Raw genomic sequence first — 115343 nt, forward strand, 5'->3', positions numbered from 1 at the left:
ATCATGGCCCAGAAGAACCCAAACGGGGCCCGTAACTCCGACCATAAATGCCGGTAGCCGGGTGGGAAAATCCACAGGATTGCACCGCTGGCAATGAGGGCCGGAATGTAGAGCGTGGATTGGTAAACCAGGCCGTAGAAAACCCAACCATACAGGCCAAAAATGGGGCGAAAGAGCAGGCCAATATTGGGCACGAGAATGGCGGCCAACAGCCACCAGAGCATCATGTAGTGGCGGGTGCTGCGGAGCCGACGGGCGGAGTAGTCATGAATGTGAGCTGAAGGTTGGGTGCTCATGGTGACAGGATAAGCACCCACAGACATTTATGTGAAAAAAGTTATGAATTGGTTATAGTTCAGGGGTAGCGGTGGGAGTTTTGCGATAGACTTTTTCCCCATGACTGAACGTACCCTTATTTTGATTAAACCCGACGGTGTGAAAAACGGCCACGTGGGTGACATCATTGCCCGCATTGAGCGTAAAGGCCTGAAATTTGTGGCCATGGACCTGCGGGTGGCCGACCGGGCCACCGCGGAAAAACACTATGCGGAACACGTGGATAAGCCATTTTTCGGCGAGCTCGTCGACTTCATCACATCCGCCCCGCTCGTTGCTGGCGTAATTGAGGGGCCGCGTGCCATTGATGCGTGGCGGCAGCTCGCCGGCGGCACCGACCCCGTGGGCAAGGCCACCCCCGGCACTATCCGTGGCGACTTCGCCCTCAACGTTGCCGAAAACGTGGTGCACGGTTCCGACTCGCCGGAATCCGCCGCCCGCGAAATCGCCATCTGGTTCCCTAACCTATAACCCCACCACAAACCCCGGTCCCGGCCCAGTGATGGTCGGGACTTTCTCGTGACAAATCGCATAGTGACCGGGGTGGGCACACCATAACCTGGACACTATGCGGGATTTCAATAAAACCACCATGGCGTTTACCGTGGTGTGGGTGATGTGGGGCATCATTAGCGTGAGCTACACCGGCTCCACTCGGGGTGTTTTTCTCCCCAGCCTCATGGCGTGGCTGGCGTTCTGCGGCACCCACTGGGTGGTTTTCCTCCTGGTGAAAAACCTCACCACCTGGGTTGTGGCCCTCGTCATTGCCATTCAGCTCATTTTCGCCATCATTTTGTGGTTGCTCATGCCCGGTCCGGTGCTCCTGTTTATCACCCCTTACCTCATCAACATGGTGGTTTTCACCCTGCCCGGGCTCAAAGCCGACCTGATAAGCGGCATTATTCTGCTGCTCATTGCCAGCGGCATCAGCTTCATCGGCGACAAACCGCCCATACGCATCATCAGCGTGCTTGTGGTGCTCACCGGCTATATTCTGGTCAGTCGGGTCACGGTGGAGCTCAACGAAGCAAATGGCAAAGCCCTCAGCAAGGCCCACCAGGAAGCCGACCGGGAACGCATCGCCCGCGACATTCACGACCTGCTAGGCCAATCTCTGACTGTGGTGGCGCTCAAAGCCCAAATCATCGAACGGCTTTCCGCCGACCCGCATAATAAACAACAGGCCGCGGAAATCACCGCCATATCTCGGCAGGCCATTGGGGAACTCCGCTACACGGTTGCGCAACTGCGCTGCCACACCATGGATGAGGAACTCGAAGCCGCCACCCAAGCTCTCGAAGCTGCCGGCATGAAGGTCACGGTGCATCGCAATGGGGAAATGCGGCACCGGGAATTCAGTTGGGTGCTCCGCAAGGCAGTCACCAATATCATTAGATATTCCCAGGCCACGGAGTGCACCATCACCATGAGTAATGGCGGGCTACAGATTAGCGATAACGGAATAGAGGGAGAAACCGCGCACCATGATGCGGAATTCGCCGAAGTTGCCCAGCGCATTACTCAAGCCGGGGGCAGTTTTCGCCTCGAACATATGAACGGAACAACGATTACCGCCGAATTACGCTAATGCCACAAGGAATACTCTATGCAGCGTCACTCCACCGCACTCATGTTCACCGTGGTTTGGCTTTTTTGGTGTGCAATAACACTCATCAACCTGCCTAACCATCAGGAAAGAATGATGCCCAGCCTCTTCGTGTGGGCGCTCATTTGCATAGTGCACTGCGTCTTCCACCAGTCGTTTTCCTACCTCGACACCACACCGGTTATCCCACCCCGCTACCTGCTTATTCTCCTCACCATCCAGGTGGGGTTCGGCATTGCTCTTTGGGCGCTCATTCACGACTATGCCATTCGCGCTCTCGTCCCCTATCTCGCCCACCTTTTGGTGTTCTGTGTCGCCCGATTATGGGTTTCCCTGGTGAGCGGCAGCGCCATTATCGGTGCCGGCATTATGCTCTCTTTGCTTATCGACGAAGCAACCCACAAGGCCACCATCATGGACCTGGTCGATTGCTTCCTCTTTATCCTGGCATCACGGCTCCTCCTAGAATTCGACAACCGGCGTCGACAAGCGAAAGAGCTTCGCCAACGCAAACACGACCGCGACCGCATTGCCCATGACGTCCACGAACTCCTCGGCGAATCACTCTCCACCATTATCAGAACCGCCCGCAGCATAGAAGCAACCACCACCGATGACAGTCTCAAGCAACAAACCACCGAGATCATGGGCATCTCCCAGCAAGCCATGCAAGAACTCCACTACACCGTTGCCCAACTTCGATCCCGCACCGTCGAAGAAGAAATCGAAGCCGCCACCCAAGCCCTCGAAGCCGCCGGCATCACCGCCGTCATCCACCGCGATGGTACGCTCACCCACCAAGAATTCAGCTGGGTGCTCCGCGAAATTGTCACCAATGTCATCCGCCATTCCCATGCCACCAGATGCGTCATCAATATCGGCAATAACCACCTTATTGTGCATGACAATGGCGTAGGCATCGGCACGCACAAACGCGGCAACGGCATCACCGGGGTCACCGAACGAGTCACCCAAGCCGGCGGAACCATCAACTTCAACCACGCCAACGGCACCAAAGTAACAGCAGTCCTACCCGCAACAACACACATAAGATAATTATTATGAGCATCCGAGTTTTAATCGCCGATGACCAAGACCTCGTACGAGGCGCCCTGAAAGTACTCCTCAACCTCGAACCCGACATCAAAGTCGTCGCCGAACTCGGCAGCGGTGTGGGAGTGGCCGACGCTGTGAAAAAATACCGCGTTGACGTCGCTCTTCTCGATATCGAAATGCCCGATGTTAGCGGAATTGAAGCCGCTAAGACCTTGAAGGGTACCGATTGTGCCGTCATTATCGTCACCACCTTCGACCGCCCCGGATACTTCCAACGCGCAGTCGACGCAGGTGTCAGCGGCTACGTTGTCAAAGACACCCCGCCCGATGAGCTTGCCGCCGCCGTCCGCCGCGTACATCACGGACTTCGCGTCTTCGATAACCACCTGGTCGAGGCCGCCCGCCGCGCTGGCAATAACCCCCTCACGCCCCGCGAAATTGAAATCTGTAACGCGGCCAAAGACCACGCCAGCGTCGCCCAAATTGCCAACCGGATCTTCCTCAGCGAGGGTACCGTCCGGAACCACCTCTCGAACGTCATGGCAAAAACCGGGGCCCGTAACTATCACGAAGCCATTCACGCCGCTATCACAAAAGGCTGGTTATAGCACAAACCAGTCACAGGGCGGCTGGCGCTAAGTGATAAAGCAATAGAATTATGGAACAATAGGAACTTGTGTGCATGTTACTCCCTACCCCAATGGGAGCGCCGAACCTATAAGCCACACGATCAAGAAAACTAAATAACATACGTACGATTTACAGATGAAATCTATCACCAATCCGTGTGGCAGCACCTAGCAGTTTTTGCGGCATCTTTGCGCCCGGACGCCTGATAGAAGAATCCTCGCCAGGAGGAGAAATGGCTATAACAACTACATTCGATCGCAGTCAACTAGGCGACAAAATTCGAGTCTACCGACTCGCCCCCGCAGTGGGATTCAGCTCCAAAGAATTCGTCTCCATACTTGCCAGCATCGGCCTGAAAAAAGCGGCACAATCCAACCTCACCCGGGACGAAGCACTCGCAGTGCTGGACTACCTCGACAAACACGACATCACCCCCACCCCCCAGCCCGTGAAAGTGCCCGGCCGGAAACCCGGACGGCCCAAAAAAACCACCCAAACACCGGCGAAAGCTACAGCGAAACCAGCGGCGAAAAAACCAGGCCGGAAACCAGCTGCCGCTACCGCTACCAAGCCCGCGGCCCACACCGAGGAATTCACCGAAGAAGACAAACTCCGCTACCGGGTGGAAAAAAACGTGGAAAACGAGCTCAACCAGCTCAAAGAAAAAGCCCAACGCGACATTAACCACCGCATCGAACAAGGCATCCTCACCGAAGAAACCCCCACGGCAAAACCCGTCGCCGAGAAGGCCACCCCGGCGGCCGAACCGGAAACCGTGGAAGAACCCGGATACACTACCCCACTCTTCGTCGCCCCCTCATTCACCGCACCCACGATACCGACGGCCCCAACCCCGACCGACCACACCGACCCATTCGAATACGACGAAGACGATGATGACCGGCCAAAACGACGCCGCGGCAAACGCGGCACCGGCCGGGGCCGCAGCAACAAAACCGACGACCTGCTCTCTGATATCATCGACGACGAAGACATCACCGACGATGACGAAGATGACGACGATTTCATCTCCGAACCTCTCGCGCTCAAAGGCTCCACCAGGCTAGAAGCCCAACGCCGACGCCGCATGGAAATGCGGGAAGAATCCCGCAAAAAACGGCACATCGTCTCCGAAGCCGAATTCTTGGCACGCCGGGAATCCGTCAACCGCACCATGGTGGTGCGGGAACGCCAACGCCACGACCACCCGGGTATCGTCACCCAAGTGGGCGTCCTGGAAGACGACATGCTGGTGGAACACTTCGTCACCTCAGACACCCAATCATCCCTCGCCGGAAACATTTATTTGGGTCGCGTACAAAACGTCCTGCCAGCAATGGAAGCCGCCTTCATCGACATCGGCAAAGGCCGCAACGGGGTGCTCTATGCAGGGGAAGTCGACTGGCGGGCAGCCAACCTGGGGGGCCGGCACCGGAAAATCGAACAAGCCCTCAAATCCGGCGACCAAGTATTAGTGCAGGTCGCCAAGGACCCCATCGGGCAGAAAGGTCCACGGCTCACCACCCAAATTTCTCTTGCCGGCCGCTACCTGGTGTACGTGCCGGGCGGAAAATCCGCCGGAATCTCCCGCAAACTACCAGCCCCGGAACGCAAACGGCTCAAGGCCATCCTCAAAAACGTGGTGCCTGCTGACGGCAGCGTCATCATTCGCACCGCGGCCGAAGGCGTCCCAGAAGACGCCATCGCGGCCGACGTGAACCGGTTGCACTCCCTGTGGGAACAGATCCAGGAACGCACCCTCAAAGAAAAGGAATCCAAAGGCACCAAACCAGTCACCATGTATGAAGAACCAAACATGCTGGTGAAAGTGGTGCGGGACCTCTTCAACGAAGACTTCACCTCCCTGGTAGTCGACGGCAACCGCGCCTGGAACACCGTGCACGCCTACATCCAATCAGTGGCCCCCGACCTCCTCGACCGGCTAGAAAAATTCGACCGGGAAGCCCACGACGGCCAAGACGCATTCGAAGCGCTGCGGGTAGACGAACAATTAAAGAAAGCCCTCAGCCGAAAAGTATGGCTCCCCTCCGGCGGCACCCTCGTCATCGACCGCACCGAGGCCATGACGGTAATCGACGTGAACACCGGGAAATTCACCGGCTCGGGCGGCAACCTGGAAGAAACCGTCACTAAAAACAACCTGGAGGCCGCGGAAGAAATCGTGCGCCAAATGCGGCTCCGCGACCTGGGCGGCATGATCGTCGTGGACTTCATCGACATGGTGCTGCCGGAAAACCAAGACCTGGTGCTTCGCCGACTCACGGAAGCCCTGGGTCGGGACCGCACCCGCCACCAAATTTCCGAAGTCACCTCCCTGGGCCTGGTGCAAATCACCCGCAAACGCCTGGGCACCGGCCTGTTGGAAACCTTCGCCACCGAATGCGAGGAATGCTCCGGCCGGGGCGTGCTCATCCACGACGATCCGGTGGAACACCATACTATCTCCGACCGGCCGGAACGGCGCGGCAAACACGGGGTGCCACACCAAGACCCCACCCGCCATCCGGCGGTGCTCGCCATGGAACACCAGGACGAATCGGACGAACCGGAGCCTACGGACGACTTCGCCGAGGAACCACTATTCCGGCCATCTGAAACCTCCATCGAAGGGCTGGCCGCTGCGGTGGTCGCCCCATCGGCGGAAGACTACCTGCCCGCTACCTATGAGGAAGCCGTGTCCGCCTATGAGGCATCACCGCGGCGAAACCGGAAGGTGCGGGGCAATTCGCTCTCCGATGTGCCACCGCAAAAATCCGATTTTGAACCGCCAACCCCGGAACCAGAGCCCGAACCGGAACCCGAGTCGGGGTCGCGGCGGCGCCGGCGGGCGGTGCATAAAAAAGTCACGGAATCCGAGGCAGCACCTGCGGTTGACGTCGATAAGCTGGAGGAAACCACGCATCGAACCCGGAAACGGCGCCGGGTGGTACGGAAGACCGGGAGCACTGCAACGCGGCGGGGCGCAACCACGCAATCGCGGCGGAGTGCGGCAAGTGGAAAGACGAGTACCGATTCGGCTACCAATCTTCGTGGGCGGGGTCGGCGGCGGGCGGTACGGCGTTCGCTGAAGTAGCCGCAGTTTGTCTTTTTGCCGGGTTACAGGTAGTCTTTGACAGTCGCTGTTTTAAGCTCTGTACGTAGTTTAAGACGGAAAGTAAATGATAGTTGCATCGAGGGCCCGCCGATTCCAGGGCGCTCGATCCTGAGATAGATAAGGGGTAGCCCTCGTATGTACGCGATCGTCAAGACCGGCGGCAGGCAGTACAAGGTTGCCGAAGGTGACATCGTCAAGGTCGAGAAGATCGAGGGTGAGCTAGGTTCGTCCGTGGCTCTCACCCCGGTTCTGCTCGTTGATGGCGCAACTGTTACTACCAAGGCCGATGAGCTTGCCAAGGTGAAGGTTTCCGCTGAGATCATTGACTCAGTCAAGGGCCCGAAGATCAAGATCCTAAAGTATAAGAACAAGACGGGTTATAAGAAGCGCCAGGGGCACCGCCAGCCGCTGACCGTGCTGAAGATCACCGGTATCAAGTAACCTCAACACCCTATAAGGAGGGAATCCACATGGCACACAAGAAAGGTGCATCCAGCTCTAGCAACGGCCGCGATTCTAACGCCAAGCGCCTTGGGGTGAAGCGGTACGGTGGCCAGCAGGTCAAGGCCGGCGAAATCCTGGTCCGGCAGCGCGGCACCAAGTTCCACCCTGGTGAGAACGTTGGTCGCGGTGGCGACGACACCCTGTTCGCGCTCAAGGCAGGGGCCGTGAAGTTCGCCATGCGGCGGAATCGTCGTACCGTGAACATTGTTCCGGCGGCGGAGCCCGTCACCGCTTAACAGGCTATATTCAGCTTTTTATCAGGCCGACCCCCAGATTTCACATCCAAATTGGGGGTCGGCCTTTTGCATTCTGGTAAAAATGGCTAAGGTTTAGCCTTAAAAGCTTTTCGACGATACTAAGAGGAGAAAAAACCCGTGTCCAGAAAAATCGCAACTGCCCTGTGTGCTGCTGTCGCCGTTGTAGCCCCAGTCGTGGCGACCCCTATGATTACACCAGCAGTGGCTGCGGAGTCGAAAAACTCCTCCAACCCAGTCAATGAGTTGAAGAATAGTGCCGACACCAATGTTGGCAAGCTGAAAAACAGCGCTGATTCTAATAAGGGTTCCGCTAAGGATGGCTCCTCCGGCAGTCTCGACAGCCTTACCGATGGTTCGGATAAGGGCATGAGCTCCAAGGGCGAAAACAAGGCCAGTGGGCTGGTTAATGATCTATCCTCCGACCTGGGCCGCCCCGGCATGAAGATTCGGGCCGTAGCCGTCACCATTGCCGTGGTTTTGGGAATGCTCACCTTTATGGGCATGTTCACCAGCCAAATCCTGGGTGCTTTGGGAATTAAATTCTAACAACGAATACCGGCGTCAATGGCCGGTTTTATTTCAGGGCCTGATTCCAATGGAAAATATTGGGGTCGGGCCCTAGATCGGTTGTTGCTATTGAAGCTTATTCGGCCGCGAAGAAATAGGGTTTGACTTCCCATATGTGGCTGCTTTTTGGGAAATGTGATTCAGATCCATGACAGACTGTTGTCTTATACCAGGAAATCTTCTTGTCCTTGGGAAAGTATTTCCTGTACTTCAATGTCAGTGGTGTTTCCCCACCAGCAAATTGTACTGGGAGTGTTCTCATACACGTAGAATCCCATGCGTTCCTTGGGCCACCAGACGTTATCGATTTCTACGATAGGTGTGGAACCAATCTTTGCTAGTTCTTGGGCGAAAGATTCTGCGGACATGTTGGTGAGGTCAATGCCTTCGAATGTGTCGCCATGAAAGAGTGAGGCAACTTCAACGCATTCTACTTCTCCAGTGATTTCATTTTGATCCACCCCGATAAGGTAATTATTTCCGTCTAGGACCAGGTAGCCTCGGATGGATCCAAAACCAATGGTTGTGACATTCTCTAATGATTCCTGGAACTTGTGGAATGGATCATTGATGGAATATTGGGGGATTCCGGTCTTTTTAAAATCCATTAGTTTATTCTATTCCTTGGAAGATGTTCCACATTATTTCATTATTCGTCTCGATATACCTGTACACCATTTCTGGGAGATCATCGTAATCTAAAGAAATCCTAAAACTCTTACTACCCAACATAAACGGCTGCTCACCCCCAGGCTTTGCCGGTAAGCATTGGGATCGACGAATCATTGCGTCCATCACGTTGGTGGGAAAATCCGGGTCATTCGTCACCACGATTGATTCTCCTACCCACATGAGGCCTCTCATGGTTCGGTATAGGGCATTCGGGTATTGGGCGGTTTTATCAAACATGAACACCCCAGTATCTCCGTATCGACCAACTCGCATGAACATTTCTTGTTTCTCGGTGGGAAAATACCCACACCATTTAGGGATAAGGTCTGGTGCTTCCCGAAGCCTTGTACCCCCTACGAACGGGTATTGGATGACACATAGATACATGTTCAAGTCTGGATCAGCAAGCATGTGATCTGCGAGCTTGGACCAGCGCTGGTAAAACACATCAACGGGCTCTTCGACCCCGTCGTCGGAAAACAACATCAGTCCATCCTTATCGGTCGGCGAATTACCATCTACCTTCGAGGTTAGTAGAGCTCGTCGCGTGAGTCGTTGACGCATAGGAATTCCATCCAATAGCTTGCTTTGCCAACCGGTTGATCGTAAATCTCTACCCTATAAGTTAATAACGCGCCGGCGTTGATGAGTTCGTCAGTGATGTTAAACGTCTTGGGTTTCTCTTCTTCGGTTCCAATGAACGTTGCTGGAGAATAGTCATAGGTGAGAAGAGGTTTCGCTTTGTCTGGGAATGTTGGGTCATCGCTCACCATTACCCTGCTTCCCAGAGCGGTATTGAGGGAGTGAAAGAATGCGCCTGCGGGATCGCTTTTAGGATCAGAGCAGTCAAATTCCACCAACCCGATAATGGGCTTTCGAAATAGAAACCCGAGTGGTGTGTCTGTAAAATCTTTATGCCAGAGCAGTGCGCCACCGTATTGGTGTGTCATGTCGGAAAATTTTTGGAGCGTCTCGAACTTGAAGAAAATATAGAAATGCAGGCTGGCATCTTGCGCTACCTGATGGCGCAGGGCTGTGAGCATGTGTTTTTCGTCGGGCTTTTTTCGCCAGAATTTGTATGTGGAATACATTGAGCAAGACTTTCTTGTAAAGATTTCTTTGGCCACGGGGTACGTGACTTTTGTGACCCCTTCCTATGCTTCGTCGAAGTTTTGGGGCCAGAGTACTTGATCCGGGGTGGGAACTACCGTGATATATCCGACTTCGAGCAGGGGGAATTCGTATGGTAGAGGGTCGATGAGGTCGGGTTCTAATACGAGTCCGGGATATTGCGGGGAGACGAAGCATTCGCCCAGTTCGTTGTAGTAGAACCCCAACCCTAGGTTTTCGACCTGGGGCGTGGGCATCCCAATGCGGATGATGTTTTGGAATGCGCCCTGATAGCCGGGGAGGGCGGCTATCCTGTCGATACGGCAGGAGGGCATGTGCACCCGAAACTCGATGAAGTAGTCTACCAACTCGTACACAATGCTGTTGCGGCCATCCAGCCAATAGTGCAGGTTTCCTGATGTTTCTTGGTAGTGGGTGATATCGTCCCAGTAGTGGGCGAGGGGACTACCCAGCGTGATGCCGCCCAGGGATTCGCCGGGGATGATGTCGGTGTCTGTGTGGAAAGGCATGGGCAACCACCATGAGGTTGGGTACATGAGGTATGTGCGCATGCTAGCACACGGGGGAGTGGTAGCGGGGGAGCGTCGTAAAGCAAAAACCCAAGGAAAAACACTTCGACGGGGGTAGCTAAGAAAGTAATAATTTTTCCAAAAGAGTACCGTTTAGGCCGGTTGCGGGGGTGATATTTATGTGCCATGGGGGGAGCGTGCCTACGTAACTTAAATCTAGATAACACAACCATAAAATTCCTCTATGTTTAGAGTGAACCATTATCTATTTGTAAGGAGGGACGCTATGTCGCGCCTGAAAAGATTGACGGCGATTATCATGGCGCCGGTGCTGGGATGCACAGTCCTGGCCGCCCCAGGTGTTGCCGCGGCGGCGGAAGAAACCACGGATTTGAAGATGAACTGTTTTATCAAGCAGGGGCCGGCGAAATCCTACAGTAACGACGTCAACGGCGCGTACTCACAAGCGTGGGTATGGCAATTGGCGGAATATGACTTTTCTATGTCGCTCACCGCCGACGCGCCAGCAACCGCTGTGGTGGGGCAACCGGTGACGTATTCGATCAAATCCAGCCAGGTCAAACTCAGCAACCCCATAAAGTGGCGGTCGTGGTGGTCGATGAGGTCGCTATCATTCCAGGATCTGTCCCAGGGTCGGCTCCTCATCAACGCCCCGGAAGGTGCAACAAACGTGAGTGTCACCGGGGATAATGCGAAGCTGAACGGGAATGTGGTGCGGGTTGGCGGTGACACCGACACCGACCACATATCCGCGGGCTCCGACGCCCCTAACCAGATTGGCCAGCTGCAATCCGGTGGCTTGGCGGGCTGGGCCGGGTCTAAAAACTACACCATGGACTTCTCGGGCTTCGACCTCACCTTCACCCCCACCCAGGCCGGTGACCTGCAACCAATCCTGCCCCGCACCACCCTGCCCAGTGATGGGAAGAGCGGTGTTGCCGCATCCCAGGCCATGTTTACCGCCTTTGCCCACATGAAATACAACAACAAGGAAGAAGGCAATTACCTGTTCCGCTGCACCCCACGCGAACCGGTACAGCTGCCCAAGGTGCATGTCGTCCAGGTAGGCAGCGTCACCTTGGGGGCCCAGCCGAGCACGGTTGTGGCGGGGGAGAAAGTCACCTACACCGCCACGGCCCATGACACGGACGGCAACCCGGTTGCCGGGGCAAACGCCACCATCACCATCGGCGGGAAAGCCTTCAACGGTGTCACTAATGATCAAGGCGTATTTACCCAAGAATTCACCACGGAGCAGCCGGGACAGTTGGCTGCCACCGCAGCCGTGAGCGATGTGACCTCTGCTCCGGTGACGGTGACCGTGCAAAAACCGGCGCCGGTGGCGAAGAACATCAAACTGAACGTGCCGGAAACCGCCAAGGTGGGCGACGACGTGACCGTCACCGCCCAGGTGCTTGATGACGAAAATCAGCCGTTCGACCAGGATGCCGTGGATTTGACCCTGGGGGACGCAGCACCGGTCGCCATGACAAAGACCCAGACCGGCACGTTTGAGCACACGTTCAAGCCGGAGACCGTGGGGAATCTGGCGGTGAAGGCCACGGCCGGCACGCTCACCGCATCGGGCATGATCGCGGTGTCGCCGAAGGATTCCGAAGTCGTAAACGAGCTGCGGGTCCTTCCCGAAACTCAGACTGTGACGGTGGGGGAGCAGGCCACGGTGACCGCCAAGGTGATTGCCAAAGACAACTCCGAAATGACCGGCCAGCCGGTGACATTCACAGTGGGCGACAAGTCCGTGCCGGCGGTGGAAAAACCAGCAGGTTCGTACACCTTTACGATGACCCCTGAAGCGGCTGGACAGACGGAAGTTGTCGCAAAGCTGGGTGATAAGCAGGCGTCGGCCACGATCATTGCCGAGGCTGCGGAAACTGTCGATCGGGTGACGCTTGCTATCGAAAACACGAACGATTCCAGCATCATTACGGTCAATGTGATCGGCACAAAGGGCCACAAGCTGGCGGATACCGATGTGGTAGTGCATGTGGGCGACCAGCAGATTTCGGGGAAGACCGACGAGCACGGCCGGTTCCAGCACACCATCCAGCGGCCCAAGCAGGAAGTCAAGGTGAAAGCGGTCGCCGGCGGTAAAGAATCGGTCGAACGTACGATCGTTCCGGTCGGCAGCTCCACGAGCGAAGAGCCAGGTACTTCCGAAGACCCCGAGACCACGACGCCCACGACGAAGCCGTCCGAACCGTCCGAGTCGCAGGGCAGTTCGCAAAGCAGCGACCCCGACGATTCCACGAACGGCAGTGGTCCCGGCAGCGAACGTACCTGGAAGATCATTGCCGCGGTTTTGGGCGCAACGTTCATCGGTGGCCTCATCTACGCCATTGCCCGCTACCTGCGACTAACGCCGTAGCTTGCTTGTCGACGACCATTTTACGGAGGGAACATGTCTCGAAAACGGACTTTCATGGCGGCCATACTAGCCCCCATCCTGGGAGCCGCATTATGCGTTACTCCCACCGCTTACGCCAAAGAATCACACATGGAGGCTCAGTTCAAGTGTGACATTACGACAAAAGGCCTAAGTGGTTTCATGGCTCAGCAGGCCGATGGGCCGCAAAGTAACGACAAATTCAAGTTTAATTTCACGGTTGATGCCCCGGAGCAGGTCACTGTTGGGGAGGAATTCGACTACACCATCAAGGGTGGATTTGTGGGGTTGCCCAAAAGCTTTCCCGTTGCTGGCGTTGCCACGGTGAACATTAAGACTGTGGAGCAAGCCCGACTGTTTGTGGATTTGCCCGACAATATTGAGGTGACGAACATTGCCGCCGCGGGTGGGCAGCGGGGCATTAAGGTGGAGAAGCTGACGGGGAAGAATCGGCTGCGGGTGGGCGGAAACGTCGACTCCGACCGCATGAATTCCCGTGACTCTAACACCATTAAACTGGCCACGGGCGACAAGGGCATGGTGGGGGTGGAAAAGAATGGAAAAGTGGGCTTTGACCTGCCTACCATCACCGTGACCGCTCGCGCCACCAAGGCCGGTGTGATCCAGCCGGCCTTCCCCAAAGTCAGTAGCCCGGATACGCACCACTATCCCGCGGATCAGTCGCTATTGTCGCTGGTGGCGCAGGCCAAGGCGAACGCCGGATGGCTCGGGAGCTATGATGTCACCGCCCTCACCCGGTGCACTGTTGATAAGAGTAATGGGTTCCCCAAGGTGCGGGCCGTTGAGGTGCCGAAACCCCAGCCCGCCCTGGTGACGATCACCAGTACGCCGGAAGTCGGCCAGGTGGGGCAGGCATCAACGTTCACCTTCGCGGTGGAGGGAACCGACGGGAAGCCCTTGGCGAACACCCAGGTGAAGACCACGATTGGTGACGAAACCGAAACCCTGACGACCGACGCCAATGGTGTGGCCACCCGCAGTTTCACCCCGACCGCCCCTGGTGCGGTGCAGGTGACCGCTGTGGCCGGCGACCAGGACGAGGTGCTCACCTACCAGGTGAATCCGAAGCCGGAGCCCACCACAACCGAGCCCACAACGTCGGAATCAGAACCCACGACAGAACCAACGACGGAGCCAACCACCGAGCCGACCACGACCACGACCGAACCCACCACAGCCGAGCCCACAACGTCGGAATCAGAACCGACGACAGAACCGACGACCATGACGAAGTCAACCGAGCCGACAGAATCGACGGAGACCACCACCGAAACCACCGAACCGAGCACTCCCCAGGAGCCCGGCGATCCACAGCAGCCTTCCTACAAGGGGAAATCCTTGTGGCAAATCCTATCGGGGATTTTCGCTGTGGGCATTGTCGGTATTCTCGCCTGGCTTGGGCTAGCCAATCTTGGCATCGTTCCGGCACACCAGTAAGCCACAGGTAAAACTGTAAAAAGACCACCATATCTGGTGGTCTTTTTCTGTCGCCACAGCGTCTAAGTGGTCACCGTCGCAGAAAACCAGGCCTTGGTATCATTGATACTTAATAAGTATCAACTATAAGACGGTTTTATTATGTATTTCAGCTATGGGTTTGAGCGGAGACGCGAAGCGGAAGGCCAAACACTCAACCGGTTAGCGTCGTGGGTGGCACGGCACGATGATGCGACGCTCTCCCTGATTTTTACGTTTGGCGATCGCACGGAATTCGAAAGAATCGCACAAACGTATGGTGGGCAGGTGGCGTGGGTTCAAGACATTACATGGCGTTCCCCATGGACCACATCGTGGGATAAATATGTGGGATTCATCACGTTTAATTGCCTAAATCCTGCCACGGATCCGGCGGGCGCATTCTTCTCCTCCGAGGCTGCGCTGCAAGGGTTGGCGGTTATCGCTCACGGGTCGGGGCGTGCCGAAGAAATCCGGCCCATCATCGTGGCCGAGTACACTAAGTCTGCCAAGGGGGATGACCCGCGGGATTTCGTCGAAAAGCTTATGGATGCTGGGACGTTGCTGGTGTATGCCTTGGACTTGCCTGATACGGAAGCGATCCTTGACGAGGTGGTTTACGTCAATGATGCGGCCCAATCTGACCACACGGACCTTATTCAATCCCTGGGGGAGAGCAGTTGGACCTCGACAACCGGTTATGAGCGTCACATCAGCAGCCGTGATGTCGTGTTTTCGCCCGAAGAGAAGTTCGAAGAACCCGTCGAGGTGTTTTATCGCCGCTGGTCACTGTTGGCGGAGCATGTGCGTGCCAGCCCGAGCCTGAACATGTATTTGGGTGTTATCAACCATCCGCCTGCGGCGACTACGATGTTGCGGGAAACCCCGGGCCTTACCCTCAGATGGTGCAGGCAGTTTCCCGCCGAGGAGCAGGAGACGTCCATGCCGGGTACCGCCGGAGTGTTTTTGTTCGACAAGACCGCTTGCTATCCGAATGTGTTACACCAGGCAATGGCCGGCGTGACGACCCAGGAAGGGGAGGTCATCGTGGCGACCAGCGACTCGGACTTCTCCACCAAGGTCATGGATGAAATGATCGGCATGCTGCGGAACCCAATGGAAATGGATGTGCTGCGTCGGCTCACAAGTCGGAGTAAGAGCTTTATTTTCCAGTTTGCGCCCGGCGACTCCCCGGAAATGGTGCATGGGTCCGTTTCGACAAATAACGAGGCAATGCGGAAGATCTTCCACGGCCTGGACTAGGACGCCGCAGCTTATCGACGCCTAAGGCGGGTCGTTGGGGCGTCGAAAAGCAAAAAACATTGCATTCCAATCCACGTCGGTTAGGCTATATCTTAAGAGGCCGACCATCGGTCGAATATCTTGAGGAGGCGCAAACCGCTATGACACCCACAAACCCCAACCGACGCGCGGAAATCATCGACGCCGCGGAACGCCGCTTTGCCAGCCAGGGCTACCTGCAAACATCGGTGTCGGAAATCATTGGCGACGCCGGTATCGCCAAGGGCACCTTTTACCACTATTTCCAGTCTAAAGAATCGGTCATGTACGCGGTCATCGACAAGAACATCACGCTGCTGAAAGATCAGGTGGAAAGCTACATGGCCGAATCCACCCAGCCGCCGCTAGCCCAGTTCACCATGATTCTCGGCGGCGGCTTTGCCCCACGGCGACCCGAAACCGCCGCAATCAGCACCGAACTAGAGCAAGACGGCAACGAGCTCATGCACATGCGAGCCATCGACGCCACCATCAACGCCCTCATCCCGCCGCTCGCCGACCTGCTGGGGCGGGCCACCGCCAACGGCGATATCGACTGCCCCAACCCGAACATTGCCGCCGCCGCCATCCTTGTGCTGAGTGCGCAACTGCTTGACCGCGATCTTTTAGGCTGGGTAAAAACCCGCGACATTGCCACCATCCGCAATTTTGGTAGCGTTGCCGAACGGGTCATTGGCGCCCCCACCGGGACCTTCGCCCCCATCGTGGACAGTTTCATAGCAAGTATGCCGTGACCGCCACCATCATCCAAGAATTCCGCCGCACCCCGGCGGCCACCGGCCCTCATGCTCATCACGGTGGCACTCGCAACCGCGCTCACCACCATCGGTGCCGCAGCCTGCTTCCAAGTCATGCAATCCAGCGGCACACTCTTCACCCAGGCCGTCACCCCACAACTCTTACAAATGCACGAAGGCCTCATTGACCGCAATCAAATATAGGCCTTTGCGGCCTAGTACCCAGAGATCACCGCCTTCGAAACCAAAGAAATCATCGGCATAGATGGTGCACAATTAGAACTGATGCCTGGCTGTATCGAAGGCGGCAGCTCTATCGAATACCTGGTCACCAGCGGTACCGTTACCATCGCTGGCCAGGATTTGGTCTAGCTGAGCGTGAAATAATTGGAGGAATTCCGATTGAACCACATTGGTTTCATCTTCTAACAGCCGCAATTACTCGACGGCGTGACGCTTCGGGAGAACGCGCTCCTGCCCGCCTAGTGGCATTCGAAACCGCACCAGCAGGCGGCGGCCGTTGACGCCGATCGGTGGTTTCGCGGATGAGCCCACCGGGGCCTTAGACTCCGAGAACGCGGCGGTGGCGGCCCTAGCGCAGCGGATTATTACTGTGACGGATGGTGTGGTGCCGGTAGCGTAGGGCGTCGAAAAGCTAGAAAGCTAAGAGGTTTGATAGGATCGACACATCTTAGACCACAGTATTTTCGAGGAAGGCTTCCATGGCGCGTTTTGTTGACCAAGTAACCCTGCATCTTACTGCGGGGGATGGCGGCAATGGATGTGCCTCCATTCACCGGGAGAAATTCAAGCCGCTGGGCGGGCCAGACGGGGGCAATGGCGGGCACGGTGGGGACATTATTTTAGAGGTGTCGGCGCAGGTGCATACCCTGCTTGACCTGCATTATCGGCCGCACCTGAAGGCGGAACGCGGGTCGAACGGGGCCGGCGATCATCGCAATGGGGCGCGGGGTGCGGATCTGGTGCTGCCGGTGCCGGTGGGAACCGTGGTGCTCAGCGAATCGGGGGAGCAGCTGGCCGATCTCACCGCCGTGGGTATGCGGTTCATCGCGGCGCGCGGCGGCTTCGGTGGCCTGGGCAATGCGGCGTTGGCGTCCAGCGTGCGCAAGGCGCCTGGGTTTGCGCTTCGGGGTGAGCCGGGGGAGCAGCACGACGTGGTGCTGGAGTTGAAATCCGTGGCGGATGTGGGCCTGGTCGGTTTCCCATCTGCCGGGAAGTCGTCGCTCATTTCGGTGTTGTCGGCGGCGAAACCAAAGATCGGTGACTACCCGTTTACCACGTTGCAGCCGAACCTGGGCGTCGTCGATGTGGGGCATGAAACATTCACCATTGCGGACGTGCCGGGGCTGATTCCTGGTGCTAGCGAGGGCAAGGGCTTGGGCCTAGATTTTTTGCGGCATATCGAACGTACGGCCGTATTGGTGCATGTGGTAGATACCGCCAGTATTGAGCCGGGCCGGGATCCGATTTCGGATATTGAGGCCCTGGAGGCGGAATTGGCTGCGTATGAATCCATACTGGTGGGCGATGCTGGCTTGGGGGATCTGCGGGATCGGCCCCGGATCATTGTGCTCAATAAGGCGGACATTCCCGATGCGGCGGAACTGGCGGAATTCGTCAAGGAAGACCTCGAACAAAAGTTTGGTTGGCCGGTGTTTATTGTGTCGGCGGTGGCGCGGAAGGGGCTGGAGCCGCTGAAGTATAAGCTGCTGGAAATCGTGCAGGAGGCGCGGAAGAAACGCCCGAAGGAGAAAGCCGTGACCCGAATGGTGGTGCGGCCCAAAGCAGTTGATGCGGCGCGCGGCAAGAATGGCAAGCACCGTGATTTCACGATCGAGCCGGACCCGGAGAACACGGGTGGGTTTATCGTGCACGGGGAAAAGCCGGCGCGGTGGATCATGCAGACCGACTTCGAGAATGATGAGGCGGTGGGCTATCTTGCGGACCGGCTGAACCGGTTGGGCGTGGAGGACGCACTCTTGAAGGCCGGCGCGGAGGCGGGGTGCCCCGTCACCATTGGGGGCATCACGTTTGAGTGGGAGCCAATGACGTCCGCTGGTACCGCGCCAGTTCTCACCGGTCGGGGAACAGACATTCGATTGTCGCACACGAAGCGGGCGTCGGCCGCGGAGCGGAAGCGGGCATCGCAGGCGCGGCGTGGGCTTATCGACGAGCTGGATTTCGGCGATGGCCAAGAGGCCGATCGGAAACGCTGGGAAGGCTAATCGGGGCGGAAAACCATGGATGTGCGTGCCAACATTGCCGCAGCGAAGCGGATCATTGTGAAGATCGGATCGTCCTCGCTCACGAATTCCGACCATCGGGTGGATGTGAGCAAGGTGGATCGGTTGGTGGATGCCATCGCCGCCCGGTGTGCCCGTGGCAGCGATGTGATCGTGGTGTCGTCGGGGGCGTTGGCGGCGGGGATGGGCCCGATGGGACTGCATTCGAGGCCCACGGATTTGGCCACCAAGCAGGCGGTTTCGGCGGTGGGGCAGCAGCATCTCATGCAAACATGGGCCACCAGTTTCCGCCGCTATGGCAAGCATGTGGGGCAGGTGTTGCTCACGGCGTCGGATGCGGGGGTGCGGCACCGGGCGCGGAATGCGCAGCGCACAATTGATCGGTTGCTGTACCTGGGTGTGGTTCCCATCGTGAACGAGAACGACACGGTGGCGCACACGGAAATGCGGTTTGGCGATAACGATAGGCTGGCGGCGCTGGTGGCGCATTTGAGCTGCGTGGATGCGCTGGTGTTGTTGAGCGACGTAGATGGGCTTTATGACCGCAATCCCAGCGACCCGGCGGCGCGGTTCGTCCCGGAGGTGCGGGACGGTAATGACTTGAAGTCCGTGGTTGCGGGTGACGGCGGCGAGGTGGGCACCGGTGGTATGGCGTCGAAAGTGACCGCGGCCCGCATTGCCTCCCGGGGCGGGGTGCCAGTGCTACTAACCAGCGCGGATAATATTGCCGCGGCGCTTGACGACGCGCAGGTGGGAACGGTGTTTCATCCGAAGGAAAATCGGTTATCTGCCTGGAAGTTTTGGGCGCTCTATGCCGCGGATACGGGTGGTACGCTGCGGATTGATGCCGGTGCGGTGGCGGCGGTGACGACCGGCGGCTCGTCGTTATTGCCGGTGGGCATCATGGAGGTGTATGGGGATTTTCATGCGGGGGAGATTGTGGAAATCATTGGCCCCGAGGGAGCGATCATTGGGCGGGGTGAGGTTGCCTACGATTCGTCAGTATTGACGGAAATCATTGGGAAACGAACTGATGTTCTACCCTCAGATATGCAGCGGCCGGTGGTACATGCAGATTATCTTTCCCAGTACGCTTCCCGGGCATAGCGCAAAAAGATCCCCAAGACCTAGCCATTTTCCTGCCTCACCGATAAGGTGAGCATATGGACACGCCACAAAAACCAACACATGACACGACCCGGGAATCCGAACGCTCCGAGGTATTAGCCAAGGCTGAGGCGGCGAAACGCGCAGCGCCCATCGTCGCAAAGCTGAAAAGCGGGGAGAAAAACGCGGTCCTGCTTGCCGCCGCCGACGCGCTGGAAACCCGCGCGGATGATATTCTTGCCGCCAACCAGGACGACATTAATGCAGGTAAAGCGGTGGGAATGTCGGAATCACTCATTGATAGGCTGCGGCTAGACAAGGAACGGATTCGCGGTATCGCCGACGGGCTTCGGCAGGTAGCCGCCCTCACGGATCCGGTAGGGCAGGTGCTGCGCGGGTCGGTGATGCCCAATGGGATTCAGATGCGGCAAGTGCGGGTGCCGCTGGGGGTCATGGGCATGGTGTACGAGGCGCGGCCGAACGTCACCGTTGACGCCTTTGGGCTGGCGCTGAAATCCGGCAATGTGGCGCTGCTGCGCGGCTCAAAATCCGCCAACCACACCAACATGCAACTCGTGGCAATCCTGCAAACCGTCGCCGAACAACACGGTCTACCAGCGGAAACGGTGCAATTATTGCCCTGCGCCACGCACGAGAGCGTCCAAGACCTCATCACCGCTCGGGGGCTTGTCGACGTGGTAATCCCCCGGGGCGGCGCCGGCCTCATCAACGCGGTCGTCATGGGGGCAACCGTGCCCACAATCGAAACCGGAACCGGCAACTGCCACGTCTATATCGACCGCGACGCCGACCTAGGTCAGGCCATCACCATACTGCTCAACAGCAAAACCCGCCGCTGTAGCGTCTGCAACGCCGCCGAAACCGTCCTCATCGACACCCACCTCAGCGACGAGAACAAACTTTCGATTATTACCGCGTTGCAGGACGCCGGCGTCACCGTTCACGGCGACCCCGAAGAACTCGCAGCCTTCGGCGCCACCGCCATCGTGCCCGCCACCAACACCGACTGGACCGACGAATACCTCAGCATGGACATCGCCGCCCGCACTGTCGACGGCATCGACGGGGCCCTCGACCACATCCGCCGCTACTCCAGCGGCCACACCGAAGCAATCTGCACCACCAACATCACCACCGCACAACGATTCGCCGACGAAGTAGACTCCGCCGCCGTCATGATTAACGCCAGCACCGCCTTCACCGACGGTGAACAATACGGCATGGGCGCCGAAATCGGCATCTCCACCCAAAAACTCCACGCCCGCGGACCCATGGCCCTCCCCGAACTCACCAGCACCAAATGGATCCTCCACGGCACCGGACAAACCCGACCATAACCACACCAACAAGGCAGCATTATCAGCATGGCTCACACCCCGACGGCTTCCCCACCACTCCGCATCGGCATCATGGGCGGCACCTTCGACCCCATCCACCACGGGCACCTCGTCGCCGCCTCCGAAGTCGCCAACCTCTTCCACCTCGACGAAGTCATCTTCGTCCCCACCGGCCAACCCTGGCAAAAAAGCGAACGAGAAGTATCCGCCGCCGAAGACCGATACCTCATGACCGTCATCGCCACCGCCAGCAACCCCAGATTCAGCGTTAGCCGCGTCGACATCGACCGACCCGGCCCCACCTACACCATCGACACCCTCTCCGACCTGCACAATATCTTCCCCACCGCGGAACTCTTCTTCATCACCGGCGCCGACGCCCTCGAAAAAATCCTCACCTGGCGAGAATGGGAAAAAGCATTCGACTACGCCACCTTCGTCGGCGTCACCCGCCCCGGCTACCTCCTCCGCGACACCAACCTGCCCGAAAAATACCAAGACCGAGTAGAACTAGTACAAATCCCGGCAATGGCCATATCCTCCACCGACTGCCGACGCCGCGCCCACGCCGGAAAACCCGTCTGGTACCTTGTCCCAGACGGCGTCGTCCAATACATCAGCAAACGAGGCCTATACCAGTAACAACCCCAACCACAACCAACAAAAACCCAGGCGGGTTTCCAAAAGTTTCCTAATTCATGAAAAACTATATAGGGTAGATATTTTTACCAGACGAAAAGATGTAGGGATTTGAGTGACTACAAGCGAAGATACTAAAGAACTAGCAATCGTCGCGGCCCGAGCCGCACACGAAAAACTCGCCACCGATATCGCACTCATCGACGTATCCAGCGTCATGGACATCTGCGAAATATTCGTCGTGGCCTCCGCTGACAACGAACGGCAAGTTCGCGCCATCGTCGACGAAGTCGAAGACGAACTCGCCAAACTCGGCCACGAACCCAAACGACGCGAAGGCAACCGCGAAAACCGGTGGGTCCTGCTAGACTACGGCATGCTCGTCATCCACGTGCAACGCGGCACCGAACGGGAATACTACCGACTCGACCAGCTCTACCGGGACTGCCCACTCATCGACGTGCCCGGCCTAGAAACCATGGTGCGGCCCGACGACTGGTCCAGTGAAGTAGACGTACGCACGGTAGAATCCCTGGACGACATCCCCCTGGCAGATCCCGAGCCCGAAGAGGAGCTATAACCCCATCATGACCCGCCGCCTCATCATGCTGCGCCACGGCCAAACCGACTACAACGCCACCCGCCGGATGCAAGGCCACCTCAACACCAAGCTCAGCCCGGTCGGATTCGAACAAGCAGCAGCGGCGGCAGACTTCCTCACCAACAAAAACATCATCAAAATCGTTTCCTCCGACCTCGATCGAGCATTTGACACCGCCACCGTGATCGGCCAACGCCTCAACCTGCCCGTAGAAAAAGACGAACGACTCCGGGAAACACATTTAGGCCTGTGGCAGTCCCGCTCCCACGACGAAGTCGACCAACTCTACCCCGGCATGCGGGCACTATGGCGGCACGATGCGACATGGGCACCCCCCGGTGGCGAATCCAGAGTCGAAGTGGCGCGCCGGGCCCGGCCGGTGGTGACAGAGCTCATGCAGTCGCTGGCGGATTGGGACTCCGCAACGGTGCTGCTTGTCGCTCACGGCGGGATAATTAGCGCCTTGACCTCGAATTTATTGGAGCTTCAGGTGCGGCAGTACCCGCTGTTTTCCGGGTTGGGGAACGCATGCGGGTCGCAGCTTACCGCCCGTCCGCGCTGGTCGGCCGCCGAGGATCGGGAGCAGTTGACGCCGCCAGAGTTCAGCCCCGCCACCGTGGCCGACGCCCAATGGTATTTGGATGGGTGGAACATTGGGGTATCGGCATAGCCTGCGGGTTTCGGCGTATCACGCTTTTCGACGCACCAAGGTGGACGAACCTGGTAAACAGGGATAGTAGATCTGTTAAGTAGGTGAGTGATTTTATGCCAGTTCGAGTGGTGACTGATACCTCAGCGGGGCTGCCGGAACATGTGGCCCGGGATTTGGGGATTACGGTGTTAGACCTGCATATGGTGGGGGATGAGGATGATAAATCCACCTCCGGCCTGTCTTCTTTGGAACTGGCGGCGGCCTATGCCCGCCAATTAGAGCGTGGTGGCGACGCTGGGGTGGTGGCGTTGCATCTTTCCAAAGACCTATCTGCCACCTGGTCGGCCGCCGTGGCTGCCTCGGCGGTTTTCGACGGCTCTGTGGCGGTGATCGACACCAAAAGCGTGGGAATGAACGTGGGGGCGGCGGCCATGGCTGCGGCCCGCATTGCGATGGATGGGGCATCGCTTGCCGAGTGCGCGGAATTGGCGGAGGACACGCTTTCCCGGTCGGAGACCTGGCTCTATTTGCACCGGATTGATGAGATTCGCAAGTCCGGGAGGATTTCGGCGGCGACCGCCATGGTGTCGGTGGCGTTGGCGACGAAACCGATCATGCAGATTCATAACGGCCGAATTGAATTAGCAATCAAAACCCGCACCCAGGCGAAAGCGTTTTCGAAACTCACCGAGTTGATTACGGCGCGTGCGGGGGGACTGCCCGCATTCGTGGCGATCCAACACTGTGAGGCCAAGGAGGCGGCCCGGGCGCTGGAGGATCAGCTGAAAGCCAGCCTGCCGGTGGACTCATCCATCATGATGATGCCCATGGAGTCGGTGCTGGCGGTGCACTGTGGTCCGGGGGCGTTGGGCGTGTCCGTGGTGTTCTCCCAGGCGGAGTCCGAGGTGAACGCCGCGCTGGCGGATGATGCCGAGGATGCGGCACCCGACCCTGGCCCGGAGGGCGAAATCGCCGATGATTCGGCGGCGATGGCGCTTCCCGCCCCATCGCAGGTTCCCACGAATGAGGTAGCCCAAAAGTAGGCGGTTGGGGTGCTAGTTCCCTACTGTGACGGGAGGGAAAAGTTATCCACAGGTTAATGAATACGGGTTTTTCATTAACCTCCGGGTTATCCACAACACAACATTACCCCTGGTGGCGGCGCTGATCTGCGCCATAGTGTGGAGCTTATGAACGCCACCACCGTCAAAGCCCGCCTCCACGACCTCACCCACCCCACCGGTGTCGAAGACACCCTGAGCGTCGATTTTCCCAACAATCGACCCTTCCGGTTGGCCATCACCCCACCCGCCGCAATCGGGGTGGCAATACTCTGCGCCCTGGTGGGGGTAGGGTTTATCGCGTGGCATTTTTGCGCACCACCCGCCAACCCCGCGGCTGGTGCGCGGCTTTCTTCACCGCATACGACCGTGCCCCTGGTCCCAGCGTCGGCGGCCGCCACCACCGCGAGTGCCCCCATGTCCGTGATCGTCGCGGTCGTCGGCGAGGTCGACCGGCCCGGCCTGCACACTTTCGCCCCCACCGCCCGGGTCGCCGACGCTCTGGCCGCGGCCCAACCCAAACCTCAGGCCCAAACCCTGGGCCTGAACCTTGCCCAAAAGCTTGCCGACGGCCAACAGATTGTCGTCCCTAACATCGACGCCGGGCCGGTTCCACCCCCACCATCAGGCATTTCCGGCGGGGTGCCGTCGCAAGGCGGCACCCAGGTCACCGGCAAAATATCGCTTAATACCGCCACCGTCCAGGAGCTCACCACATTGACCGGGGTGGGGGAGAAGACCGCCCAAGCCATTATCGCCTACCGTGACGCCCACGGCGGGTTCACCAGCATTGATGAGCTGCAACAAGTCAAGGGGATTGGGCCGGCAAAATTCGCCACCATCAGCCCCGAAGTCACCCTGTGACCATGGCCGAGCTTCGCCTCATTCCGCCTGCGGCACTCCTCTGGGTGGTCACCCTCATCATCATTGGCACCCGCACCCCCTGGTGGGCGTTAGCACTGGTGTTCGTCGTGGGGGTGGGCGTGGCGTTTTGGGATGTGGGCCTCGCCCTCACTACTACCGTCGTCGGGGTTCTCGGGGTTTTGATCACCAGCATCCGGGCCATGATTGTCGACACCACCACCATCCACCCTGTGGTCACCGCCACGGCCGCGTCCTACGCCCACCGCACAAACACCGGGTGGATCCAGCAGTTTCGCATCGACGACTACCCCGTCACCCTGCCGGTCATCACCCACCAGCGCCCCGACATTCCCATCGGCACACTCACCGAACTTCACGGCAACCCCATCGCCACCACCAATTTTGGTCTCGGGAACACCCTGTTTCTTGCCACCACCGCCCACCCCATCGGTCGCCCCGACCTCCTCCACCAATGGGGAACATGGGTTCGAGAAACCTTTGCCCACGCCGTGGCCGCCCACACCAGTGGCGACGCCGCCGCCCTCATCCCCGCAATGGTGCTCGGCGACACCACCGGCCAAACCCCCGAATTCACGCAGCGGTTCGTCGCTACCGGGCTCACCCACCTCAGCGCGGTCTCCGGGTCCAACGTGGCATTGGTCACCACCGCGGCCGTGCTCCTCGTCGCCCACCGCAGCCCCCGCACTCGTGCCGCGGTCGCCGCGCTCGCCCTGCTCGGCTACGTCGTCATCGTCGGGCCCGACGCCTCGGTGCTCCGGGCGGCAGCCACCGGCATCGTTGGGCTCATCATCATGCTCAGCGCCACCACCAAGGCGCCCAGCCACACCCTCGCCCTCGTGGTCATCGGTCTCATCCTCTACGACTCCAGCCTGGCCGTCCACTACGGCTTCGCCCTTTCCGTCGCCGCGACCGGCGGCATCATCGCGGCGGTCCCGTCCCTCCATACCCTGATCGGTCGCACCAATCTTCCCGACATTATCGTGCGCGCCCTGGCCGTGGCGCTCGCCGCCCACCTGGTCACCATGCCCATCGTGGCGCTCATGAGCAACCGCGTTTCGGTCATCGCCGTTGCCGCCAACCTGCTTGCCGCACCCGCCGTGGCCCCCATCACCATACTGGGGCTCGTCGCAGCCATCCTCAGCCTGCTCCCCGGCGGGTTGGAAACCATTCCCCTTGCCATCATCGGACCGCTCGCTCACTGGATCGGTCTCGTCGCCACCGGCGGCGCCGCGCTCCCCGGGGCCACCATCGCCCTCCCCGCTGCCTTGGCCCCGGCCTGGGCGGCGCTGGCCGCCGCCTGGACCATATGGCTCATCTATCGACAACACTTTCGAATACTCGTGGGTGTGGTGCTTATTCTGCTGTTCGCCCCAGGCATCCCCATGCTCACCGGGGCCCGCCGCATTGACCCCCATACCCTCATCACCTACACCGTCCCCACCAAGGACCACCTCATCACCCTCGATAAAACCGGCGGCATCCCGCCCGATGCCCAGCTCATCATGATCGAGCGGCCGCCACCTTCGGGGCGTCGACAAGCTCACCGGTCCAGGCCCACCGTGACCCGCACTGGCGTGCCCGTTGTGGTTATGGGCGTTGACGTGGATCTTTACGAGGACGGCACCCAGCACGCCGCGGACGGCAGCTTCTGACCGTATAAAGTAAAACCATGCCCACCCCCATCACACCCAGCCCGCAGGTGCACCTCATTGTCGGTGCCGAAGAGTTCCTGGCCGAACGCGCCCGCCTCGACATTGTGGCCCAGCTCAAACAGCAATCCTCGGAGGGGGAGAACCTCATGGTCACCACCTTGCGGGCTGGGGATGTGACCGAGTCGGAGCTCATCGAGCTGTGCAGCCCCTCGCTTTTCGGGGAGGACCGCATCGTGGTGCTCACCAAGCTGGAGGATGCGGGGAAGGAACCCGCCGATCTTATCCTCAAGTTTGCGGTGAATCCCGCCCCCGGCGTTGCCATCATTCTCATGCATAATGGCGGCGGCCGCACCAAGGCGTTGGTGCCCAAGCTCAAGAAGATTGCCACCGTTCACCAGGCTGAGAAGCTCAAGCCCCAGGAGCGGATGGGGTGGGTGACCAACGAGTTTCGGCGCCATAATGTGCGGCCCACCCCCGACGTGGTTCAGGCGGTGCTCGCCGGTGTGGGCTCGGATTTGCGGGAACTCGCCAGTGCCGTCAGCCAGCTTGTTGCCGACACCGGTGGGGTGGTGACAGCTCAGGCCGTCCACGATTATTATGCGGGCGTTGCCGAGGTTTCCGGTTTTGATATTGCCGATTACGCGTGCAGCGGTCAGGAGCAGCGCGCCCTGGTCAGCATGCGTCGGGCATTGCAATTAGGGCTGGAACCTGCGGCGTTGGCGGCAGCGCTGGCCATGAAGGTGTCCGGTATCGCCCGGCTATATAGCCTGCGCGGCAGGGTGGACAGGTCGCTTGCCGGCAGCCTGGGCATGCACCCGTTTGTGTTAGAGAAAACCGCCCAGATTGCCCGTCGCTGGTCCGGCGATGCGGTCAGCGATGCCGTCATTATTGTCGCCGACCTGGATGCCACAGTGAAGGGCCAAGGAGGCGACCCCCATTTCGCCCTGGAAAACGCCGTGCGGCGCATATCCCAGCTTGCCAGGTAGCGTCCGCCATAATAGAAAGCATGACCGAAAAATCTATTAGCGCTGAAGAACTGGAACAAAGATACGCCGACGCTACCGTCAGCAATGCCCTCACCGATGAGGGCGCCCAGGAATTGCCGCCCGAACTGCAGGATTTTGTCGACAAACTGTTCGAACTCGCCCGCACCGGCACGGTTCCGCCCGGTGAGCCTTCCGCCGCCGATCAGCTTGCCGGCTATGTGACCGCCGGCCTCAGCCCGAACCTCACCAATCATGAAGGCAATACGCTGCTCATGCTTGCCGCCTACAACGGTCACGCCGATATCGTGACGGCGCTTGCCCAGCACGGTGCCGATGTTGACCGGCTTAACGACCGGGGCCAGTCGCCGCTCGCCGGTGCGATTTTCAAGCAAGAAACCGCCGTGATCGAGGCGTTGTTGGCGGCTGGGGCCGACCCGCTGGCCGGGCATCCGACCGCCATTGACTGCGCCACCATGTTCGGCCAAACCGAGCTTGCAGATAGGTTAAACCTGATGCTTAACTAATGACTTATGCCATTAGCGCAACTTGGAACCCTAGTATTACTGAATGTGGCGGGTATGGCCACTCCCGGCCCTGACCTGTTGCTTCTTACCCGTATGGCCACGAGATCCCGGAGGCACGCTTTGGCTAGCGTATCCGGGATTAGCACCGGGTTGGTGTTGTGGGTTTCGCTCACTGTGTTTGGGGCGGCCGCGTTGTTGATAACCTACCCCGTGTTGGAAAGCGTGATCAAACTTGTGGGCGGGGTGTGGTTGGTGTGGATGGGGCGGGGCATGATTCTTGCCGCCCGCGCCCAGTTTCGGGATCGCATGAATGTTGATATTGATGTGAATACGATCTTTGGCACGCCGTGGAAGAGCTACCAGCAGGGGCTTTTCACGAATCTTTCCAACCCTAAAGTGGTGTTGTATTTCGCGGCGATCATTGCCCCGCTCATGCCGGCGCATCCCACCATGGGGGATGCGGTGCTGATTGTGCTGTCCATTGTGGCCAGCACGTTTCTTGGCTTTTCGACGCTCGCGTTTCTCCTTTCTACCAAGGCCATGCGGAAAAGATTTGTCTCGGCGGGCCCATACATCGACATGGGTTCTGGGATATTTTTCGTCATCGCCGGTGCATCACTTGCTATTAATGGAATTGCTACCTTGTTAATGGGCAAATAAAACCTGGTTGCCAGGGGCCTGCCAGGTGCCGTTTTTATCGTTGCCGGTATGTTTACTCCCAATGATGACATCATGGAATCGCGGCGGACCATTTCGCGCCGCCGTGCGCTAGGGGTTGGCGGCACCGTTGGTCTTGCCGGCCTCATCGCCGCCTGCGCTCCCGGAACGAAAACCACCAACACCGCAGCCAGCACCAGCACCAATGCTTTTGCCACCTCGACGACGTCGGTGGCCGCCGCTGCCGCCAACGAACAGAAGCTGCGGGAATTGCTCAATGCGGCCCCCGGCTGCGTGACGACGCCCGAGGAAACCCAGGGTCCCTACTATTTTGATGTGGATTCCATCCGCAGCAATATCACCGAGGACCGCCCTGGTCTGCCACTGGAGCTTATGATTCGGGTGCAGAACGTGGAGGGCTGCGTGGTGGGATCGAGCGATAATCCAGTGGCCAATGCCGCGGTGGAAATCTGGCATTGCGATGCCGGTGGCGTGTACTCCGGTTTCGAAGTGTCCTCCCAGGCGGCCAATAATGGCGGCGCCGGTGGTGCTGGTGGTGGGGGTGCGGCGCCATCGGGCAACCCGCCGGCCGGCGATCCGCCTCAGGGCAATCCGCCATCCGGCACCCTGCCCCAAGGTGGTGGCGAGGGCGGCCCCGGCGGCGGGCCGCAGGGTGACGGCGACCAGTCCACTAGTGGTTCTGTGTCCGACGGCAGCTATGCCGCGGGCGATAAGGAGGCCACGACCTCGGACGATGGCACCTATTTGCGGGGTGCCCAAATGACTGACTCCGAGGGGATTGTGCGGTTTACCTCCATTTACCCCGGCTGGTATGTGTCTCGAACCGTGCACATACACGTCAAGGTGCATATTGACCGCAAGACGGTGCTCACCACCCAACTGTTCTTCGATGACACCTTGAGCGACACCATCAACGCGGATGTGAGCCCCTATAACGAGCACAAAAACCGCGACACCTATAACGACACCGACAAGATTTTCACCAAGGAAGGACTGGTGAAGGCCGAATACGACGGCACAAAAGTGCTGGCCGCAATCAACATTGGCATAGCGGCATAGTCCCTGTTACCCGCTGGGGTGCTAAAGTCGTCGCAAAGCACCCAGAGAACAAAGAACTCGCCCGCAGCGCATTCGTGCCGGGCGAGTTCTTGCTATGTCAAGTCTTGTTGCGTTTTAGGACATTTTATTGAAGGCGTTTGCCATCTTGGACTTCTTGTTGGCGCCATTATTGCGGTGGAACACGCCCTTGGTGACAGCCTTGTCCATGGCGCGGGAGGCAACACGCAGCTGAGCCTCGGCGGCAGCCTTATCGCCGCTGGCCACGGCCTCACGGAACTTACGGATCTCGGTGCGCACAGCGGAGCGGATGGCTTGGTTACGCTGACGGCGCTTTTCGTTGGTGAGCACCCGCTTCTTCTGGGACTTAATATTTGCCATAATAATCTACCTCTTGGGTCTTGATGGAAGACCACCCGGGCATACAATACCTCAACCCCAAGGTCCTGGTTGATTCTGCCTAGGTGTGTGTTGCATTGGGCAACGAGGAACTAGCCTAGCAGGACTCCCCAGCTAATTCCAACCATATTCGTTGCGCAGCCGGCTGGCGATCCGATTGAATCGACCCAGGGGAATAACGGCCCCCTGGCGGCGAATGGCGGTTTCTGCCACCTTGATGACCTTATCGAGCCGCAGCCAGGAGCGGCGGCCTTGCTCGTCCCAGGGGCCCGACCCGATGTCTAACCATTTTTCGTCGTCGGCATGTTCCGGGTTGGGCGAGGTGATGAGCCCTAGTACGTGGTCGCCGGTGCGGCCGATGACCACCAGGGCACGCTCCGTAAACTTCGGGGTGGTGTCATCGGTGGTGGTTGTTGTCTCGTCATTGGGGTCCGCATCGTGGTTGGGCACCCAGAACCATACAACCTCACCAGGGTCAACTTGGCCGTCCATATTGGGGGCGTAGAAGATATTGCGGGGAAAGGAATCGCTGGTACATACGGTAAAATCGCAGGTAAAAGGCCTATCTGCTTTGGTTGGTTCGATGCCTTGCAAACCTAACCTGGAGTACAGCATGTCGAGACCTTCGTCGAGTGCACCCGTATGATCGCGGCGGAATGCCTCCAACACTTTGTCCAACCAGCGTTTGGGCTTTTTCTGGTCAGTGGGCTTCGGCTGATGAAGAATATGCCGGTGCCCACTTTCTTGACGCCGTAGCTTCATGGTCAACACTCTAGTCACCTCCCACTGTAGTTATTAGGATTCGCGCCTTAATGCGTGGTTTGTTATTAGATTTACACTTTAATTATACATCGGTCCATAGGGGTTTATCCAAAGGGGGCTGCAATTTTGCTTTCAATATTTAGGGGAGTCTCAGCGTTCGTTAAAGGTGGTTGTGGTGGTATGGAGCAGTGGAAATGGCATGGTTGTCACCCGTGAAACATTGGGCCACACCCACTTTAATAAGTGATATGATTAACATTCATGGGGTGGGATTTATAATTTTTATGATTGCTACCACATTGGTGAACCCGCAGGAGCGAATCACGGTGTGGTACGACGCGAAAAGGCGTTCTGGAAACCGTCTACTCATGCGGTAATGTGAGGGGGATTTTAAGGAGAAAGAGGGATTATGGCCAAAAATTTCGCAGAAACAACGTTTACCGACCTGGAACATATCCGAAATTTCTGTATCATTGCCCACATTGACCACGGGAAATCCACCTTAGCGGACCGTATTTTGCAATATTCCAATGTGGTGGATGCGCGGGATATGCGTGACCAATACCTCGATAATATGGATATCGAGCGGGAGCGGGGCATTACCATTAAGGCCCAAAACGTGCGGCTGCCTTGGGTGCCCCGTACCGGCCCATATAAGGGGCAAGAGATTGTCATGCAGATGATCGACACCCCCGGCCACGTGGATTTCACCTACGAGGTTTCCCGCGCACTCGAAGCCTGCGAGGGAGCAATTTTGCTTGTCGACGCCGCCCAGGGCATTGAGGCACAAACCCTGGCTAACCTCTATCTAGCCATGGAAAACGACCTCGAAATCATTCCCGTCCTCAATAAGATCGACCTACCTGCCGCTGACCCTGAAAAATACTCCCTCGAAATCGCCCATATTATTGGTTGCGAACCCGAGGATGTGCTGCGGGTTTCCGGAAAAACCGGCGAGGGTGTCGAGGCGCTATTAGATAAGGTAGTCGAGCTCGTGCCCCCGCCCACCACCGATTATCCCATGGATGCGCCCGCCCGCGCCATGATCTTCGACTCGGTCTACGACACCTATCGGGGCGTGGTTACCTATATCCGCATGATTGACGGCAAACTTATCCCGCGCCAAAAAATCAAGATGATGTCCACTGGTGCCGTTCACGAGTTGCTAGAGATCGGCATTGTGTCACCCACCCCCAAGAAGTGCGAAGGGCTGGGGCCCGGCGAGGTGGGATACCTCATCACCGGCGTGAAAGACGTGCGGCAATCCAAGGTGGGTGACACCGTGACCTGGGCCAGCAAGGGTGCGACCGAGCCGCTTCAGGGTTACGAGGACCCCAAGCCCATGGTGTACTCCGGGCTGTTTCCCATCTCCCAGGCCGACTTTCCGGACCTGCGGGATGCCCTAGAGAAGCTACAACTCAACGACGCCTCCCTCACCTACGAGCCGGAAACATCGGTGGCATTGGGCTTCGGGTTCCGCTGCGGTTTCTTGGGGCTGCTCCACATGGAAATCACCCGCGACCGACTCGAACGAGAGTTCGGTTTGGACCTGATTTCGACCGCGCCGTCGGTGTCCTACCGGGTGGTTGCCGAGGACGGTTCCCACACGCACGTCCATAACCCCTCCGATTGGCCGGGCGGCAAGCTTCGGGAGGTATGGGAGCCCATCGTCAAGACCACGATCATTGTGCCAAGCGAGTTCGTGGGCAGCACTATGGAGCTGTGCCAGTCGAAACGCGGCCAGATGGGGGGCATGGACTATCTTTCCGAGGATCGGGTCGAACTGCGCTACACCATGCCGCTGGGCGAAATCATTTTCGATTTCTTTGATGCGCTCAAGTCCCGCACCAAGGGGTATGCGTCCCTCAACTATGAGGAGGCGGGGGAACAGGAGTCGAACCTGGTCAAGGTGGATATCCTGCTCAATGGCGACCCGGTGGATGCGTTTTCGGCGATTGTGCACCGGGATTCGGCCCAATGGTATGGCAATAAGATGACCAAGAAACTCAAGGAGTTGATCCCACGTCAACAGTTTGAGGTGCCGATCCAAGCCGCCATTGGCTCGAAGATTATCGCCCGGGAGAATATTCGGGCGGTGCGTAAAGACGTGCTGGCAAAGTGCTATGGCGGCGATATTTCCCGAAAGCGGAAGCTTTTGGAAAAGCAGAAGGAAGGCAAGAAGCGCATGAAATCGCTGGGGTCGGTGTCGGTGCCCCAAGAAGCCTTCGTGGCGGCACTATCGACTGACGACAATAACAAGAAATAGGCGCCACCACCCCAAAATTTCCACCCCCTCTGTTACCCCCGCTATTTCTCAGTATGGGGTTAGCAGGGGGATTTTTAAGGGGTAAGGTCGATGGAGTCTAGATGAGATTTACATCGGTTTAATGTCAAATAATCTTGGTAAAAAATTGGGATATTTTCAGCTTTTTGGGGAAACTTTGCCAGATTTATTCGGGATTGGTAGGAGGGGATTGGGGTCTACCTATGGCGACAATTCGAAACCTAAACCCCCTATTCCGGGGGTGATATAAGTGATGGTAGGGTCGCAAACCGCTCATGCGAAGCGTCGAAAGCGGGTGCGAATAATAGTGTCTAACGCCCCGCCTTGGGCGTCGGCAAGCTTATATTTCATCCAGCCAGTCGGTGAGGGCTTTCGCTAATGCCTGCGCCTGGTGGATGGCCATGCCTAGCTGCGTATCGCGGGCAAATAACCCCAGCACCAAGTGGCCGACCGGCGGATGCTCAATCCTGGCCATGCCTAGGAATTCGGAGTTTGGTAATTCAACGGCGACGACGGTTTCTTGCAGGTCACTTTTAAGCGGGTCAATCACCTGGGCCTGAGCCAGGGACACGCTCAACATGGAGGCGTTTAATGCTGCCATGCGGGATGCATCATCGGGTGAGTTAAAACCGATTGAGGCGACGTGGATGCCGTCCCCGGTGCCCAAAATGATTGAGTGTATTCCCTGGTACTGGTTGCGCAAATGCGACAGCAGCGGCAGAGCTGCTGCCGCAATGTCGTTTGCGCCAAAGTCACGCCCACGCACCCGACGGTGTCGAGCAATGAATTCGTCTGTCATGAGTTACTCCTGATAGCGAGTTCCACCACCCGGGCCACATCTTCACGAATTCTGGGATCCGCTACGACAACTGGAGTGGGCGGCATGATCGGGATGGGCGGCATTCCCGGGGGCACCACAAGGGGTGCGGCACCGGCAATAGCACCATCGCCTAGATCAACTTTAGTCAATTGCTCAGTCAGTAACGTCTTCGTCATGGAGGTGATAGTGGCTTCGTCGATTTCAACGAAGTTCAGGGCGATACATAGCCGCCCCTTTTTCAGGGGGGTTTTCACCTCTGGAATCCACTGTTCCAACTGTTCTTCAATCAGGGTGGGGTCACCATACAACCACAGCACTACACCCGCCTCCGGGTTATTCAGTGCCGCCCGGGTGGATTCGAATCGGTCCTGGCCAGCCGTGCCAAACAGGCCGATTTCGGTGCCGTCATCGCGTTTCCAAATGCCGTAGTCGATACCCACGGTTGTGGTGGTCTTCCACCTAGGGATGAATTCGTCGTTTTCCGACCCCTTGACTTCCGTCATAATGGGAAGCACTGTGGACAAAGTTTCGACACAGGTGGTTTTCCCCACCCCGACGGGGCCTACGAAAACCACACCTTTAGTGGTAGGAGAGCCGATGATTGCATCCTGGGGTACGGAATGATAGGGGTCCAGGTCAAGAACGTCGAGTTCTTCGATCTTGCCATGACGCCGTTTGCGGAAGGAGTTCGATTGCATTGTCTTAATAATTCCCTAATCCGAATTTGATTTGACCCAATATCTTAAGTATTGATTAAGTAGCCTAGGTTGTCTAATCTGAAATCTAATCGGGTTCACCCGATTGGCGCGAGCTGGTTTTCCCACTATAGAAAATATAGCGAACGTTGAAACAGGTCCGAATCGAAAAGGAATTGGCGAATATGTCCCAACAAGATCATCTTAATAATTTTTTGAATAGCCTCGCAGAGGATATTTCTGGCTTCATCGGTGCTTCGGTCGTAGACCTGGGTACGGGCATGTCCCTGGCCTCAGTTGCCCGGGTGGCAAACTTTGACCTTGATGTCGCTGCCGCCTATAACTGCGAAATGGTGAAAGCAAAGCGGAAGACCATTCAGGCTCTGGGTATTGACTCTCACTTGCAGGATATGCTGCTTACCTTGTCCGACCAGCTTCACCTGGTGCGGGTGCTCAATAACGACCTGTTCGTGTACGTCGCTGTCCAGTCCTCACAGTCCAACCTGGCTCTGCTGCGGACCGCGGTGAACGCCAACATTGAGAAGTATAATCTGGTCTGAAATGGTCGCCCGGAATTAGCGGACCCCACGTCAGAGCCAGAATCTTCCACGGACGAATCCGTCACCGAATCTGCCCAATCCTTCGCCAGCCCGACGGCAACTGCTGCCGAGGCTGAGGCCAAGGTTGAGGCCGCGACTGCAACGACTCCTGTAGCTCCCGCTGCGGAGACCGATGTGGCCGATACGGCTGATGCTTCTGCGAATCCGGACACTTCAACAGCGACACCAGCCATGGCAGCTGAAACCGTCACAGCGGTTCCAACTACCCCAACGACTGAACCTGTAGCAGTTGATGCGCCGGAGCAGGCCCCAGCGCAGGTTGATAAGGAACCGGCAGATACACCAACAATGGTTATGCCAGCAGTGGTGCAACCAACACCACCGCAATCATCATTAGAGTCAGAGAACCAGAAACCGGAATCAGGCACTCAGGTGCCGGAACCGGAACCAAAAACATCGGGCGCTGATGATGACCCAAAACTCAAACCCGAACCCGAACCAACAGTCGAGGCCGAAACCAAGACCGAAGTCGAAAAAAGCGGCAACGACGAAACCAACGACGAGCCCGAAAAAGCGGCTCACGGCGGCGGTAGCGGCACGGCAACGGGGTCGGGTAATGAGTTACCGGCTGAGCCACACCAGGAAGCTACTCGGCCCGCAGAGGCGGAGCTAGCGGACCAGGATCGGTCGAAGTTGGCGTTTCTGGAATCGGAATACCTCATGATGGAAATACCACCTTTGGACCTGGATTCAACCACCGGAATAGACTTCTTGGCTGACAACGATGATTACTCGGACCCGGTCTTTGCCGCAGTAAAGAAAGACCTGGAACGAAAAGAACGAGAACAAGCAGCTGCCGCGGCCGCCGCCGCAGCCATGGCAGCCGCCTCGGATCCATCATCGTCAGGGGATAATGCCGCCGACAATGTGAATAATCCTGCGCCGGTCGATACCAATTCCAAGCCGCAGCAACAACCAGCGGCAGCGAAGAAAGTACCACTACCGGATTATCCCACCGTCGAAATGCATTTCCCTGCTGATCCCGGGAGTAACCAGTTAGACGAAACCGCGAAGATGCAGTTCGTGATGCCACCCTATGATCCGGCACCCCGAAACCCATCACCGCGGAATCTGCCAAACCGGCAGCAACCGCCACAAGCACCCCCGCAAGCCAATAACCAGTCGGATGCCAGGTCTAACGGGCACCGAGGTTTGTGGAAGCGCTTATTCAGGCGACATTGAAGAACAACGACAACCGGTAGCCTAGTCGCCAGAGCGGCTGCTACCGGTACGTCAACCCGATGCCTCCATTGGGCTCGGGCCCACTCGCGCAGGTACGTGCCTCTGCCACAGAAGAGCGATGCGTGCCTGTGTTTCTAGTTTCTATTGAGTTTTGGCTGTGACCCGGTAGCTGGTGGGTTTTCGCCGTAATATTTCTGGGCCAGCTTAGTCGCATTATGAGAATTGCCCAAATATAGGGGCGATGGCTGATTGGCGTGACCTTGGGTTTTCCTGAATTTTATGGCAAATAGTCCTCATGGTCTAGGCTTATATAAGGTTACAGCGAATACGAGCGAAATGCCGGGGTTCTTTTATAAGGGGCTCATGAATCTTTGCAGCATATCTGCCGCGGTTCGGTGGATGTTGTTGGTGGCATTTTTCTTCTAGTTTCATCTGGTTAACCCCGATAAATTCACTATAATGGGGGTAAAATGAAATAATGGTATTTGTTCATTGTTACGCATTTTAGATTAAAAATGGGTAGCATATTTATATAACTGTAATAGTGGTGTTTAGGCGGAAATTTAGATTTCCCTCGTTCATCTCTCATTTCTTTGTAAGGAGTTTCTTGTCATGAGCCGAAGGCTTGTCACAGCTTTGGGTACGTCGATCGTCCTTGCAGTGCCTATCATTGCTGCCGCCCCCGTGGCCGGTGCCAATGAGGAACCGTATTTCACGGTCGCAATTAGTGAGGGAAAATGCCTGCTCAGCCTCAATCAGGCCAACCCTCAGGCGAAGCAGAATCAACAATTTCTCGCCTCGCCCACCAAAAACCGCATCCAATACTTCAATTCGAGGATTCCCGGTCTGGAAGCGCTGGTAAATGAGCTTGCCGACGCCCATACGTCGGAAAAAACCGCTCTGGCGGGGGGCGACAATGTGGGCATGACCAAGTCCGGTGATGCCCTCACCGCCACCAAGTCCAAGATCACCGAGCTGGTCACTAGAAGCGGCATGAACGAGAAAGACGCCGAAGAGATCGTCAAACTCGCCAATGACTACCGCAAAGAAGGCGGTCCCACCCAGGTCAGCTATGAGGTGGAGCAAAAGAAAATCGCCGCGGCCCTTACCGCCGCCACCACCGCCCTCTCAACCGAAAACCAGTTTGCTAATAACAATAAATCCCTGCCGGATAATTCCCCCAAGTTCAACCAAATCAATGCCGAATGGGATGCAGCCTTCCGTAATGCGGTTGAGGGGCAACACAGTGGGCGGCTCACTGCCATTAAGGCCTGCCAGGAAAACCGGACCGTTACCGCTGGCGGTACCGGTGGCACTGGTGCGACCAGCGCACCCGCCACGACCAGTGGGGCAGCAAAAACCAGCGAAGCGCTACAGCAGCCGAGCAGCCCACTGTATAAGCTGCTCCATACCCTCTCGTCCGTGTCTGGGGTGGCTGGGACGATTATCACCGTGTTCCAGAACCTTCTGAAAACCGGTGCTATCAAATTCTAGCCGGCCGGCCACCCCGGCCAGGTGGTAGGGACTACCTGCCGCTACCGCTGATGTGCCGCCACGCGATGGGCAGCTGCTCAGCATAATACGGCCAGTTATGGGTGCCGCCATGCAGATAGGTCACCTGCTGGTGGGTCATGCCCTGCGCCCGCATTGCATCATCCAGGTCGTGGGTGCATTGATTTACCAGTTTCTCTAAAATTACCGACCCGGTGAGCGTGATCGGCCCACCATCTTTGGCAACAATGTCCTTATCCCGCTGCGTCACCTCGCCATCCGCGGCAAACAGGTACACCGGCATGCCGCGCAACCCGGACGGGTTGGCGGTCACATCATTCCGGCGCCGCTCCGCCGACACCCCCGGCCCCCACTGGTTATCGGGGTTACCGCCGGTCGCCGTGTTAATCAGGTTCAAAAACCCGCGGCCATCGGTGCTCGTGGGGGAGTAGCATCCCGAAAACCCAAACGTGCCCCGGTACAGGTCCGGGTGCAGATTCGCTAACCGCACCGCCGCACTGCCGCCCATGGACACGCCACCAATATATCGGGTGCCGTTAAACTTTAAACCCGCCTCTTTCTCCAGTACGGTGGGTAGCTCGCTGGTGAAAAACGTTTCCCACTGCATCCGACCCAAAATTGGGTCGTCGGACTGCCAGTTAGTGTAATTCGACCCGGTCGCCTCTGTCGGCATGACCACCGTGACCTGCTCGCCGCTGAGCTGCTGCACATTGCCTTCCCGCAGCCACCCGGACTCCTTCGGCGCGGTCACCCCATCCAACAGATACAGCATTGGGGCTGGCTTACCCTGGTCCTTCGCGTGCTGCACCTGCACCTGCACCACCCGCCGCATCGCCGGCGACTCTACGAACAACCGTTCGATACCGGGGTGTTGGGCGTCGGCTTCCCGCTTCGCCAACCGAGGCGCCGCATAGTCCCGCAGCGAGGCGGGCGGGTACGGGTTCGGCCGGAAATAGATGGGCGGCGTCGGCACATACCCAGGCGTTGACCCCAAGAGTCTTTCCAGCTCCGGGGCTAGCCTGGGATCCTTCGACATCCGTTCAACCGCGCTCGACGACCCCAGATCCCCCACATCCGTAGCCTCCGCCGGCATCACCCCCAGGTTCAGGCCGGCGCTCACACCCGCCACGACTATCCCCCCAAGGATTCGCATCGCTTTTCGACGCATCAACCTCACCGCTTTCCTATCGGATAAATCATGAAATGATTATAGTCCGACTGTTAGGCGTCGAAAAGCTTATTGGCTCATATGCCGCCATGCGATCGGCAACTGCTCCGCAAAATACGACCAAAAATGGATACCACCCTGCTGATACGTGATCTTCTGGTGGGTCATGCCCCGCGCCCGCATCGCATCATCCAACTCGTGCGCGCACTCATTCGACATCTTCTCCAACACCACCGAACTCGGGATCGCCGCATTCCCCACCGGACCGTACTTTGCAGTAATACTCCGATCCCGGGGCGTAATCACCCCATCCGCCGTAAACACATACACCCGCATATTCTTGAGCCCCTCCGGGTGCGCCGTCACATCATTCCGCAGCCGCTCCGCCGATGTTCCCGCTCCCCACTGATTATGCGGATTCCCGGCTCCCGCGGCCACTATCATATTTAAAAATTCCCGCCCCATATTGCTCGTTGTGGAATAGCACCCTGAAAGCCCAAACGTGCCCCGGTACCGATCTGGGTACAGGCTCGCCAACCGCACCGCGGCCCCCGCACCCATCGACGCCCCACCAAGATACCGGGCGCCATTAAACTTTAAATCCGCCTCCTTCTCTAGCACGGTGGGCAGTTCGCGCGTCAAAAACGTTTCCCACTGCATCCGCCCCAACATCGGATCATCCGCTTGCCAGTTCGCATAATTCGACGACCGGGCTTCCGTCGGCATCACCACCGTCACCTGCGCATCCTGGTGCAATTGCTGCACCTTTCCCTCCGTCAACCAGCTTGATGTGTCATTCGAAGCCGCCCCATCCAACAAATACAACATTGGTGCCGGCTTACTCCGGTCCTTCGCATACTGCACCTGCACCTGCACCACCCGCCGCATCGCCGGCGACTCTACGAACAACCGTTCGACATTAGGTTCGTAGCCATCGGGCTCCCGCTTCGCCAACCGGGGCGCTGCATAGTCCTGTAGTGAAGCAGCGGGATACGGATTCGGCCGTAAATACACCGGTGGCACCTGCACATACCCCGGCTGCCCCCGATGCGCCGCCTCATACGCATCCTGCAACGCCCGCGCCAACTGCGGATTCCGGGACGCCTCAACCAACGGATCCTGCGCCGGCGACAGCGATGACGGTGTCGGCTGCGCTCCCGCAACCATCGGCCTGAACACTCCAAAACCCGTGGTCAACACAGTTACTGTGGCCACAATGGTCAGCACGATCGCCTGTGTCTTACTACCCATAAACTGGTGAACTTTTTTATACGCCATAGCGGCCCTATCAACTTTCTACAATGAAACAGCGGTGACGAGAATCTGATCTATCCGATCTATCGACCACCAACCAACCCACCATTACATTGCACGCTAAGCTTAACCCCATGAGTATCGTCAAAATCAACGCCATCACCGCCGGACCCGGGCAAGAAGCAGAGTTAGAACGCCGATTCGAAGCCCGCAAACACGCGATCGACGGCCACCCCGGATTTGAGGGATTCACCCTCCTGCGCCCCACCAAGGGCGAAACCCGCTATTTCGTGTTCACCCAATGGGCCGACGAAGAATCCTACCAAGCCTGGCGTGCCGCCGACACCGGGCACAGCGGGGACCCTGCCGAACGCAAAAAAGTAGCCCCGCACGCAGACCTCATGGAATTCGACGTAGTGTTCGAAGTGAAGGGGGAATAACCCATGGAAGCCGCCGAAGTAGCATCATGGATGTTTGCCGCCGAGGTGCCCATTCCCGCTGACGTGAACAACATACTCATCCCCGGGGAGCAAGCCGTCGCCGCCTACAAAACCTTCCGCGATAGCGCTATTTTCACCACCCACCGCCTCATCGTCCGCGACTCCCAAGGCATCCGGGGTAAAAAGGTGGAGGCCTATTCCCTCCCATACTCCGCAATTAACATGTGGTCCAGCGAAAACGCCGGCACCCTCGACTTCACTGCCGAAATTGCCCTATGGACCCGTGCCGGATACATCAAGATCAAGCTGGGAAGAGGCGTGGATGTTCGCCGCCTTGATCAGCTCATCGCCCACGTTGTCCTCAATAAATAGCGGTCCGGGGTGGGGTAGCGGCCGCTGCTGGAGGCAGACCTGTCGGGCTTGGCGTGGCGGCCAGTCAAAGCCGGTTGGCCGGTTAGCCGGTTGCCGCAGCTGCGGTTGCCGCAATCGCATCCGCCAGGGGAGTGGGGACAAAACCGAATGCCTGTTCTAGTTCGGTGGCGTCGATAACATAGGGTTGGGTGTATTGGTAGAGCACGGATTTGATTTCCCGCATCATGGGGTTGGTGAGCCCCGCGAGTGTGAGCCCCATTCCCGAAATCTGTTTCACCTTCCCCTTGGGGTTGAGCTGATAAGCAAAGTCGGTGAGGCTGACATTCCCGGATACCGGCCCCACCCAATACCTATCGCTCAACTGGGGGTTGGTGGCCAAAATGGCCAGGCATTCGCCAATGTCGGGAAGATACGACCAGGCGTGGGGGACGGTGGGATCGCCAACCACCTTGGCCACCCCGCCGGCAAGAATGGGATCGATGAATTCGTCGCCGACAATGCTGCCAATGCCCGCGCCCGGGCCAAAATAATCACTGGCCCGCAGCTCGGTGACATAGAGATCATCAGCCTGCTTGAGCATGCGCCATAATTGGGCGCGGGTGGCGCCCTTGGGCTCGGTGGGTGATTCCAGGGACGCACCGGTAAACGGCCTAGTCTGTCGCCCAAACGGGTAGAGATTTCCCATGAGCACAATGCGAGAGCCGGTAGCGCGGGCGGCGGCAATCACCGATTCGATAATGGGCGGCCATTCCTCGGGCCACTCCGGGTAGGGCGGATTGACGCACACAATAATGGATTCGCAGTTCGTCGCGGCGGTGGCGAGGGCCGCGGCATCCGTGGCATCCAACCGCAGCGACAGGCACTGGGGAACGGGGGTACGCGACCGGGTTCCGACCTTCACCTGCTGATTTCGGCGAATGAGACTGTGGGCAGCAGCCCGGCCGGTGGGGCCGGCGCCCAGGATAAGGTGGGTGGACATGACGAACTCCAAAAACGAATGGTGCGCGCCGCGTCGCGCGTCGAAAGGCTCAAGGCTGACGCCCAAAAGCTAATAAAGTATCATAACAACAGTCGAACGTTAGCTCGATTAATCGAGATATCAGTACACCCGTCCTTATCTAGCTCACCTGACTTTTATATACCGCATCCCATCCAGCTTTAAGCTGGTCACCATAATATTCCCACGCATGAACCCCACCATACTGGTAGTGGACAACCTGGTGGGTCATGCCCGCGTTAATCATGGCACGTTCCAAATCACGTGTGGAGGTGTACGAGGCATATTCCAAAATGGTGGCACCGGGTAAATCGAGGCGGGTGCGGCCGGTGTGCAGCTCAATATCGTATTTGGTGATATGGGCGTCGGCGGCAAACAGGTAGACCGGAATATTCCGCAACCCTTCCGGGTGATCAGCCACGTCGTTGCGCGCCCAGGTGGGGGTCGGTCCGGTGCCCCACGCATTGTCGGGATCGCTGCCAACGCACCGTAAAATGGCCAGGGTCATGCCGCGGCCCATGGCAGATGTGGTGGAGTAACAGCCGGAGAGCCCAATGGCACCGTGATAAAACTCGGGGTGTTTCGCCGCCAGCCGGATTGCCCCGCTAGCCCCCATGGAGAGTCCCCCGATGATGCGGCGCCCATTAAATTTCAGGCCGGTGGTGGGGTCTTCCATGATGTTGGGAAGTTCTTGGGTGAGAAACGTGTCCCATTGGTGGCGGCCTACCTCGGGGTCGTCGGCCACCCAGTTTTCATAGAGTGAGCCCGATGCCTCGGTGGGCATGACCACTATGACCTGTTCGTTGTTTAAGGCTTTCTCTAATTGGCCTTCCCGCAGCCACCCAGAGCGGCGGGGCGCGGTAACCCCGTCAAGGAGGTAGAGCATGGGGGCGGGCTCCTCTGGTTTCGGGGGGAGCATGACTTGCACTTCAACGATGCGGCGCATGCATGGGGATTCGATAAACCAGCGTTCCACCCGGGGCGCCTCATCGAATACCCGTTTGGCTAATCTAGGAACGTCATAGTCCTGATTACTGGTGGCCGGGTGTGCGGTTTCATCAATATAGATGGGGGGAATTCGCCGCCATACGGCTGGGGATTTCTGCACCATTTTCACCCCAAAGGAGATGAGCTTTCGTGCTGTTTTAGTGTTCAGCACTGCGGCAACGAGGGTGCAATATCGCCGGGTGGCCATTCCCGGTGTGGGTGGGCTGACCGGGGTGTCCACAGTGGAGGTAGCAGTAGAGCGCATAGAAGTTGTATCAGTCATCGACTGTAAAGTTTAAGAGATTCATGAAAGGAAAACACTTTATAGGGGTATGGGGCAGAAAACTGGGAGTATTGCTGCGCGTCAATGTGCTCAACAGACCAATTTCGCCTAAAATCTAATGGCGGATTGCGGTCCCGGCGGTGTTACGGCATCGCCGGGTTTCTTTCTGTCTTGTCAGGTAGTGATTGCTTGTCGACGCCCCCACGTGTCGCAGCTGGTTATCGGCCGAAAAGAGCCGCTACTGTGAGCATCAATGGTAATGCTAAGAACGTTGACAGCAGCACCGTGTCCCGGGTGACCACCATGCCCCGTTGGTAGGTGGCCGCATAGTTATACACGTTTTGGGCGGTGGGGAGCGACGACAAAATCACCACCGCATAAAGCTCGTCCCCACGCAACCCACACACAAACCCCAACCCGACCGCGATCATGGGCATGCCCACCACCTTAAGCGCCGTGGCAGTGATTGCTGCCGGCCGCTGGGTGGGATCCCCCAACGGTCGGGCGTTCGTTAACGATGCCCCGAAACTCATGAGGATCATGGGAATGCTGGCCCCGCCCAGGATGCGGACCGGCTCCACAATGCCCTTCGGGATGGTGATCCCGGTGACGCCTATGATGAGCCCCAAAAACGCGGCAACCACAATGGGACTGAACAGGCTCGACGCGATTGCCCCGCCCACCTTTCGGGCCCGGGACCCAGTGGTGTTATTGTCGCTAATGAGTGCCAATACGAGGGGGGTGAAGATCGTCATTTGCACCACCAGCAGCGGGGCCACATAGCCGGCGTTCCCCAACACATACATGCCCACCGGCAGCCCAATGTTATTCGAATTGACATAGGCCGTGGCGGCGGCACCCATCACCGTGCTGGCCCGATCCGTGGGAAAAAACCTATGGGACACCGCCACAAAGATCCCGCTCGTGACCAGGGCAGTCAGGGCCTCCACCAGAATAACCGGGCTGAAGAGCGCGTCCCGGCTGGATTGCGACACCACCATGAAAATCAGCGCCGGCGTGGCCGCGTAAAACGCCACCCGGTTGAGCACTAAACGCTGGTCATCAGAGGTAATCACCCGGAATCTCGCCAGGAGATAGCCAATGAAGATCACCATCAGAATAATTGCGAATCCCTCTAACACGCCTAACATGAGGTCCTCCTTACCGTGGGCTTATTACACTGGAATTCTATGAGCATGACCGATCGCGCCCAAGGCGTGCTATATGGCCAAGTCATTGGTGACAGTCTTGGTTCCCTGGTGGAATTCGCCTCGCCCGACACCATTGCCGCCGACTATCCCGGCGGGGTGCGGGAGCTTGCCGACGGCGGGCCGTTTCGACTCAGCGCCGGCCAGCCCACGGACGATTCCGAAATGGCCCTCGCCCTGGCCCGCACCCTCGTGACCCATGGCTTCGACATTGATGCCATCGCCGCAGCCTATCGACGGTGGGCCGAAAGCCACCCCTTCGACATCGGAAACACCTGCGCCGACGCGCTGCTGCGCGGGGTGATGAACCCGCAGTCGCAGGCCAATGGTGCGCTCATGCGAATCAGTCCGGTGGGGGTGTTCTGCGCCTACGACCCCGACGCCGCCCGGGACTATGCCCGGCAAGACGCCCGGCTCACCCACATCAATGAGACCTGCCAGGACCTGAACGCGGCCTACGCCTACGCCATCGCCCGGGCGGTGGGGGAGGGCCTGGGCCGGGAGGCGGTCCTCGGCCTCTTTGATTCCGACGATGTAGTCGAACCCGACGACTATCTCACTCACATGGGTTGGGTGCGGGTGGCCTTCCCCAACGCCCTCTATCAGCTCGCCACCGCCCCTGATTTTGCGGAGGCCCTGGTGGCGACCATCGCCCGCGGCGGCGACACCGACACCAACGCCGCTATTTGCGGCGCCCTGTTTGGCGCGGTGGTGGGGGCCAGTGGCATCCCGAAGCGGTGGCGGGACGTGGTGGATCAGTGCCGGCCCGGCCCCGGCACGCTGCGGCCCCGGCCGGCGGAGTATTGGCCCACCGACCTGCCGGGCCTTGCCGATCGCATCTTGACGCGGCGGTGAACGCTACGGGCGCTACAGGTACGCCGAATTGGGCCGGTGTCCGAAAATGGCGGTGCCAATCCGAACGCTCGTCGCCCCCTCGGCGATCGCCCATTCGAAATCCCCCGTCATGCCCATGGATAGCTCCGTAAGGCTCATGCCGTCCGGCGCGTCCGGTTGCAGCCGATCCCGCAGGGTGCGTAACTGTTCAAAGCTGGGGCGCACCACCGACTCCTCCGGGGAAAACGCCGCCATGGTCATGAGGCCTCGAACATGCAGGCGATCAAGCGTCGCCAAGCTCGGGAGTATTGCTGCAACCTTGTCGGGGGCGAACCCGCTTTTTTGCGACTCGTGTGAAGTGTTCACCTGAATGAATACATCCAGGGTGCGGTTCGCTAACTCCAGGCGGTGCTGTAACGCCTCGGCAAGCCGGAGGGAATCCAATGCGTGAAACTCGGCCGCGAACTGGGCAATCTCCTTCGCCTTATTCCGCTGGAGATGCCCGATCGCGCACCACGTCACGTCGACGCCGCGGATGCGAAACGCCTGCGCCTTCTCCGCCAATTCTTGGGGGCGATTCTCCCCAAGCACGGTCATGCCGGCCTCCGCGGCCAACAATGCATGGGATATCGGAAACGTTTTCGAAACCGCAATGAGGCGAATGTCCGCGGGGTCCCGGCCGGCGGCGTGGGCGGCATTGGCGATCCGTTCGGTGACCGCCTGGTAGTTTGCGCGAAACTCATCAACTGTAGAGGGGGTGCTATAAGGTGGCATGCTTGCCAAGTGTAGTCCCGCAACCGGGATGCGTAGAATAGCGTCCATGCTTACTTCGACCCCGCCTGTACGTCATTTCGGTCACACTATCATCGAGCATCGGCTGCCCGTGCCCTGGGATCCCGCCAGCCCCGATGACACGTTCGAATTATTTGCCCGTGAGGTTTATGCCGACGGTGGGGCGGACAACCCGCCGCTGGTGTTCTTCCAGGGTGGCCCGGGTTTTCCTGCCATTCGCCCCTACGGCGCCACCGGCTGGTTCGGGGAGCTGCTGCAGCACTACCGGGTGATCTTATTGGACCAGCGGGGGACCGGGAACTCTCACCGCATTGACGCTGCCGGCGACCCCCAGGATCGCGCCCTGGAGCGGCTGGCGGTGCTGCGGCAGGATTATATTGTTGAAGACGCCGAAGCGTTACGACGCGCATTGGGGATCGAAAAGTGGGCCCTGTTTGGCCAAAGCTTCGGCGGGTTCTGTATCACCGCCTACCTGTCCGCCTACCCGGAGTCGGTCACCGAGGCCTTCCTCACTGGTGGTCTGCCCACCATCACCGACCCGGTTGACGACGTGTACCGCGCCACCTACACCAAGCTCACGTTCCGCCAGGAACAGTTCTTCACCCAGGTGCCGTGGGCTAACGACCGGATCCGGGAGATCGCGTACCATCTCGACAACTCGGACGAAACCCTGCCCACGGGGGAGCGGCTCAGCTCCCGACGATTCCGCACCATCGGCATCAACCTGGGCCGGGGGGACGGCTACCTGTCCCTGGCCTACCTGCTGGAAAATCCCTTTGTGACGGTCAAAGGCGTTAAGCGGTTGCGCCGGGATTTCCTAACCTCGGTGGGGTCGCAGGTGAGTTTCGAGGGCGCACCGCTTTATGCCGCCATTCACGAATCTATCTACGGCGGCGTGGGTGGCACCGCCCCCACCAATTGGTCGGCGCACCGGATTCGGGAGGAAATCGCCGGCTACGAGGAGAATGCGGACCCGCGCACCGCCGACAAGTTCTATCTGACCGGGGAACATATTTACCCGTGGCAGTTCACGGAGGATCCGGCGCTGCGCCCATTCGCCGAATCGGCGGAGCAGCTGGCGCAGCACGAGTGGCGGCGCAGCCCCTACGATGCGGACACGTTGGGGTCGGCGGCCAGCCCCACCGCCGCCGCGGCTGTGTATGTGGATGATGTGTTTGTGCCGTTTGAACTGTCTATGGCCACGGCCCATGCTTACCGGGATGTTCGCCCGCATATCACCAATTTCTATCAGCATGATGGTATTGGGTTTGGTGGCGCCGAGATCCTGGGCATTTTGCGGGATAAGGTGCGCGACCACTAGGCCGGGTCGCCCACTGGGGCGGCGAATCCACGTGGACCATGGGTAAAAACCCGATAATCGGGGGTAGGGTTATGGCACCCCCGATTTGGGTTTATGCTGATCCTGGCCTAAATTAACTCAGGCACCCATGCATATTCCGGTTGACCTTCACCACACCTTTGAACCCAGCCGGAATGGCGGTTACCCACCGACTGCATGGGTGCAATGTTATGTTGGAAACCATTACTGCGCACCCCATCGGGTTCTGGGCTACAATCCTAACCATGCGCGAAAAGATTGTGATTAGTGCAGCAGAAGCGAGTGAATTTGAGGAAATGACCAGCGTTTTTGAACACAACGAAGAACACGTCCTCAATCCAGCAATCCTCCTCGTGATCCAATCCTCTTAAAACAACCCCATGGTCTAGCCGCGGCTCAACTGTGGGACCGCCGCGATAAGAGACTGCGTGTAAGCGTTCTGCGGCGCCCGCAATACCTGAGCGGTGTCGCCTTTCTCCACAATTCGACCGTCATGCATCACCATGATGGTGTCACAGACGCTCCGCACCACGCCAATGTCGTGCGACACAAACACCAGCGTCAGATTATGCTCCGCCACCAACGAATCCAATAGATTCAGAACACGTTTTCGAACTGACACGTCGAGGGCGGACACGGGTTCGTCTGCCAGGAGGATTGCCGGTCGCGGTGCCAGCGCCCGGGCCAGGGAGATCCGTTGTCGTTGCCCGCCCGAAAATGCGTGCGGATACCGGGTCATCATGTCCGGCTCTAGCCCCACCTCGGTGAGTACCTCGGCGATGCGCTCGGTGTCAGGAATGGGCAGGGTTTCTGCAATGATGTCCCGCACCAGCATCCGCGGGTTGAGCGACCCCATGGGGTCTTGAAACACCATGTGCATCGACTCGGACATGCTCACCGTGCCGCTCGTGGGCCGGGTGAGACCAGCAAGAAGCTTGAGCGTGGTGGTCTTCCCGGAGCCCGACCCGCCGACGATCCCTAGCCGTTCCCCCCGGGACACGGTGAAGCTAATGTCGTCGACCGCGGTGGTGGACTTGAACTTTTTCGTCAGGTTCGTTGCGGTGATGACCACCTCGTCCGACCGGTTTGCGGGGCGGGGATCGGGCAACGTTGAGGCGTCGATAAGCGAACGCGTGTACGGCTGCTCGGGCGCGGTAAGGAGCTTGTCGACGGGGGCCTCTTCCACAACCCGGCCATCCTTCATTACCAATACCCGCTCGCACGTTTGTGCGACCAAACCCAGGTCGTGGGTGATAAATAACAGCCCGGTGCCGCGCTCCGCCACCAGCTTTAAAATCAGCTCCACAATGGCCCGCTGGCTGGTCACATCCAGCGCCGTGGTGGGTTCGTCGCAGATAAGCAGCTCCGGGTCGTGCGCCAACGCCATGGCGATCAGCACCCGCTGCCGCTGCCCGCCTGACAGCTGGTGTGGGTACCGATTGGCCATGTCCGCCGGCAGCTCCACCTTCCCTAACAGCTCCACCGCCCGCGCCATGGCCTGGCGTTTGGTCACCCGCAAATGCGTGAGTACCGCCTCCGCCACCTGCTTGCCCACCTTCATGAGCGGATTCAACGCGGTCATGGGCTCCTGAAAAATCATGGCCACCCGTTTGCCCCGAATCGTGCATAAATCCCGCTCTGACAGCAAATCTAGCCGATCCTCACCCAGGCGAATTTCCCCGGACGACCTCATCAGCCGCATCACGGACATCGCCGTGAGGGTTTTGCCCGACCCGGACTCCCCAATCAGGCCCACCCGCTCGCCCGGCGCGATGGAAAACGCCACATCATGCACCACATCCTTGACGCATAATGATTTGACCTGCAACACCGTCATCCTAGTTGTGCCTCTCGTCTCGTAACCGCGGATCGTAAAGGTCCCGCAGCCCATCGCCTAATAAGTTAAAACCCAACACCGTGATTGCAATCGCCAACCCCGGCCACACCGCCAGGTAGGGGGCGGTGGTGAGTGATGATTGCGCCGACTGGAGCATCCGCCCCCAGCTGGGGTCCGGCGGTGGTGTCCCCAACCCCAGGAAGCTCAGGCCCGCCTCCGCGAGGATGGCCAGCGCGAACGACACCGACGCCTGCACAATAATCACCCCGGTGATGTTCGGCAGCACGTGCCGGGTGGCAATGTACAGGCTGCCGCGTTTCGCCGTTCGGGCGGCCGCCACATAGTCGAGCGACATGACCGTGAGCGCCGCAGCCCGGGAGATTCGGGCGAACCCCGGCACGTTCGCTAGCCCAATACCCACCATTGCGGTGAGTGTTGTTGCCCCAAACATGGCGGTGGCGATGATCGCCAGCAATAACCCCGGGAACGCCAACAGCAGGTCCGATGAGCGCATGATGATGGCCTCCACCGTGCCCCGCCGCATGGCGGCGATCACGCCCAGGGGCACACCGATGACTGCCGCCACCACGACCGCCACCACGCCGACCGCCAGGGTGATTCGGGCCCCCACCATGATTTGGGAGAGCACGTCCCGCCCAAACCGGTCGGTGCCTAACCAGTGCTGGAGGCTGCTGGACTGGAGCCGTACCTCCGGGTAGGCGTGCAGCGGATCGTAGGGGGTCCACACCCACGACACCAGCGCCATGAGGATTACCGCGCACACGATTGCCCCACCAATCCAGCCGGCGATGGGGAGTTTTTTCATGATCGTCATTATGCTGTCACCTCGCTTCGGGTTCGCGGATCCACCACCGCATACGCCACGTCCACCATGGCGTTGACGACGACCGCGAAGATCACTAGAACCATCACAATTGTTTGCACCGTCGGCAGGTCCCGGTCGGTGACCGCCTGCAGGAGCATGCTGCCCAGTCCGGGGATGACGAATACTTTTTCGATCACCACCGCCCCGATGAGGAGGTTGGTGATTTGCAGCCCGGTGACCGTAAGCACCGGCAGCGCCGCGTTTCGCAGCCCGTGGGCCATGAGCGCCTGCCCGGGATTCAGGCCTTTCGCCCGGGCGGTCCGCATGAAATCCTCATCCATCACGTCGAGCACCGCCGAACGCACGTAGCGGGTCATGATGGCCGCCTGCACAATGCCCAGCGAAATCACCGGGAGAATCAGCCGAGCCACGAACCCCCCAAAGTCTTCGCTGGGCACGGACCAACCATTGGCCGGCACCCATTTGAGCCGCACCGCGAACCAGGCCACCAGGAGAATGGCCGCCAGGAAGCTGGGGATGGCGATGCCGATCTGGCTGAGCACCGTGATGGCCACCCCGTCCCATTTACGGGCCCGCCTTGCCGCCCACACCCCCAGGGGAATGCTCAACCCCAGGGCCATGACCATGGCGCACCCCACCAGGATGATTGACACCTGGAGCCGGTCGAACACCAGGGGGGAAATGTCCGCACCCGATGTGAGCGACATGCCCAGGTTGCCGGTGACCAGGCCCTGCACCCAGGTGACGTATTGTTGCCACAGGGGCTTGTCGATCCCCATGGTGGCCGACAGTTTCGCCACCGACTCGTCCGTGGCGGTCACCCCCAGGGCCACCTCAGCAGGGTTGCCGGGGATGACCCGCAGCGCAATGAAAATCACCAGGCTCGCCACCAGCAAGGTCAGCAGGTAGCGCAGCGTGTTCGCCCCAATTCGTTTCAGCATCATTGTCCTATGCCTCCTTCTTCACCCCGGACAGCACCAACCCGTCGGCGACGGAGTTCCGCGGAATCCCGGTGATGCCGTTATGCGTGACCACGATCATGGGCAGATTAAACAGGGTGTCCGCCCCGGCCTGCGCCATGATTTCCGTCACCGCCTGCCGCATGAGCTCCGCATATTTGTCTTCCGGCGCTGCATCCGCTTCCGCCAGAAGCTCCCGCACCTTGGGGCTGTCGAACCCCAGGTAGTAGTCGGGGTTGCCGAACAGGTGGGGGATGTCCCGCGGTTCGACGTGGGCGATGAGCGACATGTCGTAGTTTTTCCCCTTGAGTACCTTGGCGAGCCACACGGCCGGAAACTCCGTCGACTCGATCTTCACCTTGAAACCAATGTCCGACAGTTGCGAGTACAGGATTTCCGACGCGGATTGGGCGTAGGGGAGCGACGGCACCGAGAGGGTGATTTCGGTGCCCACTGCACCGGCCTCGGCCATGAGCTCCCGCGCCCGCGCCGGGTCGAACTGGTATTCGCTTTCCCCGGTGTACCAGGGGTCGGTGGGAGGCACCGGTGTGCCCCCGGTCTCTACCCCGTAGCCCTCCCACGTGGTGTCAATGATCGCCTGCCGATCCACCCCGTACATGACGGCCTGCCGCACCCGCACATCGGTGAAGGGGGCGCGCTTATTATTCATGCTGAGTAGCACCTCACCGTTGGTGCTGCCCACCTCAACGACGAGATTATTGTCCGCCTGTAACGACTCCAATAATTCCGGGGATTGCAGGCCAATAGCTGCATCAATAGTGCCGGACCGTACCGCGTTGGTGAGGGAAATCGCGTCCCCGAAATAGCGGAAGACCGCCCGGTCGTTGGCGATTTTCCCACCCCAATAGTCCGGCCGGGCCACCATGGTGAGTGAGGTGCCCACCGCCCACTTGTCAACCACATAGGGTCCAGTGCCCACCGGCTTGGTGGCTAGGTTCGCCACCCCATTGGGGGTCATCATGGCCCCAACCAGGGTACCCATGGACCATAGCCACCCATTCGAACGTTGTTTCAACACGACTTTGAGAGTGTGCTGGTCGACCACTTCGGTGTGGTCCACCACGGACATGCTGGCTTTCAGCCCATTGCTCCAGTCTGCCACCCGGTCGATGGAAAACTTGGCGGTGTCCGCGGTGAACTCGTCCCCATTGGAGAACTTCACGCCCTCCCGCAGGTGAAACGTGTAGGTGGTGCCGGCATCGTCCAGCTCCCACGAGGTGGCCAGCAGCGGTTGGATGGTGCTGTCCTGGTCGATGCGTACCAGGCCCTCGTACACATTGCCCATGAGGGCCTGGGGGATTGCCGCGCCGGAGGTCGTCGTAAAGTCCAACGATGCCGGCGGGGCCGTGGTGCCCACCACAATTGTGTGTGCGGCGGACGTTGCCGGGGTGTCGACCACCGCGTCCCCCACACCGCTGCTGGCCGTGCTACCTGCGGAACATGCCGCAAGCAACCCCACCAACCCGGTCGAAAAAAGAATTTTTGCTATTTTCTGCATGATTATCTAAGACTCACCGCCGCTGTGGAATAAATTAAGTTCTGTGACGATTGTGCTGCGTACCTCAACAAAAAGTTTCTTCCGCTCCCGCACCGCCGTGTGCACCATGATCCTATTGAGCATCATGTGCCTGACCGCCACATTATTGGGCACCTTGCTTATCGACGCCCAAGGCTGGTGGCTTACCCTCGTTCTCATATCCCTCACAGTCCCCTTGGTAGGAGTGTTATTAAGCGTTTGGGGAATAATAACCAATTTTCGGCGATCTCGCCGACCCATTCTCACAATTGACAATAACGAAGTCCACATCACCGAAACCGGAATCCGGTTCCCCACCAACCAACTCCAGGTAGGATACCTTTTTCACCAAGGCGCCGACGGCATGCTGTTGCCGGACCATCCCATCACCGATGAAAAAAATTATGCCGACTACACCTTTTCATTCCCCACCGGGCCCACCATGACCCCCACCCAATTCGCCGATGCCCTCTACCATCGGGGAGTGCGGGTCATTTGGCGAGACTAGCCGGCAGCCTTAAACCGGATCCGTTTCCCGAATGATCTTAATGCTGTTCCACGTCCGAATCTTCTCATTCGTCTGCGCAATCCGCCGCTGACAATCCTCCTTACGGAAGAAATCAATGCTTGCCCCAACTGCCAGGCCCGCAAGGGTCGGGGCCAGCCACGTGAAATCCGCATTAAACAACGGCAGCTCAATCGGTGCCCCCGACTGCCACGTCACAATCTTGTCCACCACCGACCACAAGAACACGCCCCACGCGGGGATCGCAAACCCCCAATACAGCGGCAGTATCGGCTTCACCACCGCCCCGATGAGCGTCACAATGATCACCGTCATCGCCACCGGGTAAATAAACACAATGATGGGGGTGGCGATGCTAATCACCGTCTCCAGGCCGCCGCTGGCAATCCCAAACGACACCGCCGCAAACGTTATTAGCCAGGTCCGATACGAGATTTTCGGCACCAAATAGTTGAAAAACTCGCTGGTTGCCGCGAGCAGCCCCACCGCCGTCGTCAAGCATGCCAATAGCACCACACCCCCCAACACCACCTGGCCCGGGAACCCCAACACCTGCAACGATGCGTGCGACAATAATGTTGCCCCATCCTTATACGACTGCCCCTCGGGAATCCGCGACCCCATGATGGCCAACCCCAAATAAATAGTGCCCAACAGCGCGCCCGCCCCCAACGCCGCCATGGTGGTGCCGGGCAGCGGGTTAGCGATCTTCTGCTCCTTAATCGCCGAAATCACCAAAATGCCAAACGCCAACGCCGCCAGCGAATCCATGGTGAAATAGCCCTCCATCAGCCCCGCCGGAAACGGCGACGCGGCATACTCCTCGGTGGGGGCAGCACCCGGATTATGCAGCTGGAACAGTGACAACACAATCAACACCGCCAGCAGCGTCAGCAACGCCGGGGTGAGCACCTTCCCCAGCCGATCCACCAGCCCCGACGGGTTCAATGCCAACCAGGTCGCCACCGCGAAAAACACCAGGTTAAACCCGACCGACGCCGGCGTGCTCTCCCACCCGGTGACTGGGGAAACCGCCGTGGAAAAACTCACCGCCCCCGTCCGGGGAATCCCGAAAAACGTGCCGATCGACAAATAAATCGCTATAGAAAACACGATGGTAAACACCGTGCCCGCCCGGGCCGCCAACGCCCGAATATCCTGCCCCGACAACGCAATAGCAATAATCGCCAACACCGGCAACGCCACCCCACTGATGAGAAACCCCGTTACCGCGGGCACAAAATTATCACCCGCATTAGCCCCCAACATTGGTGGGAAAATCAGATTCCCCGCACCAAAAAACATGGAAAACAACATAAGCGCAATAGCAAACAGCGCTCGTTTGGACATCAGTCCTCCTTTGGGGGCAGCACAATAGTTACTTCCTCATAGATGCTATACGGGTCAGCGCCTGATGCAGAATTTCCCGCGACGTGGCGAAATTCAGTCGGACACAATCGGTACCGATCTCCCCAAACCAGGCACCATCATTCACCGCAACCCTCGCATGCTCCAACAAATACGTGGCCTTATTCCCTGGAATATCCGTTTCTGACAAATCCAGCCATAGCAAATACGTTGCCTCCGGCACCCGCAGCTTCACCCCCGGCAGCGCATTCGGCAACTCTGCCACCAAAAAATCCCGATTCGCCTGCAAATACTCCACTTCAGCATCCAGGAACTCCCGGCCCGACCGGTATGCGGCCTCCGCAGCCACCAACCCCAGAATCGACGCCCCATCCTTCGTAGCGTTCGTTAGCCCCTGCCACACCCGCTCATCGTCCGCATTGCTGAAAATAATCTGCGCACACTTGAGCCCCGCAGTGTTCCACGCCTTCGACGTCGCCGTCGCCGTAATACACACCCGGGCCGCGGTCTCGCTCACCCCAGCAGCCACCACATGCTGCCGGCCGTCATACACCAACGGGGCATGAATCTCATCCACCAACACCCGTGCCCCAAACTCGGCCGCCAAATCGGTGATCCCCACCAATTCCTCCCGCTCAAACACAAACCCCAACGGATTATAAGGGTTACACAACAACAAACACCCGGCACCCTGCTCAAACGCTTTCCGCAGCTCCCCTAAATCAAACGACTCAACAAAAATCCCCTCCCGGCCGGTGGCCTGAAGCAGCTGGAAAAACGGGGGATAGGCCGGCACCGGCACAATCACCTTCGAACCCGGCGTCGTAAAGTGCTCAATGGAAATCAACAGCGCCCGCACCACATCCGCGACCGGATGCACCCATTCCGGCCGGGCCGTAAACCCATACCGGTCCCGGTAAAAATCCGCCGTCGCCTCGGCCAACCCGGACTGGTTCTCCGCTGGATACCCGAACGACTCCGCCGACACCGCCGCCTGAACCGCATCCACCACCGCCGGGCAGGTGGCAAAATCACTCTCCGCCACCCACAACGGAAGAACATCAGCCCCATAACGGGTCCACTTCATAGTGTTTCGGGCCTGCAATTGATCGTAAGAAGGAAAACGCATGCGTCTATGGTAGTACTGATGAAGGTGCAGCCGCGACGGACTAAAATCACAACAAGGTATTATGCCTAAAAGACCGGCAAGAACACCCGCCTGAATTAAAATAACACCAAGATTATGCAGGCCCCGAACGCACACGAGGAAAGGCACACGATGCACACGACGACAAAACTCGGCACCATAGTTGTCATAAGCCTGCTGCTCGGTGGCTGCTCATTCTTCGGCGGCGACGGCTCCGACGCCGCAGCCTCCGTCTCGGCATCCGCAGCCGCCAGCCCCGTTTTCCAGGCGAAGGAAGTATCACCGATCACCGCCGCCGAACTCGACAAACCCCAAACCGACCCCGGGCTCAACGTCGAAATCACCCTCCAGGCCGCCGGCTACAACCCTGCCGGAAGCGGCTCCGTCATCTACGTTTTGGTGAAAAACCTCAACGAAGCCTCCCTCCCCACCGACGCCCTCACCGTCCACCTCGAAGGCGCCAACCCCATTACCGAAGGCACCATCGGCCTTGATCTGCCGCTCGGACCTGGCGCCGCCGCCAACCTCCAATACGCCTTCGACGCCCCCACCAGCGCGCTCTCCAACGCCCGCTTCACCATTGGAAACATCATCTACCAGGGGGATCTCGCCAACGTGTAGCCGAGAGCGGGGCGGGGAATCTGGCGGACCGGACGCCCCACACACAGGCTCACCGGCGCCACCACCCTCAGGCCACTCACAGTGCTTCCCACCGCGTGTGCTGTTGTGTGTTTTGCCAAGCCACTGTTTAATGAAACCCATGACTGACGTAGTAGTGCTTGTCGATGACCACGGCCATCCCATTGGCACCGCCCCCAAAGCCACCGTTCACACCACCGACACGCCACTGCACCTTGCCTTCTCCTGCTATGTTGCCCACAATGGGAAAATATTAGTGACGCGCCGGGCGTTACTGAAGAAAACCTGGCCGGGCGTGTGGACGAATTCCGCCTGCGGGCATCTCGCGCCGAAGGAAACCGCCCAGCAGGCGGTGCTGCGGTGGGTGCCGCACGAGCTGGGGGTTCCGGTGCGTAACCTGCGGTGTGTGCTGCCGGAGTTCCGCTACCGGGCGGTGGATTCCCGGGGCATTGTGGAGAACGAGATCTGCCCCGTGTTCATTGCCGAGGTGTCGGGGGAGGTACAGCCCGCTGCCGACGAGGTGGATTCGTACCAGTGGGTCACGCCCGCCGACCTGTTGGCCGCGGTTGATGCCGCCCCGTTTACGTTCAGCCCCTGGATGGTCGAGCAGCTAGCATTCCCCGAACTGCGTGCCGCCCTACTCGCTCTTTCCGCTTGACGACGGCCAAAGGTGCGCTTGCCTTCGAAATGAATGGTCACGAATAACTCTAGAGGGATTGCTACGGTACCTGGAAGAAAAATAGTGCCTCACAGCATAAAATTGAGAGAACATGTATACCTATCGTGATGTAAAAAGTGGTGAGGCCTACCGGGGATTACTAGAATCCCTAGGTTGGAAGAAACCACGGAAAAAAGAAGCAACATTTACAAAAACCTACCCCACCGGGTTATTGTTTGAAGCTTATTTTGGTTACGCCACTTTCAACCATTACCCCGGTAATTTCTCTGGCATCCCAGTGTTTCGGGTTATCTCACCACAATGGCGGAAACTCGCACGAAAACTCGGACTTAACAGCACAGAAGGACTCCTTTATTTTCTAGATGTGACAAACCCTATCTATACGGATTTCGTGAATCAGAAAACCAGGATGTCGTATCTTACGTCTTTTGATGATCTCGATGTTGATTCGTTTACCCGATTCAACACGGCAGCCGATACATTCATGGGTTCTTTCCAGGTAGAGAATTACATCACGCTCCCTCTGCGGGAGTTTCGTATCACCTGGAATAATACTTCGATACCGGCAATGGTGGGATACCTAGCCATGATGGGTGATATGTCGTCAAGTAAAAAACTGTATGACCACACTATGGCTAATGGTGGCATAGACTATGCCCCGTCGCAGGAAGACCTCCAAACAATAGCCAACCATTACCACCTTGATACAGCAAGCTCAACAGGCCCGTGACATGAAAATCATTGGCGATCCCCAGGAACTCCAGCGAATCATGGTGGTTCGTAATCGGATAGCGGCGGAGAATATTGTGAACTTCGTAGATGGTGAGGATGATATTGTTGCCCATGCCTTCTCCGCTGAGACTTCTGGGTGGCTCATCGGCGTGCGCAATGATTATGACATTCACGAAGACCATGCAGTAATTGTGGAACCCGCCCCAAAGGATTTTGATTTATTGGGTCGAGAATTCATCGGCCAAGGTTTCCTGCTGTTCTCAGAGGATGAGCGACCAGCGGTGCTGTTTATGGCCGCAGATTATAAGTTGATTGCTGGCACGTTGTCGTTCTTGCATCGTGTCTTTCCGGATCTTTCCATGCAGAATCGGGAATTTATCGAGTTGAAGAACGAAGAACTTTCCCGCCCGCACTTTGTCGGGTATGAGCAGACCCTGGAAACCGCTACCCGATTCATAGATTGGTTGGACTAGAGAATGATAACCGTGAAAGACTTCCTCGCCTATGTTGAGGAAACCACCCGCGATCAACTATGGATCGACCATAATGCGGACTATTTCAACGATGATGTGTACATCGCAGCCGGGGTATCAACATCATATCCTTCCTACTACGAGTTTTATATCCGCAATGCAAAAGTAGAACGTTTATACTCCGTCCAGGAGTACATCCTCGAACTATGGACGGTCGACCCAAAGGTAACGAAACCATTTTACCTGTCAGAAAACACAATCCGATTCGTGACAGATGACAACGAATACCGTGACCCTAGGAAAACAGAACTCATATTCACCGGAGACGAAATCTTCGTCACCGCCTGCCGTTTTCCAGTCGTAGGATGGGGAGTGGATTGGCTGTCCCCCCAAGACCTACCGGCACGCGAGGTAGAAGAAGCAACCCGATTCCAAAAACTAATTTTCGACGACACAGTACCTGACTGGCCACAAGAACCAGGAAGAAAACCAGCCGCAACAACGCTCCACTACTACCGCGTCCCAGCCCAAGAAACCAGAAGACTAAGCGAACTCAAAAAACAGTTCCCCGTGATAGCAACTCGGAAACGACCGGATACATCAGGGTACCCGCATATGAGTATCACGAATAATTATTGGGTGATGTTAGAGCTTTTATGGCGGTCGGAAACCCTGCCCAGGATGACAGTAGGATGGATGGCATGGAATAGGCAGGTTGCTTACAATATGGCGGAATATATTCCCGAGATGCTGCAAAAACTCCAGCAACAATTAGACATACTCGACACCACCCCCTTGGCGTCGAATAAATGGGCAATGGACACATTCTGCCAACTTCGAGAGTTCTACCGTGCTGCGGCTGCCCGGGGTGAAGGCGTAATCATTATTGGCGAATTACAAAGATGAAGAAGGCCAAGCTAGATGGCATGTTCTTTCTGATCTTCTACCTGTTGGCGTAGATAGATTTTCCCAGCGACTGGGTAAGTTTCAATCATGCATATTGGTGGTTTTAGGAGGTTTATTAAATGTATTCCGAATATATGTTTTGGCGAAGAATGCCTGACGAGAAGAACATGCTTACCACCCTGCGTCACCAGGTAGCGCAAGATGCCAGCCTGCATTTCTATATTTTCTTCAAGTTTGAGACGCTCCAAAAATTTTCCGACATGACACACCAGTATGGTGGCGCGCTGCTCTGGCATTGGGATTTTACAGACACACCGCTCGGGTTTCTGTTTCGAAAGCCCATTGTAGGGTTGGTGGAATTTGATTGCTCTGATCCTAAGAGTGATCCCGCAGGCGCATTCTTTCACTCCCTCAATACCGCTCTTGGAAGCAGAGCAATGGTGAGTGATGACCTAACATTCCCAGACAAAGCGAAGCCTCTTCTAGTCTATGACTATTCTCCAGCGACGTTCATGGGGACTGAAGAAGAGCGGCCCGGACCGTTTAATATCGACGAAGAACTCATCAACGCTGGCGCGCTACTTACCTATGTAGTAGAGATTTACGATCAACCAGACGACAAAGAAGACTATTGGATGGAATACCTATGCGTTAATGACTCGCGTGACGAGCTCTACTAACCTCAAAGAAAGCTTATTCAGCATCCCCACACATGACTAGTCTTTGTAAGTAAAGAAGATCGAGCTAGACGGTATGTTCTTTCTGATTTCCCACCTGTTGGTGTAGATGAGTTTCCCAGCAACTGAATAAGTTTTAAGGATGAAATAATGTCGCTTCTTGAGGAAGACTTCGAAGAACCCATTGACGTGTTTTACCAGCGCTGGTCCAAGCTCGCAGATCACATGCTTGCTGACCCAGACCTGAACATGTATTTGTGTATCAGCGATTACCCATTTGTAGAGACTGCAAGACTTCGGGATATTTCGGGCCTCATCCCCAGGTGGTATGGGTATTTCCCCACCAAGGAACAAGAAATGTTCATGCGGGCTGCCCGAAGGGGAGACATTGGGGTGTTCATGTTCGATAAGACTGCCCGCTATCCGAATGCTTTGTATCACGCTATGGGCGGCAAAATTTGGGTGGGAGATTCCATCGTGGTCACGAATGACCAGGATTTTCCCACCAATGTGATGGACACAATGATTCACATGTCCCAACACTCACCAGTAGAGCCCGGGGTTGAACAACAGTTTATGCTGGGTAGCAAGAGCTTTAAGCTTTCTTTTGAGCACAGTGACCTCCCTGGAATGGTGTACGGGCATATTCTGGCGAATAATGAAATAATGCGGAACATTTTCCACGGAATGGAATAAGAAAGCCTGAAGCCTCTTCACTGCTGGAGCAATAAGGTTTAGGTTCGGTTGGCAGATGAGGCGTATTGGCCGTACTTGGTGCCGAGGCGACCCAAAGATGATCTTGCGTTTGGCACCTTTGGGCGTCGTCAAGCGGGCTAAAGCAGCTTCTCGGCGGTACCCAGCGGCACATGCAACCATTCTTTGCGATGGTTATAGTCGTAATCAACCTCGTACATGAGCTTGTCCATGACATACGCATCAAGCAGCTTATGGTCGTCGGGGCTCAACGCGCCGTAACCGTCGAGGAAGTCGGAAAACTCCGCGACCTGCGCATAGTCGAAACTCCGCACCATACCCGCTAGGTCCCGCATGGGGGAGTCCGGCAGGCGGCGCTGCGCGAGCGGAACCGTGGGCTCACCCTCGAAATCAATCAAATAATACTGGCCGTCCGCATACAGGATCTGCCCCAAGTGCAGGTCCGCATGGATACGCTGCACCGGAAATGACCGCGGCAAATCCTCGTACGCCGCCAACGCCACATCCTGAAACTTGCGCACCACCGGGGTGCGCTCGCAAAACAGCTCCAACCGGTCCGTGAACTGCTTATATAGCGTCTCCCGCGTCCCCACGCCGGTGGGAAACGCCTCGGCAAGATCCTCGTGAACATCCTTAATGACCGCGCCCAACCGGCGTAAATGCGGGCCCAAATCCGGTCGCAAATCCCACATGCTCACGGCATCGGTGAGCCGACTAGACACAATCGCAGTTGTGTAATCACCATAGGTCAAATGCCCCAAATACTCTGGCACGTGCCGATGCAGCGCCCGTGTCACCTCCACATCCGGGTGCAGCCCCGGCTCGCAGGTGCGGAAAAACTTCCAAATCGTCGTGCGGGTAATAAACGACGTGTTCGTCTGCAACGCATCCACCGGCGTGCTCTCCGCCATCTCCGGGTCGTCCAGCAGCTCCGTCAGCTTATCGCCATGCACCTGAAACCGCGTGTCATGCCCCAAGCACACATCAGCGACCGGATCTCCCGCCACGTCTTGAACCAAACTCTGACTTAATGTAATCATTTCATTCCTTCACGAATATAACCCAACGGGTCAGTAATAATGTCCGTGCTGCCATCCAGGTGCGCTACCAGCACTTGCTTGTCGACGCCATACTCCGGCCAATCCGGCTCCTCACCGTGAATAAACCGGAGCGCCTTCTCATGCACCAACTTTTCCAACGGCGGGCAGTGCCTAATTTCGGGAATATCCTGCGGGATACTGTCGAAATTGCCGAAAAACCAGGGAATGTCCGCGCAATGGTAGATCGGATCCTGCGTGGTTCCCCGATACTCCAGCACCCACGTTTTCTTCGGATTCGCGTCCGCCACCTGGACCACAAACTTCCTAATCATGGCGTCACCGATCAGATAGCCAATCTCCCGCACCCGGTGGGGTGGCAGCCACAATGTGTTTGCCCCAAACAGTCGACGATAGAAGGGTCGCAACACTCGGCCCCACCAAGAAGCATCCCGTTTCTGGCCGGCTGTTGACAATAGCATTTCTTCCTGGCTGCTCGTCACCACCAGCGGGATATCCGCCGACAACTCCTGGGCGCGAAACGGGTGCGGCCCAAACCGTAGATCATTCAGGACGAGGCTCCGCATCCGGGCCCGGGTCTTCTCCAACCTGTCATAATCCACCTTACCTAGCGCGTCCCGCGTGAGCCTGGTGCGTAATAATATTTTGGCCAGCCGCGACCGGAACGGCTGACGGGGAAACGCTGGTGACATTGCCCACGCCCGCCGAAACGCCCCCTTGTAATGGTCGCGGCGGCACAGCCACAGCACAATGCCCGCCCCCGCCGACTGGCCCACCAGGGTCACATTTGTGGGATTACCGCCAAAGCTTTCAATATTTTTCTGCACCCACTCCAGCGCCATCTCGCAGTCATCAATGCCGCGGTACCGGTTCGGTTCCTCGTCAGCAAACCGGGTGAAACCCAAAAATCCTAGTCGATAGCTCACGCTCACCGTTACCACCCCGTCGCGGGCAAACGGCACAGCATTAAACCACGGTTCATCGTAACTACCGGCCTCATAGGAGCCGCCATGGATAAATACCACAACCGGCAGGTCATCGAGTGGCTTTGCCGATGCGGGGGCGGTGATGGATAGCACCAGCTCACACATCTCTTTCCCATCTTCGCCACACTTGTGCATATGAAGATCTTCATGCTGTGGGGGGCGCGCCACACTAAAACGTGGTGCTATGCCGTACACAATCCGTTTGAAAACCGTGACGTCATCGGCCACCGTGGTCCCAGTGAACTGGCCAGACGGAGCGTTGACAATAATTTCACCCATGCAGGCGAGTTTAGCAACTACGATGAGTGTTCATGACCGTCAACCCGTTTGCCCAACCGTCGACGCTTCCCTACGAATTGCCGCCATTCGACCACATTAGCGAAGACCACTTCCGGCCGGCCTTCCGGGACGGCATGGCGCACCACGAGCAAGAACTTGATGCCATCGCCACGAATCCCGAACCGCCCACGTGGGAAAACACGATCGAGGCCCTGGAGCGCAGCGGGGCGGAACTGCGCCGCGTTTCGGCGGTGTTCTTCAACCTTCTCGGTACCGACGCCACCGAAGAACTCGAAGCCATCGCCGCTGACATTGCCCCCCAGCTCGCCGCCCACACCGACAAGCTATACCTGAACGAGCAACTCTATGGGCGGATCACGGCCGTCACCCCACCCGACGACCCTGAATCCCGGCGACTCCACGACCATATCCTGCGGCAATTCCGCCGGCACGGTGCGGCCCTCGACGCCGAGGACAAACAGCGGCTGACCCAACTCAACGAACGGCTGAGCGTGCTGGCCGAACAATTTACCCACAACCTGCGGGAAGAAACCACGCGGCTGGCCGTGGCATTTGAACGCGACGAACTCCAGGGTCTCGACGAGGGGCACATCGCCTCCGCGGCCGAAGACGCCCAAGCCTTGGGAAAGACCGGTTACGTGATCCCGCTGGGGCTGCCCACCGTGCAGGAGGAGCAGGTCGCCTTAGAGTTGCCGGCGTCCCGCGCCCGCCTGTATGAGGCATCCCTTCAGCGGGGCCGGGGTGCGAACGGCCAGGTTTTGGTGGAGATCACCCAACTGCGGGCCCAGCGTGCGGAGCTTTTGGGATACGCCACCCATGCGGACTATGTGATTGCGGAAGAAACCGCGGCCACCACCGATGCAGTGCGTACAATGCTGTTTGACTTGTCTCCCGCGGCGGCCACGAACGCCCGCAACGAACTGAAACTCCTGGTTGAAGCCGCGGAAACCGCCGGGGACGCTGAGGCTGATGGTGCAGGTGCCGGCGCCAGTGCCGTGACCGTGACCGATGCGGACCGCCCGTTTTGGGAAAGCAAGGTGCGGGAACGGGACTACGCGCTCGACGAGGCGGAACTGTCCCACTATTTTCCGCTCCGCCAGGTGCTGGTCGATGGGGTGTTTTATGCCGCCCACCTGCTCTACGGCATCACCATCATTCCCCGCACGGATCTCACCGGCTACGCCGCGGACGTGGACGTGTGGGAGGTACTCGACGAGGACGGCGCCGGCATCGGGCTGTTTCTCACCGACTACTATGCCCGGCCGTCGAAGCGGGGCGGGGCGTGGATGTCCACCTTCGTCGACCAGTCCGAGTTGCTGGGCACCCAACCGGTGGTGGTGAACGTGCTAAACATCACCAAACCCGCTGACGGCTCCCAACCATTGCTGTCGCTGGACACGGTGACCACGCTGTTCCACGAGTTTGGGCACGCTCTGCATGGGCTGTTGTCCAAGGTGCGATATCCGAGTTTTTCCGGCACGAATGTGCCACGGGACTACGTGGAATTCCCCTCACAGATCAACGAAAACTGGGCGGTGGACCCCACGGTTCTGCGCCACTATGCCCGGCACGCGGATACCCAGGAGCCCATTCCCGACACGCTCGTGAATGCGATCCATGCGTCCCGGCAGTTCGGTCAGGGCTTTGCCACCAGCGAATACTTAGCGGCCGCGGTGATCGACCTGGCGTGGCATTCCCTCAGCGCCGCGGAGGCCCAAAACCTGACGGCCGATGACATCGACGCCTTCGAACAGCAGGCGTTGGCGGCGGCCGGGCTGGAGGTGACGCCCCGATACCGATCCACCTATTTCGCCCATGTGTTCGGTGGCGGCTATGCGGCCGGCTACTACTCGTACCTGTGGGCCGAGGTGCTGGACGCGGATGGGTTCGCCTGGTTTACCGAGCAGGGTGCCGCCGGCCCAGACGCCGAGGCCGCGCGGATGCGTGCCGCCGGGCAGCGATTCCGGGACGTGATCCTATCCCGGGGCGCAGCCGACGACTATGCGGCGGCGTTTACCGCCCTACGCGGCCGGGATAAGGACATCACCCCGCTGCTGACCCGGCGCGGACTGCGGGGTGCGCTCCCGTGACCGTGGTGGATGTGGTAAGCCAGTTTCTGATTACCAGCCCGTTTTGGTTGCAAGGGCTCATCATGTTTGTGGTGGTGGTGCCCCTGTGCGCGGCCCTAGCGATGGTGTGGCTGCGGCTGGTGGACTTCATTGGCGCCACCATGTTCCGGGTTCGAACATGGTTTCGGTACCGTCGGTAGCATTCGGCTGCTTTACGACGCCCAATGGTGGCGGGTGGGCGAATTCCAATTGAGGCGTTGGGACCATTCGAAATAATTGGCGGGAAGCAATTCAGCGTCTTAATAATCTTGGAAGCTGGGCCACTTTTCCTAGAAGCTGGATAAACTTTCAGTAGGGGAATATTCTATCGTGCGGTTTTGGGGTATCGAAAGTATGTTCTGGCAAAATACAGACATGCCTCTAATGGCTATTTCAGACATGCCGTATTGTGTTAATGATTGATTGCAATATTTTTCTTATAATTAGAAATGGATAGTTCGATCATAACGGAAAATTATTATTTAGCGTTAAGTATTATTTATGATTACTGTTTATCGTGAGGGGTTATAATTATTTGTATAAATCATGGGGAATATGTGTTCTAATTATTATCTAAAATGATGGATTGTCTTTACTGATATGATCGCGGATTTCCCAATAGTCTTTCTATTATTAGCTATTTTCGAATGGTATTGGCAATCTTACTAACATTGTAATTTAATATTTCTGCAGCTTATATAATCTGTATCGTTTTTTGAGTGCGATAGCATATGGGCGACGTTGGGATATATAAATTATTTTTTATAGGTCGGTACGAATGCTGTAACGGGGGTAAAGCTTATTAATTGTGTTTTCGGATAAGCAAGGGTTAATTATGAGGTAAGATGTCCTGGTAGTGTGATATGTTTTCCTTAAAATTGCTGGTTGGTGCATGTCGATTAGGTGTTCGATTCGTACCCCCGTGCTGTTGGTGAGGGGTAGACGGTGTGACGGTGCGTGTCGTAGGGTCGCAGATGTGTTGATGCTCTCAGCATTGCACATCCAAGGTAAGTTCTATTTTTGGGAGTAAGTCATGAAGGCGAAACTTCGTTTGTGGCGTGGGGGGGGGGACGCTGATTCTGGCGGCTGGTCTCGCGCTGGGGTCTGCCCCGGTGGTGTCTGCTGCTGGTGCTGAGGTGGACCTTGATGTGGTGACTAAGGTGGTTACTGCGTATCAGGATTTGTTGGATTCGCATTGGACGGATTCGAATTGTTCGTTGTCGAGTTGTGTGAATGCTAGTAGTTCGGTGTTTGCATCATCGGGGGATAAGAAGTCTCAGCGGGGGTCGAGTTTTGGGGGTTCTTCAAAGGATAACCGGGATGAGAGGAAGAATTCCGGCGAAAACCCGAAATTCACGCAAGCTGAAGCTACAATCTTGCGGGTGCGGGATGACATGAAAGAATTCGGATTACCTATTGTTTCCGCGAAGAGCACTATCAGCGTGACGGATGCCAAGATGAATGCTGATGGTAAGGTAACGGTTTCCGCAGACATCGGGACAACGAAGACATATCAGGGTAGCGATGACCCGAGTTATATGAGTGATATCCATACCCTGACTTTATCTTTGAATAAAGAAAATGTGTTTGCTGTCATTGAAGATGTAGTTGCCCCGATGCCGCAAGAAGAAATTTTGGCAGATAAGCCAGAAAATGTTGATTTTAATGATGTGCCAGTTGATCGCATTTTGGGCGTGGAATCAGCAGGCAATAACCAGTTAGCAGTGAATCCTGTTGGCGCAAATGGTGATACTGCGAAATTCTCCTTGTTGCCATCTCATCAAGATCAAAGTTCAGTAGTTGTGAAGCCTGTGCTTGATCCTTTCTTTAGGCAGCCAAAACCAGATGTTGAGAAGATGGTAGCTTATGCTCTGCATTGGTCACGCGAAGATTTACCAAGAATTGAACCTGTGAAGAGTAAGGAAGATGTGAATCCTAACTATCCGAATCAGGGGACGAATTGTACAAACTTTGCCTCACAGGCCTTGGAGGCAGGAGGATGGAAACGTAAATTAGGTGTGGACAGTAGGGATTCAGATGCTTGGCATCCATTCAGTAAGGATCGTGCACATGATAATCGCATCATTCCTACATCAACATGGGGAGCAGCTGCGAATTTGTATGGATACGCAAAGACCAATGGTCCTTATCATGATCTTGGTGAAAAAGAGTTTGCTCAAAAAGGTGATTTAATCTTTGTTGATTGGGATCCTAATAACAAGTTTGATGGGAAGATTGATCATACAATGGTTGTGACTGGGACTATTTCAGCTTCTTCGCCAAAAGGACGGTTTACAACCCCACGTATTTCACAAAAAACTCGTAACCGACACAATATTACTTTCAGGGAAGTCTTTTTGCACATGGGGGAGTCTGGGAAAGAGCCCAAAAATGCAAGGTGGTATGCACTGGGTCTTAAATAAGACCTGAGGTATGTAGCTTGTTGGGAAAGCCGTTTAATTTTCAGATGCAAATATGTTTGAACAAGCGGTGATGGTAAAAATATCACGTGTAGTGTCGTGATAGTTGAGCTACTGTGTAATACAGTAGCTTTAACTCTGTGCGTTATGTGGGAAATAGTTATTGCATGCATGGTGAAAACTATGAAATGGGTAGTGAGTAGACAAGTAACATTATTTTTAGGATTCCTCCTTGTGGTGGTGATGCTCTTTGTAGCATCCCTGCTGGCAGAAGATCACATGCAGGAGAAACAGCAAGCGGTTACTGCCGGGACCACAATCGTCCCGGAATCCATTAACTCGGAAACCGATCAAGCTGTCGGTCGAGCGATAGAAAAATATGAAGCAGTCCTCGATGCCCAATGGACTGATCGTGATTGCACACTATCATCCTGCCCACATTCCAGTCGAGCAATTCCCGGTGTTCCAACAGGCAGGGGATTATTTACCACGCATGAACGAAACAACATCGAGGAGCGAGGAAACCTACTTGCCTACCCCTCCTCATCACGCGTTCAAGTTCGCAGCGATATTGAACTGTACAGCGTCAAAGCAAAAAATAATGATGAGGTTGAAGCAATCGTGTACGTCACAATTATCAAAACATCCGAGGATAACGAGAAAAACAGCAACAGTTCCGACATTCACATCATGACTCTTGCCCCTAGTAGCCTCAACGATGGTGAATACGTGGTTATGGAAGACATAATTGATGGTTCCAACATGCAAGTGCCGCATATCCAACCCCTCTATACCAATGGTTAAAGCCACGGCCCACATGACGGCAAAGCGGCCATTGGTACCACGGAACATATAAATTATTTTTTATAGGTTGTATCGGATTGCATAGCGGGGGTAAAGCTTATTAATCTGGTTTTTGGATAAGCATGGGTTAATCGTGAGGTAAGACGACCTGGTAGCGTAATATGCTTTCCTTAAAACTTCCGGTCAAGACACCAATGAGCGGCACCGATTCATACCCCCATCCTGTTGATGGGCGCTAGACTACGCGCCGGGGATTGTCGTAGGGTCGCAGATACGTTGATGATTATCCCACAACACGCATCAACATCAGATTCTCTATGTCTATAGATTTTGGGAGTGTAAGTCATGACGTTAACACCTTGGATATGGCATGGGGTGAGGCCGATCCTCTTTGGTGACCGCTCATTGGGTTTAGATTTATGTGCGCCATGGGTGTCGTCGTAACGCCACCCGCTGGGTGAGTTCGAGGTTTATTGAAGGTTATTTATCTACAAAACGGTGGGGTTAGTGACGCGGTGCGAACAATAATAGCGGTGCTACGGACAATGGTGTTGTTGGCCCTGGTGGCAATGGTCGGGTATATAGCGGTATCCGGTTACCAGGGGTATCACAAGTCGTATCCGGCTTATCCCGAGCAAAAAACTGCCGGTCAAAAGATTGACCAGGCGGTTGGCAGGGCGGTAGAGCACTATGAGGAAGTGCTCGACAAGGAACAAAATAATCCTCATTGCACGCTATCGAATTGTCCGATTTCCAGTAAATTCATTCCCGGTGTGCCAGAGAACCGGGCCCTCTTCACCAACGCGGAACTCGTCAATTTTCGCAGGTGGGTGACCAAAGAGAAACCGCGAAGCAGCATCGACCTGTATAGCGTGTCGGCCAACGAGAATGGTGTGGTCGAGGCGATCGTCTATGTCACGATGGTGAAATGCACCTCCCCGGAAAACGACTATCCCTACAGCAGCACGACGGATGTGCACCGAATGATTTTGATTCCCAGCCACCACCATGAGGCCGACTATGTGGTGATGGAGGACGAATATTTCCCCATGATGGATGCGATGAAATACCCCGCCGCGTTCTCGCCCCTCTACGCCAGCAGCGAAGACGAAGACATGTTTCCCGAATGCAGCGAACCCGGGTCGCCCCACAGGTTTGCCGGTTTAACCCGCAGCTTTACGACGAGGTGATCGGTGTGTTGCGGCAGCGAAGCGGAACCATCATCATCGTGGTGATCGTGGCGTTGTTTGTCGGCTATTCGGTGCACACCGCGGCGGAAAGCCGGCGGACGCAGGTGGTGGCGCGGGCGATCGAGGAATACATGGCGGTTCTTGACGCCGAATGGGTTGATGCGGATTGCATGCCGGATCATTGCCCGAAGTCGAGCAAGTCGCTTCCCGGGGTGCCTCAGGATCGGGCCCTGTTCACCTCTACCGAGGGTGGCATCATTAGGGGTCGGGGTAAGGACGTATCCACCGTTGCGCCGGTGCGAAGTAGCCTGGCCATTTATGAGTTAAAGAAACAAAAGCATGGGGTGGTGGAGGCCTATGTGGATATCACCGTTACCCAATGTCCGTTTTCGGGGAACAAAGGTGACCCATATGAGGTGCTTCCCGACCTGTATCGGATTACTCTTGCCCCTAGCGTCGTCGATAAGCATAACTATGTGGTCATGGACGATGAATACTTGAACCCCACCAAATACCGCCCGGGGCCTGGTGGTGTCGCCATCTATTACCGGGACAATGGGAGGAAGCCTCAATGTTTCGGTTAGCCAGCAGGATTATCGTGGTGGGTTCGATCATTTTGGTGCTTGTGTTAGTTGTGGGCGGGTGCGTGCTAGAGGAGTTACAGTGGCAGCAGATGATGCACCCGAATTGGCCCAAGCAGGAGACGGCTGGTGCCGAGGTTGATAGGGCGGTTGGTGCCGCGGTGGATCGGTATGAGGCGGTGCTGGATGCTCAGTGGGGGGACGCGGATTGTGTGGTGGAGCGGTGTCCGAAGTCGAGTAAGTCGCTTCCTGGTATGCCGCGGGATCGGGCGGAGTTCACCAAGGAGGAACGCTTTAATCTGGAGCGGAAAGCCCACTACCTGTCCCGCGAGCCTGTGAGCAGCACAGATTTATACAGTGTGGTGGAAACCGATGCGGGTGTGGAGGCCATTGTGTATGTGACGGTCGCTAAGTGTGATGGGTCGGAGGTGAGTGTGGCTACGGATCCGCACCGCATGATGCTCGCCCCTAGCACCAGTCGCGTGGGCGAGTATGTGGTGATGGAGGATGCCATCCTCACCAAGGAGGAGTCGCCGAAATATCCGGAGACGTTCTCCCCGCTGTACTCCGGCCGGAAGGGGGAGGAACCAGACTGCTCGTAACACCCACCTTTTGTATGATGATGGTAGCGGTTGACCCCAAACAATTAATGATTCTCGCTTATAAAATAGAACATTAATGATGAGGAAGGTGAATTATGGGGGCGTCGGTGAATTGGGACCGGCTCGTGGTCGTCGGGTCGCTGAGTTTCGTGGTGACGATGGTGCTGGTCGGTGCATTCGTCGTTCATGACGACGATGGGCCGATACCGTATGCGACCCGCCCCGACCAGTATTCCGCCGGCCCAATCATTGACCAGGCGGTCGGTCGGGCGATAGAGAAATACCGGGAAGTGCTTGACGAGGGGCAGAACAGCCCCGACTGCACCCGGTTGAACTGCCCGATCGCTAGTAAATATATTCCGGGCGTGCCGGAAGACCGGGCGCTCTTCACCGATGCGGAACGATCTGAGCTAGGGAGAGTCTCCTTCGGTGAGCGGGCGCGAAGCGGGTTCAGCCTCTACAGCGTGAACCGCCAAGATGATGGCGTGGTGGAGGTCATCGCCTACGTGGTGGCGTTCAAATGTTTTGATCTGCAAGATGGGGGTGGTAGTAGTGGTGGCACGTTTCTGCACCGAATGCTGCTCGCTCCCAGCCAAGTGGATGAGCACGAGTATGTGGTCATCAAAGATAACTTCTTGCCCATGACGATGGACCATGTGTATCCCGATTCGTTTGATCCGCTCTACTCCAGCCGCAGGAGCGCAGCAGAGTTGAAATGCCCCAGGAGGAAGGAATTAATTGTTGAAAATTAATTCCTGAAACCGGGTGGTCCGTTCTATCTCGGTCGTATGTATTTAGTATTGATGATTGTAACTACTAGTATGTATGCTTGGTGGTATGAATGCACGCGAACGTTTGGTGGATGCTACTCAAGAACTGTTATGGGAACAAGGCTATGCTGCGACTAGTCCAAAAGATATTCTTCATCGGGCTGGTGCAGGACAGGGTAGTATGTATCATCACTTTGCTGGTAAACAGGAGCTGGCAGTTACTGCCCTTGAGGCTAGTGCAGCAGCGATGCGTTCCGATGTGGAAGCTTTGTTGGATGTGAAGAGACCAGCTATGGAGCGTCTCATTGCATATTTGGAACGTCAGCGTGATTCGTTACGTGGATGCCGCATGGGTCGTATGACATATGATGCTGACGTGCTAGCAACTCCAGAGCTGCTAGCACCAGTATCGCGGACCTTGGGCTGGCTGGTTGATACCATCGCCGAAGTGATTCGCCAGGGTATTGATGCTCAGGAATTTCCTGCAAGCGTGGATGCCCATCAGCTTGCTTCTATGGTGGTTGCCACTGTACAAGGCGGTTATGTCTTGGCTCGTGCTCAATGGAATCCAGCAGAATTTGATGCTGCTGTAAATGGTGCTGTCACTCTTCTGCGTGCGTGGAAAAACAATGGGCATTCCGCTTGACCATTCCACCAGTGCTATGGAGTCAAGATTTGGTTATTTTGACTGCAAGTCTCTGTTGACTGTTTATGGCATTACCCTTGCCTGACAACTGCAAACTTATGACTAACTCTACTCGCAATTATGTAATCAAGGAGAATCGCTAATGTATGCTATGCAATATCAAGTTGGTCTTCCTGCCGACTATAACATGCAAATCATTCGGGATCGGGTAAAGAAGACTGGACACCTGATGGATGGTTTTGCGGGCTTGGAATTTAAGGCCTATCTCATTCGGGAAAAGTCTAAAGGTGCTGGTCGAAATGTGTATGCCCCGTTCTATGTCTGGCGTAACATCGATGGAATGCGCAGTTTCTGTTGGGGAGAACCTGGCTATTCAGCAATCGTTCGTGATTTCGGCCGTCAGCCGATTCAGGACTGGACTATTCATCGCATCGTTAGGGGACCAATATCCTATGCTGATGCGCGTAGCCTTACTCTCACCACAGTGTCGCTACCAGTCGACATTGCACCCTCTCTGTGTCTAGATTCTGTCACCCAAGACTTCTTGAACAGCGTTGCTGATTCTACGGTTACACTTGTCACCGCTGTTGATGTCACCAATTGGAATGCTATTTTTGTTGAGCTTAGTAACAGGGAATCAGATCAGAGCGTGACCAGTTCCCTCTCTTATGAAGTGCTACATGTGTCGTACGGAAGCTAGTTTCCTTATCTCATGCTTGCCTGAAGCTTTCGAGGAGAAAGGAATTAATTGTTGAAAATTAATTCCTGAAACCGGGTGGTCCGTTCTATCTCGTCTGCGGTCATGCCAGGCTTTGGAAACCCCCTTGGTCCGCTTTGCGGCTTCTCAAACGAATAATAGTGCGGAACCACAAAAAACTTACTGCCGGTAATCCTGATTTCCGCGGCGTAGGGCTCATCCATACTGGTATCATCCGTCACAAATTGTATGCAATGATCCGACCAATAGAATGGTCGCTCTATCCGTGGGTCCACATCCCATTCCTCAAGAATGGTTCGATCGTGGGTGTGTATCAGATCAATGGTGGCGTCGGTAATGTAAAACTCATAGTGAGCGCCATAATACGTCCAGATGCCCGCCTTAATATAGACGTCATTGTCGAAAAACCAGGATTCGTGGGTAATCCACAGTTCATCGCGGAATTCGTTATAGGCGTAGTCGTAAAAATCTGATACCGATATCATTCCCCCAATATAGCGACAACCCAGCTAGCGGCGTCGTAAAGCTTCTTAAACGCATAGGGAAACAGGATATACTGATTTTGGGGTAGGCAGGCTAAACTAATGCGCAATCACATCAGGAAGGGAACCATGGCCAATCCGGAAGAGCTGCGCAAACAAGACCAACGCCTGCCAAAACCTAAGCGCGCATACCCACGATCACGAGTGACCCAATCGCTGTATCTGCTGATAGCCATCGTGATCGTGGCCTGGCTGGTGTCGATGATCCCCTAATTAATTACCCGGTGCCGGGCGGCGGGATGCCTCCGTAATCTTATGGAAGAGCGGCATCTCGTTCAGGTCATCAATCAACACAATATTGCCCTGGGCGTTACGTAATGGCACACACCAGTTCGGGTACTGCTCCTTCGCGGTGCCCGGCTGGTTTTGCACATTCTCGTCACCAACCATGTCCACTAGGGCTGTGCACGTTAGTGCTGCCGGCGTGTGTGCCACAAACCGGTGTGCTGCTGTCACCAGCACCTCCACGTCGCCCCGCTCATCCCGGGCCCGGCCGTGGAAATTATCCATGTGGAAGTCTTCACCGGCGAAACCACCCTGTTCCAGCACCCGGTTGAGCACCTCGGCCTGCCAGTTCAGGTCATTATTGAGCTCTTCGTCAAGATTGCTCTTGAGCAGGCCCAACTCGTTGCGCAGCGTGATATGCTTGCCACGCAAGAATCCCGCGGTGGGCGGCAGATCGTGTGTGGTCACCGATGCCAAACATGCCTTCCGATACTCCTCCAGGCGCCGTGCCCCACCATACGGTGAACCTTCGAACCACAGCACGCTCGTGCCCATGATGCCGTACTGGTTCAATACGTCCTGCATCCAGGGTTCGAACGTGCCCAAGTCCTCGCCGATCACCACGGCGCCGGCTCGCTCAGCCTCCAGGGCCACGATGCCCACCAGTGCTCGGAAATCATAGTTCACATAGGTGCCCGTCTGCGGCGACTGATTGCGGGGCATCCAATACAGGCGGAACAGGCCTAAAACGTGGTCGATCCGAATACCACCCGCGTGTCGCAAAATGGTTCGAAGCATGTCGCGCCAGGGCTTATAGCCGGCCTCCGCCAACCGTTCGGGGTGCCACGGCGGCTGCGACCAGTCCTGACCGTATTGGTTGTAGTTGTCTGGCGGTGCCCCCACCGATGCGCACGGCGCCAGCACATTCGCCAAGGTTTCGGCATCGGCGCCGAAGGGGTGCACACCCACGGCCAGGTCGGCCATGATGCCGATCTTCATGCCAGCGGCAGTACACCGGGCCTGGGCGGCAGCTAACTGCTGGTCGCAGATCCATTGCAGCCACATGTAGAAATCCACCGGCGGCTCGTCTTCGGCATGATTACCGGTACCAAGCTTGGCGATTTCCTGCTTTGCGCACCATTCGGCAAATGCCGTTAACCCGTCGCCTTCCCGGTGAATGTAGTCGCGGAATAGTTGCTCCCGGGTTTCGTCGCGGCCGGCGTGGAAGATCTCCCGCAGGGCCCGCAACTTGGCCTCATAGATGGGGTCGCGCTCAATCTGAACATTATCCCGATTATGCTCTCGGAACTGGCGTGCGAGCTCTGTCACTTCGGCGCGCACATCCTCCGCCAATAATTCGATCTCGGGGATATCCTCGATGCGAATATAGATCGGGTTGATAAACCTGCGGGTGGCAGGCAGGTAGGGGGAATCCTCCACGGGCGGGAACGGCTCGGCCGCGTGCAGCGGGTTAATGAGTAGAAAATCGCCCGCACCATTATTGGCCAAAGTTTCCCCCAAATAGCCAATGTCGCGGAAGTCGCCAATGCCCCATGAATCAGAAGATCGTACCGAATACAGTTGCGCCATCACGCCCGCCACCGGATTATTGATATAGGTGTCGGTGGTAGACAGGTGCGTTGGCGTCACGACCAGGGTGCAGCTATGGGAGATATTGTCGGATACTAGGGTGATGGTGTGCCAGCCTTGTGGCAGGCCCGTGGGGAGCTGGAAGGTGGCTTCGCCCCAGATCACGCCGTCGATATCGCGGGGTGGTTCCCAGTTTTCCAACTGCTCGGTGATCTCCAATACGGAGCTGTTTTCGAAGGTAATGAACAGTTGGTCAACGGGTTTGCCGTCGCGCACGTGCACGTTGAAGGCTTGGGATTCGGTATCGGTGGTCACGATACAGCGGGGGAGTGGCCGGGAAAACTCCTGGTCGTGGCGGCGTTGAAGCGCTGCCTGGACGGTTTCTTCGCTGGGTCGTTTATCATAGTCGGCGCCGTCAAAGTCAATGGCGGCCAGGTCATCGACGCTGTAATCGTTCAACCCAAGGTCTACCCCCATACAGTGGAGGATTTTTATCAGAGTGTCATCCGGTACCCCCAAGTAGTGGCCACCATAGGCGGTGTAGCCCGTTGCAATGCTGTGCTCTGTAGCGAGTTCGCGTAATAGATCTTGATATCCCACACTTCACTATTGTGCCATTATGTGTGCCATTCCTCCCAGAATATCAGATTTTCTTTTATTAAATTAGGGTTATTCTTGGGAAAACCGCACGATAGCCCCCATAATATGGGGCAATTTTTGCATGATATGCGGATGTTTGTAGCAAATAACACAAGAACAGTGGTGCACAATAGAGCCACAGGCGTTACTGAGTGTTGTTTGGTTCTGTTCGCTTGTCGACGCCCACTCGGTGGGCGGGCTCGTGAGCCGATTCGCCAGGATTGTGACAATCGGGTGCCCCGTAAGAGATAATAAGCTATTACGCACATTTTGGTAGCCACGGAAAGGGAACCGCGCCATGGAGGAAGTCCACACTCCCGCAGAATACGCCGTCGGGGAATCCGACACCTGCCTCACCGCCCTGTTGGGTAGTGCCGCAGCCCGTCCCTACGGGGTGATTTTCACGCGGCCGCAAAACTTCGAGTGGGTGAACGTGACCGCGGCCGAATTCATTGCCGAGGTGTACGAGGTGGCCAAGGGGTTCATCGCCAATGGTGTGCAGCAGGGTGACCGCATTGCGCTGCTGAGCGAAACTCGCTACGAATGGTCCCTGCTCGACTTTGCCATTTGGGCCGCCGGAGCCGTGAGCGTTCCCATCTACGGCTCCTCCTCCCTGAGTCAAATCGAATGGATTATCGAAGACTCCGGGGCGGTGTTTGCCGTCACCGAAACTCGTGAACACACGGAGCTTATGAAAAACCTGGTGTTGGGTGAGGACGGCAAACCCCTGCTGCACGGCTCCACGTCGCAGCTGCGCCGCATCCTGGAAATCAATGCCTCCGCCATCGCCACCCTCAAATTTGAGGGCCGGCCCATCGACGACGACCAGGTGGACGAGCGGATCCACGCCACCAAATCCCGGGACCTGGCATCACTGGTGTATACCTCCGGCACCACTGGTCGGCCGAAAGGCTGCCGACTCACCCACGCCAATTGGCTTTCCGAGGTGCACGGCCTGCTCACCAACCCCATTGGGGCCATCGCCCGCCCCGGCTCCCGGGTGCTCACGTTCCTGCCGTTGGCCCACGTGCTGTCGCGGGCGGTGTCCCTGGCCGTGGCCATCGGCGGCGGCACTCAATCCCACTGGTCGAATTTCTCCACCCTGGGGGTGGAATTCCAGCGGGCCCGCCCCAACCTGATCCTGGGCGTGCCGCGAGTCTTTGAAAAGGTCCACAATTCGGCGGTGGCGAATGCCGCGGCCGGCGGGCCGGTGCGGGCCGCCCTCTTTCATAAGGCACGGAACGTGGCCATTGAGTATTCCCGCGCATTGGACACTAGCGAAGGCCCATCGAGGATGCTGAAACTCCAGCACAAAACCTACGACCGGCTGGTGTATTCCAAGATTCGGGCGGCCATGGGCAATTCGGTGCACTACGCTATTTCCGGCGGTTCGGCCATGAGCCCGGAAATCCTGCACTTTTTCCGGGGCATTGGTGCCCCCATCTATGAGGGCTACGGGCTGACCGAAACCACCGCGGCCGCCACCGTGGACTTCGTGGACCAGAAAATTGGCACCGTGGGCCCACCCATTGGGGGGGTATCGGTGCGGATTAATGACGACAGCGAAATCCTCATCAAGGGCACCACCGTGTTCGACGGTTATTGGAACAACCCAACCGCAACCGCGGAATCCTTCACTGACGACGGCTGGTTTAACACCGGTGACCTGGGTGAAATCCTCGAATCCGGGCACCTGGTCATCACCGGCCGGAAGAAAGACCTCATCGTCACCGCCGGCGGCAAGAACGTGTCCCCCGAACCCATGGAAGACGCCCTGGTCGCCCATCCGCTCATCAGCCAGGCCATGGTTGTCGGTGATGGCAAACCCTTTATCGGGCTGCTGGTCACACTGGATGAGGACGCCCTCCGGCGGTGGAAACTCAACCGCAATATCCCAGAATCCCGCACCGTGGCAGAACTGGCCACCGACCCGGCCCTGCGGGCGGAAATTCAAGATGCGGTAAACGACACAAATAAGATGGTGTCGCATGCTGAAGCGATTAAGAAATTCCATATCCTAGACCGAGATTTAACTGAGGAAGCCGATGAGCTCACACCGACCATGAAAGTAAAGCGTAACGTGGTTGCTCGTCGATACGCGAAGGAAATCGAGCACCTTTACCAGCGCTAATGCTTCAAATCCGATACTTATTGTGAGGTGAGATATTTTATGTAGATTTGATCTCAATTCGGCGAGGCATGAAGCAAATCATGACCAACTGAATTAAAGTCTTTCTTCGTAAGAAAAACCAGTTTCATTGGTAACCTCAGTGAATCTGACCGTGACAATGAGGGGTGACCATAAATAATGCAGGTATTGACTGCCACATTGCGCCACCGGGAATTGACCCAAGAAATCTTTAACATCGGCGATGAGGTAGCAACTTTCATAGAAAATATCGCCGAAGCCATCGCCGACTGGGATGTCGAGCTGGTGGAGGACTGCGTCGCCGAATTCGAAGACATTATCGGCGACGCTAGGACCGACTCCCGCACCATTATCAGGGAACTAAAAGGAATCCGACAAGCACTGACGTCCGGGCTGGCCTCCGGCACTGTTGCCGCCACCATGCCCGATGGTGACGAGCAAATGAAGCGACCCACCCCCATGAACGCTCAGCTGCTGCGGAACCAATTCCCCATTACAAATAATTCGCCAGTCATGGTGCAGGAGATTAATCACATTCTGCAAGATCGTACCGAGCTTGTTAGACAATACCTGGCCCACATTGTGGATTGGGAACTGGCGGAAACCGAGAAAGCAGTTCGCAGCGCCGAAGACGAGCGCACATTACTCACCGTGTTCGGTTACACCTCCGACGCGGTGACCAGTGCGGCGAAGGCGTGGCGGGAAGCGGTGGTCGCCGACTATCCGGGGGTGACCCGCACCATGCGGGGTTCGCATCCGCCCGAATTTTTGAACGAACGCGCCCGCATTGATGCTGTTGTTGCCCGGGTGAAGGCAAAGATGGGACGTGCCGCCGGCGCTCACGTGTCGTAAAATACCGTCAATGTTTGGCGTCTATATTCACGTGCCGTTTTGTTCCTCCCGGTGTGGTTATTGCGATTTTAATACCTACACCCCAGGTGAACTGGGTACCTCTGCGTCCCCGGAAACCTATCTTGATGCTCTCGAACAAGAACTCGAACTCGCCGAATTTAAACGCCCCGCCGACACGATTTTTATCGGTGGCGGCACCCCATCGCTGCTGGGGGCCCAGGGCCTGCGCCGCATCCTCACCGCGATCCGTAACACCTTCGGCATCAACCCCGGCGCGGAGATCACCACCGAATCCAATCCCGAATCCACCAGCCCCGAGTTTTTCGCGGAACTCCGCGACGCCGGGTTTACCCGAATCTCCCTGGGCATGCAGTCCGCCAGCGCCCACGTGCTACAGGTGCTAGAGCGCCGCCACACCCCAGGCCGGGCATTCGCCGCGGTCGCAGAGGCCCGGGCGGCCGGGTTCGCACACATCAACCTGGACATGATCTACGGCACCCCCACCGAAACCGACGCCGACGTGCAAGCCACGGTAGAGCAGGTCATAGCGTCCGGGGTGGATCACGTGAGTGCCTACTCACTCATCGTCGAAGACGGCACCCGCATGGCGCGCAAGGTGCGGCGCGGTGAACTACCCGCCCCCGACGAGGACGTGTACGCGGATCGGTACGCGCTTATCGACGCCGCCCTAGTGGCGGCCGGCTACCGGTGGTACGAGGTGTCCAACTGGGCGCAGCCCGGCGGGGAATGCCGGCATAACCTGGGCTATTGGCGGGACGAAGACTGGTGGGGTGCCGGCCCCGGCGCCCACTCCCACCTGGGCGACCTCCGGTTCTATAACGTCAAACACCCGGCTACCTACGCGCAGCGGCTAGTGTCGGGGGTGCTGCCGGTGGCGGGCGTCGAAAAGCTCACCGCGGCGCAACGCCATGAGGAACGGGTCATGTTGGGGCTGCGGCTGCGGGAAGGGCTGCCGGTGACATGTTTCAACGACAAGGAGCTCGCCAAGGCGCGGGAATTCCCGGGCCTGATTGATGTGTCGGACCAGCGGGTTACCGTGACCGAGGCTGGGCGGCTGCTTGCCGACGGCATGATTGCCGATATCCTGGTGATGGGTGAATCGTAAAACCAATCATCGTGAGGAGGACGTAAATGGCATCCGCAGCCGAGGAACGCCGCCAGCAGGTGCTGCGTGCAATCGTCGCCGACTATATTGCCACCCAGGAACCGGTCGGTTCGAAAGCCCTGCTCGATCGGCATAGATTCGACGTGTCCTCCGCCACCATCCGCAACGACATGGCCGCTCTAGAGGCCGAAGGCTATATCAGCCAACAACATGCCAGCTCCGGCCGGCTCCCCACCCAAAAAGGGTACCGGCTGTTCGTCGACTCCCTTAGCGACATCAAACCCCTCTCTGATGCGGAACGCCGCACCATACTGACTTTTCTCGAAGACGGCGTCAACCTGGAGGATGTGCTACACCGCTCCGCGCAACTCCTGAGCCAATTCACCCGCCAAACCGCCATCGTGCAGCTCCCCAACCTGCGGGCCAGCCACGTGAAACACTGCGAAGTGGTGTCGCTCACCCCCACCCGGCTGCTGCTGGTGCTCATCACGGACACGGGCCGGGTCGACCAACGCCATGTGGAATTAGACCACACGTGCGAAGCCGACCACATCATGGTTTTGCGGGACCTTCTCAACCAGGCCCTGGATGGGAAAACCCTCGCCGATGCCGCCGGCTCGCTGGCCGCTATTACTCATCCTGACCCGGAGGTCACCAGCCACCTGTCCCGATGCGTTACTGTGCTCATCGAAACCCTGGTCGAACCCCCCAACGATCGGTTGATCCTTGCTGGCCAATCCCACCTCATCCGCATCAACCCGCACGATCTGCCCACCATCCTTCAAGCCCTGGAAGAGCAGGTCATTATCCTGAAGCTCTTGGCCAGCATCCAAGACCTAGACCAGGTGAGCGTGCTCATCGGGGACGAAACCCGGGACGATCAGTTGCGCTGCACCTCGGTGGTGGCCACCGGCTACGGTTCCCCCGGCGCCCCGCTCGGTGGCTTGGGGGTGGTGGGTCCCACCTACATGGATTATTCCGGCACCATGTCCAAGGTGTATGCGGTGGCCCACTATGTGAGTCGGGTGCTGTCCGAAATGCAAACCTAGCCGGATCTCGGCGGTCACATGGGATTGCTGTGGGGCCGATGTGGGGCACGCTGGGAGTGGGCATACCCGAGGCACGCTGGGCACATGAGGGTGATGGGGACGCCGGTGGGTACGCCTTGAGCGAACATGACTCACCTAAGTGGGGAATACCGGACCATCATGGTTACAATAAACCCCGCAATAACCAATAAATCTGTCTCTTGTTAGCAAAGGAAGTTCGCCCATCGTGGCCCGAGATTATTACGCAATACTTGGCTTAACCCCAGACGCAACCGACAATGATATTAAAAAGGCGTACCGTCGGTTGGCTCGCAAATACCATCCTGACGTCAATAGCACCGAGGAAGCGGCCGAAAAATTTAGCGAAATCTCCATCGCCCAAGAACTCCTCCTCGACCCCGAAAAACGCCGCATTATCGACATGGGCGGGGATCCTCTCGCCGGCCCTAGCGGTGCCCCCGGCAATATGGGTGGTTTCGGTGGATTCTCCGACATTTTTGATGCCTTCTTCGGCGGTGGGGCGGGCACCCGTGGGCCTCGCAGCCGTGTCCAGCCCGGCAACGACGCCCTATTGCGCACAACCATCACCCTGGAGGAGGCTTACTCCGGGGTGGAGCAGGAGGTCACCATTGACACCGCCGTGGTGTGCGAAACCTGCGAGGGAACCGGCAGCGAATCCAAACAGAAACCGGAAACCTGCACCCATTGCGATGGCATGGGGGAGGTGCAGCAGGTGCAGCGTTCCTTCCTCGGTAATGTCATGACTACCAGCACCTGCCCGGCCTGCGGCGGCTATGGGGAAATCATTCCCGACCCGTGCCCCACCTGCGATGGAGCCGGTAGGGTGAAGGCGCGCCGGGAGAAGGTTATTCAAATCCCGGCGGGTATTAGCGACACGATGCGGGTGCGCATGGCTGGTCAGGGCGAGGTGGGGCACGGCGGTGGCCCGGCCGGTGACCTGTATGTTGAGGTGGACGTGAAGCCACACCCGGTGTTTACCCGGGAGAAAGATAACCTGCATTTGACGGTGCATGTACCCATGGTGGATGCCGCATTGGGGTCGACAGTGGCGGTGCAATCGTTGGATGGCACGATGATTGACTTCGTGATCCCCGCGGGCACCCAGCCGGCAGATCGCCTGGTGGTGAGCGGCAAGGGTATGCCCCGGCTGCGGGGCGAAGGCTTTGGGAACATGATCGCCCACGTGGATGTGACAGTGCCGCGGGAGTTGGACGACAAGTCCCGGGAGCTGCTGGAGAAACTGCGGCGGCACCGGGCGGAGGAAGCCGGGGTGCACGCCGATGAGTCGGAGCACGGTTCGGTGTTCTCCAAGCTACGCAACCGGTTCCGCAAGTAGGTTGCTCAGGGGGCTATAGGTGTCACGGCCGGTTTATGTGCAGGAGTTCCCCACGCCGCCCACCGTCGGCAAGGTTATCGAACTGACAGGCGATGAGGGTCGGCATGCGGTGAGCGTGAAGCGCACCAGTGTTGGCGAGCAAATCGAGCTTGTCGACGGCCACGGCACCCGGGCCGTCATCACCGTGACCGGGGTTTCCGGGAAAGACCGGCTGGTGGGAGTTGTTGACTGCGTTGCCAGCGAACCGGCCCCACGGCCAACCGTGACGGTTGTGCAGGCCCTGCCGAAAGCCGCCCGATCCGAACTCACGGTCGATCTGCTCACCCAGGCGGGCGCGGACGTGATCGTGCCGTGGCAGGCAGGTCGGTCCGTGGCGAATTGGGGAAAGAAACAGGACAAGGGGCTGGCCAAGTGGCGGGCCGCCGCCCGGGCGGCGGCGAAACAATCCCGGCGGTCCAGGATCCCAGAGATCACCCCGGTGGCGGACCAAGCGGCGGTGGTGGCGTTGATCCAGGCGGCGCCGCTGGCCCTCATGCTGCACGAGGATGCCACCGGGAAAATCACCGACCAGCCCGTGGCCCAGGTGGATTCGGTGGTGCTCATCATCGGCCCGGAGGGCGGCATCAGCCCAGCCGAACTGGATGCGTTCACCGCGGCGGGGGCCCACCCGGTGCGGCTCGGCCCGGAAGTGTTGCGGACGGCCAGTGCGGGCATGGTGGCATTAGCCGCTCTGGGGGCGGTGACCGACCGATGGTAGTCGTGTGGCACAATGCATAATGAGTGATTGGTTAACCACGAACAAAGATAGGTTGAATATTTAGTGACTGTCCGTACCGAAGCAGTACCACACATAACCCGCACCGTGGCGCTCGACGAACGCTACTCGCAAACAATCCTGGGCATCAACGACGAAAACCTCAAAGTATTAGAAAACCAGTTGGATTGCCAGATTCATGTGCGGGGCACCGATGTGACGCTCATTGGGGTCGCCCACGAGGTTGCCCGAGCCCTGAAGGTATTGCAGGAATTGCAGGCCATCGCCCGCCGCGGCCATGTGATAAGCCCCGACTCGGTGAAAAACGCCATCCGCATCGTCACCGGCGAAACCCCCCAATCAGTTTCGAAAGTATTGGCGAATAACATTATTGTGCGGCGGGGCAAGGCGGTGCGGCCGAAAACCCTGGGGCAGCAAGACTATGTTGATGCCATTGATACCAACACCATTGTGTTTGGGTTAGGCCCGGCCGGCACCGGCAAAACCTACCTGGCCATGGCCAAGGCGGTGCAAGCCCTCCAAGCCAAACGAGTATCCCGAATCATCCTGACCCGGCCGGCCGTAGAGGCGGGGGAGAAGCTCGGATTCCTCCCCGGCACCCTCAATGATAAAATCGACCCCTACCTGCGGCCTCTCCACGACGCGCTGCGGGAAATGGTCGACCCGGAAATCATCCCCAAACTCATGGAGGCCGGCATCATCGAGGTCGCCCCACTGGCCTACATGCGGGGCCGCACCCTCAACGATGCGTTTGTGATCCTCGATGAAGCCCAAAACACCACACCGGCGCAAATGAAAATGTTCCTCACCCGGTTAGGGTTCGGGTCCACCATTGTTGTCACTGGTGACATCACCCAGGTGGACCTGCCGGCCGGCCAAAAATCCGGGCTTCGGCTGGTCCGGGACATACTCGCCGGGGTAGATGACATCTATTTTGCCGAGTTGACCGCGGACGATGTGGTGCGCCACCAATTGGTGAGCCGCATCGTGGCGGCCTACGATGAGTACGAAGAACGCCACTAGTAGCGTCGACTACCTAAAGAAAAGCAACAGATGAGTATCGAAGTTGTCAATGAATCCGGCTACGATGGGGTCAACGAAGAATCCCTCGCCGACGTGGCCACATTCGTGCTGCGGGAAATGGACATCCACCCCAGCGCAGAGGTCACCGTGTCCGTCGTGGACGTGCCCACCATGTCGGAACTGCACCTACGGTGGATGGGGTTAGAAGGCCCCACCGATGTGATGAGCTTCCCCATGGACGAACTCACCCCCAACATGGGTCGACCCGACTCGGCCGGATTCGGGCCGGCAATGCTGGGCGATATCATCCTCTGCCCCGAATTCGCTCACAAACAGGCAACAAAAGCCGGGCACGATCTGGGGCACGAACTCTGCCTCCTCACCACCCACGGCTGCCTGCACCTGCTGGGCTACGACCACATCACGCCGGAACAAGAACAAAAAATGTTTGCCCTGCAAAATGAACTCTTGATGGATTGGTACGCTTACTGCGCTGGTCGGCACATCGAATTCCAGCCCAAACCCACCGGGCCTGGGGCATTTCCCTCGGCGGCTGATCGGGCGGAACTCGACAACCAACTCGCCGCCGATGAGAAATCCGCAGGCCAAGGCGGTATTCCCGCCATTGCGGAGCCTAAGGAAACCTAAATGAGTCCCCTGGTGATGGGCACCGTTGCTGTGGTTGCCCTGTTTTTTTCCGGGCTGTTCAACACCATTGAGGCGGCGCTTGCAGTCAGCTCCAAAGCCCGGGTGGCGCAAATAGCCAAAGAAAAATCCACCCGCGCTGCCCGCCGACTTTTGATCGTGCTTGACCACCGGGCCGAACACATCAACCTGCTTATCCTTGGGCAAAAACTCTTAGACGCCACCGCGGCCGTGTTCACCGCCATGCTTGCAATGGAATGGTTATCGCCGCGCATCGAATGGGCGCTCGCGGCAGCCATCGGCGGGGTGACCCTGCTCTCGTTCGTGATCGTGGGCGTGTTCTCCCGCACCATAGGGCGGCAAAACCCCTACACGGTGTCGCTGGTGGCGGCGTTTTTCCTCCGGCCTACCTTCCGAATCCTCAACCCAATATCGAAAGTGCTGATTGGTATTGGTAATATTTTGGCGCCGGGTCGTGGTTTCCAGGACGGACCGTATTCCACCGAGGTAGAGCTGAAGGAAATGGTGGAGATCGCCCAGTCCAAGGGCGAAATCGAGGTCGACAGTCGCATGGTGCAAAACGTGTTTGATCTTTCCGACAGCATTGCTAGAGAAGTCATGGTGCCCCGCCCCGACATGGTGTGGATCGAATCGGGGAAGCTTGCCTCCCAAGCGCTCACCCTGTGCATCAAATCCGGGCATTCCCGCATCCCCGTGATCGGGGAAAGCGTCGACGATATCGTGGGGGTGGTCTACCTCAAGGACGTGGTGCAGCGCATGCACTCCCCAACCAAGGGCGACAAGAATCCCCTGGTGGATGAGGTCATGCGGACCGCTCATTTTGTGCCCGATTCGAAACGACTCGACGACCTACTCGACGAAATGCAGCGGGAACGATTCCACATCGCCCTGCTTGTCGACGAATTCGGCGGTGTGGCCGGCCTGATCTCCATCGAAGACATCCTCGAAGAAATCGTGGGCGAAATCACAGACGAGTATGATTCGGCGGAAATCACCCCCATTGTGCAAGATCCCAATGATCCTTATAAATATCGGGTCGTGAGCCGGCTACAACTCGATGACCTGGTGGAACGGATCGAAGATGATCACCACATCACCATCAACTTTGACCCAGAAATCCTCGACCAGATCGACACCGTTGCCGGGCTTATCGCCTATGAAAAAGGCCGGGTGCCGCTGCCCAATACCGAGGTAGAAACCTCCGGGCTGCGACTCAAAGCCATCGGCGGCCGAGACCGGCGCGGCCGAATCAGCGTGCGCGAGGTCGATGTCACCATGCTGGTGCGTGGTGACGACGCTGAGGAATCAGATCACAACCCGGACGATCCCGCCGACACTGCGTAACTCCCGCGCGGGACGGCGTCGTCAAGCGGGCGAGTTTTTTATTCACCGGTTGTGGCGCAAGATAGAAGTTATGGCAATTCTTTCAATCCAATCCCACGTTTCCTACGGGCATGTGGGAAACTCCGCCGCCGTTTTCCCACTGCAACGCATCGGGCACGAGGTTTGGCCCGTCCACACCGTGAACTTTTCTAACCACACCGGCTACGGCGAGTGGACCGGCGAACTCATCCCCGCCGCGCAAGTATCCAGCATTATCGACGGCATTCAGGCCCGCGGCGCATTCCCTACCATTGACGCCATCCTCTCCGGCTACCAGGGCGGATCCGACATTGCTGACGCTATTGTGGACGCCGTGGCAAAAATCAAGGCCGAAAACCCCAACGCGCTTTACGCCTGCGACCCGGTCATGGGCAATGCGAAATCCGGCTGCTTCGTCTCCGACCTCATCCCACCCCTGCTCCGGGACAAGGTTGTACCCGTCGCCGACATCATCACCCCCAACCAATTCGAGCTCTCCTACCTCACCGGTGTGGACGCCGACGACATTGACTCCACCCTCAAGGCCGCCGAGGCCGCCCGCAAGATCGGCCCCGAAACCATCCTGGTCACCTCGGTGCTCCGGCCAGACCGGCCCGAACACACCATCGAAATGATCGCCGTCAACGACCAGGGCGCCTGGAAGGTACAAACCCCGTTCCTCGACATCAAACGCAACGGCTCCGGCGACGTCACCGCGGCACTGTTCACCGGGCATTACGTGCGCGACAAGGATGCCGCCGGCGCCCTGGCGAAAACCGCCGCCGCGGTCTATGAACTCATCGAGCTCACGCATGCGAAAGACTCCCGCGAACTCCTACTTATCGACGCCCAAGAGTCCTACGTCCACCCCACGCACCAGTTCGAAGTGACAAAGATCGCCTAACCTGCCGGCGACGGCAGCGCCAGTGTTCGAAAGGGGCCTCCGATTCCCCGGCACCCGAGTCATAGGTTTCCGCTATCTATGTGATATAAGTCTGTGCTTACTCGGTGTTGGGGCGCTATGATAAGCGACAAACCACAAATGTGAGGGAAGCGGGTACTGGCGTGGGAAAGTCGGAAATCGGAGAAATCAGTAACGCCTCCCCAGCTGCGCCTGCGGTGGATGCGCGCCACCTCTACCGCACCTTTCGCACCACTGGGAAAGAATTCACCGCACTCGCCGACATCACCTTCACCATTCCGCAGGGGGAGGCCACGGCCATTCTCGGCGTGAACGGTGCCGGCAAAACCACCCTTAGTAAAATCCTGGCCACCTGGCTTTACCCCACCTCAGGCACCGTCAACATTTTCGGCGCCGATGTGGTGACGGCGGCCGCCCACGCCCGGCAACACATCGTGGCGGTCTTCGGCGGCGACCGCGGACTTTACCCCATGCTCACCGCGTGGGAAAACCTCTCCTACTTCGCCGCCATCCGCGGTGCCGCGCTGCCGAAACCCCAACTCGCCAGCATCCTCGACAGCGTGGGGCTCGCCGACGCTGCCCACCGGCGAGTCGAAGAATACTCCAAAGGCATGAAACAACGCCTCCACATTGCTGTGGGCCTCAGTGCCAACGCCCCTATCCTGCTGCTCGATGAACCCACCGTTGGCCTCGACCCCATCGAGGCAGCCCGGCTGCGCGGCACCCTCGCCGAACTGAAAAACCGCGGCAAAACCATCATCCTCACCAGCCACAACCTCACCGACGTGGAAGAACTCGCCGACCGGGTCATACTCATCCACACGGGCCGCATCAAATATGACCTGCCCCTGGCGCGCTTCAAAGAACTTGCCGGCTACCGGTACCGCATCACCGCCACCCTCCAACACCCAACCACCGAACCCGAGTTCGAACACCACCCCAATGTTGACGGCACCGTGCGCGTCACCCGGCTCATTGCTAGCGACGAACAAACCCTCATCACCCGCATCCTCGAACAACTCCAACCTTGCGGGCTTGTCGACTTCACCATCAGCCCCGCATCCCTCGAAGAAGCCTTCACCAATGCGGTCCACAACAACGACGATGGCGGTGCCGCATGATGACCACGCACCTGTCCGCGCAGCTCCGGGCCATTATCGCCTCCGCCAAAATACAACTCCTCATCGTTGCCAAACGCCCCATGAACATCGCCACCGGGATCATCACTCCCTGGATGTTCCTCTCCCTCTTCCTCATCCCCCGACTCGGCAACCTCAACCAGGACCAAATCACCCACGCTATTTCCGCCACCATCACCGCATCCTTCTGGGCCGCATCCATCTGGAGCGGTGCCGGCATTATCCGCCGCGAAAAATGGATGGGCACCCTTGGCCACACCCTCTCCGGGCTGCTCAGCCCCATGGCCGCCATTCTCGCTAAAATGCTCGGCGCCGTCGCTTACGACGTCACCCTCATCACCATAAGCACCATCTCATTCTGCCTTATCTTCCGCATCCCCTTCCACTCCACACACCCTTTCCTGCTGGCGGCTGGCATTATCCTCGTCGCCGTCTTCGGCGTGTGCTCCAGCATCCTTATCGCCGGGCTGCTCATCAACAGTCGCAACCCCTTCCACCTCACCAACGCCTTCGGCACCCCCATGCTGCTCCTCGGCGGCCTCCTCATACCACCCAGCTACCTGCCCCCAGCCGTCTCCTGGGTATCCGCCCTCATCAACCTGTATTGGCTCAGGCAATTCCTCTCCTCCCTTACCACCATCCCAGACTGGGGCAGCCTACTCATCGGCTGTTTCGTTTCCACCTGCTACCTGCTCGGGGCCTGGCTCTGCATCCGCCACATGGTCACCCGGGCGAAAGTGAGGGGCACCTTTGAATTCACATAACCCACCCCACCAGTTATCGAACAAACTATCGGTAAAATGCCGGGCTGTGGCCGCAACATTCCGCCTAGGGGTCGCCAACTTCACCCGCGGGACCAGCCCCACCATGCTGGTCACCAGCCACATCATCCCCGAAATCCTCCGCATGATCACCTACGTGCTCATCGCCCGCGTCATCGGCGGCGACGCCGCGCAACAATATGCCATCCCCGGGGTGATCGTGCTCGCCACCACCCGCATGACCATCAGCGAAACCAGCGGCCTGCCTGTCGACGACGTGTGGAACAAAACCCTCGGCAGCAACGTCACCGGCACCCTCTCACCGGCCACCCAATACCTCATCCGCGCCCTCCCGCTTGCCGCCGTCGCCATCCTCGACAGCGCCATCGTCTTCATCATCCTCGGGTCCATGACCACCACCGATTGGGCCACCTTCACGGGTGCATGGCTTTGCTCCCTCATTGCCGTCCCCACCGGGCTCACCCTGGGCCTCGTCATCTCCGTGGCGTCGCTCCGCACCGACCTCCACAACCTTGTTCACAACGCCACCGTCAGCATCCTCACCGTCTGCTCCGGAGCGATCATCTCCGTCGCCCACGTGCCGGTCTTCCACGCCATCGGCGAATTCCTGCCCCTCACCCACGCCATCCAGGGCCTCCGGCTCGCCCTTGCCGGGCATTCCGCGCCCCATGCCCAGCTCACCGAAACCCTCCTCGAAGCCCGCAATGGCCTCATCCTGCTTGCCCTCGCCTACCTGCTATACACCGTCGAAACCGCCCGGGCCCGCAGAAAAGGACAAACCTTCTTCTCAAGCTAACAACCCACCCCACCACCACCCAAGCTGCACCCAAACCGCCCCCAGCGGCATCCAGGCCTAATGCTACAGTGAAACCTACCGACAATAACCATCACCAACAGAAGGAGTCAGGTGGATTACACCAACACCCCAGAAGGCTTCCGCTCCGGGTTCATGTGCTTCGTGGGCCGACCCAACACCGGCAAGTCAACACTGACAAACGCCCTGGTGGGGCAGAAAATCGCCATCACCGCCAACCAACCGGAAACCACCCGGCACCCCATCCGCGGCATCGTCCACCGCGACGACGCCCAAATCATCGTGGTGGACACGCCCGGCCTGCACCGGCCCCGCACCCTCCTGGGGGAACGGCTCAACGAAGTAGTCAAAGACACCTACGCCGACATGGATCTCATCGCCATCACCATCCCCGCGGACGAAAAAATCGGCCCCGGCGACCGATGGATCCTCGACAACGTGCGCAAAGTCGCCCCCAAAACCCCGCTCATGGGAATCATCACCAAAATCGACAAGGTCAGCCGCGACCAGGTGGCCCTCCAACTCATGGCCCTCCACAAACTCCTTGGGGAAGACAGCGAAGTAGTGCCGGTCTCCGCAGTCACCGGGGAACAACGCGACATATTATTAGACGTCATCACATCCCTCCTGCCGGAAGGGCCAAAATTCTACCCCGACGACCACGTCACCGACGACGACACCAACACCCGCATCGCCGAACTCGTGCGGGAAGCCGCCCTATCTGGCCTCAAAGACGAGCTGCCGCATTCCGTGGCGGTCGAGGTGGACGAAATCATCCCCAACCCGGACCGGCCCGGCACCCTCAACGTGCACGTCATCATCTATGTGGAGCGACCCGGCCAAAAAACAATCCTCATGGGGAAAAACGGTCGACGTTTCAAAGGCATCATCCACGCCGCTCGGCCCCAAATCTGCAAACTCCTCGACAGCAACGTGTACCTGGATCTACGGATCAAAGTCCTCAAAAATTGGCAGTCCGATCCGAAGCAACTAGGCCGGTTAGGGTTTTAATGCCACGGGAATCCTATCGGGAACGCGCTCTTGTCATCCGCACCTACGACCTGGGAGAAGCCGACCGCATCATCGTGTTCCTCACCCAACACCGAGGGCTGGTGCGGGGCGTGGCCAAGGGCGTGCGCCGGGCTCGCAGCCGATTCGGTTCTCGGCTGCAACCATTCGTCGAACTCGACGTGCAATTCTATGTTGGCCGGGAACTGGAATCGGTGACGGCGGCGGACACCGTAGGGTTTTACGGCTCCGGCATTATCGACAACATCACCTGCTACACGGCGGCGTCGGCGGTCCTAGAGGCGGCGGAACGCCTCTCGTTGGCCCACGACGAGCACGACGATCGGCTGTACCCATTGGTCGTCGACACGCTCAAACAGTTACAACACGCACCAGAACCAAAACTGCGGCTTGACACGTTTTTATTGCAGGCCATGACCGTGGCGGGGTGGGCTCCTAGCCTGTACTATTGCGCCCAATGCCAGGCGCCGGGACCGCATCACGCGTTTCACCCGCGGACGGGCGGTGCCGTGTGTGGGACGTGTCGGCCGCCGAAAGCCGCCGACGTGAACCCGGAAGTATTGCACGCCATGTGGCTGCTGCAACACGACCGGTGGGCGGAAGCCATCACGCTCATCACCGCCCAGGAGCAGGGGGCTTCCGCGCGGGAATCGTCGGAATCGGTGACGCATGAGATCCCCTGCGCCACGGCAATTCACCGGCTCACCAAGGCCCACTGGCAGTGGCACACCGAACGGAAACTCGCAAGCCTCATGGTCTTGGATCAGACTTAAAAAATTTGGCACAATACTAATCGTGACTGAAGAACTAACGCCACCAAACATCCCCGTCGAATTCCGGCCCCGCCATATTGCGCTGGTCATGGATGGTAACGGCCGCTGGGCAGAGCAGCGCGGGTTGAAACGCACCGAGGGCCATAAACGCGGCGAAGCAGTGCTGCTTGACATGGTGGCGGCCTGTCAGGCACTCGATATACCCTACCTATCCGCCTACGCCTTTTCGACGGAAAATTGGCGTCGATCCGCCGACGAGGTGCGGTTTCTCATGGGGTTCAACCGGGATGTGTTAACTCGGCAAAAAATGTGGTTGCACGAACGGGGCGTGAAAGTTCGGTGGGTGGGACGCCGCCCCCGCCTGTGGCGCAGCGTGCTACGGGAGCTGGAGTCCGCGGAGGAGCTCACCAAAAACAACACCAGCATGACCCTGTTTATGTGCGTCAACTATGGTGGTCGTGCCGAAATTATTGACGGGGTGCGGGAGATCGTTCGCAAAGCACAACGCGGGGAAATCCGACCGGACGATATTACCGAAAAGAATTTCCACACCTTCCTTGATGAGCCCACCATGCCGGATGTGGATCTCTTCCTGCGGCCCTCGGGGGAGAAACGCACCTCCAACTTTCTCCTGTGGCAGTCGGCCTATGCAGAGATGGTGTATCAGAATAAACTGTTTCCTGACTACACTCCGCAAGATTTATTTGATGCGGTAGAGGAATATGCCAAACGTGACCGCAGGTTCGGAGGAACGAAATAACGTGATGCAGCAGGAATCCGACTCCCAGCTTTCAGACGACCAACCCGCCAACCCGCCAACCCCGAAACAAATCCGCCGGTGGCAGCAATACCTTGCCAACGAACGGGCGGAGGCCGCCGTGTACCGGGAACTAGCCCGCAACCGGGAGGGAGAAGAAAAAGAAATCCTGCTTGCCATGGCCAAGGCTGAGGAACGCCACGAGCAGTATTGGCGCACCATGTTGGGTGATGATCTGGGCTTCCCGCGCGCGCCCAGCTTCTCCACCCGGATCATGGGATTTTTAGCCAAACGGTTCGGCACCGTGTTTACGCTGGCCATGATGCAAACCGCGGAGTCCCGCAGCCCCTACGCCGACGATGCCGACGCCACCGAGCAAATGACGGCGGATGAGGCCATCCACGCCGAGGTAGTGCGGGGCCTGGCCGCCCGCGGCCGGGAAAAAATGAGCGGCAATTTCCGGGCCGCGGTGTTTGGCGCCAACGATGGCCTGGTGTCTAATTTCGCCCTGGTGCTCGGCGTCATGGGTGCCGGCGGCATTGACAGCAACATCATCTTATTGACAGGGATTTCCGGCATGCTGGCCGGGGCGCTCTCCATGGGGGCCGGGGAATATATTTCGGTGAAATCCCAAAACGAATTATTGGAGGCATCCCACCCGCACCTGGCAACCAGCACCGTGGTGCCGCAATTGGATGTGGACGCCAACGAATTAGCGTTGGTGTATCGTGCCCGGGGAATGAGTGTGGCCGAAGCCAAGGAACAGGCCGACAAGGTGTTTGCCCAGATCGAACAGTCCAAGAGCGTGGATGCGGAAATGCTCGCTGGCGCGAATGCTGCGGAGGACGAAACCCTCAGCAGCCCCTGGATGGTGGCGGCATCTAGCTTCCTGTGTTTCGGGGCTGGGGCACTGCTGCCGGTGCTGCCGTTCTTTTTCGACCTGCCGCAGATGATTGCTGGGGTGATCGCCACGGCGTTGGTGGGCATTGCCCTCATGGTGACGGGCGCCATCACCGGTATTTTATCCGGCAAACCACCATTCTTGCGGGCGATCCGCCAGTTGGTGGTGGGGATGCTGGCGGCCGGGGTGACCTATGCGCTGGGCATGCTCTTTGGGGTGGCCGTCGGCTAGCCGCCAACCCAACGACCGGATGCTAGTTGCCGGCCAGGCATTGGTTGCAGAGGCCGAACACCTCGGCGTCGTGGCCGGTGAGCCGGAAACCGTATTTCGTGGCGATTTCATTGGCCCATTGTTCCACCGGCCCGCCGTCGATCTCTATGGTGCGACCGCATTGGGTGCACACCAGGTGATGGTGGTGGTCGCTATTGCGGCAATGCCGGTAGAGGCTTTCGCCGTTGGACATGTGTAGCACGTCGACCGCTTTGGCTTCGCTCAGCGACTGGAGGGTACGGTAAACGGTGGTCAATCCCACCTTGAGGTCGCGTTTTAATAATTCTTGGTGGATGGTTTTCGCGGAGGCGAAATTTTCCATTTCTCGCAGCACGGTGATGACTGCGGTGCGCTGTCGGGTGCTGCGCACGCCGAGTTTGGGTATGGGCTGGTCCATGATGACCCTTTCCAACAGAATGTGAGTGAGTAGCACAAGAAATATGGAACCCAATCCGGCTGGTCGTGACCCCAGGCCAGAAAGAACGATGGTCCCATGACGCTTGCCATAACCGATTCGTTATAGCAAGTTGTTTTCAATCTTAAGCGTGCATTGTCAATAGCGCAACGATATTGTGTTGGTTTAGCGTGGTCACCACGGTGAGCAGGGGTCTTATTGAAAAATTGCCCCGGCTCGGCGTCGCCGCAGGTCACGGTATTTGGGTGTCCTCCAAAATAGGGGCAGGCGGGGCTTGATCGTGGTGTCTGTCGGAATAGCAGGTGGTAGCAGCTAGCTCGATGATGTCCAGGGCGGCGGGACAACGCAGCCGGTAGGTGATGAGTCTGCCGGAACGGTGATGTTCCACGATGTTCGCTTTACGCAAAATCCGCAAATGCTGGCTGATGAGCGGTTGACTGCTGCCAAGGGTCTCTACCAGCTCGTAAACGAAGTGGTCACGCTGCGCCAAAAGATGGATTATTTGCAGGCGGGTGGGGGAGTCGAGGGCCTTAAATATCTGGGCAGAACTAGCCAGCTTTATGGGATCAATGAGAGTTATAGGAGATTTATGCTGGTTAGCATGGGTGGGCTCGGGGGAAGGGGGTTCCGGGAGCGAGGGTTCGGTCGTGCCGATAGTCATGGTGCCCTGCCTTACTGGTGCGGCCATCGTCGGCGATGGCTGCGATGGCGGAATGAAACGCAGCAAAAACATAGTGATAGTACAAACGTTAAAAATGGTGATAAATTGCTATTAACGTCGAGGTCAAAGCAATTGTCTGAATTCGATTACCATCTAACCTAGCATTTTCAGGCCTCTAGCATAAGATTCGCATGGGTAAAATTGCATAAAATATATGTCATTGGACAGCGTTTCATTAATGGTGCAGCTCCGTGGGGCGTCCTTGCTCATATTGCGGAAAAATTTGGTACTTTTGTTGCATAGTAGGCACGCAGAATTACCCTCATGTGTGGGTGATATGGAAAATGGCCGTTGTCTTCGTAAAGGCTGTATGAAAATGGTATCGAATAGTCCATCCATCATGTTGCCGCGGCTAAATACTTGCGTAATTATTGCTTTACGACGCTCAACCTCTCGGCAAAATTGTGCAAAAGATGGGCAAGAAACTGGTTTTCCGCTTTTTATCCATGAAATTAATGCAGAATTATAGAAATATTCCCATGAAAGCCAAAATTATTGCCCACCAGTGGTCCGTCGATAAGCAACATTGACTAAATGACTCGATCACGGTAAGTCGAGTACAATTCCACCCAGCTAGGTTTTAGCCAGGAATTCGTGAAGGAGAACTATATAATCATGGCGAGCGTCATCGACAGTGTCGTAAACCTATGTAAACGACGTGGGCTCGTGTACCCATGCGGCGAAATTTATGGCGGCACTCGCTCAGCCTGGGATTACGGCCCGCTTGGCGTGGAACTCAAAGAGAATATTAAAAAGCAGTGGTGGCGCACCTTCGTGCAGGGTCGGGCCGACATGGTAGGTCTTGACTCGTCCATTATTCTGCCTCGCCAGGTGTGGGAGGCCTCCGGCCACGTGGAAACCTTCACCGATCCGCTGGTGGAATCCCTGCACACCCATAAGCGCTATCGTGCCGATCACCTCCTGGAGGCCTATGAGCAGAAGCATGGCCACCCGCCGGCAAATGGTCTCGCCGACGTTCCCGACCCGGAAACCGGCCAGCCCGGTGCCTGGACCGAGCCGCAAATGTTCTCCGGGCTCATGAAGACCTTCCTCGGCCCGGTCGATAACGAGCAGGGCCTGCACTACATGCGGCCCGAAACCGCCCAGGGCATCTTTATTAACTTTAAGAATGTGCAAACCACCGCCCGCATGAAGCCCCCCTTCGGCATTGGTCAGGTTGGCAAGGCGTTCCGCAACGAGATCACCCCGGGTAACTTCATCTTCCGCACCCGCGAATTTGAACAGATGGAGATCGAATATTTCGTGTCGCCGAGTGACGCCCCCGAAAAATTCCAGGAATGGGTGGACGCCTGCTGGGATTGGTTTATCGACCTGGGCATTAACCCTGACAATATGCGTCAGTTCGACGTTCCCAAGGAGGAGCGTGCCCACTATTCCGCAGGCACCATTGACTTCGAATATCGGTTCGGGTTCGCCGGTAGTGAATGGGGCGAACTCATGGGTGTGGCCAATCGCACCGACTACGACCTGGGCTCCCACATCAAGTATTCCGGCGAGGACCTGTCCTACTTTGACCAGGTCACCGGGGAGCGCTATGTTCCCTATGTTATCGAACCTTCGTTCGGGCTCACCCGGGCCATGATGGCATTCCTGTGTGACGCCTACCATGAGGACGAGGCCCCCAACGCCAAGGGTGGCGTGGATAAGCGTACCGTGCTGCGCCTGGATCGGCGGCTCGCCCCCGTCAAGGTTGCCGTGTTGCCGTTGTCGAAGAAAGACACCCTGCTGCCCACCGCCGAGGCGATTGCCGCCGACCTGCGTAAGCTCTGGAACATCGACTACGACATCGCCGGTGCTATTGGCCGCCGCTACCGTCGTCAGGATGAAATCGGTACCCCGTTCTGCGTCACCGTCGACTTTGACAGCCTTGAGGACCGGTCCGTGACCGTTCGGGAACGCGACACCATGGCCCAGGAGCGGGTCGCCATCGACGAGCTGCCCGCCTACCTCGGTGCCCGCCTGGTCGGCTGCTAATCACCGCCGCCTATCGACGTAAGGAACCACAACACATGGAATACACCAGCTGGGGAAACCGCGGCAAAGCCGGCGACACAAGAATCGTTCACCTGTTCGAGAAGTCAGATGTGGATATTGCGACCTTCCCCCAGGTCAACACCGGCGATGCCACCGTGGGCGAAGCCACCTGGCAGCTCACCAGCACCCCCAACACACTCACCGCCGTCCTGCCCGAGGGCGTCACCTACACCGCCACCGTGCCGGCGAAAAAATTCAGCCGGGCCAAGGAAATCACCATTGATTTCGGCGACAAGCAGGTGCAGGCCATCAACGAGGGCGGCGCCGACTGGGTGTATGTGGATGCCGCCGACAAGAAGCTCGGCCAATTCTCCGGCAGCAATAACGGTGTGCGCCGGTCAATCACCGAATTCGAACCCGACGTCACCCTCACCCACGACGAACAGGTGTTCCTATCATGGGTGACCCGCACCATGCTGGAATCCCGGCTTGCGGTCACCACCATGATCGCCACCATGAGCCTGCTGCTCATGATTCCCGTGGCGCTGTTCGCCCTCATCACATAACTTTTCGGTAGTCTGTGGGACATGACAGCCCACACCTATAGTTGGGTGGGCGACACACTCTACGATGATCGTCGCCACCCCATTGCCACGGTTGCTGGTAGCCAGCTCACCGTGGGCGATACCACTTACTGCATCACCAAAACCGGTGGCCGGGACTTTCGCCTGCGGGCTGACGGTGGGGGAGTGACCTTCATTTTCACCACGGCCTCGCTCACCACCAACCGGCTCGAAGCCATGTGCGGCAGCCGGCATTATATTCTGCGCCGACCCCGCCCCTGGAATCCCGCCCGCACCATCACCACCCGCGACGGCACCAATTACGGCACCATCACCCGCACCTTCAGCCCCCGCAGCGGTGCCACCATCAAAGCCGAGCTGACCAACGCCGACATTCCCAACGCACACTTGGCGTTCCTGGCCTACGGCTGCAAGCTTGTCGACGCCGACACCACCAACATTAAAATCTGATCCCCGTGGGTGGCCGGAACCCCACCGCTTCGGCCACCTGCAGGCTAGAAGCTGCCGCCGCCCCCACCGCCGCCGCCGAAGCTGCCGCCACCGCCGCCAATGTTAAACCCGCCACCGGACGAACCGTAAGAGCCAAACCCGCTGCGGTGATGATCATTCATCATCTCGTTAAACAGTGCGCCGGCGACGAAACTCCCCGCGCTGCTACCACTCGAATTATTTTGTCGCATCTCACTATCCACATCCCGCTGCGCCACCCGCAGCGCCGCTTGCGCCTGGGTCGTGGCATGCCGGGCATAGTTGATGGCATCCCGGGTTTGCGACGTCCGTACCGCCACGGCCTTCTCAAATGCCTGTTCCGCATCCGCCAACTTGGTGCGCGCATCCGAACGCACATACCGGCCCCGGCTGGAAATAAAGTCCTGCGCCGCCCGGATCGCCGTCTGCGCCGCGGCGCTCTGCTGGTCAAACACCTGCAGAACCCGGGCATGGTCCGTAATCCCCGACTGGATTTGCTCCAGCATCTCATCTAACTGTGAATCCATGTCCGTCAGCTGTGTCCACGCCGTCAGCGGATCATGATCCTTGATGTTTCGGGCCTCCTGCAAGGCCTCTCGGGCCCGCGTAAGGGTATTCGACACCGCATTCCAATCCAACTGGGTGCCCTGCGCCACACCCTGGGATTTAATCGCCTCGCCCTGCGCGATCTCCCCCTCAATCTCGGCAATCAGTGCATCCAGGTTCGCCTGGGCCGCCGCAATGTCCGACCGGGCCGACTCGATCGCCTTCAACATTCGATCCGCCTGGTTAATGTCCGTCTCCGCGATGCGGATCGCCTCGATCAAACCGGCCTGCTCACCGGCCGGCCGCGCAGCCAAGTCCCGGCCCACATCAATCTGCTTTTCCGCCTCCGCCAATGCTGCCTGTGCGATCTCCACATTATGGTTGATCGACGACAAGGTTTCCGCCGGGAACGACCGCCGTAGATCCGCCATCTGCTCCATGGCCGGCGTGATCCGGGCCTGCAAATCCACCGTGGACTGCGTGAGTCGCTCCAGTGTTTGCGGCGCATTCACCAGGAGATTACGCATGTCCGCAAAATTCTTCGCCTCCTGATCCAGGACATCATCCGCCTGCCCACACGACGAAATAATCTCAATCAGCAGCGATCGTTTATCAAACTCGCTCGTGTACTTCCGATCATTAATCTGCTGTTGAATCGCAAACGCCTTCTGCAACGTGCTCTGCGAATGCTGCAACGACTGCGTGAACTTTCGGGTTCGCTCCGTCCCAAATTCGCCCACTGAAATATCCAACTCCGCCTGTGCCGCCTTAATCGACTCGTCGGTGCTAACCAGCTCCTCTGCTGCCAACTGTTCCAATGCCGCAGTGCTCAACTGATTCAACGCTGCCGTGTCCTTAGGATCCAAGGCACGCCCCTGCTCCACGGCCTTCGCCGTGTCCCGCTTGGACTTTCGTTTAGCCGCATATACTGCACCGCCGCCTGCCGCCCCCAGCAGACCCAGGCCCCCCAGCAAGATCGCTGCCCCCACAGCAGCCGACCCCTTCGAGTCGCCTGACGACGAACCACCGGCCGCCACCTGCTGTGCGGTAGTGATAAACGATGATGCCGCCCCCGCCCAATCATGCTGCCGCAAATGCGATACCACCGCGGTATCTACCTGCTTAAACGATTTGGCGGTAAACGCCTCACTATAGGCATACCCATACGTATTTGAACCCACCGCCAATAAAATATCGTAGCGGCTGGCGGCTATCGGCTTGAGCGCCTGCGTGGCCCACTCCTGCGCATCCATTCCAGGCGGGAATGAGTCCACAAACACAATATAGGCAATCCCATCGGTTTTATGCCGATAATCCTGCGCCAACTTATTGATGGAATCTATTTCCTCTTGGCTTAGCCTGCCCGCCTGATCCGTCACTCCCATTGATAACTTGGTGGCAGTACTCGTTCCCTGAGCCTGCATAAACACGCGTTCCCCGGCCAAAGCAAACGGTGAAATACCTATACCCACCGTCATTGCGCACAACACAGCGGCGGCTGGGCGCAGCAGGGGAAAACGTCGAAAAGCTAGTCGTCGATTCATGACCTAAATACTAGTCGGAAACGCTACCCGTCATGTACCGCCAAAAGGTGGCACACTAGGAATATGAAATCACGCACCACGGCCATCATCACCAGCCCGATCCTGCTCGCCATCACCAGCATTCTTGTTCGCGGGAGGTTCCGACCCACTAACACTCGCCACCGGTTTGACACCATCCTCGTGCTCGGCACCACACAATACGGCGGGGTGCCATCGCGGCAGTTCGCCGCCCGACTCCGCTGGGCTGCGGAACTGTGGCACATGCACGGTACCCAAAACATCGTCACCGTCGGCGGGAAACTCCCCGGTGACACCACCACCGAAGCCGAAGTCGGCCGTAATTACCTGCTGCAAGCCAAAGTCGACCCCGACTGCCTCATCCCCGTCCCCGAAGGCAACGACACCCTCGGCTCCTACCACGCGGCCCTCGAACGGCTAGGCGACGACTACCACGGCACCATCCTGATCGTCACCGACCCCAACCATGCGCTCCGTGCCGAACTGCTTGCCAAACAGATTGGGATGAACGCCAGGGTCTCACCCACACCCTACTGTCCGGCGATCTTCCCCACCAAGGGATTCTTCTGGACCCTATCGCACGAGGTTGGAGGACTTATCGTGGTTGCCGCCACCGCCGCCCTGGGGCGTAAACGGGCCGCAACCGTCGAAGACCTGCTGCGCTACGCCCAAGGCATCCTCCGACCATCCCGCATCCACCGCCACAACGTGCTGCGCGCCAACCAGCAGGCCGCGCACGAGCTGGCCCACGAATCGGCAAGCAAACCCGCCGATAAGTAAACCCGCTACCTAGGCATCATCATGTACCACTACACCGACCATGACATCGCCCGCATGTACCACGAACCCGCCAAGCGCAGCATGCTCGTCTCCCATCAGGACGAGCGTGGCCCCTTCGCCCGCGACCGCGCCCGGGTTCTCCACAGCGCCGCCCTCCGCAGCCTGGCCGACAAAACCCAGGTCGTGAGCCCCAAGGAAGGCGACACACCCCGCACCCGCCTCACCCACTCCCTCGAAGTCGCCCAAATTGCTCGGGGCATCGGCGCCGGTCTCGGCCTCGACCCCAACCTGTGCGAAATGGCCGGCCTTACCCACGACATCGGTCACCCACCCTACGGACACAATGGGGAACACGCCCTCAACGAACTGGCGGTACACTGCGGCGGTTTCGAAGGCAACGCCCAAACGCTACGCATCCTCACCAGGCTAGAACCCAAGGTCCTCGACGCCCGCGACCACTCTTACGGCCTCAACCTCACCCGCGCCGCCCTCGACGCCGCCTGCAAATACCCCGTCACAAAAACCAACCCCGATGGCACCACCAACCGCAAATACAGCTGCTACGACGAGGACCGGCAAATCTTAGAATGGGTGCGCGACGGGCACACCGATGATCGAGCCGCAATGGAAGCCCAGGTCATGGACTTCGCCGACGATATCGCCTACTCCGTCCACGATGTGGAAGACGGCATTATATCCGGCCGCATCCACCTCAACGCGCTCTGGGATCAGGAATCCCTGGAATCCCTGGGGGCCAGCGGCGAGACCGCGTTTGGGGTATCTGCCGACCGCCTTGTCGACGCCGGTGGGCGACTGCGCAACCTACAGGTGGTGGCGGCCGCAGCCGAATTCGACGGCAGTCTTCGCGGCCGCCGCAATCTCAAGGCCATGACCTCGGAACTCGTGGGCCGCTACGTGGGCGCCATCATCGAGGAAACCATCGCCCACCCCAACAACCAGGCAGGGGAGGGCGGCGATATGAGCGCCGAGCATGGCGTCAATCCTAGTCATGCTCGCCTTGGTCGCATCCACGGCGACCTCATCGTGCCCGACCAGGTGTTGACCGAGGTCACGCTGCTGAAATCCCTCGCCGTCCTCTACGTCATGAACACCCCAGAACGCAAGGAACGGCAACGCAACCAACGCGAACGAGTCGCCATGGTGTTCGAATATTTGACGGCGGGCGCGCCGGGTGCGCTCGACCCGATGTTTCAACTGTGGTGGGAGCAGGCGGAAGACGCGGCGGCCCGGGAGCGGGTGGTGATAGACCAGATTGCCTCCATGACGGAATCCCGGCTGGCCCGGGTGGCGCAGGCGGCGCGGGACGCGGGCGACATGGACGTGGTGTGAGTGGCTGTGGGTTTTGGGTGCTGGCGGGGCGGAAAGCCGTAATATTTTCAGGAGGTTGTTCTGGCTAAAACGCCATGATGGTGGTGACAGAGTATGTCGATGCTTGACGACGCTTCCTTCGGTGATTGAATAGGCTTCATGGTATGAAACCAATTGATGATCCCCAAGAATTTCAGCGAATCATGGCGGCTCGTAACCGGATTGCGGCTAGCCAGCGTGCGTTGTCCAGAAAATGGATTTCAGACACCGGAGTGTTTGCGATGGCGGCGGAAGGCATCGTGCATTTCGTAGACGATGAGTACAAGCTTTTTGCCGATGCCTTTCGCGCCGAAGCCCCTGGGCGCCTGTTCGGGGTTTCTAACGAAGATAGGCCTCCGGGGTGGGATCATGCTGTGATGGTGGAGCAGTCAACTGAGGACGAATTGGAGCAGCTTGAAACAGAATTCTATGGTCAGTACTTTCTGCTGTTCTCCGAGGATGAGCGGCATGCGGTGTTATTTACTCAGGCGGATTACAAACTCATTGCCGGCCCGTTGCCGTTTTTGCACCGGTTCTTTCCGGATCTTTCCGCGCAGAAGCAGGAGTTTCTTGAGTTTAAGAACGAAGAGCTTTCCTATAGGCACACTGTCGGGTACGAACAAGCCATGGAAACCGCTGTCCGGTTCATGAATTGGTTGGATTGAGATGAAGCGTTGGATTGCTTGGAGTGTGTTATCTACCGTGATGGTTTCTGGCAAACTAGGCTGCGTTTCTCTGTAGGTGAATAGGTTTCAGCGATATGCAGATAGTTAATGATGCCGAAGAGTTGGGAAAGATCCTGAGAATCCGAAATCGGATAGCGGCTAGCCAATCTGTGTTGTCCAGGAAGTGGATTTCGGATACCGGGGTGTTTGTGATGGCTGCGGAAAATGCCGTGCATTTTGTCGATGGTGAGGATGATATTCTTGCTGATGCTTTTCGCGCTGAGGCATCTGGGCGGCTCATTGGGGTGCGGAATGACCATGACATTACCGAAGACCATGCGGTGATTGTGGAGCCGACCCCGGAGGATTTTGACTTATTGGGTCGAGAATTCATTGGCCAATTTTTCCTGCTCTTCTCCGAGGACGAGCGGCATGCGGTGCTGTTTACCGCTGCGGGAGAATATAAACTCATCGCCGGTCCGCTGCCATTTCTTCGCCGTGTTTTCCCGGATCTTTCCGCGCAGAAGCGGGAGTTTATCGAGTTTAAGAACGAAGAGCTTTCCTACCCACACACTGCGTGGGTTGAGCTTGTACTGGAAAATGCCGTTCGATTCATGGACTGGCTGGATTGAGATGAAACGTTGGATTTGCCAGGAGCGCGTTATCTACCGTGATGGTTTCTGGCAAACTAGGCGGCGTCTTGTTGAAGCTAGATGGGCTTTGAGGTTTTCCGAAAGGAAGGTGTAAATGCGTCGCTACATAGAAGCTTATTCGGCCGTTGGGAAAATATGATTCCGCTTACCAAGACATTGATGCATGTGACCATTCCCTAGAGGCGTGGAAAGGCAAGCTAAAAGGTATGTTCTTTCGATTTGTTCCCCGTTAGTGTGGCTGGGGTTGCCAGTAACTGAATAAGCTTTATTTAAAGGAGTGATGACAATGATGGATCGGGACGAGGAAAAATATCAAGGCTATTACTTGCCACCAGCTTTAGGGGAACAAATTAAAAAGGCTGTTGCGCAAGTGGGACCCATGACTTTTGTGAAACAGATGTTGACGTTTCGGCTTACGGAAGTAGGAGTGCATGAGGGGGAGGTGTGGGATGCTGTGATGCGGTTATCGCAGGAAGCATATGAGGATCCGGAGTATGTTGTCGAAATTAATCGGCTGGCAGATAAGTACAATCTTCTTATCGAAGATGATGAGTATTCAGGAGACCCTGAAGCGTGTGTTGCATTTTTTGCTGTTTCTGATGGGTTGGTGATGGGGTTGGATGAGTCCCTTTCTAAACTGCCGTATCTTGTTTGTGAGAGTCTGATTTGTGAAGTTTGGCCAGATGACAAAATGTATAAGGGTGTTGCGTGGATCATGGATCAGTAAGATTGGTTCCAAGAATTTACGCTGTGGATGATTATGCGAAGCTTATCCGGCTGCTAAGAAAACCTATTCATACCAAGAGATGGCAACTTGGAAAGCACATGCCATCTACCTTGGTTTTCCCGTTTCCAGAGAGCAGTCATGTGTGCTAATGCCTTGAGTCCCCAGCAGCTGAATAGGTTTCAAGTATTTTGAGTAATCTTTATGGTAGAAAGTTGTTGACCTGTGTATTTTGGTTTTTCTCCTGAGCTGAATGCTGCTATCGACGCCGGGGTGACTAAGTATGGTCCGTTGGAGTTGACGAAACGGTTTTTGTTTCACTACATGCGGGAAAACGGTGTCACTTATGGTGACGCATGGCAGTGTGTAATGGACTTATCGGAATCCTTCTCTGAGGATTCCGCGTATATTCGTAAAGTTGAGCAGATCTCTGCAAAATATGCTGAAATCATAGACGAAGATTCAGCAGCCACCATAGATGAAGACATCAGGATCACGGCAAAACACCATGCAACACGAGGCATTTTGTATGGTGTGGGGGATCCTATTTCACAATTACCCCATAATGCTTGCTATAGCGTCAAGGGTTTTTGTTGGGATGAGGAGCGGATACAAAACAGCTTCGCAGAGCTAGACAACGAAACAGGGATACCGGATTTTCACCCACCTGCTATTACGTTTTCTACTCCTATTGTGTCGTTGGGTGATGCTCGTAAGGCTGTAGCTAGCCGGAGGGATTTGGATCGTCCGTTAGCGTTGTGTGATACGTGGGGGTTTGAGTCGCCTACGCAGTTTTTGGTGGTGGCGATTTTGTTTCAGGATTGGCCTATACCACCCTATAATTGTATTGTTGACAAAACAGATGGCATGGTGTACACAACCGACGAGAAAAACGCGGAAGTGTTTAAGCATTTTGGGGAAGACGGTATTCGGGTAGTAAGTATGACGGGCAAAGATAAGGTTTTATGGCATGAGTGGTCCCGCACAATGCTGGAGACGTTGCCGCCGTATCCGGGAGAAAGCTACTAATCTCTTGAATCTTTAGTCATAGAGATATGGTGGATTGAATAGTTTGAAGCCAAAATAATCTTCAAGGTAGTGATAATGATGGTTAAACTTTTGTTTCAGCGGGTTGCTGATGAAGCACGTCCGCCTGCGGTGTTGGGGCGGTATCCAGGGATGCCTGATTATTTTACTGAAGTGCTTTTGGATGATTTGGTGGAGTCTGGTGCGTGGCTTGATCTGGAACTCAAAAGGCCGTTTTTAGCGTTATGGGTAAATGATGAGGATTTTGACAATCCTGATTGGGAAGATCCTATTATTGGTCGTACTCAGAAGAATGTGCGGAAGTTCGCGGCAATGGATCCGGTAGTTGACCTAGAATCACTACGAGGAATGCGGGTGTTCCATGACGAACCATATTTCCGATGATTAACACAGCCTAGGGGCTATGTGTGATGGTTAATGAACTGTTTCCTGTTCGTTAGACTGTGGGAAACAGGTGCTAGTTGATGTGGGAGTGTTTGATGTTGATTGACTCTCTAAATGATGCCCGTAAGGTTAAGGCTATGGTCGCAGCAGAAAATTTGCGTCTTTATATGGCGCAGTTGGATAAGTGGGGGTTTCTTAACGAATTCGGCTGATATCGGGCCCGTCTTGACATACCCACCCATTCTTACCAGAGGAGATGATTATTCCGTGATGACAGCAAAAGATTTCCTCGCCTATGTTGAGGAAACCACCCGCAATGAACTATGGATCGATCACGCAGCATGGTATTTAGGCAAAGATGTTTATATCACGGCCGGGGTATCAATAAACTATCCTCCCTACTACGGGTTTTATATCCGCAATGCGAAAGTGGAGCGTTTGTATTCCGTCCAGGAGTATATCCTAGAATTATGGACGGTTGATCCTAAGGTAGCGAAACCGTTTTACCTATCGGAAAACACGATCCGATTCGTGACAGATGATAACGAGTACCTCGATCCTAGGAAAACAGAACTCATATTCACCGGGGACGAAATCTTCGTTACGGACCGTGATCTTCCTGCACCAGATCCCCGTGTAACATGGCAGTTTCTCCGGGACGACATGTCGGCAAAGGAGGTGGAGGAAATAACCCGATTCCACAAGCTCATCTTCGACGACACCGTACCTGATTAGCCGCAAGATTCGTGGCGCTAGATACTTCCGGGTATCTGCACATGAGCATTGCGAATAATTATTAGGTGCAATTAGCGCTTTTCTGGCGGTCAGAGCCTCTGCACAATGTGTTCAGCGACTAGCCTCGAACATCGCCCAGGTGAGGCATGCCCAACAAACCCGACACACCTTAATAACCCTCTACTTCTCAGCATCCGGGATGACGCAGAAGGACTGGTAGTGGTCCTGGGTGTAAAGCCACACGTCCGGGTCTGTTTCGCTCCCGCCGCCGGTCACAATGCGCCGCTTACCCCGATGATTCAGGCCGGGCGTGTCCACGGTGTATTCGCGGTAATAGTTACGGCCAATGTCGGGGAGCTGTTTTTCATGGTTGCCAAACCGTTTGTTGTCGTTCTCCGGGTATTCGTAGGGACCGCCGGCCAGAATGTCGTCAATGGTGTTCATGGCCTCCTTAGGCAGCGAATCAACCTGGCATTCCCGGAATTTTTCAAAACCCTTATTGGCTGTCTGGTTTTTCGTGTACGTGGGCGCAGCACTGGAAGCATTGCTGCTGCGGTTGCGATGCTGTGTGCCGGTTGCGGCGTGGGCGGTGGCGTCGGCCGTCGTGGTTTCCGCCGCCGCGACCGCCGACTGTTGGGACGATTCCTGTAGCGTGTCAATCCCAAAATACGAGGCCACCGCCGCCATAATGAGGCCGCCGATGATTACCGGAAGGGTCTTTTTCCTGTCTGCCATGATACGTATTGTTACACACCCCAAGCCCCACACATAGCAGTGGCGTGCCGTGGTTGACCGTCTTGGTACGCTTTAACCATGGCCAGAGGACGCATCCCCAACTCCGACATTCAAGCGATCCGCGAACGCGCCGCGATCGAAGAAATCATCGGCGAATATGTGCAGCTTAAGCCCAGCGGTTCCGATTCGTTGAAGGGGCTGAGCCCGTTTAAAGACGAGAAAACCCCATCGTTTCATGTTCGACCGAACCATGGCTACTACCATTGCTTTTCGACGGGCAAAGGCGGGGACGTGTTTAACTTCCTCATGGAGATGGAACACTTGACCTTCCCCGAAGCCGTCGAGCTAGTAGCAGACAAGATAAACTATCATATCAACTACCAGGGGGGTTCGACCGGGGCGCCGGCGGTAGAGCCCGGCACCCGGAAACGATTGATCGAAGCCAATCGTGCCGCACATGCGTTCTACAGGAAGCAGTTGGAGACTCCCCAGGCGCAGGTGGCCCGCACCTTCCTTTTGGACCGAGGCTTCTCTAAAGAACTCATCTATAGTTTTGAGTGCGGCTACGCCCCCGAGGGGTGGGATGCCGTGACGAAGCACCTGTTGAAAAAGTTTACGTTCCCCGAGTTAGAGGCCGCCGGCCTGTCGGTGATGGGGCGACGTGGTCCCGTTGACCGGTTTCGGCGTCGCCTGTTGTGGCCGATTAAAAACATTTCCGGCGATGTGATTGGGTTCGGCGCCCGAAAGCTATTCGAGGACGACCAGCTGGGCAAATACCTGAATACCCCGGAGACACTCTTATATAAGAAGTCCAAGGTGCTCTTTGGACTAGATCGGGCGAAGAAGAATATTGCCAGCAGTCGTCAGTGCGTGGTGGTGGAGGGGTACACGGATGTGATGGCGATGCATGCCGCCGGGGTGGCAACGGCCGTGGCCACCTGCGGTACCGCGTTTGGGGATGATCATTTGCAGATGATTCGCCGCCTCATGCTTGACGACACTTATTTCCGTGGCGAACTCATTTATACCTTCGACGGGGATGAGGCCGGCCAAAAGGCGGCCAAACGGGCGTTCGAAGGAAACCAAAAGTTTACCGGCCAGTCGTATGTTGCTGTCGCCCCCGATAACCTGGATCCTTGTGATTTGCGGCTACAGAAGGGGGATGCGGCGGTTCGGGATTTGGTGGCCTCCCGGGTGCCCATGTTTGAGTTCATGATCCGGGCGGTGATTGCCGACTACCGGTTGGACACACCCGAAGGTCGGCTGCAGGCGATGCGGCGTGCCGTGCCGATCGTGGCCAGCATTCACGATAGGGCCCTGCAGTCCGAGTACGCTCGGCGGCTCAGCGGTTGGGTGGGATGGATGGATGAGGACGAGGTGTTGTCCCAGGTGCGAGTCGCGGCCCGAAACCCGCGGCCGGCGGAGCCCCGCCGCGCCGTTCGGTTCGATAGCGATGCTGCGGTGGCGGTGGATGCACCGCAGGCCCGGTTGCCGCAGCCCGATGCCAAGAGTATCCAGTTGTGGCCGCAGCGGGAGAGCTTGAAGCTGGCGTTGCAGTACCCAGGCGTGGTGGCCGATGGCTTTGATGCGGTCCCGGAGGCGGCGTTTAGCTTTGAGACCTACCGGGTGATTCGGCACGCCATCGCGCAGGCGGGCGGGTGTCGCGCCGCGGTGGTGGGGGAGTGGGCGGGCATGGTCGCCTCGGAGATTGACGATCTTATTGGTCGGTCCCTGGTTTCGGAACTCGTGGTGGAGGACATTCACCTGCAGGGCGAGAGCGTGGAAACGTATTGGGATCGCACCGTGGCCCGGTTGCAGGAACAACAGATAAGCAATGAGATTTCCCAGTTGAAGAGTAAAATGCAGCGCATGCGACCCAGCGATGACGAGCAGGCCTATCGGTCCATGTTCGCCAATCTTATTGCGTTGGAGCAGCAGAAGAAGCAGTTGCTTGCCCGGGCATTTCAGTAATTGGCGGCGGGGTGCCGCGCGGTAGAGCGTCGTAACGCAAAACGACCCCGATCATTGCGGGGCCGGTCATGCTATCTATGCGTTTTTAGTGATGGGTTGCCTTCGTGGTGGGGGTAGCGCTGACCGAGGGGGCGGCGCTGGACGTCCTAGGGGTGGTGCTTGTGGTTTGTTTCGGTGCGATTCCGCTGATGGCGGTCTCAATCTTGCGGTTGGAATCAATCTCGTTGGGTGGGGAGCAGGCGGCCAGGGAGGCTCCCAGCGCGATGATGGCGCACGATGTGGTGATGGAGCGGCGGAAGATACTAGACATGGGGGATCCTTTCGCACGAAAGTTAAAGATTAGCTACCCCAAATGTTACGCATTCGATATGAACTTTTAATTACGACACGCCCTAAATATCGTGGTATTTTACGAATTTTCTCCTATGAGGCTTAATCGTCGTCCCGCTCTAGAATAGTAATATCATCCGATTTATTAAGCTTAGATTTATTGAGATTTTTTACTTCCTTCATGCGGGGCTGCGGATCAAGCTTATTGGCTATAGCCTTCCGGGTTGCCGTCAGAATCTGCTTGGTAGCTGGGGAATTTATTGCCACCTGGTATCCCTTTTTAATTTGTTCGTAGCGCCGGCGACCCGCCTTGGTGCCAAAGACGTAACCCGCGGCAGCACCGATAACGAACTGGATCATGGAAAGTCCCACTCCTTATATAAAAGCTTGTCAAGGAAGAAAGTAGTGTGACTGCCACATTACCGAAGAAACCACAACGGTGGTTAGCGCATCCAGTAACCCCCGCTAGCCCCATAGGTTCTGCAAAAATTTCGGGGTGGGTTAGGTCGCACAAACACAAAAACCGCCCTAGTGGCGGTGGTAGTGAAATAAAAAGCTCCCCCAACTGGACTCGAACCAGTAACCCTTCGATTAACAGTCGAATGCTCTGCCAATTGAGCTATGGGGGAATGGATTTTGCCACACAGTTACTGTGCTGGCAACGAATGAAACTATACAGTGCCCCGCTGATTTAAGGCAAATTTGCTGGTCAGTGCGATAAAATCCCTCATTGGCCGCAAGAATGATTCGGCGTCGGCGGGTGATGCGGCGTGCGGATGTTCCGGGGTGGGAGGAAAATTTGGGTATTCGGGTGTTGAGTTCGTTACTATGTGCTATGACCCGCTATACTTTTCATTCGTGCCTTGCAATGGCTATTATGTAGCAGGATCGCTTTAAATTTGGGGCTATAGCTCAGTCGGTTAGAGCTGCGGACTCATAATCCGTCGGTCCCGGGTTCGAGCCCCGGTGGCCCCACAATCATACCCCAGTTCCACGCCAGGAGCTGGGGTTTTCCCATTATCGGCATGCTTTACGACGCCGTAACGGTGCTACCTTATTCGGGTAGCAGTCGTCTTGTACCGCGCCATGTGGGGGATTCCTCATCTTCATGGTGACCGCCTTGCGAATTGGTTAAGGTGGCGGCAATCCGTCAATCGCCGACAAATCATGGGAAGTGATGAATGCCGAACACCAACGACACTCAACCAACTGACGATCGCACAAGAGCGCAGGTTGTTACCGCGCGCACCGTGGCGGAAGCCGCCCGGAAAACCGGGGAAAAGGTCCAATCCCGAATCATCATTGTGGAAAACCTGGCGGACACCTCACTGGTGATCGACCAGGCGGGTGGTCCCAATGCGGTGGTAGAACCACTAACGGAACTATCCCCGGCGGCCGACCTTAGCCCCATCATGCGGCGACTCGCCGCCCTAGAAGCCACACCAACTCCGGCCGCCACCGTGGTCGAACAGGTGCAGGCATCGGCGCGGCTGAACCGCCTCGCCGACCACGCCGGAATCACCACCCGCGCCATCGGCATCGGTTGGGAAGACACCTCCAATGCGGCACGCCGCAACTGGTCCGAAATCGCCCGCACTGCGGTCACCAGGGGATATACTACCATCGACCTGGCTGCGGGTCGTCCCGAATGGACCCTCTTCCAGTGGCCAGCCCACCCCGAATGGGTGTCGTTAGAACCGCAGGAGAACCCCCTCCGCGACGTGATCGCCACGCTCCGGGCCAACGGGATCGAAAAAATCTACCTCACGCTTGACATGATGGTGTCGACCTCGCTGGCGAAATTCCCGGAATGGAAGGCAATATCCAGGGACGGCACCATTCGGAACATGCCCTCACCGGCGGCCCTCACCCGCAGCCCGATCCGGGACATGCTCGCCGGCGCCGTGGCGCAAGTTGCCACCCAATTCGGTGACATTATTGACGGGATCATCATCACCGAACTCTTTTGGGACTCCGGGTCGTTCTCCGACAACGACCTGCTGCTCTACCGCAGCGACACCGGCGCCACCGACTGGCCCCGCAGCGACGATGGGGCACTCCAGGAAACTCCCGAATACCAGGAATGGCTCACCACCAAAATGGCGAATTTCATTGCCCACTGCCGAAGCCTGACCGCCGGCATCCCGCTGGTCATGGACGTGCGGGTGAACTGGAACCAGCCACTAGCGGGCCGCCCGGATAGCGGGCACGACTATGCCAAACTGCTGCGGGTGGCCGACGAAATCCAGCCATGGGTGTACTACGACACTGGGGAAGAATCGAAAGCGGTCGCCCTGGTGTCTGCCTTCAATAAGCAGTGGCCGGGGCGGGTGCGGCCCGCCCTCGGCCTATGGTCGGCAACCCCCGCCTCGGTGGGGAAGACCCTCGTCGACCTGGCTGCCGCCCACCGGGTGCAGGTCACCCCCTACTCGAAAATGGGAACCCTGCTCCACTGATTATGACCTGCGGCAGATTCGTCATTACCGCTCGTCGGGTGGCGATAACCGTTGGAAAACCATCACACACCCGCAGGCCAGCAGCAGCACGCCCGCGAGCGCCCACATGAGCGTCGAAAAGCCCACGGGCAGGCGGGCAGCAAGCGGGCCCAGGCTGGCGCCAATAAACAGCACCGCACCATTGACCGCCATACCACCGGCACGATAGGGTGCCGAAGCCTGGCCAAACAACGTAATCATGGTGGGCACGGCCATGGCAATACCCGCCACAAACACCAGGCTGGCGACAATAATCCCCCACAGCGTTGCGGACAACAAACCCTCCAACAGCAACCCCAGGGCGGCGACAATAAAACTGGCGCGAGCAATGGTCCCTATGGGGATGCGGGCCGCGATGCGACCAATAACCAGCGACACGCACATGCTCGGCAGGCCCGCGAGTCGCAGCCAAATCAATTGTGACTGCGACATCCCAATGCTCCCCAAGTGCGGTCCCAACGCGGAATACATGGCCACGAAACTCATGAGCACGGTCACGTGCGCTAAACACAGAAATTGCGTGCGCGGCTTTGCGACGATCTGGCCAACCACCACAAAACTCTGCCTCATGCTGCCGGCCGTGGTGGCGTGGGGAATCTCCACCATGCGTCGCGTCGGGAAGAGTGATAGAAAACACAAAATAAGGAGAATCGTGCTGCTGAGGAAAACCGCCCGCCACGTGGCGAATGTGAGATTGATCGCAGCGGCAAATACCTGACCGACAATGCCGGCCACCAAGAACGCGGTGGACATGGCCCCGATCGCCGTGGGGCGGTGGGTGATTGGTAACGCCTCGGCAAGGTAGGCCAGGGCGATGGGGGCGAAACTCGCGGCCGAAAACCCCTGCAATCCCCGGAGCACACCAAGCGTCGGCAGGTTTGGTGCCATGGCACAGCAGGCGGTGGTGAGGATCAGAAGCGTCATGCCGCAGAGCAGGATTTTCTTGCGGCCATACCGGTCAGAGATCGGCCCCCAGATGAGAAAACCGCTGGCGTAGCACAGGCTAAACGCGGTGGAGAGGGCGAGGGTGGCATCCCCGCCAAGACCGCGGCCGACCGGCGCGATCAGCGGGATGGCCAGATAGAGCTGGGTGAGTACTACAAGTGCGGTAGCCACCAGGAACACCACGGTGCTGGTGGTGGCTGGATACTCCGGTGCGTGGTCGGGCGATGGTGGTTGTGATGGTCGTTGTGACATGCGAAACCTCAATTCCAACTTTTTGGTTGGAGTTGAGTATAGGCGACCGTGGCATAATTTCCAACCTTTTAGTTGGAATTGTCGCGGTACACTGCTAGAGACCGCGACACCACCGTTGGCATTGCCGCGGCCCGCCTATCCCACAATCCCCCTCACCGCAAAGGACCCCCATGGCCTGGGACATTGAAGGAACGAAAACCAAAATCCTCACCGCCGCACTCGCCGAATTTGCCCACAACGGCCCCGACGGCACCACCGTCGCTAAAATCGCCGCCCGGGCCGGAGTCAATAAGGAACGCATCTACAATTATTTCGGCGACAAACGCCAACTCTTCACCCACGTTCTTCGGGAAGAACTCGCTAAGGTAGCCCAAGCCGTGCCCGTGCATTCCTTCGCTACCGAAGACATTGGCGACTGGGCTGGCCGCGTCTACGACTATCACTGCGTCCACCCCGAACTTAACCGACTCATGCGGTGGGAAGGCCTCTACTTCGACGCGGAAGTACCCGACGAGGAGCTACGTAGCACCTACTACAATCGGAAAATCCAGGCCATCCACGCCGGGCAGGCGGCCGGCACCCTAGCCACTACTATCGACGCCGATCACCTGGCCTTTCTCATCCTATCTATCGCCGGCTGGTGGTCTGCGGTCCCCCAAGTTGCCCGCATGTTCACCGGCCCCGAAACCGACGCCGAGCACGCTCGCCGCCGCGAATCGGTCATCACGGCCGCCCAATTATTGGCGGGCACTTACAATCAATAGCCGTGGGTGACGTAGATACCGTAATTCATAACCTCTATCAAACTTTCGACCTCATTGGGGTGGTGCTCAACGGCATCATCGGCGGCGCCATCGCCAGGCAACGAAACTTCGACTTCGTGGGCTTCGTGTTCCTCGCCTTATTCTCCGCCCTCGGCGGCGGCATGCTGCGTGATGTGCTTATGCAAAAAGGCACCGCCGCTGCCATCGCCAACCCCACCTATTTGCTCCTGGCCTGCTGTGGGGCAACCATCGCCCTGGTCACGCATTTTAAGGGGGACACCTGGGAGCTCTTTAAGGTGCACGGCGACGCCATCATCCTGGGCGTGTGGTCCGTCACCGGCTGCGTGAAGGCCCTGGTCTTCGACATGCCCCTCGTGTCCGCGGTCTTCATGGGCGTACTCACCGCCGTCGGGGGCGGTATGATCCGGGATGTCGTGACCGGCCAGATCCCTAGCATATTCGGGGGTGGCACCCTCTACGCCGTGCCTGCCACTATCAGCGCCGGTACCATGACGCTATTCTACGTCACTGGACACCAAGCCCTGGGCATGATTATCTCCCCAATAATAGGCGGTGGCCTGGTCATTCTCGCCTATTGGAAGGGTTGGGTCCTGTTCCGCAGCAGCGAGTGGGCGCCCGTGAATATGACCGCGGTGCAACTCCGGGAACTCGCAAAACGCTCCGAACGGCAGGGGTGGAATATGGCGCGGCGGATAAAAAAGAAAATCGAGGGAGAGTTTTAACTGAGATTCCTTCCCGCAGGTCGGTAGCATATATCTCGTGACCAATGCGCTTTCCTCTCTCCTTGACCATCATCTTTCCGCTTGGCCAGTGCCGAACGCCGCCGGCGCGGTGTTCACTAACGGCACTACGGTGGCAACCGCCGGCGACCAAAATAGGATTTTCGAACTGGCGTCCGTGACGAAACTGCTGTCAGCTTACAGCTTCATGGTGGCAGTAGAGGAGGGGGTCTTCGATCTCGACACGGTCATCACCAAGCAAGGCGCCACGGTCAGACACCTATTATCCCACGCTGGCGGGGTGGGGTTTAGGGAAGAAGACTCAAGAAAGCCCGTGGGCACGCGCCGTATCTACTCCTCCTATGGCTTCGAACTGCTGGGCGATAGGTTGGTGTCGGAGACCCAAATGGGGCTCGGTGAATACTTCACCGCGGCCGTGTTCGAACCGCTGGGAATGGTGAACACTACGCTATGGGGATCGCCGGGGCACGAGGCGCGTTCCACCGTGGCCGATCTTCGTAGGTTCGTGGCCGAAATCATGGCCCCTACCCTGCTCGACCCCGCCACCGTTGCGGAAATGTGGACACCCCAATACCCGGAACTCAATGGCATTGTCCCTGGTTACGGCATGTTTAAGCCTTGCCCATGGGGGTTGGGCTTTGAAATCAAAGGGGCAAAAACCCCACACTGGACCGGCACCCAACTGCCAAGCGACACGGTGGGGCATTTCGGCCAATCAGGCACATTCGTGTGGGTGCACCCAC

119 protein-coding genes and 2 tRNA genes (1 of these 121 running past the window's edge) are annotated in these 115343 nt (G+C 57.5%); 89 read left to right on the forward strand and 32 right to left on the reverse strand.

Annotated features, from left to right (window positions below; all coding sequences use genetic code 11):
• Positions 1–396: 396 nt before the first annotated feature.
• The 8 genes from ndk (at position 397) to HBA49_RS02855 (ending at position 8050) form a co-directional block, all read left to right on the forward strand.
• Positions 397–807, forward strand: coding sequence for a nucleoside-diphosphate kinase (gene ndk, locus HBA49_RS02820; protein ID WP_005526416.1), 411 nt, complete (start codon positions 397–399; stop codon positions 805–807).
• A 97-nt stretch (positions 808–904) separates the two neighbouring features.
• Positions 905–1924 carry a sensor histidine kinase gene (locus tag HBA49_RS02825; protein ID WP_005521473.1) on the forward strand — a complete coding sequence of 340 codons (1020 nt, stop codon included), beginning with the start codon at positions 905–907 and terminating at the stop codon, positions 1922–1924.
• Between the two features lie 18 nt (positions 1925–1942).
• Positions 1943–2998, forward strand: coding sequence for a sensor histidine kinase (locus HBA49_RS02830; RefSeq protein WP_005526142.1), 1056 nt, complete (start codon positions 1943–1945; stop codon positions 2996–2998).
• Positions 2999–3003: 5 nt separating this feature from the next.
• Positions 3004–3606 carry a response regulator transcription factor gene (locus HBA49_RS02835; protein WP_005521476.1) on the forward strand — a complete coding sequence of 201 codons (603 nt, stop codon included), beginning with the start codon at positions 3004–3006 and terminating at the stop codon, positions 3604–3606.
• 254 nt (positions 3607–3860) lie between these two features.
• Positions 3861–6722, forward strand: coding sequence for a translation initiation factor IF-2 N-terminal domain-containing protein (locus tag HBA49_RS02840; protein WP_040431947.1), 2862 nt, complete (start codon positions 3861–3863; stop codon positions 6720–6722).
• A gap of 156 nt (positions 6723–6878) precedes the next feature.
• Positions 6879–7184, forward strand: coding sequence for a 50S ribosomal protein L21 (gene rplU / locus HBA49_RS02845; RefSeq protein ID WP_005521478.1), 306 nt, complete (start codon positions 6879–6881; stop codon positions 7182–7184).
• Between the two features lie 29 nt (positions 7185–7213).
• The gene (rpmA, locus tag HBA49_RS02850) at positions 7214–7483 is read left to right on the forward strand and encodes a 50S ribosomal protein L27 (RefSeq protein WP_005521479.1); all 270 of its coding nucleotides are present in this window, start codon (positions 7214–7216) and stop codon (positions 7481–7483) included.
• A gap of 138 nt (positions 7484–7621) precedes the next feature.
• A complete protein-coding gene (locus HBA49_RS02855) occupies positions 7622–8050 on the forward strand; it encodes a hypothetical protein (RefSeq protein ID WP_225866034.1) in 429 nt (142 codons plus the stop codon).
• Between the two features lie 185 nt (positions 8051–8235).
• Here HBA49_RS02855 and HBA49_RS02860 read toward each other — a convergent pair whose 3' ends face one another.
• The 4 genes from HBA49_RS02860 to HBA49_RS02875 all read right to left on the reverse strand — a co-directional run bounded on the left by HBA49_RS02860 (position 8236) and on the right by HBA49_RS02875 (position 10383).
• A complete protein-coding gene (locus tag HBA49_RS02860; protein WP_005526172.1) occupies positions 8236–8679 on the reverse strand; it encodes a hypothetical protein in 444 nt (147 codons plus the stop codon).
• A gap of 4 nt (positions 8680–8683) precedes the next feature.
• Entirely contained in the window at positions 8684–9307 is a 624-nt protein-coding gene (locus HBA49_RS02865; protein ID WP_225866035.1) for a hypothetical protein, read from the reverse strand.
• Positions 9274–9834 carry a hypothetical protein gene (locus HBA49_RS02870; RefSeq protein ID WP_040431945.1) on the reverse strand — a complete coding sequence of 187 codons (561 nt, stop codon included), beginning with the start codon at positions 9832–9834 and terminating at the stop codon, positions 9274–9276. The genes HBA49_RS02865 and HBA49_RS02870 overlap by 34 nt, the downstream gene beginning before the upstream one ends.
• Positions 9835–9897: 63 nt before the next feature.
• Complete coding sequence (locus HBA49_RS02875) at positions 9898–10383, reverse strand: hypothetical protein (RefSeq protein WP_005525985.1); 486 nt, start codon at positions 10381–10383, stop codon at positions 9898–9900.
• A 286-nt stretch (positions 10384–10669) separates the two neighbouring features.
• Here HBA49_RS02875 and HBA49_RS02880 point away from each other — a divergent pair, with 286 nt between their 5' ends.
• The 19 genes from HBA49_RS02880 to HBA49_RS02965 all read left to right on the forward strand — a co-directional run bounded on the left by HBA49_RS02880 (position 10670) and on the right by HBA49_RS02965 (position 29789).
• Entirely contained in the window at positions 10670–12790 is a 2121-nt protein-coding gene (locus HBA49_RS02880) for an Ig-like domain-containing protein (RefSeq protein WP_005525668.1), read from the forward strand.
• A 33-nt stretch (positions 12791–12823) separates the two neighbouring features.
• Positions 12824–14266, forward strand: coding sequence for an Ig-like domain-containing protein (locus tag HBA49_RS02885; protein WP_005525537.1), 1443 nt, complete (start codon positions 12824–12826; stop codon positions 14264–14266).
• A 141-nt stretch (positions 14267–14407) separates the two neighbouring features.
• On the forward strand, positions 14408–15547 hold the full coding sequence (locus HBA49_RS02890; protein WP_005526329.1) for a hypothetical protein: 1140 nt from the start codon (positions 14408–14410) through the stop codon (positions 15545–15547).
• Between the two features lie 140 nt (positions 15548–15687).
• A complete protein-coding gene (locus HBA49_RS02895; RefSeq protein WP_005526156.1) occupies positions 15688–16320 on the forward strand; it encodes a TetR/AcrR family transcriptional regulator in 633 nt (210 codons plus the stop codon).
• A 63-nt stretch (positions 16321–16383) separates the two neighbouring features.
• Positions 16384–16527 (forward strand): hypothetical protein, encoded by a 144-nt coding sequence (locus HBA49_RS02900; RefSeq protein WP_155808086.1) that lies wholly within the window; start codon positions 16384–16386, stop codon positions 16525–16527.
• A gap of 316 nt (positions 16528–16843) precedes the next feature.
• On the forward strand, positions 16844–16966 hold the full coding sequence (locus HBA49_RS13110) for a hypothetical protein (protein ID WP_005525565.1): 123 nt from the start codon (positions 16844–16846) through the stop codon (positions 16964–16966).
• Between the two features lie 79 nt (positions 16967–17045).
• Complete coding sequence (gene obgE, locus HBA49_RS02905) at positions 17046–18569, forward strand: GTPase ObgE (protein ID WP_005525736.1); 1524 nt, start codon at positions 17046–17048, stop codon at positions 18567–18569.
• A gap of 15 nt (positions 18570–18584) precedes the next feature.
• Positions 18585–19694: a glutamate 5-kinase gene (gene proB, locus HBA49_RS02910; protein WP_005525595.1), complete on the forward strand. Its 1110-nt coding sequence runs from the start codon at positions 18585–18587 to the stop codon at positions 19692–19694.
• Between the two features lie 56 nt (positions 19695–19750).
• Positions 19751–21052, forward strand: coding sequence for a glutamate-5-semialdehyde dehydrogenase (locus HBA49_RS02915; protein WP_005526613.1), 1302 nt, complete (start codon positions 19751–19753; stop codon positions 21050–21052).
• A 27-nt stretch (positions 21053–21079) separates the two neighbouring features.
• Positions 21080–21694, forward strand: coding sequence for a nicotinate-nucleotide adenylyltransferase (gene nadD / locus HBA49_RS02920; protein WP_005526371.1), 615 nt, complete (start codon positions 21080–21082; stop codon positions 21692–21694).
• 112 nt (positions 21695–21806) lie between these two features.
• Complete coding sequence (gene rsfS / locus HBA49_RS02925; RefSeq protein ID WP_005521501.1) at positions 21807–22271, forward strand: ribosome silencing factor; 465 nt, start codon at positions 21807–21809, stop codon at positions 22269–22271.
• Positions 22272–22278: 7 nt separating this feature from the next.
• A complete protein-coding gene (locus HBA49_RS02930) occupies positions 22279–22962 on the forward strand; it encodes a histidine phosphatase family protein (protein WP_005526059.1) in 684 nt (227 codons plus the stop codon).
• A gap of 95 nt (positions 22963–23057) precedes the next feature.
• Positions 23058–23987 carry a DegV family protein gene (locus HBA49_RS02935; RefSeq protein ID WP_005526011.1) on the forward strand — a complete coding sequence of 310 codons (930 nt, stop codon included), beginning with the start codon at positions 23058–23060 and terminating at the stop codon, positions 23985–23987.
• A 147-nt stretch (positions 23988–24134) separates the two neighbouring features.
• A complete protein-coding gene (locus HBA49_RS02940; protein WP_005526212.1) occupies positions 24135–24869 on the forward strand; it encodes a ComEA family DNA-binding protein in 735 nt (244 codons plus the stop codon).
• A 2-nt stretch (positions 24870–24871) separates the two neighbouring features.
• Positions 24872–26542 carry a ComEC/Rec2 family competence protein gene (locus HBA49_RS02945; protein WP_005525726.1) on the forward strand — a complete coding sequence of 557 codons (1671 nt, stop codon included), beginning with the start codon at positions 24872–24874 and terminating at the stop codon, positions 26540–26542.
• A gap of 17 nt (positions 26543–26559) precedes the next feature.
• Positions 26560–27528 carry a DNA polymerase III subunit delta gene (holA, locus tag HBA49_RS02950; RefSeq protein ID WP_005525580.1) on the forward strand — a complete coding sequence of 323 codons (969 nt, stop codon included), beginning with the start codon at positions 26560–26562 and terminating at the stop codon, positions 27526–27528.
• A gap of 20 nt (positions 27529–27548) precedes the next feature.
• Positions 27549–28052: an ankyrin repeat domain-containing protein gene (locus HBA49_RS02955; RefSeq protein ID WP_005526545.1), complete on the forward strand. Its 504-nt coding sequence runs from the start codon at positions 27549–27551 to the stop codon at positions 28050–28052.
• A gap of 6 nt (positions 28053–28058) precedes the next feature.
• On the forward strand, positions 28059–28712 hold the full coding sequence (locus HBA49_RS02960; protein WP_005526392.1) for a LysE family translocator: 654 nt from the start codon (positions 28059–28061) through the stop codon (positions 28710–28712).
• A 48-nt stretch (positions 28713–28760) separates the two neighbouring features.
• Positions 28761–29789: a peptidase associated/transthyretin-like domain-containing protein gene (locus tag HBA49_RS02965; RefSeq protein ID WP_005526269.1), complete on the forward strand. Its 1029-nt coding sequence runs from the start codon at positions 28761–28763 to the stop codon at positions 29787–29789.
• Positions 29790–29903: 114 nt separating this feature from the next.
• Here HBA49_RS02965 and rpsT read toward each other — a convergent pair whose 3' ends face one another.
• Together rpsT and HBA49_RS02975 are read right to left on the reverse strand one after the other, a co-directional pair.
• Positions 29904–30167: a 30S ribosomal protein S20 gene (gene rpsT / locus HBA49_RS02970; RefSeq protein ID WP_005521512.1), complete on the reverse strand. Its 264-nt coding sequence runs from the start codon at positions 30165–30167 to the stop codon at positions 29904–29906.
• Positions 30168–30299: 132 nt separating this feature from the next.
• Positions 30300–30947 carry a growth inhibitor PemK gene (locus HBA49_RS02975; RefSeq protein WP_112767173.1) on the reverse strand — a complete coding sequence of 216 codons (648 nt, stop codon included), beginning with the start codon at positions 30945–30947 and terminating at the stop codon, positions 30300–30302.
• A 409-nt stretch (positions 30948–31356) separates the two neighbouring features.
• On the opposite strand from HBA49_RS02975, the gene lepA reads away from it, so the two are divergent.
• The gene (gene lepA / locus HBA49_RS02980) at positions 31357–33213 is read left to right on the forward strand and encodes a translation elongation factor 4 (RefSeq protein WP_005521516.1); all 1857 of its coding nucleotides are present in this window, start codon (positions 31357–31359) and stop codon (positions 33211–33213) included.
• Between the two features lie 358 nt (positions 33214–33571).
• Here the strand turns inward: lepA and HBA49_RS02985 are convergent, their stop codons facing one another.
• Entirely contained in the window at positions 33572–34030 is a 459-nt protein-coding gene (locus HBA49_RS02985) for a roadblock/LC7 domain-containing protein (RefSeq protein WP_005521517.1), read from the reverse strand.
• Positions 34027–34749 carry a hypothetical protein gene (locus tag HBA49_RS02990; protein WP_005521518.1) on the reverse strand — a complete coding sequence of 241 codons (723 nt, stop codon included), beginning with the start codon at positions 34747–34749 and terminating at the stop codon, positions 34027–34029. The genes HBA49_RS02985 and HBA49_RS02990 overlap by 4 nt, the downstream gene beginning before the upstream one ends.
• A 182-nt stretch (positions 34750–34931) precedes the next feature.
• Here HBA49_RS02990 and HBA49_RS02995 point away from each other — a divergent pair, with 182 nt between their 5' ends.
• The 3 genes from HBA49_RS02995 to HBA49_RS03005 all read left to right on the forward strand — a co-directional run bounded on the left by HBA49_RS02995 (position 34932) and on the right by HBA49_RS03005 (position 38042).
• Entirely contained in the window at positions 34932–35306 is a 375-nt protein-coding gene (locus HBA49_RS02995; RefSeq protein ID WP_005526429.1) for a hypothetical protein, read from the forward strand.
• 174 nt (positions 35307–35480) lie between these two features.
• Positions 35481–36548 (forward strand): hypothetical protein, encoded by a 1068-nt coding sequence (locus tag HBA49_RS03000; protein WP_005525558.1) that lies wholly within the window; start codon positions 35481–35483, stop codon positions 36546–36548.
• A gap of 612 nt (positions 36549–37160) precedes the next feature.
• Complete coding sequence (locus HBA49_RS03005; RefSeq protein ID WP_005526292.1) at positions 37161–38042, forward strand: hypothetical protein; 882 nt, start codon at positions 37161–37163, stop codon at positions 38040–38042.
• A 31-nt stretch (positions 38043–38073) separates the two neighbouring features.
• Here the strand turns inward: HBA49_RS03005 and HBA49_RS03010 are convergent, their stop codons facing one another.
• Both HBA49_RS03010 and HBA49_RS03015 read right to left on the reverse strand, forming a co-directional pair.
• Positions 38074–39228 carry an alpha/beta hydrolase gene (locus HBA49_RS03010; protein WP_040431940.1) on the reverse strand — a complete coding sequence of 385 codons (1155 nt, stop codon included), beginning with the start codon at positions 39226–39228 and terminating at the stop codon, positions 38074–38076.
• A gap of 69 nt (positions 39229–39297) precedes the next feature.
• Entirely contained in the window at positions 39298–40479 is a 1182-nt protein-coding gene (locus HBA49_RS03015; RefSeq protein ID WP_225866036.1) for an alpha/beta hydrolase, read from the reverse strand.
• 137 nt (positions 40480–40616) lie between these two features.
• On the opposite strand from HBA49_RS03015, the gene HBA49_RS03020 reads away from it, so the two are divergent.
• Together HBA49_RS03020 and HBA49_RS03025 are read left to right on the forward strand one after the other, a co-directional pair.
• The gene (locus tag HBA49_RS03020; protein ID WP_005525944.1) at positions 40617–40922 is read left to right on the forward strand and encodes an antibiotic biosynthesis monooxygenase family protein; all 306 of its coding nucleotides are present in this window, start codon (positions 40617–40619) and stop codon (positions 40920–40922) included.
• 3 nt (positions 40923–40925) lie between these two features.
• Positions 40926–41294 carry a PH domain-containing protein gene (locus tag HBA49_RS03025; protein WP_005525817.1) on the forward strand — a complete coding sequence of 123 codons (369 nt, stop codon included), beginning with the start codon at positions 40926–40928 and terminating at the stop codon, positions 41292–41294.
• A gap of 82 nt (positions 41295–41376) precedes the next feature.
• Here HBA49_RS03025 and HBA49_RS03030 read toward each other — a convergent pair whose 3' ends face one another.
• From HBA49_RS03030 to HBA49_RS03040, 3 genes are all read right to left on the reverse strand, one after another.
• Positions 41377–42273 carry an NAD-dependent epimerase/dehydratase family protein gene (locus tag HBA49_RS03030; protein ID WP_005526542.1) on the reverse strand — a complete coding sequence of 299 codons (897 nt, stop codon included), beginning with the start codon at positions 42271–42273 and terminating at the stop codon, positions 41377–41379.
• A gap of 139 nt (positions 42274–42412) precedes the next feature.
• A complete protein-coding gene (locus HBA49_RS03035; protein WP_225866037.1) occupies positions 42413–43561 on the reverse strand; it encodes an alpha/beta hydrolase in 1149 nt (382 codons plus the stop codon).
• 218 nt (positions 43562–43779) lie between these two features.
• Positions 43780–44712, reverse strand: a complete 933-nt coding sequence (locus HBA49_RS03040; RefSeq protein ID WP_005526149.1) for an AEC family transporter — start codon at positions 44710–44712, stop codon at positions 43780–43782.
• Between the two features lie 39 nt (positions 44713–44751).
• Between HBA49_RS03040 and HBA49_RS03045 the strand changes: the two genes are divergently transcribed.
• The gene (locus HBA49_RS03045) at positions 44752–45624 is read left to right on the forward strand and encodes an ADP-ribosylglycohydrolase family protein (protein ID WP_040431937.1); all 873 of its coding nucleotides are present in this window, start codon (positions 44752–44754) and stop codon (positions 45622–45624) included.
• A gap of 12 nt (positions 45625–45636) precedes the next feature.
• On the opposite strand, the gene HBA49_RS03050 is transcribed toward HBA49_RS03045, so the two are convergent.
• On the reverse strand, positions 45637–46377 hold the full coding sequence (locus HBA49_RS03050) for a YggS family pyridoxal phosphate-dependent enzyme (RefSeq protein ID WP_005526030.1): 741 nt from the start codon (positions 46375–46377) through the stop codon (positions 45637–45639).
• A gap of 46 nt (positions 46378–46423) precedes the next feature.
• Between HBA49_RS03050 and HBA49_RS03055 the strand changes: the two genes are divergently transcribed.
• Both HBA49_RS03055 and HBA49_RS13115 read left to right on the forward strand, forming a co-directional pair.
• Positions 46424–47716 carry an alpha/beta fold hydrolase gene (locus tag HBA49_RS03055; RefSeq protein ID WP_040431935.1) on the forward strand — a complete coding sequence of 431 codons (1293 nt, stop codon included), beginning with the start codon at positions 46424–46426 and terminating at the stop codon, positions 47714–47716.
• 263 nt (positions 47717–47979) lie between these two features.
• A complete protein-coding gene (locus HBA49_RS13115) occupies positions 47980–48105 on the forward strand; it encodes a hypothetical protein (RefSeq protein ID WP_256588217.1) in 126 nt (41 codons plus the stop codon).
• 14 nt (positions 48106–48119) lie between these two features.
• Here the strand turns inward: HBA49_RS13115 and HBA49_RS03065 are convergent, their stop codons facing one another.
• The 4 genes from HBA49_RS03065 to HBA49_RS03080 are packed head-to-tail and all read right to left on the reverse strand — an operon-like array spanning position 48120 to position 52896.
• Positions 48120–49571, reverse strand: coding sequence for an ATP-binding cassette domain-containing protein (locus HBA49_RS03065; protein WP_005525829.1), 1452 nt, complete (start codon positions 49569–49571; stop codon positions 48120–48122).
• Between the two features lies 1 nt (position 49572).
• Positions 49573–50397 (reverse strand): ABC transporter permease, encoded by an 825-nt coding sequence (locus HBA49_RS03070; protein ID WP_172458868.1) that lies wholly within the window; start codon positions 50395–50397, stop codon positions 49573–49575.
• An 8-nt stretch (positions 50398–50405) separates the two neighbouring features.
• The gene (locus HBA49_RS03075; protein WP_370443785.1) at positions 50406–51359 is read right to left on the reverse strand and encodes an ABC transporter permease; all 954 of its coding nucleotides are present in this window, start codon (positions 51357–51359) and stop codon (positions 50406–50408) included.
• Between the two features lie 7 nt (positions 51360–51366).
• Positions 51367–52896, reverse strand: a complete 1530-nt coding sequence (locus HBA49_RS03080; RefSeq protein WP_005526528.1) for an ABC transporter substrate-binding protein — start codon at positions 52894–52896, stop codon at positions 51367–51369.
• Between the two features lie 43 nt (positions 52897–52939).
• Between HBA49_RS03080 and HBA49_RS03085 the strand changes: the two genes are divergently transcribed.
• A complete protein-coding gene (locus tag HBA49_RS03085) occupies positions 52940–53422 on the forward strand; it encodes a hypothetical protein (protein ID WP_005526457.1) in 483 nt (160 codons plus the stop codon).
• A 9-nt stretch (positions 53423–53431) separates the two neighbouring features.
• Here the strand turns inward: HBA49_RS03085 and brnQ are convergent, their stop codons facing one another.
• Together brnQ and HBA49_RS03095 are read right to left on the reverse strand one after the other, a co-directional pair.
• Complete coding sequence (gene brnQ, locus HBA49_RS03090; RefSeq protein ID WP_005526153.1) at positions 53432–54790, reverse strand: branched-chain amino acid transport system II carrier protein; 1359 nt, start codon at positions 54788–54790, stop codon at positions 53432–53434.
• Between the two features lie 28 nt (positions 54791–54818).
• The gene (locus HBA49_RS03095; protein ID WP_040431933.1) at positions 54819–55937 is read right to left on the reverse strand and encodes a MalY/PatB family protein; all 1119 of its coding nucleotides are present in this window, start codon (positions 55935–55937) and stop codon (positions 54819–54821) included.
• Between the two features lie 150 nt (positions 55938–56087).
• On the opposite strand from HBA49_RS03095, the gene HBA49_RS03100 reads away from it, so the two are divergent.
• The 7 genes from HBA49_RS03100 to HBA49_RS03130 all read left to right on the forward strand — a co-directional run bounded on the left by HBA49_RS03100 (position 56088) and on the right by HBA49_RS03130 (position 60757).
• Positions 56088–56576, forward strand: coding sequence for a hypothetical protein (locus tag HBA49_RS03100; RefSeq protein ID WP_005525877.1), 489 nt, complete (start codon positions 56088–56090; stop codon positions 56574–56576).
• Between the two features lie 130 nt (positions 56577–56706).
• Entirely contained in the window at positions 56707–57252 is a 546-nt protein-coding gene (gene idi, locus HBA49_RS03105) for an isopentenyl-diphosphate Delta-isomerase (protein WP_005525721.1), read from the forward strand.
• A 112-nt stretch (positions 57253–57364) separates the two neighbouring features.
• Entirely contained in the window at positions 57365–58003 is a 639-nt protein-coding gene (locus HBA49_RS03110; protein WP_050773704.1) for a hypothetical protein, read from the forward strand.
• The gene (locus tag HBA49_RS03115; RefSeq protein ID WP_225866038.1) at positions 57975–58478 is read left to right on the forward strand and encodes a hypothetical protein; all 504 of its coding nucleotides are present in this window, start codon (positions 57975–57977) and stop codon (positions 58476–58478) included. Before HBA49_RS03110 ends, HBA49_RS03115 begins: the two co-directional genes overlap by 29 nt.
• Positions 58479–58481: 3 nt before the next feature.
• Positions 58482–59384, forward strand: a complete 903-nt coding sequence (locus tag HBA49_RS03120) for a hypothetical protein (RefSeq protein WP_005521567.1) — start codon at positions 58482–58484, stop codon at positions 59382–59384.
• Positions 59385–59503: 119 nt separating this feature from the next.
• Positions 59504–60064 carry a hypothetical protein gene (locus tag HBA49_RS03125; RefSeq protein ID WP_034995405.1) on the forward strand — a complete coding sequence of 187 codons (561 nt, stop codon included), beginning with the start codon at positions 59504–59506 and terminating at the stop codon, positions 60062–60064.
• Positions 60065–60211: 147 nt separating this feature from the next.
• Positions 60212–60757: a hypothetical protein gene (locus HBA49_RS03130; protein WP_005521569.1), complete on the forward strand. Its 546-nt coding sequence runs from the start codon at positions 60212–60214 to the stop codon at positions 60755–60757.
• A 137-nt stretch (positions 60758–60894) separates the two neighbouring features.
• Here the strand turns inward: HBA49_RS03130 and HBA49_RS03135 are convergent, their stop codons facing one another.
• Both HBA49_RS03135 and HBA49_RS03140 read right to left on the reverse strand, forming a co-directional pair.
• Positions 60895–61815 (reverse strand): phosphotransferase, encoded by a 921-nt coding sequence (locus HBA49_RS03135; RefSeq protein ID WP_005525534.1) that lies wholly within the window; start codon positions 61813–61815, stop codon positions 60895–60897.
• Positions 61812–63098, reverse strand: coding sequence for an alpha/beta fold hydrolase (locus HBA49_RS03140; RefSeq protein ID WP_005526443.1), 1287 nt, complete (start codon positions 63096–63098; stop codon positions 61812–61814). The genes HBA49_RS03135 and HBA49_RS03140 overlap by 4 nt, the downstream gene beginning before the upstream one ends.
• 32 nt (positions 63099–63130) lie before the next feature.
• On the opposite strand from HBA49_RS03140, the gene HBA49_RS03145 reads away from it, so the two are divergent.
• The 10 genes from HBA49_RS03145 (at position 63131) to HBA49_RS03190 (ending at position 72940) form a co-directional block, all read left to right on the forward strand.
• Positions 63131–65209, forward strand: coding sequence for a M3 family metallopeptidase (locus tag HBA49_RS03145; RefSeq protein WP_005526547.1), 2079 nt, complete (start codon positions 63131–63133; stop codon positions 65207–65209).
• Complete coding sequence (locus HBA49_RS03150) at positions 65206–65388, forward strand: hypothetical protein (RefSeq protein ID WP_005521573.1); 183 nt, start codon at positions 65206–65208, stop codon at positions 65386–65388. Before HBA49_RS03145 ends, HBA49_RS03150 begins: the two co-directional genes overlap by 4 nt.
• 954 nt (positions 65389–66342) lie before the next feature.
• Positions 66343–67650 (forward strand): amidase domain-containing protein, encoded by a 1308-nt coding sequence (locus tag HBA49_RS03155; RefSeq protein WP_244248380.1) that lies wholly within the window; start codon positions 66343–66345, stop codon positions 67648–67650.
• A gap of 180 nt (positions 67651–67830) precedes the next feature.
• Complete coding sequence (locus HBA49_RS03160) at positions 67831–68451, forward strand: hypothetical protein (protein ID WP_225866040.1); 621 nt, start codon at positions 67831–67833, stop codon at positions 68449–68451.
• A gap of 533 nt (positions 68452–68984) precedes the next feature.
• Positions 68985–69641 carry a hypothetical protein gene (locus HBA49_RS03165; protein ID WP_225866041.1) on the forward strand — a complete coding sequence of 219 codons (657 nt, stop codon included), beginning with the start codon at positions 68985–68987 and terminating at the stop codon, positions 69639–69641.
• A gap of 5 nt (positions 69642–69646) precedes the next feature.
• Positions 69647–70225 carry a hypothetical protein gene (locus tag HBA49_RS03170; RefSeq protein ID WP_005525578.1) on the forward strand — a complete coding sequence of 193 codons (579 nt, stop codon included), beginning with the start codon at positions 69647–69649 and terminating at the stop codon, positions 70223–70225.
• Positions 70213–70824 carry a hypothetical protein gene (locus HBA49_RS03175; protein WP_005526089.1) on the forward strand — a complete coding sequence of 204 codons (612 nt, stop codon included), beginning with the start codon at positions 70213–70215 and terminating at the stop codon, positions 70822–70824. Before HBA49_RS03170 ends, HBA49_RS03175 begins: the two co-directional genes overlap by 13 nt.
• A gap of 95 nt (positions 70825–70919) precedes the next feature.
• Positions 70920–71576, forward strand: a complete 657-nt coding sequence (locus HBA49_RS03180; RefSeq protein ID WP_005525978.1) for a hypothetical protein — start codon at positions 70920–70922, stop codon at positions 71574–71576.
• An 85-nt stretch (positions 71577–71661) separates the two neighbouring features.
• Positions 71662–72240, forward strand: a complete 579-nt coding sequence (locus tag HBA49_RS03185; RefSeq protein ID WP_225866042.1) for a TetR/AcrR family transcriptional regulator — start codon at positions 71662–71664, stop codon at positions 72238–72240.
• Positions 72241–72382: 142 nt separating this feature from the next.
• Complete coding sequence (locus tag HBA49_RS03190) at positions 72383–72940, forward strand: DUF4865 family protein (protein ID WP_040431925.1); 558 nt, start codon at positions 72383–72385, stop codon at positions 72938–72940.
• Between the two features lie 44 nt (positions 72941–72984).
• On the opposite strand, the gene HBA49_RS03195 is transcribed toward HBA49_RS03190, so the two are convergent.
• A complete protein-coding gene (locus tag HBA49_RS03195; protein WP_112767172.1) occupies positions 72985–73443 on the reverse strand; it encodes a hypothetical protein in 459 nt (152 codons plus the stop codon).
• 126 nt (positions 73444–73569) lie between these two features.
• Between HBA49_RS03195 and HBA49_RS03200 the strand changes: the two genes are divergently transcribed.
• On the forward strand, positions 73570–73713 hold the full coding sequence (locus tag HBA49_RS03200; protein ID WP_005526006.1) for a hypothetical protein: 144 nt from the start codon (positions 73570–73572) through the stop codon (positions 73711–73713).
• Here the strand turns inward: HBA49_RS03200 and HBA49_RS03205 are convergent, their stop codons facing one another.
• Positions 73714–75915 (reverse strand): 4-alpha-glucanotransferase, encoded by a 2202-nt coding sequence (locus HBA49_RS03205; RefSeq protein ID WP_005525855.1) that lies wholly within the window; start codon positions 75913–75915, stop codon positions 73714–73716.
• A 337-nt stretch (positions 75916–76252) separates the two neighbouring features.
• On the opposite strand from HBA49_RS03205, the gene HBA49_RS03210 reads away from it, so the two are divergent.
• From HBA49_RS03210 to HBA49_RS03290, 17 genes are all read left to right on the forward strand, one after another.
• Positions 76253–78085: an AMP-dependent synthetase/ligase gene (locus HBA49_RS03210; RefSeq protein WP_005526075.1), complete on the forward strand. Its 1833-nt coding sequence runs from the start codon at positions 76253–76255 to the stop codon at positions 78083–78085.
• A gap of 177 nt (positions 78086–78262) precedes the next feature.
• A complete protein-coding gene (locus HBA49_RS03215; RefSeq protein WP_005521592.1) occupies positions 78263–78955 on the forward strand; it encodes a hypothetical protein in 693 nt (230 codons plus the stop codon).
• A gap of 10 nt (positions 78956–78965) precedes the next feature.
• Positions 78966–80081, forward strand: coding sequence for a radical SAM family heme chaperone HemW (gene hemW / locus HBA49_RS03220; protein WP_005526408.1), 1116 nt, complete (start codon positions 78966–78968; stop codon positions 80079–80081).
• Positions 80082–80107: 26 nt separating this feature from the next.
• A complete protein-coding gene (gene hrcA / locus HBA49_RS03225) occupies positions 80108–81130 on the forward strand; it encodes a heat-inducible transcriptional repressor HrcA (protein ID WP_005521595.1) in 1023 nt (340 codons plus the stop codon).
• A gap of 226 nt (positions 81131–81356) precedes the next feature.
• A complete protein-coding gene (dnaJ, locus tag HBA49_RS03230; protein ID WP_005521597.1) occupies positions 81357–82487 on the forward strand; it encodes a molecular chaperone DnaJ in 1131 nt (376 codons plus the stop codon).
• Positions 82488–82506: 19 nt separating this feature from the next.
• Positions 82507–83244: a 16S rRNA (uracil(1498)-N(3))-methyltransferase gene (locus HBA49_RS03235; RefSeq protein ID WP_040431922.1), complete on the forward strand. Its 738-nt coding sequence runs from the start codon at positions 82507–82509 to the stop codon at positions 83242–83244.
• A 93-nt stretch (positions 83245–83337) separates the two neighbouring features.
• Positions 83338–84285, forward strand: coding sequence for a PhoH family protein (locus HBA49_RS03240; RefSeq protein ID WP_225866045.1), 948 nt, complete (start codon positions 83338–83340; stop codon positions 84283–84285).
• Positions 84286–84315: 30 nt separating this feature from the next.
• Entirely contained in the window at positions 84316–84933 is a 618-nt protein-coding gene (ybeY, locus tag HBA49_RS03245) for an rRNA maturation RNase YbeY (RefSeq protein WP_005521601.1), read from the forward strand.
• Complete coding sequence (locus tag HBA49_RS03250) at positions 84934–86295, forward strand: hemolysin family protein (RefSeq protein ID WP_005525550.1); 1362 nt, start codon at positions 84934–84936, stop codon at positions 86293–86295.
• Between the two features lie 70 nt (positions 86296–86365).
• Positions 86366–87217 (forward strand): pyridoxal kinase PdxY, encoded by an 852-nt coding sequence (pdxY, locus tag HBA49_RS03255; protein ID WP_005525694.1) that lies wholly within the window; start codon positions 86366–86368, stop codon positions 87215–87217.
• Between the two features lie 161 nt (positions 87218–87378).
• On the forward strand, positions 87379–88356 hold the full coding sequence (locus HBA49_RS03260; protein WP_005525839.1) for an ABC transporter ATP-binding protein: 978 nt from the start codon (positions 87379–87381) through the stop codon (positions 88354–88356).
• A complete protein-coding gene (locus HBA49_RS03265) occupies positions 88353–89138 on the forward strand; it encodes an ABC transporter permease (protein WP_005526241.1) in 786 nt (261 codons plus the stop codon). The genes HBA49_RS03260 and HBA49_RS03265 overlap by 4 nt, the downstream gene beginning before the upstream one ends.
• Before the next feature lie 46 nt (positions 89139–89184).
• On the forward strand, positions 89185–89952 hold the full coding sequence (locus tag HBA49_RS03270) for an ABC transporter permease (RefSeq protein WP_005526196.1): 768 nt from the start codon (positions 89185–89187) through the stop codon (positions 89950–89952).
• Positions 89953–90063: 111 nt separating this feature from the next.
• Entirely contained in the window at positions 90064–90981 is a 918-nt protein-coding gene (era, locus tag HBA49_RS03275) for a GTPase Era (protein ID WP_005526571.1), read from the forward strand.
• A complete protein-coding gene (gene recO, locus HBA49_RS03280; RefSeq protein ID WP_005526600.1) occupies positions 90981–91772 on the forward strand; it encodes a DNA repair protein RecO in 792 nt (263 codons plus the stop codon). The genes era and recO overlap by 1 nt, the downstream gene beginning before the upstream one ends.
• Positions 91773–91794: 22 nt before the next feature.
• Positions 91795–92532, forward strand: a complete 738-nt coding sequence (locus tag HBA49_RS03285; RefSeq protein ID WP_005526238.1) for an isoprenyl transferase — start codon at positions 91795–91797, stop codon at positions 92530–92532.
• 4 nt (positions 92533–92536) lie between these two features.
• On the forward strand, positions 92537–93661 hold the full coding sequence (locus HBA49_RS03290; RefSeq protein WP_040432078.1) for a VIT1/CCC1 transporter family protein: 1125 nt from the start codon (positions 92537–92539) through the stop codon (positions 93659–93661).
• Positions 93662–93683: 22 nt separating this feature from the next.
• On the opposite strand, the gene HBA49_RS03295 is transcribed toward HBA49_RS03290, so the two are convergent.
• Positions 93684–94112, reverse strand: a complete 429-nt coding sequence (locus HBA49_RS03295) for a Fur family transcriptional regulator (RefSeq protein WP_034995644.1) — start codon at positions 94110–94112, stop codon at positions 93684–93686.
• Between the two features lie 235 nt (positions 94113–94347).
• Positions 94348–94776: an ArsR/SmtB family transcription factor gene (locus HBA49_RS03300; RefSeq protein WP_005526530.1), complete on the reverse strand. Its 429-nt coding sequence runs from the start codon at positions 94774–94776 to the stop codon at positions 94348–94350.
• A gap of 675 nt (positions 94777–95451) precedes the next feature.
• Between HBA49_RS03300 and HBA49_RS03305 the strand changes: the two genes are divergently transcribed.
• From HBA49_RS03305 to HBA49_RS03315, 3 genes are read left to right on the forward strand one after another with little or no spacing between them, the layout of a single operon-like run.
• Positions 95452–96831: a glycine--tRNA ligase gene (locus HBA49_RS03305; protein ID WP_005525681.1), complete on the forward strand. Its 1380-nt coding sequence runs from the start codon at positions 95452–95454 to the stop codon at positions 96829–96831.
• A 35-nt stretch (positions 96832–96866) separates the two neighbouring features.
• On the forward strand, positions 96867–97397 hold the full coding sequence (locus tag HBA49_RS03310) for a hypothetical protein (RefSeq protein ID WP_005526535.1): 531 nt from the start codon (positions 96867–96869) through the stop codon (positions 97395–97397).
• Positions 97398–97418: 21 nt separating this feature from the next.
• A complete protein-coding gene (locus tag HBA49_RS03315; protein WP_005526174.1) occupies positions 97419–97865 on the forward strand; it encodes a hypothetical protein in 447 nt (148 codons plus the stop codon).
• 44 nt (positions 97866–97909) lie between these two features.
• On the opposite strand, the gene HBA49_RS03320 is transcribed toward HBA49_RS03315, so the two are convergent.
• Complete coding sequence (locus HBA49_RS03320) at positions 97910–99973, reverse strand: TPM domain-containing protein (protein ID WP_005525738.1); 2064 nt, start codon at positions 99971–99973, stop codon at positions 97910–97912.
• Between the two features lie 63 nt (positions 99974–100036).
• Between HBA49_RS03320 and HBA49_RS03325 the strand changes: the two genes are divergently transcribed.
• The 8 genes from HBA49_RS03325 to HBA49_RS03360 all read left to right on the forward strand — a co-directional run bounded on the left by HBA49_RS03325 (position 100037) and on the right by HBA49_RS03360 (position 106347).
• Complete coding sequence (locus tag HBA49_RS03325; RefSeq protein ID WP_005525674.1) at positions 100037–100771, forward strand: YdcF family protein; 735 nt, start codon at positions 100037–100039, stop codon at positions 100769–100771.
• Between the two features lie 21 nt (positions 100772–100792).
• A complete protein-coding gene (locus tag HBA49_RS03330) occupies positions 100793–102121 on the forward strand; it encodes a deoxyguanosinetriphosphate triphosphohydrolase (protein ID WP_005526394.1) in 1329 nt (442 codons plus the stop codon).
• Between the two features lie 143 nt (positions 102122–102264).
• A complete protein-coding gene (locus HBA49_RS03335) occupies positions 102265–102804 on the forward strand; it encodes a hypothetical protein (RefSeq protein ID WP_040431919.1) in 540 nt (179 codons plus the stop codon).
• A 212-nt stretch (positions 102805–103016) separates the two neighbouring features.
• A complete protein-coding gene (locus HBA49_RS03340; RefSeq protein WP_244248381.1) occupies positions 103017–103436 on the forward strand; it encodes a hypothetical protein in 420 nt (139 codons plus the stop codon).
• Between the two features lie 307 nt (positions 103437–103743).
• A complete protein-coding gene (locus HBA49_RS03345) occupies positions 103744–104184 on the forward strand; it encodes a hypothetical protein (RefSeq protein WP_005526042.1) in 441 nt (146 codons plus the stop codon).
• Between the two features lie 222 nt (positions 104185–104406).
• Positions 104407–105210, forward strand: a complete 804-nt coding sequence (locus HBA49_RS03350) for a hypothetical protein (RefSeq protein ID WP_005526171.1) — start codon at positions 104407–104409, stop codon at positions 105208–105210.
• A gap of 78 nt (positions 105211–105288) precedes the next feature.
• Entirely contained in the window at positions 105289–105612 is a 324-nt protein-coding gene (locus HBA49_RS03355) for a hypothetical protein (protein ID WP_040432074.1), read from the forward strand.
• 270 nt (positions 105613–105882) lie between these two features.
• A complete protein-coding gene (locus tag HBA49_RS03360) occupies positions 105883–106347 on the forward strand; it encodes a hypothetical protein (RefSeq protein WP_050773702.1) in 465 nt (154 codons plus the stop codon).
• Positions 106348–106527: 180 nt separating this feature from the next.
• On the opposite strand, the gene HBA49_RS03365 is transcribed toward HBA49_RS03360, so the two are convergent.
• Complete coding sequence (locus tag HBA49_RS03365; RefSeq protein ID WP_005521642.1) at positions 106528–107082, reverse strand: guanyl-specific ribonuclease; 555 nt, start codon at positions 107080–107082, stop codon at positions 106528–106530.
• Between the two features lie 78 nt (positions 107083–107160).
• Between HBA49_RS03365 and dnaG the strand changes: the two genes are divergently transcribed.
• Positions 107161–109053 (forward strand): DNA primase, encoded by a 1893-nt coding sequence (gene dnaG, locus HBA49_RS03370; RefSeq protein ID WP_005525931.1) that lies wholly within the window; start codon positions 107161–107163, stop codon positions 109051–109053.
• Positions 109054–109138: 85 nt separating this feature from the next.
• Here the strand turns inward: dnaG and HBA49_RS03375 are convergent, their stop codons facing one another.
• The 3 genes from HBA49_RS03375 to HBA49_RS03385 form a co-directional block, all read right to left on the reverse strand.
• Positions 109139–109363: a hypothetical protein gene (locus HBA49_RS03375; RefSeq protein WP_005526053.1), complete on the reverse strand. Its 225-nt coding sequence runs from the start codon at positions 109361–109363 to the stop codon at positions 109139–109141.
• Positions 109364–109485: 122 nt separating this feature from the next.
• Positions 109486–109743, reverse strand: a complete 258-nt coding sequence (locus HBA49_RS03380; RefSeq protein ID WP_005521648.1) for a hypothetical protein — start codon at positions 109741–109743, stop codon at positions 109486–109488.
• Positions 109744–109939: 196 nt separating this feature from the next.
• A tRNA-Asn gene (locus tag HBA49_RS03385) sits at positions 109940–110012 on the reverse strand.
• Positions 110013–110284: 272 nt separating this feature from the next.
• Between HBA49_RS03385 and HBA49_RS03390 the strand changes: the two genes are divergently transcribed.
• Positions 110285–110358: transfer RNA gene (locus HBA49_RS03390), tRNA-Ile, on the forward strand.
• A 206-nt stretch (positions 110359–110564) separates the two neighbouring features.
• Positions 110565–111839, forward strand: coding sequence for a hypothetical protein (locus HBA49_RS03395; protein ID WP_005525841.1), 1275 nt, complete (start codon positions 110565–110567; stop codon positions 111837–111839).
• A 24-nt stretch (positions 111840–111863) separates the two neighbouring features.
• On the opposite strand, the gene HBA49_RS03400 is transcribed toward HBA49_RS03395, so the two are convergent.
• A complete protein-coding gene (locus tag HBA49_RS03400; RefSeq protein WP_005526239.1) occupies positions 111864–113075 on the reverse strand; it encodes an MFS transporter in 1212 nt (403 codons plus the stop codon).
• A gap of 170 nt (positions 113076–113245) precedes the next feature.
• On the opposite strand from HBA49_RS03400, the gene HBA49_RS03405 reads away from it, so the two are divergent.
• The 3 genes in view from HBA49_RS03405 to HBA49_RS03415 are tightly spaced (at most 37 nt apart) and all read left to right on the forward strand, a layout consistent with a single transcriptional unit that may run on beyond the window.
• Entirely contained in the window at positions 113246–113839 is a 594-nt protein-coding gene (locus HBA49_RS03405; protein WP_005521659.1) for a TetR/AcrR family transcriptional regulator, read from the forward strand.
• 2 nt (positions 113840–113841) lie between these two features.
• Positions 113842–114582 (forward strand): trimeric intracellular cation channel family protein, encoded by a 741-nt coding sequence (locus HBA49_RS03410; RefSeq protein WP_005521660.1) that lies wholly within the window; start codon positions 113842–113844, stop codon positions 114580–114582.
• 37 nt (positions 114583–114619) lie between these two features.
• Positions 114620–115343, forward strand: partial view of a serine hydrolase domain-containing protein gene (locus HBA49_RS03415; protein ID WP_005526449.1) — the 5' portion only. Its footprint extends 107 nt past the window's final position; the window shows 724 of its 831 coding nt (coding positions 1–724); it begins with the start codon at positions 114620–114622; the stop codon falls past the right edge of the window.

This window comes from Corynebacterium matruchotii (assembly GCF_011612265.2).
Taxonomy (GTDB): domain Bacteria; phylum Actinomycetota; class Actinomycetes; order Mycobacteriales; family Mycobacteriaceae; genus Corynebacterium; species Corynebacterium matruchotii.

What these genes read in the sequence shown, in the direction of transcription:
- idi (WP_005525721.1), top strand. Translation starts at nt 56,707, where the DNA reads ATGAAACCCATGACTGACGTAGTAGTGCTTGTCGATGACCACGGCCAT.
- HBA49_RS02880 (WP_005525668.1), top strand. Translation starts at nt 10,670, where the DNA reads ATGTCGCGCCTGAAAAGATTGACGGCGATTATCATGGCGCCGGTGCTG.
- HBA49_RS13115 (WP_256588217.1), top strand. Translation starts at nt 47,980, where the DNA reads ATGCGCGAAAAGATTGTGATTAGTGCAGCAGAAGCGAGTGAATTTGAG.
- HBA49_RS02885 (WP_005525537.1), top strand. Translation starts at nt 12,824, where the DNA reads ATGTCTCGAAAACGGACTTTCATGGCGGCCATACTAGCCCCCATCCTG.
- HBA49_RS02965 (WP_005526269.1), top strand. Translation starts at nt 28,761, where the DNA reads ATGTTTACTCCCAATGATGACATCATGGAATCGCGGCGGACCATTTCG.
- HBA49_RS03335 (WP_040431919.1), top strand. Translation starts at nt 102,265, where the DNA reads ATGAAACCAATTGATGATCCCCAAGAATTTCAGCGAATCATGGCGGCT.
- HBA49_RS03185 (WP_225866042.1), top strand. Translation starts at nt 71,662, where the DNA reads ATGAATGCACGCGAACGTTTGGTGGATGCTACTCAAGAACTGTTATGG.
- HBA49_RS03195 (WP_112767172.1), bottom strand. Translation starts at nt 73,443, where the DNA reads ATGATATCGGTATCAGATTTTTACGACTACGCCTATAACGAATTCCGC.
- HBA49_RS03365 (WP_005521642.1), bottom strand. Translation starts at nt 107,082, where the DNA reads ATGGCAGACAGGAAAAAGACCCTTCCGGTAATCATCGGCGGCCTCATT.
- HBA49_RS02960 (WP_005526392.1), top strand. Translation starts at nt 28,059, where the DNA reads ATGCCATTAGCGCAACTTGGAACCCTAGTATTACTGAATGTGGCGGGT.
- HBA49_RS02975 (WP_112767173.1), bottom strand. Translation starts at nt 30,947, where the DNA reads ATGAAGCTACGGCGTCAAGAAAGTGGGCACCGGCATATTCTTCATCAG.
- HBA49_RS03045 (WP_040431937.1), top strand. Translation starts at nt 44,752, where the DNA reads ATGAGCATGACCGATCGCGCCCAAGGCGTGCTATATGGCCAAGTCATT.
- HBA49_RS02955 (WP_005526545.1), top strand. Translation starts at nt 27,549, where the DNA reads ATGACCGAAAAATCTATTAGCGCTGAAGAACTGGAACAAAGATACGCC.
- HBA49_RS02895 (WP_005526156.1), top strand. Translation starts at nt 15,688, where the DNA reads ATGACACCCACAAACCCCAACCGACGCGCGGAAATCATCGACGCCGCG.
- HBA49_RS03405 (WP_005521659.1), top strand. Translation starts at nt 113,246, where the DNA reads ATGGCCTGGGACATTGAAGGAACGAAAACCAAAATCCTCACCGCCGCA.
- HBA49_RS03340 (WP_244248381.1), top strand. Translation starts at nt 103,017, where the DNA reads ATGGCTGCGGAAAATGCCGTGCATTTTGTCGATGGTGAGGATGATATT.
- HBA49_RS03290 (WP_040432078.1), top strand. Translation starts at nt 92,537, where the DNA reads ATGCAGCAGGAATCCGACTCCCAGCTTTCAGACGACCAACCCGCCAAC.
- holA (WP_005525580.1), top strand. Translation starts at nt 26,560, where the DNA reads ATGCCCACCCCCATCACACCCAGCCCGCAGGTGCACCTCATTGTCGGT.
- HBA49_RS02945 (WP_005525726.1), top strand. Translation starts at nt 24,872, where the DNA reads ATGGCCGAGCTTCGCCTCATTCCGCCTGCGGCACTCCTCTGGGTGGTC.
- HBA49_RS03215 (WP_005521592.1), top strand. Translation starts at nt 78,263, where the DNA reads ATGCAGGTATTGACTGCCACATTGCGCCACCGGGAATTGACCCAAGAA.
- HBA49_RS03180 (WP_005525978.1), top strand. Translation starts at nt 70,920, where the DNA reads ATGGGGGCGTCGGTGAATTGGGACCGGCTCGTGGTCGTCGGGTCGCTG.
- ndk (WP_005526416.1), top strand. Translation starts at nt 397, where the DNA reads ATGACTGAACGTACCCTTATTTTGATTAAACCCGACGGTGTGAAAAAC.
- HBA49_RS02865 (WP_225866035.1), bottom strand. Translation starts at nt 9,307, where the DNA reads ATGCGTCAACGACTCACGCGACGAGCTCTACTAACCTCGAAGGTAGAT.
- hrcA (WP_005521595.1), top strand. Translation starts at nt 80,108, where the DNA reads ATGGCATCCGCAGCCGAGGAACGCCGCCAGCAGGTGCTGCGTGCAATC.
- proB (WP_005525595.1), top strand. Translation starts at nt 18,585, where the DNA reads ATGGATGTGCGTGCCAACATTGCCGCAGCGAAGCGGATCATTGTGAAG.
- HBA49_RS03050 (WP_005526030.1), bottom strand. Translation starts at nt 46,377, where the DNA reads ATGCCACCTTATAGCACCCCCTCTACAGTTGATGAGTTTCGCGCAAAC.
- HBA49_RS03330 (WP_005526394.1), top strand. Translation starts at nt 100,793, where the DNA reads ATGTACCACTACACCGACCATGACATCGCCCGCATGTACCACGAACCC.
- HBA49_RS03095 (WP_040431933.1), bottom strand. Translation starts at nt 55,937, where the DNA reads ATGCGTTTTCCTTCTTACGATCAATTGCAGGCCCGAAACACTATGAAG.
- HBA49_RS03310 (WP_005526535.1), top strand. Translation starts at nt 96,867, where the DNA reads ATGGAATACACCAGCTGGGGAAACCGCGGCAAAGCCGGCGACACAAGA.
- rpsT (WP_005521512.1), bottom strand. Translation starts at nt 30,167, where the DNA reads ATGGCAAATATTAAGTCCCAGAAGAAGCGGGTGCTCACCAACGAAAAG.
- HBA49_RS03010 (WP_040431940.1), bottom strand. Translation starts at nt 39,228, where the DNA reads ATGCGTCGAAAAGCGATGCGAATCCTTGGGGGGATAGTCGTGGCGGGT.
- HBA49_RS03080 (WP_005526528.1), bottom strand. Translation starts at nt 52,896, where the DNA reads ATGCAGAAAATAGCAAAAATTCTTTTTTCGACCGGGTTGGTGGGGTTG.
- HBA49_RS02940 (WP_005526212.1), top strand. Translation starts at nt 24,135, where the DNA reads ATGAACGCCACCACCGTCAAAGCCCGCCTCCACGACCTCACCCACCCC.
- HBA49_RS03190 (WP_040431925.1), top strand. Translation starts at nt 72,383, where the DNA reads ATGTATGCTATGCAATATCAAGTTGGTCTTCCTGCCGACTATAACATG.
- HBA49_RS02890 (WP_005526329.1), top strand. Translation starts at nt 14,408, where the DNA reads ATGTATTTCAGCTATGGGTTTGAGCGGAGACGCGAAGCGGAAGGCCAA.
- HBA49_RS02830 (WP_005526142.1), top strand. Translation starts at nt 1,943, where the DNA reads ATGCAGCGTCACTCCACCGCACTCATGTTCACCGTGGTTTGGCTTTTT.
- HBA49_RS03070 (WP_172458868.1), bottom strand. Translation starts at nt 50,397, where the DNA reads ATGAAAAAACTCCCCATCGCCGGCTGGATTGGTGGGGCAATCGTGTGC.
- HBA49_RS03315 (WP_005526174.1), top strand. Translation starts at nt 97,419, where the DNA reads ATGACAGCCCACACCTATAGTTGGGTGGGCGACACACTCTACGATGAT.
- HBA49_RS03025 (WP_005525817.1), top strand. Translation starts at nt 40,926, where the DNA reads ATGGAAGCCGCCGAAGTAGCATCATGGATGTTTGCCGCCGAGGTGCCC.
- HBA49_RS03400 (WP_005526239.1), bottom strand. Translation starts at nt 113,075, where the DNA reads ATGTCACAACGACCATCACAACCACCATCGCCCGACCACGCACCGGAG.
- HBA49_RS03140 (WP_005526443.1), bottom strand. Translation starts at nt 63,098, where the DNA reads ATGGGTGAAATTATTGTCAACGCTCCGTCTGGCCAGTTCACTGGGACC.
- HBA49_RS03175 (WP_005526089.1), top strand. Translation starts at nt 70,213, where the DNA reads ATGTTTCGGTTAGCCAGCAGGATTATCGTGGTGGGTTCGATCATTTTG.
- HBA49_RS03265 (WP_005526241.1), top strand. Translation starts at nt 88,353, where the DNA reads ATGATGACCACGCACCTGTCCGCGCAGCTCCGGGCCATTATCGCCTCC.
- HBA49_RS03075 (WP_370443785.1), bottom strand. Translation starts at nt 51,359, where the DNA reads ATGCTGAAACGAATTGGGGCGAACACGCTGCGCTACCTGCTGACCTTG.
- HBA49_RS03355 (WP_040432074.1), top strand. Translation starts at nt 105,289, where the DNA reads ATGGTTAAACTTTTGTTTCAGCGGGTTGCTGATGAAGCACGTCCGCCT.
- HBA49_RS03055 (WP_040431935.1), top strand. Translation starts at nt 46,424, where the DNA reads ATGCTTACTTCGACCCCGCCTGTACGTCATTTCGGTCACACTATCATC.
- HBA49_RS03125 (WP_034995405.1), top strand. Translation starts at nt 59,504, where the DNA reads ATGTATTCCGAATATATGTTTTGGCGAAGAATGCCTGACGAGAAGAAC.
- ybeY (WP_005521601.1), top strand. Translation starts at nt 84,316, where the DNA reads ATGAGTATCGAAGTTGTCAATGAATCCGGCTACGATGGGGTCAACGAA.
- HBA49_RS03345 (WP_005526042.1), top strand. Translation starts at nt 103,744, where the DNA reads ATGATGGATCGGGACGAGGAAAAATATCAAGGCTATTACTTGCCACCA.
- HBA49_RS02860 (WP_005526172.1), bottom strand. Translation starts at nt 8,679, where the DNA reads ATGGATTTTAAAAAGACCGGAATCCCCCAATATTCCATCAATGATCCA.
- HBA49_RS03375 (WP_005526053.1), bottom strand. Translation starts at nt 109,363, where the DNA reads ATGTCTAGTATCTTCCGCCGCTCCATCACCACATCGTGCGCCATCATC.
- HBA49_RS02915 (WP_005526613.1), top strand. Translation starts at nt 19,751, where the DNA reads ATGGACACGCCACAAAAACCAACACATGACACGACCCGGGAATCCGAA.
- HBA49_RS03135 (WP_005525534.1), bottom strand. Translation starts at nt 61,815, where the DNA reads ATGATTACATTAAGTCAGAGTTTGGTTCAAGACGTGGCGGGAGATCCG.
- rplU (WP_005521478.1), top strand. Translation starts at nt 6,879, where the DNA reads ATGTACGCGATCGTCAAGACCGGCGGCAGGCAGTACAAGGTTGCCGAA.
- HBA49_RS03110 (WP_050773704.1), top strand. Translation starts at nt 57,365, where the DNA reads ATGTATACCTATCGTGATGTAAAAAGTGGTGAGGCCTACCGGGGATTA.
- pdxY (WP_005525694.1), top strand. Translation starts at nt 86,366, where the DNA reads ATGGCAATTCTTTCAATCCAATCCCACGTTTCCTACGGGCATGTGGGA.
- HBA49_RS03040 (WP_005526149.1), bottom strand. Translation starts at nt 44,712, where the DNA reads ATGTTAGGCGTGTTAGAGGGATTCGCAATTATTCTGATGGTGATCTTC.
- HBA49_RS02875 (WP_005525985.1), bottom strand. Translation starts at nt 10,383, where the DNA reads ATGCCTTTCCACACAGACACCGACATCATCCCCGGCGAATCCCTGGGC.
- HBA49_RS03300 (WP_005526530.1), bottom strand. Translation starts at nt 94,776, where the DNA reads ATGACTATCGGCACGACCGAACCCTCGCTCCCGGAACCCCCTTCCCCC.
- HBA49_RS03325 (WP_005525674.1), top strand. Translation starts at nt 100,037, where the DNA reads ATGAAATCACGCACCACGGCCATCATCACCAGCCCGATCCTGCTCGCC.
- HBA49_RS02930 (WP_005526059.1), top strand. Translation starts at nt 22,279, where the DNA reads ATGACCCGCCGCCTCATCATGCTGCGCCACGGCCAAACCGACTACAAC.
- HBA49_RS02870 (WP_040431945.1), bottom strand. Translation starts at nt 9,834, where the DNA reads ATGTATTCCACATACAAATTCTGGCGAAAAAAGCCCGACGAAAAACAC.
- HBA49_RS03015 (WP_225866036.1), bottom strand. Translation starts at nt 40,479, where the DNA reads ATGGGTAGTAAGACACAGGCGATCGTGCTGACCATTGTGGCCACAGTA.
- HBA49_RS02995 (WP_005526429.1), top strand. Translation starts at nt 34,932, where the DNA reads ATGTCCCAACAAGATCATCTTAATAATTTTTTGAATAGCCTCGCAGAG.
- HBA49_RS03020 (WP_005525944.1), top strand. Translation starts at nt 40,617, where the DNA reads ATGAGTATCGTCAAAATCAACGCCATCACCGCCGGACCCGGGCAAGAA.
- HBA49_RS03210 (WP_005526075.1), top strand. Translation starts at nt 76,253, where the DNA reads ATGGAGGAAGTCCACACTCCCGCAGAATACGCCGTCGGGGAATCCGAC.
- HBA49_RS03360 (WP_050773702.1), top strand. Translation starts at nt 105,883, where the DNA reads ATGACAGCAAAAGATTTCCTCGCCTATGTTGAGGAAACCACCCGCAAT.
- recO (WP_005526600.1), top strand. Translation starts at nt 90,981, where the DNA reads ATGCCACGGGAATCCTATCGGGAACGCGCTCTTGTCATCCGCACCTAC.
- HBA49_RS02990 (WP_005521518.1), bottom strand. Translation starts at nt 34,749, where the DNA reads ATGCAATCGAACTCCTTCCGCAAACGGCGTCATGGCAAGATCGAAGAA.
- nadD (WP_005526371.1), top strand. Translation starts at nt 21,080, where the DNA reads ATGGCTCACACCCCGACGGCTTCCCCACCACTCCGCATCGGCATCATG.
- HBA49_RS03035 (WP_225866037.1), bottom strand. Translation starts at nt 43,561, where the DNA reads ATGACTGATACAACTTCTATGCGCTCTACTGCTACCTCCACTGTGGAC.
- HBA49_RS03160 (WP_225866040.1), top strand. Translation starts at nt 67,831, where the DNA reads ATGAAATGGGTAGTGAGTAGACAAGTAACATTATTTTTAGGATTCCTC.
- HBA49_RS03200 (WP_005526006.1), top strand. Translation starts at nt 73,570, where the DNA reads ATGGCCAATCCGGAAGAGCTGCGCAAACAAGACCAACGCCTGCCAAAA.
- HBA49_RS02825 (WP_005521473.1), top strand. Translation starts at nt 905, where the DNA reads ATGCGGGATTTCAATAAAACCACCATGGCGTTTACCGTGGTGTGGGTG.
- HBA49_RS03030 (WP_005526542.1), bottom strand. Translation starts at nt 42,273, where the DNA reads ATGTCCACCCACCTTATCCTGGGCGCCGGCCCCACCGGCCGGGCTGCT.
- hemW (WP_005526408.1), top strand. Translation starts at nt 78,966, where the DNA reads ATGTTTGGCGTCTATATTCACGTGCCGTTTTGTTCCTCCCGGTGTGGT.
- HBA49_RS03320 (WP_005525738.1), bottom strand. Translation starts at nt 99,973, where the DNA reads ATGAATCGACGACTAGCTTTTCGACGTTTTCCCCTGCTGCGCCCAGCC.
- HBA49_RS03380 (WP_005521648.1), bottom strand. Translation starts at nt 109,743, where the DNA reads ATGATCCAGTTCGTTATCGGTGCTGCCGCGGGTTACGTCTTTGGCACC.
- HBA49_RS03305 (WP_005525681.1), top strand. Translation starts at nt 95,452, where the DNA reads ATGGCGAGCGTCATCGACAGTGTCGTAAACCTATGTAAACGACGTGGG.
- HBA49_RS03065 (WP_005525829.1), bottom strand. Translation starts at nt 49,571, where the DNA reads ATGACGGTGTTGCAGGTCAAATCATTATGCGTCAAGGATGTGGTGCAT.
- HBA49_RS03100 (WP_005525877.1), top strand. Translation starts at nt 56,088, where the DNA reads ATGCACACGACGACAAAACTCGGCACCATAGTTGTCATAAGCCTGCTG.
- HBA49_RS03005 (WP_005526292.1), top strand. Translation starts at nt 37,161, where the DNA reads ATGAGCCGAAGGCTTGTCACAGCTTTGGGTACGTCGATCGTCCTTGCA.
- HBA49_RS02985 (WP_005521517.1), bottom strand. Translation starts at nt 34,030, where the DNA reads ATGACAGACGAATTCATTGCTCGACACCGTCGGGTGCGTGGGCGTGAC.
- HBA49_RS03395 (WP_005525841.1), top strand. Translation starts at nt 110,565, where the DNA reads ATGCCGAACACCAACGACACTCAACCAACTGACGATCGCACAAGAGCG.
- HBA49_RS02835 (WP_005521476.1), top strand. Translation starts at nt 3,004, where the DNA reads ATGAGCATCCGAGTTTTAATCGCCGATGACCAAGACCTCGTACGAGGC.
- HBA49_RS03130 (WP_005521569.1), top strand. Translation starts at nt 60,212, where the DNA reads ATGTCGCTTCTTGAGGAAGACTTCGAAGAACCCATTGACGTGTTTTAC.
- HBA49_RS03145 (WP_005526547.1), top strand. Translation starts at nt 63,131, where the DNA reads ATGACCGTCAACCCGTTTGCCCAACCGTCGACGCTTCCCTACGAATTG.
- dnaG (WP_005525931.1), top strand. Translation starts at nt 107,161, where the DNA reads ATGGCCAGAGGACGCATCCCCAACTCCGACATTCAAGCGATCCGCGAA.
- HBA49_RS03120 (WP_005521567.1), top strand. Translation starts at nt 58,482, where the DNA reads ATGATAACCGTGAAAGACTTCCTCGCCTATGTTGAGGAAACCACCCGC.
- HBA49_RS02935 (WP_005526011.1), top strand. Translation starts at nt 23,058, where the DNA reads ATGCCAGTTCGAGTGGTGACTGATACCTCAGCGGGGCTGCCGGAACAT.
- HBA49_RS02840 (WP_040431947.1), top strand. Translation starts at nt 3,861, where the DNA reads ATGGCTATAACAACTACATTCGATCGCAGTCAACTAGGCGACAAAATT.
- HBA49_RS03250 (WP_005525550.1), top strand. Translation starts at nt 84,934, where the DNA reads ATGAGTCCCCTGGTGATGGGCACCGTTGCTGTGGTTGCCCTGTTTTTT.
- lepA (WP_005521516.1), top strand. Translation starts at nt 31,357, where the DNA reads ATGGCCAAAAATTTCGCAGAAACAACGTTTACCGACCTGGAACATATC.
- brnQ (WP_005526153.1), bottom strand. Translation starts at nt 54,790, where the DNA reads ATGTCCAAACGAGCGCTGTTTGCTATTGCGCTTATGTTGTTTTCCATG.
- obgE (WP_005525736.1), top strand. Translation starts at nt 17,046, where the DNA reads ATGGCGCGTTTTGTTGACCAAGTAACCCTGCATCTTACTGCGGGGGAT.
- rpmA (WP_005521479.1), top strand. Translation starts at nt 7,214, where the DNA reads ATGGCACACAAGAAAGGTGCATCCAGCTCTAGCAACGGCCGCGATTCT.